105 protein-coding genes and 1 riboswitch (1 of these 106 running past the window's edge) are annotated in these 95,187 nt (G+C 45.8%); of the genes, 42 read left to right on the plus strand and 63 right to left on the minus strand.

What is annotated here, in order from left to right; translation table 11 throughout:
* The 5 genes from L3V27_RS13440 to L3V27_RS13460 all read right to left on the minus strand — a co-directional run.
* Window positions 1-720, minus strand: the 5' portion of a protein-coding gene (locus L3V27_RS13440) for a long-chain fatty acid--CoA ligase (protein ID WP_046874025.1). Its footprint begins 1,089 nt before the window's first position; the window shows 720 of its 1,809 coding nt (coding positions 1-720); it begins with the start codon at window positions 718-720; its stop codon lies beyond the left edge, outside the window.
* 294 nt (window positions 721-1,014) lie between these two features.
* Window positions 1,015-1,974 (minus strand): LysR family transcriptional regulator CalR, encoded by a 960-nt coding sequence (gene calR / locus L3V27_RS13445; protein ID WP_005379693.1) that lies wholly within the window; start codon window positions 1,972-1,974, stop codon window positions 1,015-1,017.
* Between the two features lie 556 nt (window positions 1,975-2,530).
* Window positions 2,531-3,577, minus strand: coding sequence for an MJ1255/VC2487 family glycosyltransferase (locus L3V27_RS13450; protein WP_104971230.1), 1,047 nt, complete (start codon window positions 3,575-3,577; stop codon window positions 2,531-2,533).
* A 3-nt stretch (window positions 3,578-3,580) separates the two neighbouring features.
* Complete coding sequence (locus L3V27_RS13455; protein WP_005379690.1) at window positions 3,581-4,129, minus strand: phosphatase PAP2 family protein; 549 nt, start codon at window positions 4,127-4,129, stop codon at window positions 3,581-3,583.
* Window positions 4,130-4,281: 152 nt separating this feature from the next.
* Entirely contained in the window at window positions 4,282-5,079 is a 798-nt protein-coding gene (locus L3V27_RS13460; protein ID WP_237312043.1) for an SH3 domain-containing protein, read from the minus strand.
* A gap of 518 nt (window positions 5,080-5,597) precedes the next feature.
* Here L3V27_RS13460 and leuA point away from each other — a divergent pair.
* From leuA to L3V27_RS13485, 5 genes are all read left to right on the plus strand, one after another.
* Window positions 5,598-7,145: a 2-isopropylmalate synthase gene (gene leuA / locus L3V27_RS13465; protein WP_006742733.1), complete on the plus strand. Its 1,548-nt coding sequence runs from the start codon at window positions 5,598-5,600 to the stop codon at window positions 7,143-7,145.
* An 82-nt stretch (window positions 7,146-7,227) separates the two neighbouring features.
* Complete coding sequence (leuB, locus tag L3V27_RS13470; protein ID WP_006742732.1) at window positions 7,228-8,319, plus strand: 3-isopropylmalate dehydrogenase; 1,092 nt, start codon at window positions 7,228-7,230, stop codon at window positions 8,317-8,319.
* A gap of 110 nt (window positions 8,320-8,429) precedes the next feature.
* A complete protein-coding gene (gene leuC, locus L3V27_RS13475) occupies window positions 8,430-9,830 on the plus strand; it encodes a 3-isopropylmalate dehydratase large subunit (protein WP_237312044.1) in 1,401 nt (466 codons plus the stop codon).
* A gap of 11 nt (window positions 9,831-9,841) precedes the next feature.
* The gene (leuD, locus tag L3V27_RS13480) at window positions 9,842-10,444 is read left to right on the plus strand and encodes a 3-isopropylmalate dehydratase small subunit (RefSeq protein WP_046874029.1); all 603 of its coding nucleotides are present in this window, start codon (window positions 9,842-9,844) and stop codon (window positions 10,442-10,444) included.
* 348 nt (window positions 10,445-10,792) lie between these two features.
* Window positions 10,793-11,575 carry a DUF547 domain-containing protein gene (locus L3V27_RS13485; RefSeq protein WP_145533390.1) on the plus strand — a complete coding sequence of 261 codons (783 nt, stop codon included), beginning with the start codon at window positions 10,793-10,795 and terminating at the stop codon, window positions 11,573-11,575.
* Window positions 11,576-11,674: 99 nt separating this feature from the next.
* On the opposite strand, the gene djlA is transcribed toward L3V27_RS13485, so the two are convergent.
* Entirely contained in the window at window positions 11,675-12,529 is an 855-nt protein-coding gene (gene djlA, locus L3V27_RS13490; protein ID WP_005383076.1) for a co-chaperone DjlA, read from the minus strand.
* Window positions 12,530-12,795: 266 nt separating this feature from the next.
* On the opposite strand from djlA, the gene lptD reads away from it, so the two are divergent.
* From lptD to L3V27_RS13520, 6 genes are all read left to right on the plus strand, one after another.
* Complete coding sequence (gene lptD / locus L3V27_RS13495; RefSeq protein ID WP_006742729.1) at window positions 12,796-15,141, plus strand: LPS assembly protein LptD; 2,346 nt, start codon at window positions 12,796-12,798, stop codon at window positions 15,139-15,141.
* Window positions 15,142-15,201: 60 nt separating this feature from the next.
* The gene (surA, locus tag L3V27_RS13500) at window positions 15,202-16,485 is read left to right on the plus strand and encodes a peptidylprolyl isomerase SurA (RefSeq protein ID WP_237312046.1); all 1,284 of its coding nucleotides are present in this window, start codon (window positions 15,202-15,204) and stop codon (window positions 16,483-16,485) included.
* Entirely contained in the window at window positions 16,475-17,473 is a 999-nt protein-coding gene (gene pdxA, locus L3V27_RS13505; RefSeq protein ID WP_182036206.1) for a 4-hydroxythreonine-4-phosphate dehydrogenase PdxA, read from the plus strand. Before surA ends, pdxA begins: the two co-directional genes overlap by 11 nt.
* Window positions 17,470-18,279, plus strand: coding sequence for a 16S rRNA (adenine(1518)-N(6)/adenine(1519)-N(6))-dimethyltransferase RsmA (gene rsmA / locus L3V27_RS13510; protein ID WP_005379669.1), 810 nt, complete (start codon window positions 17,470-17,472; stop codon window positions 18,277-18,279). The genes pdxA and rsmA overlap by 4 nt, the downstream gene beginning before the upstream one ends.
* A 75-nt stretch (window positions 18,280-18,354) precedes the next feature.
* Window positions 18,355-18,735 (plus strand): Co2+/Mg2+ efflux protein ApaG, encoded by a 381-nt coding sequence (gene apaG / locus L3V27_RS13515; RefSeq protein WP_005379668.1) that lies wholly within the window; start codon window positions 18,355-18,357, stop codon window positions 18,733-18,735.
* Window positions 18,736-18,750: 15 nt separating this feature from the next.
* Window positions 18,751-19,557, plus strand: coding sequence for a symmetrical bis(5'-nucleosyl)-tetraphosphatase (locus L3V27_RS13520; protein WP_237312048.1), 807 nt, complete (start codon window positions 18,751-18,753; stop codon window positions 19,555-19,557).
* 268 nt (window positions 19,558-19,825) lie between these two features.
* Here the strand turns inward: L3V27_RS13520 and folA are convergent, their stop codons facing one another.
* The 6 genes from folA to rplU all read right to left on the minus strand — a co-directional run bounded on the left by folA (window position 19,826) and on the right by rplU (window position 23,755).
* Complete coding sequence (gene folA, locus L3V27_RS13525; RefSeq protein ID WP_237312050.1) at window positions 19,826-20,305, minus strand: type 3 dihydrofolate reductase; 480 nt, start codon at window positions 20,303-20,305, stop codon at window positions 19,826-19,828.
* Window positions 20,306-20,314: 9 nt separating this feature from the next.
* Window positions 20,315-20,788: a threonine/serine exporter family protein gene (locus L3V27_RS13530; protein WP_005392295.1), complete on the minus strand. Its 474-nt coding sequence runs from the start codon at window positions 20,786-20,788 to the stop codon at window positions 20,315-20,317.
* On the minus strand, window positions 20,788-21,588 hold the full coding sequence (locus L3V27_RS13535; RefSeq protein WP_237312052.1) for a threonine/serine exporter family protein: 801 nt from the start codon (window positions 21,586-21,588) through the stop codon (window positions 20,788-20,790). Before L3V27_RS13535 ends, L3V27_RS13530 begins: the two co-directional genes overlap by 1 nt.
* 195 nt (window positions 21,589-21,783) lie before the next feature.
* Complete coding sequence (gene cgtA / locus L3V27_RS13540) at window positions 21,784-22,959, minus strand: Obg family GTPase CgtA (protein ID WP_005383091.1); 1,176 nt, start codon at window positions 22,957-22,959, stop codon at window positions 21,784-21,786.
* A gap of 206 nt (window positions 22,960-23,165) precedes the next feature.
* A complete protein-coding gene (gene rpmA, locus L3V27_RS13545) occupies window positions 23,166-23,423 on the minus strand; it encodes a 50S ribosomal protein L27 (RefSeq protein ID WP_005383095.1) in 258 nt (85 codons plus the stop codon).
* Between the two features lie 20 nt (window positions 23,424-23,443).
* On the minus strand, window positions 23,444-23,755 hold the full coding sequence (rplU, locus tag L3V27_RS13550; protein WP_005383096.1) for a 50S ribosomal protein L21: 312 nt from the start codon (window positions 23,753-23,755) through the stop codon (window positions 23,444-23,446).
* 256 nt (window positions 23,756-24,011) lie between these two features.
* Here rplU and ispB point away from each other — a divergent pair, with 256 nt between their 5' ends.
* Window positions 24,012-24,983 carry an octaprenyl diphosphate synthase gene (ispB, locus tag L3V27_RS13555; protein ID WP_237312054.1) on the plus strand — a complete coding sequence of 324 codons (972 nt, stop codon included), beginning with the start codon at window positions 24,012-24,014 and terminating at the stop codon, window positions 24,981-24,983.
* Window positions 24,984-25,072: 89 nt separating this feature from the next.
* Here the strand turns inward: ispB and L3V27_RS13560 are convergent, their stop codons facing one another.
* Entirely contained in the window at window positions 25,073-25,264 is a 192-nt protein-coding gene (locus L3V27_RS13560; RefSeq protein ID WP_005392299.1) for a hypothetical protein, read from the minus strand.
* Between the two features lie 113 nt (window positions 25,265-25,377).
* On the minus strand, window positions 25,378-26,313 hold the full coding sequence (gene mdh, locus L3V27_RS13565; RefSeq protein WP_005392300.1) for a malate dehydrogenase: 936 nt from the start codon (window positions 26,311-26,313) through the stop codon (window positions 25,378-25,380).
* 359 nt (window positions 26,314-26,672) lie between these two features.
* Between mdh and argR the strand changes: the two genes are divergently transcribed.
* The 4 genes from argR (at window position 26,673) to L3V27_RS13585 (ending at window position 31,874) form a co-directional block, all read left to right on the plus strand.
* The gene (argR, locus tag L3V27_RS13570) at window positions 26,673-27,143 is read left to right on the plus strand and encodes a transcriptional regulator ArgR (RefSeq protein WP_031780246.1); all 471 of its coding nucleotides are present in this window, start codon (window positions 26,673-26,675) and stop codon (window positions 27,141-27,143) included.
* Window positions 27,144-27,548: 405 nt separating this feature from the next.
* On the plus strand, window positions 27,549-28,517 hold the full coding sequence (locus L3V27_RS13575) for a TAXI family TRAP transporter solute-binding subunit (protein ID WP_005392302.1): 969 nt from the start codon (window positions 27,549-27,551) through the stop codon (window positions 28,515-28,517).
* Window positions 28,518-28,812: 295 nt separating this feature from the next.
* Window positions 28,813-31,392 (plus strand): TRAP transporter permease, encoded by a 2,580-nt coding sequence (locus L3V27_RS13580; RefSeq protein ID WP_065644958.1) that lies wholly within the window; start codon window positions 28,813-28,815, stop codon window positions 31,390-31,392.
* A 44-nt stretch (window positions 31,393-31,436) separates the two neighbouring features.
* On the plus strand, window positions 31,437-31,874 hold the full coding sequence (locus L3V27_RS13585; RefSeq protein WP_005392306.1) for a universal stress protein: 438 nt from the start codon (window positions 31,437-31,439) through the stop codon (window positions 31,872-31,874).
* 63 nt (window positions 31,875-31,937) lie between these two features.
* On the opposite strand, the gene L3V27_RS13590 is transcribed toward L3V27_RS13585, so the two are convergent.
* Window positions 31,938-33,014, minus strand: a complete 1,077-nt coding sequence (locus L3V27_RS13590; protein ID WP_237312056.1) for an alkene reductase — start codon at window positions 33,012-33,014, stop codon at window positions 31,938-31,940.
* Between the two features lie 92 nt (window positions 33,015-33,106).
* Here L3V27_RS13590 and L3V27_RS13595 point away from each other — a divergent pair, with 92 nt between their 5' ends.
* Entirely contained in the window at window positions 33,107-34,054 is a 948-nt protein-coding gene (locus tag L3V27_RS13595; RefSeq protein WP_237312058.1) for a LysR family transcriptional regulator, read from the plus strand.
* A gap of 18 nt (window positions 34,055-34,072) precedes the next feature.
* Here L3V27_RS13595 and thiQ read toward each other — a convergent pair whose 3' ends face one another.
* The 5 genes from thiQ to mpl all read right to left on the minus strand — a co-directional run bounded on the left by thiQ (window position 34,073) and on the right by mpl (window position 39,641).
* Window positions 34,073-34,777, minus strand: a complete 705-nt coding sequence (gene thiQ, locus L3V27_RS13600; RefSeq protein WP_237312059.1) for a thiamine ABC transporter ATP-binding protein — start codon at window positions 34,775-34,777, stop codon at window positions 34,073-34,075.
* Complete coding sequence (thiP, locus tag L3V27_RS13605; protein ID WP_237312060.1) at window positions 34,777-36,363, minus strand: thiamine/thiamine pyrophosphate ABC transporter permease ThiP; 1,587 nt, start codon at window positions 36,361-36,363, stop codon at window positions 34,777-34,779. The genes thiQ and thiP overlap by 1 nt, the downstream gene beginning before the upstream one ends.
* 41 nt (window positions 36,364-36,404) lie before the next feature.
* A complete protein-coding gene (gene thiB, locus L3V27_RS13610; RefSeq protein WP_237312061.1) occupies window positions 36,405-37,397 on the minus strand; it encodes a thiamine ABC transporter substrate binding subunit in 993 nt (330 codons plus the stop codon).
* Between the two features lie 71 nt (window positions 37,398-37,468).
* A riboswitch (TPP riboswitch) is annotated at window positions 37,469-37,605 on the minus strand.
* A gap of 37 nt (window positions 37,606-37,642) precedes the next feature.
* On the minus strand, window positions 37,643-38,278 hold the full coding sequence (locus tag L3V27_RS13615; RefSeq protein ID WP_237312062.1) for a flavin prenyltransferase UbiX: 636 nt from the start codon (window positions 38,276-38,278) through the stop codon (window positions 37,643-37,645).
* Window positions 38,279-38,282: 4 nt separating this feature from the next.
* Window positions 38,283-39,641: a UDP-N-acetylmuramate:L-alanyl-gamma-D-glutamyl-meso-diaminopimelate ligase gene (gene mpl / locus L3V27_RS13620; RefSeq protein ID WP_237312063.1), complete on the minus strand. Its 1,359-nt coding sequence runs from the start codon at window positions 39,639-39,641 to the stop codon at window positions 38,283-38,285.
* Between the two features lie 312 nt (window positions 39,642-39,953).
* Between mpl and fbp the strand changes: the two genes are divergently transcribed.
* Complete coding sequence (gene fbp / locus L3V27_RS13625; RefSeq protein WP_005392321.1) at window positions 39,954-40,970, plus strand: class 1 fructose-bisphosphatase; 1,017 nt, start codon at window positions 39,954-39,956, stop codon at window positions 40,968-40,970.
* A 127-nt stretch (window positions 40,971-41,097) separates the two neighbouring features.
* Window positions 41,098-41,628 (plus strand): inorganic diphosphatase, encoded by a 531-nt coding sequence (gene ppa, locus L3V27_RS13630; protein WP_012841160.1) that lies wholly within the window; start codon window positions 41,098-41,100, stop codon window positions 41,626-41,628.
* Between the two features lie 74 nt (window positions 41,629-41,702).
* On the opposite strand, the gene L3V27_RS13635 is transcribed toward ppa, so the two are convergent.
* From L3V27_RS13635 to L3V27_RS13650, 4 genes are read right to left on the minus strand one after another with little or no spacing between them, the layout of a single operon-like run.
* Window positions 41,703-42,065 (minus strand): DUF2799 domain-containing protein, encoded by a 363-nt coding sequence (locus tag L3V27_RS13635; RefSeq protein ID WP_074191999.1) that lies wholly within the window; start codon window positions 42,063-42,065, stop codon window positions 41,703-41,705.
* Window positions 42,066-42,114: 49 nt separating this feature from the next.
* Window positions 42,115-42,462, minus strand: a complete 348-nt coding sequence (locus L3V27_RS13640) for a gamma-glutamylcyclotransferase (protein ID WP_012841162.1) — start codon at window positions 42,460-42,462, stop codon at window positions 42,115-42,117.
* 45 nt (window positions 42,463-42,507) lie between these two features.
* On the minus strand, window positions 42,508-46,272 hold the full coding sequence (locus L3V27_RS13645) for a translocation/assembly module TamB domain-containing protein (protein WP_182033100.1): 3,765 nt from the start codon (window positions 46,270-46,272) through the stop codon (window positions 42,508-42,510).
* The gene (locus L3V27_RS13650; RefSeq protein WP_046874047.1) at window positions 46,269-47,981 is read right to left on the minus strand and encodes an autotransporter assembly complex family protein; all 1,713 of its coding nucleotides are present in this window, start codon (window positions 47,979-47,981) and stop codon (window positions 46,269-46,271) included. Before L3V27_RS13650 ends, L3V27_RS13645 begins: the two co-directional genes overlap by 4 nt.
* A 167-nt stretch (window positions 47,982-48,148) precedes the next feature.
* Here L3V27_RS13650 and msrA point away from each other — a divergent pair, with 167 nt between their 5' ends.
* Window positions 48,149-48,787 (plus strand): peptide-methionine (S)-S-oxide reductase MsrA, encoded by a 639-nt coding sequence (gene msrA, locus L3V27_RS13655; protein ID WP_005392333.1) that lies wholly within the window; start codon window positions 48,149-48,151, stop codon window positions 48,785-48,787.
* 86 nt (window positions 48,788-48,873) lie between these two features.
* Here the strand turns inward: msrA and L3V27_RS13660 are convergent, their stop codons facing one another.
* Window positions 48,874-49,074: a DUF1107 domain-containing protein gene (locus L3V27_RS13660; RefSeq protein ID WP_012841164.1), complete on the minus strand. Its 201-nt coding sequence runs from the start codon at window positions 49,072-49,074 to the stop codon at window positions 48,874-48,876.
* A gap of 214 nt (window positions 49,075-49,288) precedes the next feature.
* Here L3V27_RS13660 and L3V27_RS13665 point away from each other — a divergent pair, with 214 nt between their 5' ends.
* From L3V27_RS13665 to L3V27_RS13695, 7 genes are all read left to right on the plus strand, one after another.
* Window positions 49,289-49,840, plus strand: coding sequence for a YtfJ family protein (locus L3V27_RS13665; RefSeq protein WP_237312065.1), 552 nt, complete (start codon window positions 49,289-49,291; stop codon window positions 49,838-49,840).
* A 236-nt stretch (window positions 49,841-50,076) separates the two neighbouring features.
* Complete coding sequence (locus tag L3V27_RS13670) at window positions 50,077-50,376, plus strand: DUF2607 family protein (protein ID WP_005392338.1); 300 nt, start codon at window positions 50,077-50,079, stop codon at window positions 50,374-50,376.
* Window positions 50,377-50,510: 134 nt separating this feature from the next.
* Window positions 50,511-51,176 (plus strand): DUF2796 domain-containing protein, encoded by a 666-nt coding sequence (locus L3V27_RS13675; protein ID WP_237312067.1) that lies wholly within the window; start codon window positions 50,511-50,513, stop codon window positions 51,174-51,176.
* A gap of 52 nt (window positions 51,177-51,228) precedes the next feature.
* Window positions 51,229-51,957 carry an ABC transporter ATP-binding protein gene (locus tag L3V27_RS13680; protein WP_237312068.1) on the plus strand — a complete coding sequence of 243 codons (729 nt, stop codon included), beginning with the start codon at window positions 51,229-51,231 and terminating at the stop codon, window positions 51,955-51,957.
* Window positions 51,954-53,213 (plus strand): ABC transporter permease, encoded by a 1,260-nt coding sequence (locus tag L3V27_RS13685; RefSeq protein ID WP_046874051.1) that lies wholly within the window; start codon window positions 51,954-51,956, stop codon window positions 53,211-53,213. Before L3V27_RS13680 ends, L3V27_RS13685 begins: the two co-directional genes overlap by 4 nt.
* Window positions 53,214-53,217: 4 nt before the next feature.
* Entirely contained in the window at window positions 53,218-53,712 is a 495-nt protein-coding gene (locus tag L3V27_RS13690; RefSeq protein WP_047009028.1) for a DUF3299 domain-containing protein, read from the plus strand.
* Between the two features lie 322 nt (window positions 53,713-54,034).
* The gene (locus tag L3V27_RS13695) at window positions 54,035-54,940 is read left to right on the plus strand and encodes a TIGR03899 family protein (protein ID WP_006742971.1); all 906 of its coding nucleotides are present in this window, start codon (window positions 54,035-54,037) and stop codon (window positions 54,938-54,940) included.
* Window positions 54,941-55,029: 89 nt separating this feature from the next.
* Here the strand turns inward: L3V27_RS13695 and cysC are convergent, their stop codons facing one another.
* The 5 genes from cysC to cobA form a co-directional block, all read right to left on the minus strand.
* Complete coding sequence (cysC, locus tag L3V27_RS13700) at window positions 55,030-55,647, minus strand: adenylyl-sulfate kinase (RefSeq protein WP_139060150.1); 618 nt, start codon at window positions 55,645-55,647, stop codon at window positions 55,030-55,032.
* A 24-nt stretch (window positions 55,648-55,671) separates the two neighbouring features.
* A complete protein-coding gene (locus tag L3V27_RS13705) occupies window positions 55,672-57,396 on the minus strand; it encodes an SLC13 family permease (RefSeq protein WP_005392351.1) in 1,725 nt (574 codons plus the stop codon).
* Window positions 57,397-57,648: 252 nt separating this feature from the next.
* Complete coding sequence (cysN, locus tag L3V27_RS13710; RefSeq protein ID WP_046874053.1) at window positions 57,649-59,079, minus strand: sulfate adenylyltransferase subunit CysN; 1,431 nt, start codon at window positions 59,077-59,079, stop codon at window positions 57,649-57,651.
* An 18-nt stretch (window positions 59,080-59,097) separates the two neighbouring features.
* A complete protein-coding gene (gene cysD, locus L3V27_RS13715) occupies window positions 59,098-60,006 on the minus strand; it encodes a sulfate adenylyltransferase subunit CysD (protein WP_005379592.1) in 909 nt (302 codons plus the stop codon).
* A gap of 59 nt (window positions 60,007-60,065) precedes the next feature.
* Window positions 60,066-60,941, minus strand: coding sequence for a uroporphyrinogen-III C-methyltransferase (gene cobA, locus L3V27_RS13720; RefSeq protein ID WP_031780800.1), 876 nt, complete (start codon window positions 60,939-60,941; stop codon window positions 60,066-60,068).
* Between the two features lie 275 nt (window positions 60,942-61,216).
* On the opposite strand from cobA, the gene cpdB reads away from it, so the two are divergent.
* Both cpdB and L3V27_RS13730 read left to right on the plus strand, forming a co-directional pair.
* A complete protein-coding gene (gene cpdB / locus L3V27_RS13725; protein WP_237312070.1) occupies window positions 61,217-63,178 on the plus strand; it encodes a 2',3'-cyclic-nucleotide 2'-phosphodiesterase in 1,962 nt (653 codons plus the stop codon).
* Between the two features lie 97 nt (window positions 63,179-63,275).
* The gene (locus L3V27_RS13730) at window positions 63,276-63,854 is read left to right on the plus strand and encodes a cyclic nucleotide-binding domain-containing protein (protein ID WP_012841168.1); all 579 of its coding nucleotides are present in this window, start codon (window positions 63,276-63,278) and stop codon (window positions 63,852-63,854) included.
* Window positions 63,855-63,897: 43 nt separating this feature from the next.
* On the opposite strand, the gene dbpA is transcribed toward L3V27_RS13730, so the two are convergent.
* Complete coding sequence (gene dbpA / locus L3V27_RS13735; RefSeq protein WP_012841169.1) at window positions 63,898-65,277, minus strand: ATP-dependent RNA helicase DbpA; 1,380 nt, start codon at window positions 65,275-65,277, stop codon at window positions 63,898-63,900.
* A gap of 142 nt (window positions 65,278-65,419) precedes the next feature.
* On the opposite strand from dbpA, the gene L3V27_RS13740 reads away from it, so the two are divergent.
* The gene (locus L3V27_RS13740) at window positions 65,420-65,881 is read left to right on the plus strand and encodes a GNAT family N-acetyltransferase (protein WP_046874180.1); all 462 of its coding nucleotides are present in this window, start codon (window positions 65,420-65,422) and stop codon (window positions 65,879-65,881) included.
* A gap of 81 nt (window positions 65,882-65,962) precedes the next feature.
* Here the strand turns inward: L3V27_RS13740 and L3V27_RS13745 are convergent, their stop codons facing one another.
* The gene (locus tag L3V27_RS13745) at window positions 65,963-66,559 is read right to left on the minus strand and encodes a LysM-like peptidoglycan-binding domain-containing protein (protein ID WP_046874056.1); all 597 of its coding nucleotides are present in this window, start codon (window positions 66,557-66,559) and stop codon (window positions 65,963-65,965) included.
* A gap of 232 nt (window positions 66,560-66,791) precedes the next feature.
* On the opposite strand from L3V27_RS13745, the gene L3V27_RS13750 reads away from it, so the two are divergent.
* A complete protein-coding gene (locus tag L3V27_RS13750; RefSeq protein WP_005392370.1) occupies window positions 66,792-67,412 on the plus strand; it encodes an FKBP-type peptidyl-prolyl cis-trans isomerase in 621 nt (206 codons plus the stop codon).
* 153 nt (window positions 67,413-67,565) lie between these two features.
* Complete coding sequence (locus L3V27_RS13755; RefSeq protein ID WP_012841172.1) at window positions 67,566-68,045, plus strand: DUF2780 domain-containing protein; 480 nt, start codon at window positions 67,566-67,568, stop codon at window positions 68,043-68,045.
* Window positions 68,046-68,180: 135 nt separating this feature from the next.
* Here the strand turns inward: L3V27_RS13755 and rplQ are convergent, their stop codons facing one another.
* The 29 genes from rplQ to rpmE all read right to left on the minus strand — a co-directional run bounded on the left by rplQ (window position 68,181) and on the right by rpmE (window position 82,518).
* Window positions 68,181-68,561, minus strand: coding sequence for a 50S ribosomal protein L17 (rplQ, locus tag L3V27_RS13760; protein ID WP_005383141.1), 381 nt, complete (start codon window positions 68,559-68,561; stop codon window positions 68,181-68,183).
* 26 nt (window positions 68,562-68,587) lie between these two features.
* Window positions 68,588-69,580, minus strand: a complete 993-nt coding sequence (gene rpoA, locus L3V27_RS13765; protein ID WP_005383143.1) for a DNA-directed RNA polymerase subunit alpha — start codon at window positions 69,578-69,580, stop codon at window positions 68,588-68,590.
* A 24-nt stretch (window positions 69,581-69,604) separates the two neighbouring features.
* Entirely contained in the window at window positions 69,605-70,225 is a 621-nt protein-coding gene (rpsD, locus tag L3V27_RS13770; protein ID WP_005383146.1) for a 30S ribosomal protein S4, read from the minus strand.
* Between the two features lie 27 nt (window positions 70,226-70,252).
* Window positions 70,253-70,642, minus strand: a complete 390-nt coding sequence (rpsK, locus tag L3V27_RS13775) for a 30S ribosomal protein S11 (RefSeq protein ID WP_001118870.1) — start codon at window positions 70,640-70,642, stop codon at window positions 70,253-70,255.
* An 18-nt stretch (window positions 70,643-70,660) separates the two neighbouring features.
* A complete protein-coding gene (rpsM, locus tag L3V27_RS13780; protein ID WP_005383154.1) occupies window positions 70,661-71,017 on the minus strand; it encodes a 30S ribosomal protein S13 in 357 nt (118 codons plus the stop codon).
* Between the two features lie 149 nt (window positions 71,018-71,166).
* The gene (gene rpmJ, locus L3V27_RS13785; RefSeq protein ID WP_000868186.1) at window positions 71,167-71,280 is read right to left on the minus strand and encodes a 50S ribosomal protein L36; all 114 of its coding nucleotides are present in this window, start codon (window positions 71,278-71,280) and stop codon (window positions 71,167-71,169) included.
* Between the two features lie 38 nt (window positions 71,281-71,318).
* A complete protein-coding gene (gene secY / locus L3V27_RS13790) occupies window positions 71,319-72,653 on the minus strand; it encodes a preprotein translocase subunit SecY (protein WP_005379562.1) in 1,335 nt (444 codons plus the stop codon).
* Between the two features lie 20 nt (window positions 72,654-72,673).
* On the minus strand, window positions 72,674-73,108 hold the full coding sequence (rplO, locus tag L3V27_RS13795) for a 50S ribosomal protein L15 (RefSeq protein WP_005383155.1): 435 nt from the start codon (window positions 73,106-73,108) through the stop codon (window positions 72,674-72,676).
* 5 nt (window positions 73,109-73,113) lie between these two features.
* A complete protein-coding gene (gene rpmD / locus L3V27_RS13800; RefSeq protein ID WP_005379565.1) occupies window positions 73,114-73,290 on the minus strand; it encodes a 50S ribosomal protein L30 in 177 nt (58 codons plus the stop codon).
* A gap of 7 nt (window positions 73,291-73,297) precedes the next feature.
* Window positions 73,298-73,801, minus strand: coding sequence for a 30S ribosomal protein S5 (gene rpsE / locus L3V27_RS13805; protein WP_004745894.1), 504 nt, complete (start codon window positions 73,799-73,801; stop codon window positions 73,298-73,300).
* A 14-nt stretch (window positions 73,802-73,815) separates the two neighbouring features.
* A complete protein-coding gene (gene rplR, locus L3V27_RS13810) occupies window positions 73,816-74,169 on the minus strand; it encodes a 50S ribosomal protein L18 (protein WP_005379568.1) in 354 nt (117 codons plus the stop codon).
* A 9-nt stretch (window positions 74,170-74,178) separates the two neighbouring features.
* A complete protein-coding gene (gene rplF / locus L3V27_RS13815) occupies window positions 74,179-74,712 on the minus strand; it encodes a 50S ribosomal protein L6 (RefSeq protein WP_005392377.1) in 534 nt (177 codons plus the stop codon).
* Window positions 74,713-74,725: 13 nt separating this feature from the next.
* Window positions 74,726-75,118 carry a 30S ribosomal protein S8 gene (gene rpsH, locus L3V27_RS13820; RefSeq protein ID WP_005379572.1) on the minus strand — a complete coding sequence of 131 codons (393 nt, stop codon included), beginning with the start codon at window positions 75,116-75,118 and terminating at the stop codon, window positions 74,726-74,728.
* A 29-nt stretch (window positions 75,119-75,147) separates the two neighbouring features.
* On the minus strand, window positions 75,148-75,453 hold the full coding sequence (rpsN, locus tag L3V27_RS13825; protein WP_012841173.1) for a 30S ribosomal protein S14: 306 nt from the start codon (window positions 75,451-75,453) through the stop codon (window positions 75,148-75,150).
* Between the two features lie 17 nt (window positions 75,454-75,470).
* Window positions 75,471-76,010: a 50S ribosomal protein L5 gene (gene rplE / locus L3V27_RS13830; RefSeq protein ID WP_005379573.1), complete on the minus strand. Its 540-nt coding sequence runs from the start codon at window positions 76,008-76,010 to the stop codon at window positions 75,471-75,473.
* Between the two features lie 23 nt (window positions 76,011-76,033).
* Window positions 76,034-76,351 carry a 50S ribosomal protein L24 gene (gene rplX, locus L3V27_RS13835; RefSeq protein ID WP_005379574.1) on the minus strand — a complete coding sequence of 106 codons (318 nt, stop codon included), beginning with the start codon at window positions 76,349-76,351 and terminating at the stop codon, window positions 76,034-76,036.
* A gap of 13 nt (window positions 76,352-76,364) precedes the next feature.
* On the minus strand, window positions 76,365-76,736 hold the full coding sequence (gene rplN / locus L3V27_RS13840) for a 50S ribosomal protein L14 (protein WP_004410450.1): 372 nt from the start codon (window positions 76,734-76,736) through the stop codon (window positions 76,365-76,367).
* Window positions 76,737-76,898: 162 nt separating this feature from the next.
* The gene (gene rpsQ, locus L3V27_RS13845; protein ID WP_005379575.1) at window positions 76,899-77,153 is read right to left on the minus strand and encodes a 30S ribosomal protein S17; all 255 of its coding nucleotides are present in this window, start codon (window positions 77,151-77,153) and stop codon (window positions 76,899-76,901) included.
* Window positions 77,153-77,344 (minus strand): 50S ribosomal protein L29, encoded by a 192-nt coding sequence (gene rpmC, locus L3V27_RS13850; protein ID WP_005379576.1) that lies wholly within the window; start codon window positions 77,342-77,344, stop codon window positions 77,153-77,155. Before rpmC ends, rpsQ begins: the two co-directional genes overlap by 1 nt.
* Window positions 77,344-77,754 carry a 50S ribosomal protein L16 gene (gene rplP, locus L3V27_RS13855; protein ID WP_005379577.1) on the minus strand — a complete coding sequence of 137 codons (411 nt, stop codon included), beginning with the start codon at window positions 77,752-77,754 and terminating at the stop codon, window positions 77,344-77,346. Before rplP ends, rpmC begins: the two co-directional genes overlap by 1 nt.
* A gap of 11 nt (window positions 77,755-77,765) precedes the next feature.
* Entirely contained in the window at window positions 77,766-78,464 is a 699-nt protein-coding gene (rpsC, locus tag L3V27_RS13860) for a 30S ribosomal protein S3 (protein ID WP_005383161.1), read from the minus strand.
* Window positions 78,465-78,482: 18 nt separating this feature from the next.
* The gene (gene rplV / locus L3V27_RS13865; RefSeq protein ID WP_005383164.1) at window positions 78,483-78,815 is read right to left on the minus strand and encodes a 50S ribosomal protein L22; all 333 of its coding nucleotides are present in this window, start codon (window positions 78,813-78,815) and stop codon (window positions 78,483-78,485) included.
* A 10-nt stretch (window positions 78,816-78,825) separates the two neighbouring features.
* On the minus strand, window positions 78,826-79,104 hold the full coding sequence (rpsS, locus tag L3V27_RS13870; RefSeq protein ID WP_004394525.1) for a 30S ribosomal protein S19: 279 nt from the start codon (window positions 79,102-79,104) through the stop codon (window positions 78,826-78,828).
* Between the two features lie 21 nt (window positions 79,105-79,125).
* Window positions 79,126-79,950, minus strand: a complete 825-nt coding sequence (gene rplB / locus L3V27_RS13875) for a 50S ribosomal protein L2 (RefSeq protein WP_005383168.1) — start codon at window positions 79,948-79,950, stop codon at window positions 79,126-79,128.
* A gap of 15 nt (window positions 79,951-79,965) precedes the next feature.
* The gene (gene rplW, locus L3V27_RS13880) at window positions 79,966-80,268 is read right to left on the minus strand and encodes a 50S ribosomal protein L23 (protein WP_004398471.1); all 303 of its coding nucleotides are present in this window, start codon (window positions 80,266-80,268) and stop codon (window positions 79,966-79,968) included.
* A complete protein-coding gene (gene rplD / locus L3V27_RS13885) occupies window positions 80,265-80,867 on the minus strand; it encodes a 50S ribosomal protein L4 (protein WP_005379556.1) in 603 nt (200 codons plus the stop codon). The genes rplW and rplD overlap by 4 nt, the downstream gene beginning before the upstream one ends.
* A 17-nt stretch (window positions 80,868-80,884) precedes the next feature.
* On the minus strand, window positions 80,885-81,514 hold the full coding sequence (gene rplC, locus L3V27_RS13890) for a 50S ribosomal protein L3 (RefSeq protein WP_005379555.1): 630 nt from the start codon (window positions 81,512-81,514) through the stop codon (window positions 80,885-80,887).
* A gap of 14 nt (window positions 81,515-81,528) precedes the next feature.
* On the minus strand, window positions 81,529-81,840 hold the full coding sequence (gene rpsJ, locus L3V27_RS13895) for a 30S ribosomal protein S10 (protein WP_004410492.1): 312 nt from the start codon (window positions 81,838-81,840) through the stop codon (window positions 81,529-81,531).
* Between the two features lie 456 nt (window positions 81,841-82,296).
* Window positions 82,297-82,518 carry a 50S ribosomal protein L31 gene (gene rpmE, locus L3V27_RS13900; protein WP_005379546.1) on the minus strand — a complete coding sequence of 74 codons (222 nt, stop codon included), beginning with the start codon at window positions 82,516-82,518 and terminating at the stop codon, window positions 82,297-82,299.
* A 295-nt stretch (window positions 82,519-82,813) separates the two neighbouring features.
* Here rpmE and priA point away from each other — a divergent pair, with 295 nt between their 5' ends.
* The 7 genes from priA (at window position 82,814) to rraA (ending at window position 91,285) form a co-directional block, all read left to right on the plus strand.
* Window positions 82,814-85,015 (plus strand): primosomal protein N', encoded by a 2,202-nt coding sequence (gene priA / locus L3V27_RS13905; protein ID WP_237312072.1) that lies wholly within the window; start codon window positions 82,814-82,816, stop codon window positions 85,013-85,015.
* 304 nt (window positions 85,016-85,319) lie between these two features.
* Entirely contained in the window at window positions 85,320-86,348 is a 1,029-nt protein-coding gene (gene cytR, locus L3V27_RS13910) for a DNA-binding transcriptional regulator CytR (RefSeq protein ID WP_254901949.1), read from the plus strand.
* A gap of 224 nt (window positions 86,349-86,572) precedes the next feature.
* Complete coding sequence (ftsN, locus tag L3V27_RS13915) at window positions 86,573-87,121, plus strand: cell division protein FtsN (RefSeq protein ID WP_017820300.1); 549 nt, start codon at window positions 86,573-86,575, stop codon at window positions 87,119-87,121.
* Window positions 87,122-87,236: 115 nt separating this feature from the next.
* Entirely contained in the window at window positions 87,237-87,788 is a 552-nt protein-coding gene (gene hslV, locus L3V27_RS13920; RefSeq protein ID WP_005383176.1) for an ATP-dependent protease subunit HslV, read from the plus strand.
* Between the two features lie 23 nt (window positions 87,789-87,811).
* The gene (gene hslU / locus L3V27_RS13925; RefSeq protein WP_006742475.1) at window positions 87,812-89,143 is read left to right on the plus strand and encodes an HslU--HslV peptidase ATPase subunit; all 1,332 of its coding nucleotides are present in this window, start codon (window positions 87,812-87,814) and stop codon (window positions 89,141-89,143) included.
* A gap of 641 nt (window positions 89,144-89,784) precedes the next feature.
* Window positions 89,785-90,702 (plus strand): 1,4-dihydroxy-2-naphthoate polyprenyltransferase, encoded by a 918-nt coding sequence (locus L3V27_RS13930; protein ID WP_237312073.1) that lies wholly within the window; start codon window positions 89,785-89,787, stop codon window positions 90,700-90,702.
* A 76-nt stretch (window positions 90,703-90,778) separates the two neighbouring features.
* On the plus strand, window positions 90,779-91,285 hold the full coding sequence (gene rraA / locus L3V27_RS13935; RefSeq protein ID WP_114323088.1) for a ribonuclease E activity regulator RraA: 507 nt from the start codon (window positions 90,779-90,781) through the stop codon (window positions 91,283-91,285).
* A gap of 135 nt (window positions 91,286-91,420) precedes the next feature.
* Here rraA and zapB read toward each other — a convergent pair whose 3' ends face one another.
* Window positions 91,421-91,663: a cell division protein ZapB gene (gene zapB / locus L3V27_RS13940; RefSeq protein WP_005379536.1), complete on the minus strand. Its 243-nt coding sequence runs from the start codon at window positions 91,661-91,663 to the stop codon at window positions 91,421-91,423.
* A 348-nt stretch (window positions 91,664-92,011) separates the two neighbouring features.
* Here zapB and glpX point away from each other — a divergent pair, with 348 nt between their 5' ends.
* The 3 genes from glpX (at window position 92,012) to L3V27_RS13955 (ending at window position 94,365) form a co-directional block, all read left to right on the plus strand.
* On the plus strand, window positions 92,012-93,019 hold the full coding sequence (gene glpX / locus L3V27_RS13945; protein ID WP_237312075.1) for a class II fructose-bisphosphatase: 1,008 nt from the start codon (window positions 92,012-92,014) through the stop codon (window positions 93,017-93,019).
* Between the two features lie 218 nt (window positions 93,020-93,237).
* Window positions 93,238-93,858 (plus strand): metalloregulator ArsR/SmtB family transcription factor, encoded by a 621-nt coding sequence (locus tag L3V27_RS13950; protein ID WP_065646853.1) that lies wholly within the window; start codon window positions 93,238-93,240, stop codon window positions 93,856-93,858.
* 156 nt (window positions 93,859-94,014) lie between these two features.
* Entirely contained in the window at window positions 94,015-94,365 is a 351-nt protein-coding gene (locus L3V27_RS13955) for a DUF3135 domain-containing protein (RefSeq protein WP_085342723.1), read from the plus strand.
* Here the strand turns inward: L3V27_RS13955 and L3V27_RS13960 are convergent.
* Window positions 94,359-94,649, minus strand: coding sequence for a GIY-YIG nuclease family protein (locus tag L3V27_RS13960; protein WP_086046481.1), 291 nt, complete (start codon window positions 94,647-94,649; stop codon window positions 94,359-94,361). The two genes, L3V27_RS13955 and L3V27_RS13960, sit on opposite strands and share 7 nt — an antisense overlap.
* Window positions 94,650-95,187 lie beyond the last annotated feature (538 nt).

Genomic DNA, 95,187 nt, shown 5'->3' on the forward strand with positions numbered 1-95,187 from the left:
CACATAAAAGGTCCAAGCGCGTTCAAATACGTGTGACAGCGGAAGGAAACACAATGACACATCACTTTGAGAAAGGCTCAAACGTTGATCGTGCCCTTCCAATTGCGCCGCAATGTTTGCGTAGTCCAACATGACACCCTTTGGTTGGCCTGTTGTGCCCGAGGTGTAGATCAGCGTAAGTAGATCATCTTCCTTTGCTTGCTCTAAACGTGCGTCTAATTCAACTTGGTATGTGGTATCGCCTTTGGCGACAAATGCTTGCCAAGAGATAACGAAATCATGCTCGCCAAGTTCGATATCATCAGACATGGCAACAATGAGCTCTAACTGCTCGCACTGGTCGAAAATGCTCACTGCTGCGTCAAATTGTGGCTGCTCACCAACAAACAGCACTTTGACGTCTGCGTTGTCAATGATGTACGCCGACTGAGCGGCGGTATTGGTTGGGTAAATAGGTACTGTTACGCCGCGTAGTTGTAGCGCTGCAATATCAGCAATCGTCCATTGCGGCATGTTGTTCGAGAAAATGCCGATTTTATCTTGGACTCCTAATCCCTGAGCCAAAAGTGCAAGTGATAAAGCATCAACTTGCTGACCAAATTGCGTCCACGTAATACCTTGCCATTCCTCACCCACTTTATGCTTGAGTGCAACGCGTGTACCACCGTTCGCAATTTGTTCACGAATACGTTTAACGATATGAAAATCTAACTTGGCCATTCTTTTACTTACCTTTTGGCTTACAGGCGTAAGCTAATTGAGCGAACAAGTGTACTCACGGCTTGCTAAAACGCAACTGACCAGTATCAAACTTATCACTAATAAGAGACAACTATCACTTATACGTCGCGAACATACCCAAAACTGCTGAATGATTACTCTATTTAACTTACTGTTTCGATTGTTGATTGCTAAAACAAAAAGCCCCGAGAGACAAAAATCTCTCGGGGACCAATGAATTGTAAAAATTGATGATTACCAATATGGTCTTAACCTATAAGACCAAACGTCATCTTATTTTGCGGCAACCACTTCACCACAAGTGATCATCAGTTGATCGCGCAGCCAAATGTGGCCTTTATCTTTTTCACTTGATTCATGCCAGCTTAAGAAGCCGCTGATTTCCTTGTTTGCAAATGGGAAGTCTAGAATTTGCAGCTGATCGCTGTTTACCGCATTTTCTGCCATCCAACGTGGCGCGATAGTCACAAGCTCAGATTGACCCACCACATATAGTAGGTTGCTTAGACTAGAGCCTTCGTACGCGGCTTGGCAATCCAGTTCACGATATGCTTGTTCTGAGAAGCTGCGTTGACCGTGCACTTTCGATAACTTCGCATGTTTTTCGTTAAGCAGTTGCTCGGCCGTTACACCACCTTGAATGCGTGGGTGTGTTTTTGACGCGATAACCACTAATTCATCTTTGAAAATTTCAGTACTAGAGAAGCCTTGCTCATCAAAACGAGCGTAATCGATCACGAAATCAATTTCTTGATAGCGCATACGCTCAGACAACAGACGGTCAAATTCTGCATCTAGGTGAAGCTGAACGTTTGGTGCTTGTTGATTCACTTTTGCCATGATCTTCGGAGCAAAACGCATGTCACAAGGGCTGCAAATCGCCAACTTAAATAAGCGAGTCGAAGATTCTGGTTGGAATACGGAGCTAGGAAGTTCATTACGAATCAGCTGTAATGCTTGGCGAATTGGGCCAAACAACTGACGAGCACGTTGCGTTGGCTGAATACCACGGCCCTGACGCATAAACAGCTCGTCGTTAAACATCACTTTTAGACGTGCCACGGCATTACTTACTGCCGGCTGAGACATGCCTAAGTTATGTGCTGCACGAGTAATATTTTGCTCTTGCATCACAGCATCAAATACAGTCAGTAGGTTTAAATCTACACCACGCAAAGTGCTTTCCATACGGTAGCTAGCAATTGCGCTCATCGCATCTTTCTTCTCTAACATTGAGTGCGCCTCTTTTGTAATCGTCAACTTTGTTCATTAAATTCATAACGAATAGAATCCCATCTCGCACAAAAGACGGCGGCTGGATTCGAATCATTTTACGAATAGATAACCTAACTTTTTATTATATTTGCTGTCCGGATACTTCCGGCTCGAACTGTACTATCAACTAATCGATTGCGGTTTCGCAACTAGATTGATATTTAATCAGTAAATTTTAGCCGATTAGGTATTTACCCTTTAAATAACAACAACTTGATAAAAACATAAAAAACTATAAAACACGTAAAAGCGCATTCTTTGAGGAAGTATTTAGTAAATTGATGAGACGGATGGTCACCACACGCATGCATTTACCTCAGTTATTGGTCGAGAGAAAACCAACAGATGACGACTATATCTCTGAGTGAAATTTGCACTTATCAGTCAAATTATCAGCAAATACACATTGAATAGAAATGAAAGAGAAAGAATAAAAATGCAGCCTTCTAGATTGAAAGGCTGCAACAAAATCGTGTCAAAAATAGGAAGGAACAATGTACTTAGAACAACGTACTTAAATGTTCGACACGTAACTTGGGAAATCAACTTGCTCCCACAACTGTTTGGATAACTCCGCTTGTGAATCCCACGCGCCTTGCAATACCCAATGGACAATGGCCTGAGCAACATCTGGGTATTTCACACTTTCGGCTTGTTGCTCCTTTAGCCACTGGCGTACTGCGGAAATGTCTAAGTTCTCCATCGACATCGCAAGTCCTAAGTCTTCTAAGGTCGCGACATTGCTTTGTTGCTCAAACTGACCTGCGAGTGGCTTAAGCAATAATTTTTTTCCTAGAGACAGAGCTTCCGAAGGGAGCTCGAATCCACCATTGGCAATGACACCACTACAGCGATGTAAATGATGCTGAAAGTTGCTGTGGCATAAAGGGCGTAATTCTATGTTTTCCACTTGCTCACATTCGATCACATCGGGGTGATAACAGATAAACGCTTGTTGATTAAAGTGGAACAATAAATCAGAGATGTCTTCAATCGATTCGAACGGTAGATACACCAAAACAAAATCGTCATTTTCCGCTTGGCTATCGACGGTATGCACTATCGGTGGTAGCAAAGGTTGATCAAAATGATGCCAATGCAAACCAAGGTGGTGTTGAGAAGGCGCAAAGTATTCAATGACGGATTTGTCTAACCAACTCGCTCCCTTTAACGGCACTGGATAACGGAAAGCATTTTGATGACTGATACCAATCGACGGCTTATTTTGTTGTTTTGCCGCCCATGCCGTAACAGGCTCGAAATCATTGAGCACAAGATCATAGGACGACAAATCAAGCTGTTTAACTTCTTTGCAAAATTGCACTAAATTGTTACTCAATGCTGTTTTCGCATAGTTCACTGAACCTTTTTCAGTGATAAAGGTGAAGCCTCGGCGAGTCTGATAATCGCCAAACGCTTCCATTGAAAAGTACTTTTCAGGCGCTCGTCCAGAAAACAAAAAATCGACCTCAACATCGTGCTCTTTAAACGCATGACTCATCGCCCTCGCACGCGCAATATGTCCGTTTCCTGTACCTTGAACACCGTATAAGATTTTCATCAATTAGCCTCCCAGCATCGCAATCGCTAATCCACCACAAAGGCTACCTAGCAGTGCACCAATGATGACATCGGTAAAAAAGTGCACCCCCAATAAGATTCGCGCAGTTCCGATTAAACTTGCCCAAAAGAATGCAGCAACGCCTAGGCTCGGATAGAAATGATCAATCAGCGTCGCCATGACAAACGCAGCGGCGGTATGTCCTGAAGGAAGACTGTAGCGATCAGAGGGGGTAATAAAAGCAGGAAGGAGTGCACTGAGTTCTTCAGGGCGACGACGCTTAAAACTGTTTTTCAGCGTCCAATAAATTGGCAACTCGATGGCAAAAGCAAGTAAACCCGCCAGTAAAAACCAAACTCCCTGCTCTTTATCTAAATACCAAGCTAATAAACCTAGCACCAAGTACAGATGTCCGTCACCACTGTGGGAGACTCCTTTACTGATGTTGGCAACTTGCTGATTAAAACGGTGCTTAAGACAAACACTAGAGAGCGCTAAATCAAACTTAGCAATGGTTGCAATTGGCTGTGTAATTGTCTCTATGGTTCGCATGTGGCCTTTCCTTACTTTGACAACGCCGTTGTGTGAAAAGTAGGAGGTTTAGGTGACAACTGCATGACGGGAGTTTGGACAATTAATGACAAATGCCAAATTAGGGAGTGCCCAATGATCTATCTATTGAGCACAATCATAGGAGAGAACGCTTAAGAAGGGTTTGCTTGCTGCGGTTGAGGCGTATCGATGTACCAGACCTTTCTCTTCTTACGACAGGCGCGCAAAGAGCCCATCGTCATGTCGCCATCTTTTGTTAGCTCGTAGCTAAGGGAGCGGCAAGTGTAATTTCCTGACAGTTCATGCTCTATGCCCGTTTGCTCCGTTTTACTCGAGTTAGGCTCTAGTAAAGGGTTAGGCTGTGTAGATAAAATGTCACGATTTATCACATTGCTGCGCGCATAATCCTTATGGACATAACCTTTTATCACGCCTTTCTGTTCAACGAGAAACCAAGGTTGATCAACCACTTTTGCTAGCACATTAAAGACTTCCCCTTTCGATAATACGCCAAGCTTTTCCCCTTCAAGACTCGGTTTGGAGCGTAGGTTTAATGTGGTCTTAGAGCGGTAAGAAACATCCATAAACTCTACTGGGTTTGAGGTGTCGACACCTTCAGTGGTTGGTCGGAAAACTTCCGCTTGCTGTTTCTCACTAGGTTGAACACGGATCTTCCACCAAGAATACGTTTCCGGATCTTTACCTTTAAACTTATTTCGGCTGTCAGACTCAAGGGCAACAAGCATCTGATTCAAGAACGATTCGCGTCCCTCATAACTCAAAAATCGATCCATTTGATCATTGATAACCATGACGCTCTGCGAGTGATCATTCATAACAACGGGGGAAGCCACTTCCACATAGGTCTGCGATTGAAACAGCTGACAACCCGACAAGCTGACCAGAGTAAATACTATGGCTGAACGTCCAAATTGTTTTGTTAACCTCATTCTTTCCCTAACCCTTATTTCTTTTACCTAGTGCAACTGCACTACTATAAATGGTCATTCAAAACTTTTGCCAAACAATTCGGACCTTTGTGTGACAAGTCGCAATCCCGATGCTTGTTTTGGTAATGAAACGTCGCAAACTTGATGAGAACTTACTTCTTCTAGCACGTTTCTATCGCATTATGTCGTTTCACTTAGTGCATCATTTTTTTCAAGCAAACGAAAAGACTCATCCGATATGAATAAAAAATCGACTTTAGGGTTGACGCGCTTCATGGAGTGCGGTACTAATTTGTTAACTTAATTATGTGGAAAGCTTAACAACTATGTCAGCTCATTTTTCTATTCTGCTTAGCCTCCTCCTGATCGTGACCAGTTCGCGCGGGTAGGCTGTGGAAGAAAAATAACCACACCAATTTCTAAGAACCCGCATGAGAATGCGGGTTTTTTTATATCTAAATACTGGAAGTAAACGATTAACTTGCACGTAAAGTGCAGAAATCAGGAAGGAAGCAAACATGAACGATCAGGTCATTATATTCGACACCACATTGCGTGATGGCGAGCAAGCGTTGTCAGCAAGCTTGACGGTTAAAGAAAAACTGCAAATTGCCTATGCGCTGGAAAGACTCGGCGTTGATGTTATCGAAGCTGGCTTCCCAATCTCTTCACCTGGTGATTTCGAGTCGGTACAAACCATTGCAAAAAACATCAAAAACAGTCGAGTTTGTGCCCTTTCGCGTGCCGTTGCGAAAGATATTGATGCCGCCGCTGAAGCATTAAAAGTGGCCGACCAATTCCGTATTCACACGTTTTTAGCTACTTCCACCATTCACGTAGAAGACAAACTACGCCGCAGCTACGACGATGTACTTGAAATGGCGGTCAACGCCGTTAAACATGCGCGTAACTACACCGATGATGTCGAGTTTTCTTGTGAAGATGCAGGTCGTACTCCTATCGACAACCTATGTCGCATGGTAGAAGCTGCCATCAATGCAGGTGCGAGCACAATCAACATTCCAGATACCGTTGGCTACACAGTACCAAGCGAGTTTGGTGGCATTATTCAAACCCTTTTCAACCGCGTTCCAAACATTGATAAAGCGATCATCTCCGTTCACTGTCACGACGACTTGGGGATGTCAGTTGCCAACTCTATTGCCGCCGTTCAAGCCGGCGCACGTCAGATAGAAGGCACCATCAATGGCATTGGTGAGAGAGCGGGTAACTGTTCTCTTGAAGAGATCGCAATGATCATCAAGACGCGTCAAGAGTTCTTGGGTGTTCACACTGGCATTAAACATGATGAAATTCACCGCACCAGTAAGTTAGTGAGCCAATTATGCAACATGCCAATTCAGAGCAACAAAGCGATTGTGGGCGCGAATGCCTTTAGCCACTCTTCAGGTATCCACCAGGATGGCATGTTAAAGAATAAGAATACCTACGAAATCATGACCCCTGAGTCGATTGGCCTTAAAAACCAAGCACTAAACCTAACCAGCCGTAGTGGTCGCGCAGCCGTGAAGAGCCACATGGACACCATGGGATACAACGAGGACGAGTACAACCTAGACGCTCTATACGCGGACTTCTTGAAACTTGCCGACCGCAAAGGCCAAGTGTTCGATTACGATCTAGAGGCCCTAATGCACTTCTCGAACCTGCGTGAAGAAGATGACTTCTACAAACTGAACTACCTAAGCGTGCAATCGGGCAGCGTAATGGCCACCACCAGCATCAAAATGCAATGTGGCGATGAAGAAATGTGTGAAGCGGCAGTCGGTAATGGCCCAGTTGATGCGCTATACCAATGTATCTACCGCGTGACAGGCTACGACATCGTACTGGATAAATTCGACCTAACCGCGAAAGGCGAAGGTGAAGATGGTTTGGGTCAAGCTGACATCATTGCCAACTACAAAGGTCGTAAATACCACGGTACGGGCGTTTCCACCGATATCGTTGAAGCTTCCGGCCAAGCACTATTGCACGTTATTAATAGCATCCACCGTGCAGACAAAATCGAAGAAATGAAGCAGAAAAAGATTGCGACTGTGTAATAACAACCGAGCTACATGGCTCAGGAAAGAACACGCTCGTTGAAATAATTAAGCTCAAAATTAGAAAACTTAAAGGATTAACATGACAGACAAATCATACAAAATTGCCGTCCTACCCGGTGACGGCATCGGCCCGGAAGTAATGGCGCAAGCACACAAGGTATTGGATGCTATCGAAAAGAAGCACGGTATTGCGTTTGAGCGTGACGAGCATGATGTAGGCGGTATCGCGATCGATAATCACGGCTCTCCACTTCCAGAAAGCACAGTAAAAGCGTGTGAAGAGTCTGATGCAGTCCTATTCGGTTCAGTTGGCGGTCCGAAGTGGGAGCACTTGCCACCAAATGACCAACCTGAACGCGGTGCCCTACTACCACTACGCAAACACTTCCAACTGTTTTGTAACCTACGCCCAGCGCAAATCCACGCAGGCCTGGAAGCTTTCTCACCACTTCGTGCTGACATCTCAGGCCGTGGTTTTGACATCGTGGTGGTCCGTGAACTGACTGGTGGTATCTATTTCGGTCAACCAAAAGGCCGTGAAGGCGAAGGCGCGACAGAAAAAGCGTTTGATACTGAGGTGTACCACCGCTTTGAGATCGAACGTATTGCAAAAATCGCCTTTGAGTCTGCTCGTCTACGTCGCAAGAAAGTTTGCTCTATCGACAAAGCGAACGTTCTACAAAGCTCTATCTTATGGCGTGAAGTAGTCGAAGAAATCGCAAAAGATTACCCAGATGTCGAGCTATCACACATGTACATCGACAACGCAACCATGCAGCTTATCAAAGACCCAGCTCAGTTCGACGTCATGCTATGTTCAAACATCTTCGGCGACATCATTTCTGATGAGTGCGCAATGATCACTGGCTCTATGGGTATGTTGCCTTCAGCGAGCCTTAACGAAAGTAAGTTCGGTCTGTACGAGCCAGCAGGCGGCAGTGCACCAGATATCGCAGGTAAGAACATCGCTAACCCAGTGGCGCAAATCCTATCTGCGGCACTGATGTTACGTTATAGCCTTGGCGAAGAAGCCGCAGCACAAGACATCGAAGCAGCGGTGTCGAAAGCACTTTCAGCTGGCGAGCTAACAGGCGACCTTGCAGGCAACAACCCGGCACTTACAACATCAGAGATGGGCGATAAGATCGCTGAGTACATCTTAAACTCGTAATACAGAACAGATTCATAATAAATACTAAATCCTCTATCCACCAATGACTTACCTCTAAGTCATTGGTGCTAAAACAAAGCAACAAGGATAACGAGGAAAGGAAGCAAACAATGGGCAAAACACTATACGAAAAAGTCTACGACGCACACGTTGCCGTCGCAGCAGAAGGGGAAAACCCTATCTTGTACATCGACCGTCACTTGGTACATGAAGTGACGTCTCCGCAAGCATTTGACGGCTTACGTGAAAAAGGTCGCAAAGTGCGTCAGGTCAGCAAAACTTTTGCCACCATGGACCACAACGTTTCGACAACCACTAAAGATATCAACGCATCCGGTGAGATGGCGCGTATCCAGATGGAAACGCTATCGAAAAACTGTGAAGAGTTTGGTGTAACGCTTTACGACATTAACCACAAATACCAAGGTATTGTGCACGTTATGGGTCCAGAACTTGGTATTACCCTACCGGGCATGACCATTGTTTGTGGTGACTCGCACACAGCTACACACGGTGCATTCGGCTCTCTCGCTTTTGGTATTGGTACATCAGAAGTTGAGCACGTATTAGCAACTCAAACGCTACAACAAGCGCGCGCTAAAACGATGAAGATCGAAGTGAAAGGCAAAGTAGCTCCGGGCATTACTGCGAAAGACATTGTGCTAGCAATCATCGGTGAAACGACAGCAGCAGGCGGTACCGGTTACGTAGTTGAATTCTGTGGTGAAGCGATCACTGACCTTTCAATGGAAGGTCGTATGACCGTATGTAATATGGCGATTGAGTTAGGTGCAAAAGCCGGTTTGATTGCGCCAGATGAAACTACATTCGAATACATCAAAGGCCGTAAGTTCTCACCTCAAGGTGCGGATTTTGATGCCGCTGTAGAATATTGGAAGACATTAAAAACTGACGATGATGCCCAGTTTGATGCTGTCGTGACACTAAACGCAGCGGATATCAAACCGCAAGTCACTTGGGGTACTAACCCAGGCCAAGTTATCGCGGTAGACCAACCAATCCCAGCCCCAGAAAGTTTTGCCGACCCAGTAGAAAAAGCCTCGGCAGAAAAAGCACTGGCTTACATGGGTCTGGAAGCGGGCAAGTCATTGTCGGATTACAACGTCGATAAAGTCTTCGTTGGTTCTTGTACTAACTCACGTATCGAAGACATGCGCGCCGCGGCGGAAGTGGCGAAAGGTCGCAAAGTCTCGTCTCACGTTCAAGCGCTAATCGTTCCTGGCTCTGAGCAAGTAAAGGCGCAGGCGGAAGCAGAAGGCCTAGATGTCATCTTTAAAGAGGCGGGCTTTGAGTGGCGCCTACCAGGTTGCTCGATGTGTCTAGCAATGAACAACGACCGTTTGGGTCCACATGAACGTTGTGCGTCTACTTCAAACCGTAACTTTGAAGGCCGCCAAGGTCGTGATGGCCGTACCCACCTAGTGAGCCCTGCGATGGCAGCGGCAGCAGCAATTGCTGGTCACTTTGTAGATATTCGTGAACTAGACTAAGGAGCAAACAAATGTCAGGCTTTAAACAACATACAGGCTTAGTTGTTCCTCTAGATGCAGCGAACGTTGATACTGATGCCATCATTCCAAAGCAGTTCCTACAAAAGGTCTCCCGCCTAGGCTTTGGTAAACACTTGTTCCATGACTGGCGCTTCCTAGACGATGCTGGCGAACAACCAAATCCAGAGTTCGTGATGAACGCACCTCGCTACCAAGGCGCGTCTATCTTGCTGGCTCGTGAAAACTTCGGCTGTGGCTCATCTCGCGAGCACGCACCGTGGGCACTGGCGGATTACGGCATAAAAGCGATGATCGCACCAAGCTTTGCCGATATCTTTTACGGCAACTCGATCAACAACCAAATGGTGCCAGTTCGTTTGACTGAACAAGAAGTGGATGAAATCTTCCAGTTTGTTGAGGCAAATGAAGGTGCAGAAGTCGAGGTCGATTTAGAAGCGAATGTGGTTCGTGCCAACGGCAAAGAATATGGTTTTGAAATTGATGAGTTCCGTCGTCACTGTTTGTTGAATGGTTTAGACAATATTGGGCTAACGCTTCAACACGAGGACAAAATTGCGGAATACGAAGCGAATATCCCAAGCTTCTTGCGTTAAAACGCATTAGTAAATACACAAATCAAGGGCTGGCAATTGTCGGCCCTTTTAATGTTTTAGGCGACTGATTTTATAGCGCTTTACTTACGGAATACCGAACGCCTCTGTTGAAATTCGTCACCCTGAACAGCGACGAAGGAGCGTGATGCAGGATAGACTGCCAGAGTGCACTGTGCAGATTCATACTTTCTTTACTGAAGCGTTGTGGGTATTAGATTCCTGATGTCGCTTATGCTCCTCGGAATAACGGAGAATAAAGGCAACTGATTACTGATTACTGATTACTGAAAGAAAACAAGCACTAAACAGGTCTACACTATCAACAATATCTCATTCAAAGGTATCTCTATGAAGCGTCTGTTATTGCTATTGTGTGCTCTGGTTTCTTTCTCAGCGTTCGCTGCTCCTAAATCTGACTTGTGGCCGTATTGGCAACAATCGAATCAGGCCAACCAAACACACATTTCCCATCAGGAATGGCAACAACTGTTAGACAATTACTTGGTTGAACAAGGTGAGAATACTTTGTTCCGCTATAGCAAAGTCACGGCTTCCGACAAAGCGAAGTTAAAGCAGTACATCCGACGACTGGTAAAACTCGACCCATTGCAGTACAACCAAGCAGAGCAATATGCCTATTGGGTAAACCTTTACAACGCCATCACGGTAGATCTTATTTTGGATAACTATCCAGTCGAATCCATCACCAAGCTAGGTGGTTTATTTAGCTTTGGTCCTTGGGGAGACGATGTGGTCGTGGTCAACGGGAAGGATCTAACTTTAAACGATATTGAACATCGAATTTTGCGTCCAATTTGGAATGACCCAAGAACGCACTACGCCGTAAATTGTGCAAGTTTGGGATGCCCTAACCTACAAGCTCAAGCATTCACTGCCGAAAACACTGAAGCCTTACTTGAAAGTGCTGCCAGAACGTTTATTAACAGCAACAAAGGCGTATCCATTCAAGGAAACACGGCACAGCTGTCTTCCATTTATGATTGGTTTGCAGCGGACTTTGGTGGAGAAAAACAAGTCTTCAACCACATCGCGAAGTACGCGCCACAGTACAAAGACTTCTCTGGAAAAGTGAAGTACGAATACGATTGGAGTTTAAATCAAGCTGACTAATTTATCGTCACCGCTCAGCTTGCAACGCTTTTGGTCACCCGTAACCCAAAAGCTAAAAGGGCACCAAGTGCCCTTTTTATTTTCTAGATTTTGACAAAATCACTTAAAGCCTTTGACCTTTTTAATCAGATCGTAAGCGTTTTGAATCTCTTGAGATTTTTCTTTCGCAACGTTCATCATCTCTGGTGGTAGACCTTTAGCCATCAATTTGTCTGGGTGGTGCTCGTTCATCAGTTTACGATAAGCACGCTTGACGGTTTTACTGTCAGCATCTGAAGACACATCCAGAATTTTGTACGCGTCAGCCAGTTGATCCGCTTGTGAAGCTTGTTGCCAGCTACCACCAGAAGATTGGCCTTGATGCTGGCCATGAAAGCCACCTTGGCTTTGGAAACGGAATGCGGCTTCTTGCATTTGCAAGCGACGCTCTAGCTGCTCAGAAGAGAAACCCAAACCGCGTGCTATTTTGTGTAACACATTTCGTTCACTAGGATGAATCGAGCCGTCAGCAAAGGCCGCCGAGATTTGTAGTTCAAGGAAAAATTGCAACAAGTCAAAGCGGCCTGCTGTCGAAATTTTCACACGAACAAGAACGTCTTCTAACGGAAAGTCACTGTCTTTACCTTCACGAAACGCATCTTGCGCAGCGCGGCGCTGTTCGCCATGCAAATTCATGCGGTCCATCATTGCAGAAGCAAGTTGGATTTCCTCTTTGGTGACTTGGCCTTTCGCTTTTGCCACATGTCCCATTACCGCAAACGCCGCTTTAAAAAATTCTTCTTGGCGCTGAGCTTGGCTCGGCCCTTTTCCAAAGCCGCCAGTAGAGAACCCGGCTTGACTCAAGCGACGTGCTTTATCGAATTGATGGCCAATAAATAAGCCAAAGAGTAAACCTAGCGGCCCGCCAAGTAACAAGCCAAAAAAGGCACCCAGAATTTTGCCAAAAATATGCATTATGTGTTCTCTATCAATGAATTTTTATCGACGACGGCGGTCTTATAGTGCCGGATGCAACGATTTCCTTTATGATAATGGAATTAGTTTTATTTCGGCTAGGCCATTTCGCCTGCTTATCTTTGCAGCTATTTTGTCGTCATTATGCCACAGTGAATCAATACGCTGGGATAAATGCGACTATAGTTGATTCATTTGGCTATTACGCTAGGGTACAACAAGCCCTATAGCCATCGAGTAGTAGTGACACAGGAAAGTTCAATTCAATGCAACATTTCTCCCGCACATGTTTAGCGGCCTCTATCAGCACCGCCTTGTTTGTACCCACCACTCAAGCTGAAGCGAATATCCATGATAGTGTGCAGGAAATGCCCGCCACAGATCAATGTTTGGTCGATACCAGTGGCGAGGAGGACGCTCTTAATACCCCAGTAGTGGTAGAAGCTGACACCCTGCAAGCCATCAATGGTGACAAAGCTCAGTACTCAGGTAATGTACAAGTCACCCAAGGCCAGAAGAAAATCACCGCAGATAGCGTAACGCTGCACCAACAAGACAACGTCGTGGTTGCCGAAGGCAACGTGACTTTCAATGACGGCCAAGTCAAAGCTCGATCTGATCGTGTTACTAATGACATCAACCAAGACACGTTTTCACTGGAGAACACCGATTATCAGTTCCTTTGCCAACAAGGTCGAGGCACAGCAGCATACATCGCGCGTACAGGTCAGTCGGTTTATGAACTCGAAGATGGTTCTATTACATCATGTCCTCAAGGCGACAATTCATGGCGTTTAGTGGCGTCGGGTATTGACGTTGACCAAGATGAAGAGACGGCGACGCTGCACCATCCTCGATTTGAAGTGTTAGATGTGCCTGTTTTCTATGTGCCGTATCTAACCATGCCAATTGGAGATACGCGTAAAACGGGCTTCCTCTTCCCTTCTTTATCGTATGGTTCTAGCGATGGTATGGAAGTCGAGGTGCCATTCTATTGGAACATCGCGCCTCAATATGACATGACGCTCACCACGCTCTATATGCAGCAGCGTGGAACAAAACTCGATACTGATTTCCGCTACCTAACGGATGGCTGGGGGAATGGTGAAATCAAAGGCGAATACCTCAATAGCGATCGCAAATATCAAGACGAGTCTCGTTGGGGCTACCAAGTTAAACACGACGGTATTATCAATAAACAGTGGATAGTCAAAGTCGATTACTCAAAAGTGAGTGATATTGATTACTTCCTCGATCTCGACTCCGATATTGGTAATCGTGAAGATGGTCAACTGGTTCAAGAAGGACAAGTACAATATCGTTCTGACTTCTGGGATGCCTCGTTAACCGTTCGTGACTTCCAAATCTTATTGAAAGAAGAGAACCGCCCTTATCGCCTGCTTCCTCAGTTAGACTTGAACTACTACACGCCATTGTGGGGAGATTACCTAAACTTTGACGTGAAGAGCCAAGTGAGCCGCTTCGATACGAGCGATGCTGCGCGACCAAATGCAACCCGTGTTCATATTGAACCAGGGCTTACATTGCCGCTTTCAAATTCATGGGCAACGTGGACAACGGAAGCCCGCGTGCTTTCCACGTACTACTCTCAAGACTTAACGGGTCTGACAGATGTCAACTTACAAAACCAGTTAGATGACGAAGTTTCTCGTGTTATCCCCGAGTTCCGTACGCATGCGCAACTTTACTTAGAGCGAGACACGAGTTGGATCAAGGGCTACACACAAACACTGGAACCTCAGCTACAGTACTTGTACGTACCTGAAGAAGATCAAACCAATATCTACAACTACGATACCACCTTGCTACAAACCGACTACTACGGGCTATTCCGCAGTCGTAAGTACAGTGGCATTGATAAAATCGCCTCTGCGAACCAGTTAAGCTACGGTGCGAGTACTCGCTTCTTTGATGATGACTATAAAGAGCGTCTTAACGTTTCATTTGGTCAGATTTACTACTTCGATAAAAAGACCAAACTGAGCAACAGCCCAAATCTTCCGGATGAGACCACCAACTACTCATCATGGGCGATTGAAGCTGATTTCAACTACAACGATTACTTGTTCTATCACGGTGGAATTCAATACGATATCGATTTGAGCTCCATGCAGTTGGCGAACAGTACCTTAGAGTACCAATTTAACGGTGGCTTTATTCAGGGTAACTATCGTTACGTCACGCGTGAATACATCGAAGATACGATCATTCTCGAAAACCTAGACACAATTACTCGTAAAGGCATTTCACAAGCAGGTATTGTAGCGGCCTACGAGTTCAACCCGAACTGGTCTGCAAGTGGTCAATACTACTACGACCTAAATGAAAATGCGGACCTAGAATGGCTAGCGAGCCTGCGTTACCAGTCTGACTGTTGGTACATTGGTGTGACTTACGCCAACCAATTGCTTGGTTGGGAAAACCAAACTATCGGCAGCACTGGCGCATCACCTGAATACGAAAATAACTTTAGCGTTAACTTCGGTATTCAAGGCTTTGCGACCAATCAGCGTGAAGACACTGCAGTCAAAGAACTGGATGGTTCTGACAACGCGATTAAGTACGGCCGCCCATTCTATCTGAACAATTAATCGAAATAGGCGTCTTAAATGAATAAGACGCCTATTCAAAAAATACTGACGGAATTTTAAATGAAAATTTGGAAATCAATCTTATTCACGACCCTACTCTCTTGCGGAGCGGTTGCAGCACCAGTAGAGATCGATAAGGTTGCGGTCATCGTGAACGACGGTGTAATTCTACAAAGCGACATCGAAACAGCGATGAAAACGCTGCAAGCCAACGCACGTCAAAGCGGAAAGAGCTTACCTTCTGCTAGCGTGTTAAAAGAACAAGTTGTTGAAAAGCTGATTATTGACACGTTGCAAGGCCAAGAAGCAGACCGTATCGGTGTGCGTATTGACGATAACCGCTTAAACCAAGCGATTGCGGAGATCGCACGTAATAATGAACAATCTGTAGAACAACTCGCCGCTTCTGTAGAAAGTGAAGGCTTGAGTTACCCAGAATTCCGCGAACAAATCCGTAAGGAAATCGCCGCTTCAGAAGCCCGTAATGCACTGGTTCGTCGCCGTATTAATATCCTTCCAGCAGAAGTCGACAGCCTTGCTGAGCAACTATCACAAGAAACCAATGCGACCGTTCAATACAAAATTGGACACATTCAACTGCGCTTCTCTGATGACAAAGAAAAGTCTGCTGTAGAAGCAGAAGCAAAAGCGCTGGCGAAAAAGCTAAACGAAGGTGCAGACTTTACGGAGATGGCCTACACCTACTCAAAAGGTCCTAAAGCTTTACAAGGTGGCGACTGGGGCTGGATGCGTAAAGAAGAAATGCCAACCATCTTTGCCGATCAGATCAAAATGCAAAACAAAGGCAGCATCATTGGTCCATTTCGCAGTGGCGTCGGTTTCCACATCCTAAAAATTGAGGATGTAAAAGGCCTAGAAACGGTTGCGGTAACGGAAGTAAATGCGCGTCATATTTTGATTAAACCAACCGTGATTCTGAGTGATGAAGGGGCGAAGAAGCAACTGAATGAGTTTGTACGCCGCATCAAAGCTGGCGAAGCCACTTTCGCTCAATTGGCAACGCAGTACAGCCAAGACCCTGGTTCGGCAGCGCAAGACGGCGAGCTAGGTTATCAAACGCCAGATCTGTACGTGCCAGAATTTAAACACCAAGTAGAAACTCTGCCTGTTGGCTCAATCAGCGAACCGTTCAAAACCGTTCACGGCTGGCATATCGTTGAAGTGTTGGATCGTCGCCAAGTTGACCGCACTGACTCAGCGATGAAGAATAAGGCTTACCGTATTCTATTTAACCGTAAATTTAATGAAGAAGCGGGCGCATGGATGCAAGAGCTACGCGCAAGTGCGTTTGTTGAAATCGTGGATGGCAACAATGACAACTAATACAATTCGTAGAATTGTCGTAACCGCAGGGGAACCTGCGGGTATCGGCCCAGACTTAGTGCTTGCCTTATCGAAGGAAGATTGGGCGCACCAAATTGTCGTCTGCGCCGATAAAAATATGCTGATGGACAGAGCCAAGCAGCTTGGCATTGAAGTCCAACTGTCTGATTACAATCCAGAAGAAGCGCCTAAAGCACAAAAAGCAGGCACGCTTATCGTTGATCATATCCAAATATCGGAACCTGCGGTCGCAGGCGAGCTCAACGAAGCGAATGGTCACTATGTACTAAAAACGCTAGAAAGAGCCGCTTTAGGCTGTATGAATGATGAATTTGATGCTATTGTCACCGGCCCTGTTCATAAGGGGGTGATTAATCGCGCAGGTGTTGCATTCAGTGGTCATACTGAGTTTTTCGCCGAGAAGTCAAAAACGCCGCTAGTCGTCATGATGCTAGCAACGGAAGGACTACGCGTGGCGCTAGTCACAACACATATTCCTTTAGCGTATGTGTCCAAAGCGGTCACCGAAGAGCGATTAGAAAAAATCATCGATATTCTTCATAAAGACCTTGTAGAAAAGTTTGCTATCGCACAACCAAACATCTACGTTTGCGGGCTTAACCCTCATGCTGGCGAAGATGGCTGCTTAGGTCATGAAGAGATCGAAACCATCACTCCGACACTGGAAAAGATTCGACAAGAAAAAGGTATCAACCTGATCGGCCCCTTGCCGGCAGATACCATTTTCAATGAAAAATATTTAAATGATGCTGATGCTGTTTTAGGCATGTACCACGACCAAGTGTTGCCAGTATTAAAATACAAAGGCTTTGGTCGTTCAGTAAACATTACTCTTGGTCTACCTTTTATTAGAACATCGGTGGATCACGGTACTGCATTAGATCTGGCAGGGACAGGTCAAGCGGATACAGGGAGTTTCCGAACAGCGCTCACGCATGCGATAGATTTGGTAGAGAAGAAACAATGAGAAATGATGTCCATTTAGGACACAAAGCGCGTAAACGTTTTGGTCAAAACTTCCTGAACGATCCATACATTATTGATGGAATCGTATCAGCGATTAACCCAAAACCAGGTCAAAACCTGGTTGAAATCGGTCCTGGTCTTGGTGCAATCACTGAGCCGGTAGGTCGTGAAGTGGATAAATTCACGGTCATCGAACTGGACCGCGATCTGGCGGAACGCCTACGTACTCACCCTGAACTGGCGGATAAGTTGACCATCCATGAGGGTGACGCTATGCGTTTTGACTTCACTCAATTGGTGAAGCCAAACAACAAGCTACGCATTTTCGGCAACTTGCCGTACAACATCTCTACACCATTGATGTTCCACCTTTTTGAATTCCATAAAGACATTCAAGACATGCACTTTATGCTGCAAAAAGAAGTGGTAAACCGCTTAGCCGCCGGCCCTGGCAGCAAAGCTTACGGCCGTTTAACGGTAATGGCTCAGTACTACTGTAAAGTGGTACCAGTACTGGAAGTACCGCCAACGGCATTCGTTCCACCACCGAAAGTGGACTCTGCCGTTGTTCGTTTAGTGCCATATGAAGAGCTACCATGCCCGGCGAAAGATCTGCGTTTGCTGGATCGCGTTTGTCGTGAAGGCTTTAACCAACGTCGTAAAACAGTTCGTAACTGCTACAAATCGTTGTTAAGCACAGAAGTACTAGAAGAGCTAGGTGTTAATCCAAGCATGCGTCCAGAGAACCTGACGCTAGAACAATTCGTCGCGATGGCGAACTGGCTTGCGGATAACCCGCAGCACTAAGAACTCAAACGATAAGCCAAACCCTTGCCGGTTTGGCTTATTATTATTGGGATATTACGTTTCTGAGGAGTGCACATGGACGTCATTCAACCTTGCATCAAAATTCAAGTTCACACCAAATACATCGAAGAACAGTCCAATCCTGAGCTACAACGCTACGTTTTCGCCTATATCATCACCATCAAAAACCTTAGCCAACAAACCGTGCAGTTAGTGAGCCGTCGCTGGTTAATCACAGACTCGAATGGCAAGCAAATGACGGTTGAAGGTGATGGTGTGGTGGGTCAACAACCTTTTATTCCAAGCAATGATGAATACACGTACAGTAGCGGAACCGCGTTAGAAACCCCTGTCGGCGTTATGCAAGGGCACTACAAAATGCTGGATGAAAAAGGACAGGAGTTCATCACCGAAATTGAACCATTTCGTCTTGCTGTTCCAAATGTTTTAAATTAGTAAATTGGAGATTCAGTGGCTACCTATATTGTTGGTGATATTCAAGGCTGTTTTGATGAATTGCAGCGACTACTAGAACAAGTCTCTTTCTCTGCGAAAAAAGACCAACTTTGGCTCGCTGGTGATTTGGTCGCCAGAGGGCCTAAATCACTAGAAACTTTACGCTTTGTGAAGTCGCTTGGCACAAGCGCAACCGTGGTGCTTGGTAATCACGACCTTCACCTGCTCGCCGTTGCTCACGGGATAAAAAAGGTCAAAGACAAAGATAAAACCGCGCCTATTTTCACTGCACCCGATAAAGAAGATCTATTGGCATGGATAGCTCAGCAACCTCTTATGGCCGAGCATGACGAGTTCGTGATGTGTCACGCTGGGATATCACCGCAGTGGAATCTAAAAACCGCAAGAAAATGTGCCCGCGAAGTTGAACGCATCATCCAAAGTGAAGAGCTGCCTTGGCTCTTAAAAAACATGTACAGTAATCAACCTGATTCCTGGCATGACTCTCTACAAGGTTTGGACCGATACCGTTATATTATCAATGCTTTTACGCGGATGCGCTTTTGTTTCCCCGATGGTCGTTTGGATATGGATTGCAAGCTACCACCACAACAAGTTTCCGGTAACGAACTTATTCCATGGTTTGATGTACCTCAGCGCGTTCACCTCAATAAAACGGTGTTATTTGGTCACTGGGCTGCACTACAAGGCCATGTAGACGAAGAGATCATCGGTCTGGATACTGGCTGTGTTTGGGGCGGAAGCCTAACCATGATCCGTTGGGACGATAAGAAAATCTTTACTCAGGATGCGTTAAGTTAAACACTGAATAATAGTCGATAGTCCATCGTAGGGAGAATGCCTGTCACCTAACATCTCCTGTAGAGTCATTCCAGCGAGTCTTAGCGAGACTAGGAATCTAATATCCGTACGCTGCGGGTAGATAGAGATACCTTTGACAACAAAGTACTCGTATAGAAGATCCTGAATCACGCTCCTCCGTCGCTTTCAGGATGATGGCAGGCCGGGATGGCCGCTCGCTGTTATACGAACGGCATTACCGTATTAACTACGCTGTTTTAATCTCGAATTACTTTTCTAACACAGTAAAGCGCATGTTGTAGGCGTTCTTCTCATCCGCTTGATACGTTTCTGAGTAGGTTTCCTTAAATTGATCTCCCCAGTCTGGGAACTGAGTATCACCATCAATCGCGGCTTCAATGTGTGTTACATACAGTTTATTGGCCATCGGCAGACAAGCTGCGTAAATCGCACCACCACCAATGATCATCACTTCTTCCACGTCACCAGTCACGTCCAAAGCTTGCTCAATCGATGTTACGGTAGTGACGCCTTCGATCTTTAGTGTCTCATCACGGCTGATAACAATATTCAAGCGACCAGGTAAAGGGCGACCAATAGACTCATAGGTTTTGCGTCCCATCACAACAGGCTTGCCCATAGTGCAGCGCTTAAACCAAGCGAAATCGGCGGGAAGATGCCAAGGCATTTGATTGTCTTTGCCAATGATGCGATTGTCGGCCATCGCGGCAATCATACTAATGATCATGTTAGGTCCTTATACAATAGGTCTGCGGCGATAGAATAACAGCCCTGGAACAGCAAGACCAACAGCTAAACCTGCAATAATAAACATGGCCTTAAGAAAGTTCTCCATACAAGTTGCAACGAGCTCAGGTGAATAACCAATATGGTTGATCTCAACCATGGCTATCATTGCTTTGTATGCAAACACGCCAGGTACCATCGGGATCAAAGCTGCCACAGTGAACACTTTTGGGTGCGCGAGAAAGCGGCGAGACCAGTATACCCCGATCATCCCAACTAGCGTCGCGGCAAAAAAGGTCGCCCATTCAATGGGAATACCAAACTGCATCATCAAATAACGGCTGCCGTGTCCAATCGCGCCGCCAACAGCGCAATACACTAAAGCTCTTTGTGGCACGTTAAAAACCAGTGCAAATCCAACTGCGGGAATCGCAGCGAAAAACATGTCATTCAGCAGTCCAAGCATCAAATCAAACAAACTCATTAGATTGCCCACCCCCAAATTCCAGTAACGCTCATCGCAGCAACGATGCCCAAACACGTCGCCAACGTCAGTAAGCTGGCCATCACAAACCGGGCAATACCCATGTTAATGTGCCCTTTCAGCATGTCTGCCACCGAGTTAATCAACGGGAAACCCGGTACGAGCATTAATACCGACGATGCCATTGCAACAGTGGGCAGATTGCCGATTTGGTAGATTTCAGCTTGCGCAGAAATTAAGGTCGTGACAAAGGCGGTCGCTGCAAAGTTCAGTAAAGGATTAAAGTGACGATGACCAATTTCTTGGCGTACGATCATGCCACCAGCTGATGCTAAAAAGGTCATGATGAATACCCCCAAATCACCACCTGCCAGATGACTGAATGCCGCACATGACAAGCCAATCATAAACACCACCAACCAGCGGTTATAACGCTCTGGACTGATGGCGTTCAGCTTTTTCTGCGCCATGGTTGCATCGAGCAGCCCACGCTCCATCATGATGCAGATACGTTGAATTTGCGTAATAACGCGCATATTAATGCCACGATCGGCACAACTTCGGGTGGTGGTGATGCAGTGTCCATCCATTACCGTCGTTACAACCAGTGCATTGGCTGATAGCGCAACCGCAACTTCATTAACCCCACAAGCAAGGCCAATACGGCGTATAATATCGCTCACCAGAGTACTTTCAGCACCATGAGCGAGTAGCATTTGCCCGGCTTGGGCAACAAGGCGAGAAATAGATCGTTGAGTGGATACCGCAAACTCTCCAGACGGTATGGTTTCTAGAGTCATAAATCAGTCTAATTCCTTTTAGGGTGTTGCTCATTCATACGCGAGAGGTCCAAACTAGCCCTCAAAAATCACGACGTATCGGCTATTGTGCCGTAAATCACACCATCTAAATATGATTTAGATACAAAAAAAGCCGCAATAAATAATTGCGGCTTAATGAATTATAGACAAACAGGCATTGTTTGACGGTTCTGATTAGTCACGAACGTAGACAACGTGACCGTCATCTTCTTCATCGTCCCAGTCATCCCAATCGTCGTCGTCATCTTCAGTGATAACGTCTTTACCCGCCATCGCATCTTTATGGTAATCATCCCACATGAAGTTAACTTTATCTTCTTCAGCCACTTCTTCCTCTTCGCGAGGTAGGTTATCCATAAAGTCAGCCAATTTGTAACAAAGCTCTTTAGTACCGTTGCGGTTGATCGCCGAGATCTTAAAGTACTCGTCTTCCCAGCCTAGTGCGTCTAAGATTTCTTGGATCTTCTCATTCGCTTCTTCTTCAGGCATTAAATCAACTTTGTTGAATACTAACCAGCGTGGCTTGCTTGCCAGTTTTTCACTGTATTGCTCTAGCTCATCAATGATCGTCAGTGCATTTTGCACCGGATCAGACTGATCAATTGGCATAATATCGATCATGTGCAGCAACACTCGGCAACGCTCTAAGTGCTTCAAGAATCGAATACCAAGACCAGCGCCATCTGCTGCACCTTCGATAAGACCTGGAATGTCTGCAACAACAAAGCTTTTCTCTGGTACGACACTCACTACGCCCAAGCTTGGGATCAACGTCGTGAATGGGTAATCAGCGACTTTTGGTTTTGCTGCTGATACTGCGCGGATAAAGGTTGATTTACCTGCATTAGGTAGACCAAGCATACCAACGTCAGCAAGAAGCAATAGCTCAAGGCGAATTTCACGTACTTCACCTTTTGTGCCTAATGTTCTTTGACGAGGCGCGCGGTTTACTGAAGATTTGAAACGCGTGTTACCTAGACCGTGCCAACCGCCTTTTGCGATCATCACTTTCTTACCGTGTTCAGCAACTTCTGCCACGATTTCATTTGTGTGGATATCCACTGCGCGCGTACCTACAGGCACACGAAGAACGATGTCTTTGCCACGTTTACCAGTACAGTTACCACCGCGGCCATTCTCACCACGCTCCGCTTCGTAGAAGCGCTGGAAACGATAATCAATCAGAGTGTTAAGGTTTTCATCGGCTTGGATATAAACATCACCACCGTCGCCACCATCACCGCCATCAGGGCCACCTTTAGTGATGAACTTTTCACGCCAGAAACTCACAACGCCGCTACCGCCGTCGCCAGCCTGAACTTTTACTACCGCTTCATCTACGAACTTCATCTTTTACTCCGACTACTTCGTGCGTGGATTAAATCTACTTTGTCATCTGACAATTTTAGCAGATGACAGATCTAAGCTCCCAGCCCACAAATAACGTGGAAACGAGAAACTTCGATATGTCGACTGCCATAAATAAAAAACCCCGCCGATTCGGCAGGGCTTTTGAATTCAGCTTAAAGCTATTAAGTAACTTGGTAAAAACCTAATTACTCAGCTTCGATGCTTACAAACTTACGGTTCTTAGGACCTTTCACTTCGAACTTCACTTTACCTTCAGTAAGAGCGAATAGAGTGTGGTCTTTACCGATACCTACGTTGTTACCAGCGTGGAACTTAGTACCACGTTGACGAACGATGATGTTACCTGCAAGTACAGATTCACCACCGAAACGCTTAACACCTAGACGTTTGCTTTCTGAATCGCGGCCGTTACGAGTAGAACCACCAGCTTTTTTGTGTGCCATTGTTAAACTCTCCTAATAGATTAAGCGTTGATACCAGTGATCTTCACTTCAGTGAACCACTGACGGTGACCCTGTTGCTTACGAGAGTGCTTACGACGACGGAACTTAACGATTTTAACTTTATCGCCACGACCGTGTTGTACAACTTCAGCAACAATTTTGCCGCCCTCTACAAGAGGAGCACCAACTTTGATGTCTTCGCCGTTAGCAACAAGAAGAACTTTATCAAATTCTACAGTTGCACCAGTTTCAACGTCTAATTTCTCTAAACGAAGAGTTTGACCTTCGCTTACACGGTGTTGTTTACCACCAGATTGGAAAACAGCGTACATATTTTACTCCGCTTTTTCCGCACAGCCTTTCTTGAGGGTGTGCGCTAAACTAATCATCAATAGGGCGCAGATTCTACAGAATAGATGCTCCTATGACAAGCCATATTTTGAAAAAATTGGCGAAAAGCTAATCGCCAAAGAAAAGTGCGGCAATCATGCCCTTTAGTAATGTATTAATCAACGTTTTTTAGTGTATTATTCGACAATTATATAAATCGAATAAGCCTTGCAGGGTCTAACTTCAGCCGGATATACGATGGATTTTAAAACTATCCAAGCGCTTACTGCCGATGACATGGCAAAAGTGAATGAAACAATTCAAGCCCAACTTAATTCTGATGTCTCTTTAATCAACCAGCTCGGTTTTTATATCGTGAGTGGTGGAGGCAAACGTCTGAGACCGCTTTTAGCGATACTGTCAGCCCGCGCACTTGGTTACCAAGGCAACGGTCATACCATGGCAGCTGCGTTTATTGAGTTCATCCATACAGCGACTTTGCTGCATGATGACGTGGTCGACGAATCAGACATGCGCCGCGGTAAAGCAACTGCGAATGCTGCATTTGGCAATGCTGCTAGCGTGTTAGTTGGGGACTTTATCTATACTCGCTCATTCCAAATGATGACGGAGCTAGGATCCATGAAGATCCTTAAGCTAATGAGCAACGCCGTAAACGTGATCGCCGAAGGTGAAGTTCAGCAGTTGATGAACTGTAACGATCCTGACACGACAGAAGAAAGCTACATGCAAGTCATCTACTCTAAGACGGCACGCTTATTTGAGTCTGCAACTCAAATTGGCGCAATCTTAAACGATGCTCCTGAGCATGTTGAAATCGCAATGCAAAATTACGGTAAGTATTTGGGTACTGCGTTTCAGCTTATTGATGACGTCATGGATTACACCTCTGATGGCAAAGACATGGGTAAAAATGTGGGGGATGATTTGGCTGAAGGCAAGCCAACTTTACCTCTACTTCACGCTATGCGTAATACCACGCCAGACAATGCCCTCATGATTCGCGAAGCAATTGAGAAGGCCAATGGCATGGATCGCTTAGAAGAAATTCTCGCGGTGATGAAAGAGGCCGGATCTCTGGAATACACGACGCAAAAAGCACTAGAAGAAGCAGACAAAGCAATCGAAGAACTATCAGTATTGCCGGAATCTGAATACAAGCAAGCGCTTATTACTCTGGCTCATGTCGCGGTACAACGCACGAAGTAATCATAGCAACCCATAACGCAAGACTTAAAACAAAAAGGAAGAGCAAGCTCTTCCTTTTTTGTATCTGATACCTAATGCCGTGATAGGCGCTAGTAATATCTGTCACTACCGCCATGCAGTTGTGGGTCATCTTCTATTTCATCAAAGCTAACCGCAATCTGCTGATCAGAGCCTTGTTTCGACAACAGTACCGTCTCTGCTTCACGGTCGACCACCAATATCGTACCTACGCCCTGCTGGCACTCAACAACCATGCCTTTACGGATTCGACTTGCTTCCATCATCTTCTCCTTCACCACGTTGTTTTGATCAAGTAATTTTACGAAGCAGAGAAGCCAAAGATCAAAAAAGCCGATCATTTTGATCGGCTTTCTTCTTATTCGAGCTTTCTAGATTACTTTGCGAATTCAACACCAATGTTGATGTCGCCATTTAGTGTTTCTAGCATACCGTCTAGTGCAGACTTTTCGTAGTCGCTGAGTTTGCCGTAGCTTAGTACTTCTTCTACGCCTTCTTTACCCAGTTTCACAGGCTGTGCGAAGTAAGTCGCATGTTCACCGTCGCCTTCAACGTATGCACATTCAACTACGCCTTCTTCACCTTGAAGAGCACGAACTAGAGACAGACCAAAGCGACATGCAGCTTGGCCCATTGATAGTGTTGCACTACCACCACCCGCTTTCGCTTCTACAACTTCAGTACCTGCGTTTTGAATACGTTTCGTTAATGCTTCTACTTCTTCAGCTGTAAACTCAACGCCTTCCACTTGAGACAGTAGAGGTAAGATCGTTACGCCAGAGTGACCACCGATAACAGGTACGCGAATGTCACCTGGATCTTTGTCTTTTAGCTCTGCAACGAATGTTTCTGAACGGATAACGTCAAGTGTTGTTACACCGAACAAGCGACGCTTATCGTAAACACCCGCTTTCTTAAGTACTTCAGCGGCAATTGGCACTGTTGTATTTACCGGGTTTGTGATGATACCAACACAAGCTTTCGGACAAACAACCGCAATCTTCTCCGCTAGCGACTTAACGATACCAGCATTTACATTGAATAGATCCGCGCGATCCATACCAGGCTTACGAGCAACACCTGCAGAAATCAGCACAACATCCGCACCTTCTAGTGCTGGAGTAGGATCTTCACCCGCGTAACCTTTGATAGAAACTGGCGTCGGGATGTGGCTAAGATCAGCAGCCACACCAGGAGTTACTGGAGCAATATCGTATAGGGCTAAATCAGAACCAGCAGGAAGACGGTTCTTAAGTAGAAGGGCCAGGGCTTGACCGATGCCACCAGCGGCACCAATAACGGCTACTTTCATGTAGTTCTCCTTGAGAGTATTTCTCTTATAAACGTATTCGTAGGGTAGTTTGTAACCAACTTAAATAAAGCTATCGGAATCACAACTTGATTACAATCAATTAACGCTAGCTTTGCGACCTCGCGCAACTCGCTGTTACCGTGCTACAAATGGGGCTTGGATTATTCTTTTATTCTGTTGAAATGACAAGGAATTCAAGAAAACAAAAACAGCCCTACTTCATATAGTTAAAGAATTCCATGTGGTATATAGTTTACAGTGACGTAACTAACATAATACTGGGACTCTTTGGCACCGCATGAATATATATGCGAGAATATGCAAAATTGCTGACCCGTAATAAGAGATTCGTAATGACTATGCGCAATTCAGAAAAACAAGACAACTTAGTCCGCGCCTTTAAAGCCCTATTAAAAGAAGAGAGCTTTGGCTCACAGGGTGAGATTGTTGATGCACTCAAACAACAAGGATTTGAAAGCATTAACCAATCGAAAGTATCACGCATGCTGACTAAATTTGGCGCCGTCCGCACACGCAATGCAAAAATGGAAATGGTTTACTGCCTTCCTGCTGAGCTAGGCGTACCGACTGTAAGCAGCTCTTTGCGTGAACTGGTGCTAGACATTGACCATAACGCGGCATTAGTTGTTATCCATACTGGCCCTGGTGCTGCGCAGTTGATTGCTCGCTTGCTTGACTCACTGGGTAAATCCGAAGGTATTCTTGGTGTTGTTGCAGGTGATGACACTATCTTTATCACTCCAACGATGGCGATTACGACTGAACAGTTGTTCAAATCAGTGTGTGAACTGTTCGAATACACTGGCTAAGTTCTTTCACATTTAGATCAGCTAACTCTTTGTGGGCTATAAAAGAAATCTCATTTTGTAGCCCATGATTTATGTAAATTTTTTGCTTATCCAGACCATTATTTAACCACCTGTTTTGTGATTAACATCACGCAATTGATCTTTTTCACTTCGTTCACTTAATACTTATTAAGTGTTTGTTATAAAAAGAATTAAATCACAAATCTAACACTATCCTCCTGCACAAGATTCAGACTTATCAACTATAACATTTAACAATTGGATAATTTTCTGCCAATTTTTTGTTATGATTCGCTCGCTTTTTCAAACGATTGGATTGGAAAAGATGCCGTTTCCAAATAGGAAACTCCAGAAGTGATTTATGGTTATTTCCGGGTAAATAATGAATATAAGGAAGGGAAATTCATGGCATTTAACAAACTTCTCAAAGTAGGCGCTATCGCTGCAGCAGTAATGGGTGCAGGCGCAGTTAACGCTCAAGAGTTTATTACTATCGGTACTGGCTCTGTTACAGGTGTTTACTACCCTACTGGTGGTGCTATCTGTAAATTGGTCAATAAAGGTCGTAAAGAACACAACATTCGTTGTTCAGTAGAATCGACTGGCGGCTCTATTTACAACGTTAACACTATCCGTGCTGGCGAGTTAGATTTTGGTATCGTGCAATCGGATTGGCAGTACCACGGCTACAATGGTACGAGTAAGTTTGCGGAACAAGGCCCGTACAAAAAGCTACGTGCAATGTTCTCTCTTCATACAGAACCTTTCAACATCATTGCTCGTGCAGATTCAGGTATCGAAAACGTTGAAGACCTCAAAGGTAAGCGCGTAAACATCGGTAACCCTGGCTCTGGTGACCGTGCAACCATGGGCGTTGTTATGGAAGCGATGGGCTGGACAAACGACAGCTTCAAATTGGCTTCTGAGCTAAAGGGCTCTGAGCGTTCTCAAGCACTTTGTGACAACAAAATTGACGCATTCATTTACATGGTGGGTCACCCGAACGGTTCAATCAAAGAAGCAACAACATCATGTGATGCTAAGCTAGTTTCTGCAACAGGCCCGAAAATCGATAAGATTGTTGCTGATAACCCATACTACGCCTTTAGCTCAGTGCCAGCTGGCATGTATCGTGGCACAGACAAAGACGTAAACAGCTTTGGTGTTGCAGCAACGATGGTTACAACAGCAGACGTTTCAGACGATGTCGCTTACAACGTTGCAAAAGCCGTGTTTGAAAACTTCGATACGTTCAAACGTCTACACCCTGCGTTTGCAAACCTGAAAAAAGAAGACATGGTGAAAGCGGGTCTATCTATCCCTCTTCACCCAGGTGCAGAAAAATACTACAAAGAAGTGGGTCTACTTAAGTAACTTCCTCAGACTCCAAACTCACAGGCAGGAAAAGATGGTTTTCTGCCTGTTTGAGCATGCAGGTTGTAGCACGTGCTAACTGCATGCTTCATTCGCCAGTTTTCTTCCGAAAATTGCGAGTTCATACCCAAGAAAAACTTAAACGCCGCCTAGCAGAGTCTCCAAAATTCAACACTTTGAGTTCAGGCAGCAAAATACTCGAAAGCAAACTTCGCTCCATTCGCTACACTGATAAAGGCGAAGTGTGGTTCTCGATAAAAATCCGACAGGACCATCAATAATAAGGAAAAAGTACATGGCGACGAATCAAGCTCCGTCACAAGATGTGCAAGAAATGGTGGCTCAGGCAGACACAGGTGCACGTAGCCCCTCGGGAATGCAAGGACGAATCCTTTGGTTTGTTCCTCTGTGTTGGTCACTATTTCAATTATGGTACGCATCTCCGCTACCATTTATTTTTAATTTCGGCGTACTGAACGACACGGAAGCGCGATCAATCCACCTCACTTTCGCGATCTTCTTGGCTTTCACTGCTTATCCAGCGATGAAAAATTCCCCTCGCGATCATATCCCTCTTGTCGATTGGATATTGGCGCTAGCAGGTAGTTTTTCTGCGGCATATATTTACCTTTTTTATACCGAGCTAGCCGGACGTTCCGGTGCACCAACAACGGTAGATATCGTCGTTGCTGTCATCGGTATGGTTCTCCTTTTAGAAGCAACACGCCGAGCGCTCGGTCCACCACTGATGGTGGTTGCTGCTGTCTTCCTTACTTACACCTTTGCTGGCCCTTACATGCCCGATGTCATCGCGCATAAAGGAGCGAGCTTAAACAAGGCCATGTCTCACTTATGGCTAACAACGGAAGGTGTATTTGGTGTCGCATTAGGCGTTTCAACCTCTTTTGTCTTCTTGTTTGTATTGTTTGGCGCCATGCTGGAACGCGCTGGCGCAGGTGCTTACTTCATTAAAGTCGCCTTTTCTTTACTGGGTCATATGAAAGGTGGTCCTGCAAAAGCGGCCGTTGTTGCATCTGGTTTATCCGGGCTTGTTTCTGGCTCTTCAATCGCAAACGTGGTAACCACTGGTACCTTTACCATTCCATTGATGAAACGTGTCGGTTTTCCGGGCACCAAAGCGGGAGCCGTTGAAGTTGCTGCCTCAACCAATGGTCAGTTAACGCCACCAATTATGGGCGCGGCGGCATTCTTGATGGTGGAATATGTCGGTATCTCATACGTTGAGGTGATTAAGGCTGCCCTACTTCCGGCACTTATCTCTTACATCGCTTTGATTTACATCGTTCACCTTGAGGCGTGTAAAGCGGGTATGACAGGTCTTCCTCGTCGCCACAACCCAACGTTAGTACAAAGTTTGCTTTCCTTTACTGGCACAATCTTAGGACTGTGTGTGATCAGCGCATTGGTTTACTACGGAGTGGGTTGGACGAAAGATGTCTTTGGTGATGCCGCGACGCCAATTGTTACGGTTGCCCTGTTAATTGCGTACGTTGGCTTGGTGAAGATCTCAGCGAATCATGTGCAAGATGGCGCAATTGAGATTGATGCAGAGTTAACAGAAGTACCAGATCCTGGCCCAACGGTTAAATCTGGTTTGCACTATCTACTGCCTATCGTTGTATTGGTTTGGTGTCTGACTGTAGAGCGCTTCTCGCCAGGTCTTTCAGCATTCTGGGCAACGGTGTTCATGATTTTCATTTTGCTGACTCAGCGTCCATTGATTGCTCTGTTATCAAAGCAAGGTGACATGATGCAGCAAACCAAAGATGGCTTCGTTGATCTGGCTGAGAGCTTGGTTGCTGGCGCTCGTAACATGATTGGTATCGGCGTTGCAACGGCAGCGGCAGGTACCGTGGTTGGGGTCGTCACCCTAACGGGTATCGGCCTGGTCATGACGGACTTCGTTGAGTTTATCTCTGGCGGTAGCATCATTCTTATGCTGCTGTTTACCGCAATAATCAGCTTGGTTCTTGGGATGGGTCTACCGACAACGGCGAACTACATCGTAGTATCTACGTTGATGGCACCGGTTATTGTCACGCTAGGTGCAGCACATGGCTTGATCATCCCACTCATTGCGGTGCACTTGTTCGTTTTCTACTTTGGTATTTTGGCCGACGACACCCCACCCGTAGGTCTTGCGGCATTTGCGGCGGCTGCGATTGCTAAATCAGACCCAATTCGTACAGGTATCCAAGGCTTTACTTACGATATTCGAACCGCCATTTTGCCATTCATGTTTGTGTTCAATACCCAGCTACTGTTGATGGGGATAGACTCTTGGTGGCATTTAGCACTCACTGTCATCTCATCGATCATTGCGATGCTGATCTTCTCCGCCGCAACACAAGGATGGTGGTTCACGCGTAACAAGTGGTGGGAAACCGTTCTATTATTAGTACTGACATTTTCGTTTTTCCGTCCTGGTTTTTGGTGGGACATGCTGTATCCAGCGAAAGTTCTTTCTCCTGGCGTTGAGGTAGCTCAAATCACGGAAACGCTAAATGTAGGAGAATCATTGGAGCTACGTGTTGCCGGCGAAAACCTTGAGGGCGACTACATCGAGAAAACGGTTCGTCTTCCATTCGAAGACAGTGCGACAACAGCGGAAGCACGCATTTCGTCTATGGGTCTGATGCTGACCGAAAGCGACAACAAAATGATTGTCGATATGGTCGAGTTTGGTAGCCCGGCAGAGTCTGCAGGTATCGACTTTGATTGGGAGATCAAGTGGGTTATCCAAGATGCAGAACGTCCGATGAAAGAATGGGTATTTGTGCCATGCTTAATGATTTTGCTGGTGCTTGCCATGAACCAAAAACGTCGTGCTCGTAAGGAACAATTGAGCGCATAACCGATTTGGCCCCGAGGACAAGGGGCCTTAGTGAGAGACATTGAATGTACAAACAAATTCTTGTTCCGGTTGATCTAAATGACCAAGGCTTTTCAGACCGAGCGGTTGAACTAGCGGTTTGGCAGGCAAAGCAAGCGAATGCGCAAATCCACCTTCTAACAGTACTACCTGGTATTCACATGTCGATGGTTGCTACATACTTCCCAAAAGATGCAGCAGCCAAAATGAAGCAAGACGTGAAGCAGCAATTAAAAGCTTTTGCCAATAAGCATATTGCTGAAGATGTGGTGTACCAAGTGCATGTTGCTGAGGGCAAAGCCTACGCGACGATTCTTGATTATGCAGAGCGCTTGGGCGCTGATCTCATCATTATGCCAAGTCACAAGCGTTCTAAAATCAATAAAGTAATGCTTGGCTCTGTCGCAAGTAAGGTCGTGGAATATTCTCCAATCAATGTGATGGTCGTGAAACCGCAAGGTTAAACAACTAAAGAAACGAAAAAGGACGCTAACATTAGCGTCCTTTTTATATTGAACAAGTAAGGGTTATGCCATTACTGGGTAATCGGTATAACCTTCTGCTCCACCTAAATAAAAGTGCTCAGGTTTTGCCTCATTAAGAGGTGCATTTTTCTTAAATCGCTCAACTAAATCAGGGTTGGCGATAAATGGAACGCCAAATGCGACCACATCAACTTGATTTTCTGCAATTGCCGTTGTCGCTTCTTGTGCACTGTAGCCCACGTTGGCCATTAGGTAACCTTGATAGTTTTCGCGTGCTGGCTTGAGAACATTTGCTTTTTGTACGCCCTTTAGATCCGCACGCATCACGTGCCAATAAGCAAGATCGAAAGCATTAAGTTGCTTAGCTAAGTAACGAACCAAGCCAACCGGATCGCTGTCTTTCATGTCATTAAATCCATTTAATGGTGATGTGCGCAGCCCTACTCTTCCAGGTCCCCATACCTCGACCACTTCTTTAACTATCTCAAGTAAAAAACGGGCACGATTTTCGACTGAGCCACCGTATTCATCAGTACGTAAATTCGATCCATCACGAAGAAAGTTATCGATAAGATAACCATTGGCGCCATGTATCTCCACACCATCAAAGCCTGCTCTCTTAGCGTTTTTCGCACCTTGCTTAAACGCTGCCACAATGGAAGCTATCTCATCCACTTCGAGTGCTCGTGGTACCGTATATGCTTGCTTACCTGAAGGGGTATGAACTAACTCATCACGAATGGCTAGTGCGCTCGCTGCAACAGGCGTTTTCCCGTCATTCAGTTCAGGATGACAAGCGCGTCCCGCATGCCAAATTTGCAATACGATCTTACCGCCTCTTTCATGAACCGCATCCGTTACCTTTTTCCAAGCTGCAATTTGTTCTTCGTTATAAATGCCCGGTTCTGCCATAAAAGCAGACGTTCCTTCCATCACCATGGTGCATTCAGCAATGATAAGTCCAGCACTCGCGCGTTGAGCATAGTACTCAACCATAAGGTCATTCGGGATATGATCTGCGCTGGCACGAGCGCGCGTTAAAGGGGCCATAATGGCACGGTTATTTAATGCTAATTGACCGAGTTCGATAGGAGAAAATAAGTCTACAGAGTTGGACATGTTGTTTACCTCAAATGACAATAACTTGATGGCTAAGGATGAAGAGCCAGACTATAATCAGATCAATATTGAAACAATATGGATAATTGAAAGTGATTGTTCGAAATTTAGAAACAATTGATTTTAGGACGCTCTCTATCTTTGTCACAAGCTGTCGACTACTGAGCTTAACCAAGTGCGCGCTGGAGTTAAACCTACCAAAATCTACTGTTAGTAAAGCCATAACCAAACTCGAACAACACTTTGAAGCCAAGCTCCTAGAGCGCACGACCCGAAAGTTGGTGATTACCGAAGCTGGTCAAATGGTTTTAGAGCGTGCTGCAAGCTTAGTTGAGGAATTTCACTCGATTGGTCAAGACGTTCAGGAAATGGAACAGCAGATCCAAGGTCGGCTTCGCATTGCTGCGCCACCAGCCTTGGACGCGTATATGGCTGAGCACATCTTTTTACCATTTTTAAAACAATGCCCAAAAGTACAAATTGCGTTAGAAGCATCGAACGATTTTGTTGATCTGTTTTCACACGGTTTTGATATGGCAATTCGAGTCGGCCAGATCGTCGATGATCGACTGATTGCTAAAAAATTGGGCTACACCACCCGAGTATTGGCCGCCAGTCCTGAGTATTTAGCTGAGTGTGGCGTACCTAAAACGCCAGAAGATCTGACAACACACAACTGTTTGAGATATCAGTATGTTTCAGAGATAGGCCCTTGGACGTTGATTTCTCAGGACAACACGGTCAACGTCTCGGTAACCAGTAACTTCTCTAGCACCACCGTAGAAGCGGTATTAAAAGGCGCGCTCAAAGGATTGGGAATCGCTAACTTACCTATGCAAAACATGACGCAAGAGCTGGAAAATGGCTCCTTAGTCAGAGTCTTACCTCAATGGCACACGGTACCAATGCCCATTTATTTAGTCTATCGTCCTGGCGCAAACCGAACGCGACGAGTACAAGCGATGATTGACCATATCATGAGCCTAAGATCTCAGTTTGAATTTGGTCCTCGACATGGTTTGTGTTGCGGTGAAGCATAATCCCGCCACCATTGAGCATTAGCGTGCGGCTCGGATAAATGCCGCAAGCTTCTCACTAGCATGCTGTTCACTCAATGCAGACATACTATCCGCCGCTTCCACTTTGCCATCAGCCACAAACACAAAGTGGCTGGCAATGGCTTTGGCATCGCTTAAATGGTGCGTGACCATCAATACGGTTATTCCCCGCTCTGCCGCCAGTTTTTTTACCAAGCTCAGCATCTCTTCACGTAAAACCGGATCAAGCGCCGAGAAAGGCTCATCCAACAGCCACATGGGATGAGGCTGAACAAAACAACGTGCTAAGGCAACACGTTGACGCTGCCCACCAGAAAGGTGCTCAGGCAAACGGTCGAGGTACTCAGTAACACCAACCTGTTGTGCGGCTTGTTCAACCTGACGCTTTTGGTCTACCGTGAGCTTCAGCCCTGGGTGTAAACCTAAGCCAATGTTGTCACGCACCGACAAGTGAGAAAACAAGTTATGCTCTTGGAACAGCATGGAGAAAGGACGCTGATAAGGCTCTTTGTGCACAATCGACTCACCATCAACCCGAATGTCACCTTGGTCAGGATGGATAAACCCAGCCACCAACGCTAGCAACGTCGATTTTCCAGCCCCACTTGGTCCCATCAGCGACACTATCTGACCTTGCTCAATCGTTAAGTCAAAACGAAACAGCTCACGTTGGTAGGTGTACTGCACATCATCCAACACTAACATTACGCTCTCTCCTTCGTTTTCAATACTTTCTCAATCAAGGCAAAACAGCCCACACTCAACAACAACAAGGTCACCGATACCGCCGCAGCCGCGTCCATCTGATAGCTGCCAAGCAGCTGGAATAAATACAGAGGTAAAGTGCGGAACTCTTGTCCGCCAAACAACGCGATAGCACTTAAATCGCCAATCGCAAACATAAAGCTGATCGCAAACGCATGTGCGAATGGCTTGCGCAGCGCCTGCCACTCCACCACTTTAAAGCGTTGCCAGCCACGCATGCCTAAGCTGGCACACACATACTGGTATTGCTGCTCGATGTGCAGCATTGGCTGTGCCAGCGTTTTGATCACGTAAGGCAAAGCCATCAAACCATTTACCAAAATCACAACAAAAAACGCCAAGCTAAAAACATCGGTAAATGATCGCAACAGCAAGAATAATCCGGTGCTAATCACCAAACCTGGCGTCACCAAAATAATGGTGCCGATTAGCTCAATCTGATCAGCTCGCGTGTTTTTGTACTGCAAACGCCAACGACGGCTGGTCAACAATATGGACACGCCCGCAGCGACCGCAAGCGCACTGGCTAACCCTGCCACTTTGAGTGAGTTAGATAACGCAGACCAAAAACGTTCATCGGTTAACACCGTCCAAACTTGTTGGTTGATGCCACTCAGTAACACCATCAATAACGGTGGTATCACCAGTAAAAAAGCACCTATGATCCAAAAGCTATCCCAAGCTTTTGACCACCCATGATCCTTCGTTAAATATTGCTGTACCGATGTGCTGCCAGCACTGATAGAAACAGGCTTTGTTAACTTCTGCACTCCAATGGCAAGCAGTCCACATAACAGCATCTGCCACAGCGCCAATAACGCCCCAGCTTGTAAATCAAAATCAAACTTAATCGCTTGGTAAATTGCCAATTCAATGGTGGTGGATTTTGGCCCGCCCCCCAACGCCATTACAGTGGCAAAACTGGTGAAGCACAACATAAATACCAAGCCACAAACGTGGGGAAGTTGCTGCCTTAAACGCGGCCATTCCACCCAACGAAACTTATTCCAATGGTTCATACCTAAATGCGCACACAGCTTATGTTGCTCGGCAGGAATAGATTCTAATGCTTGCAACAGCAAGCGCGCAGCATAAGGTAAATTAAAGAACACATGGGCGAGTAAAATGCCGTTCAAACCGTAAATAGAAAATGGCAGTTTGCTATCGAAACTCTGTAGCCACTGCGCTAACAAACCGCTGTTGCCATAAATCGCTAATAGCCCGAAAACACCAACCAAAACAGGCAAAACTAGCGTCGATGCAAACAGCTTAAGCAGTAATGACTTACCCCAAAATTGGCGACGTGAAAGCGCGTGCGCAACTGGAATGGCAAAGCCAACACTGAGCAATGTGGAAAGAAAAGCTTGGTAGAAGCTGAACTTGGTGACATGTTGATAATACGGGTCGTCCCATACCACAGACACATCAAGTGAAGGGGCTTGAACAATCAAAGCACCTAGGGCAGAAACAACAAAGGTCGCGATGATCATCGCGACCCCTAAACCTATTTTTGGAACAGAATTCAAAGGTAAAACCTATCTCATTCAGATGAGGGGGGGAACGTCAGCTAAAACGTCAGTGCGCTTTGCCATTCGCGAATCCAAGACTTACGCATTTTTGCCACTTCATCAGCACTAAAGCTCAACGACTTGTTTGGAACGCTCAAAGTTTCAAAACCTTTAGGTAACTCAACGTCAGTAACAGGGTACATCCAGTTACCCGTTGGCATCGCTGACTGGAACTCATCACTTAAAATGAAACTCATAAATTGATCAGCAAGTTCTGAATTTTTTGCCCCTTTCACTTTGGCGGCTACTTCAACTTGCATGTAGTGGCCTTCAGCAAAATTCGCCGTCGCAAACTTTGAATCGTTTTCCGCAATTAAGTGGTACGCAGGTGACGTAGTGTAAGAAAGCACTAAGTCCGACTCGCCGTTAAGGAACATGGAATACGCTTCCGACCAACCTTTCGTGACCGTTACGGTTTTGCTCGCTAGCTTCTGCCACGCTTGCGTCACATCGTCGCCATAGATGGATTTCATCCATAGCATCAAGCCTTGGCCCGGCGTTGACGTACGCGGATCTTGATAAATCACTTTCAAATCATCGCGCGTTTCCACCAGCTCTTTCATGCTTTTCGGCGGATTAGCCAGTTTCTCTGTGTTGTACACAAACGCGAAGTAGCCGTAATCGTACGGTACAAACGTCGTGTCGCTCCAACCGTTTGGTAACACTGTATTGGCCGTATCCACATTGTGCTCGGTAAGCAGACCGGTTTTCTTCGCTTCGGCCATCAGGTTGTTATCCAAACCTAACACGATGTCGGCTTTGCTATTACCGCCTTCAAGACGAAGACGATTCAGGATCGACACACCATCGTCCAACGCCACGAAGTTAACGTCACAGCTACATATTGCTTCAAAAGCTTGCTCGATTTTAGGACCCGGCCCCCAATCTGCGGCAAAAGAGTCGTAGGTATAGATGGTTAATGTGTTTTCAGCGGCAAACGCTGAAGTAGAGGTGATTGCAGCTAGGGCAATCAGATTTAGAGTGGGTTTCACTGCTCGCTCTCCATGAGTATTTCAGAGAAATAAGTTGAGCGGCACAGGGTTGAGGCGGCTATTAAGGACTTCCAATATCCAGACTCAATTCCTACGCCAGCATTATCTGGTTCAGGTAATACGGGTCCCTAGTTAAGAACTTAGGTCTCAGCGCCCAAATGCATTGATTGACTCAATGCTAAATGGGTTTGCTCCCCGATGAGTTGGATGGATTGTAAAGGTATTTGAGTGGTTACACAATCAGCTCACGAACGCTGGTCATAACCCCAACGAGGCACTAAACCTTGCTCAATACCTAAGTGGTCGAGAATTCTCGCCACCATAAAATCCACTAAGTCTTCAATGCTCTTTGGCTGATGATAGAAGCCCGGAGCCGCTGGCATGATGGTCACGCCCATTTGCGATAGCTTGTGCATGTTCTCCAGATGCAGCGTTGAAAATGGCGTTTCGCGAACGACGAGCAACAACTGCCCACGCTCTTTCATCACCACGTCAGCGGCGCGCTCAATCAAGTTATCCGACATACCATGCGCAATCGCCGCAACACTTCCCGCAGAACATGGGCAAACCACCATTTGCTTTGGTGCCGCAGAGCCAGATGCTACCGGTGAGAACCAGTCATCTTTACCACAAACGGTGATGTTATCGGGATTGCAGTTCAGGTGCTCTACCAACGCTTGCTTTGCGGCTTCTGGCCCACTTGGCAGCTTAAGGTTGTGTTCGGTTGCCATCACGACACGAGCCGCCGAAGAGATCAGAACGTAGACATGATAATCCGCCGCGACCAAACATTCTAAAAGACGAAGGCCATAAGGCGCACCAGATGCTCCAGTTAACGCTAAAGTGAAGGCTTTTTCTGCTTGCTGCTGTTTGTTTTGCATAAAATCAGGCTTTTTGTTTAAGTTGCTCGAGGATCTTGCCGTGAATACCGCCAAAGCCACCATTACTCATCACGAGAATTTGGTCACCTGGCTGCGCACGTTCAACGATTTTCGCTACAAAGTTATCGATGTTAGCGTCAAAAAAAGCAGGTTGCTGACATTGTTCCGCGATATCTTGCACCGACCATTCGATGTTGTCTGGTTGGAATAAGAACACTTCATCCGCGCTGTGTAGTGAATCCGCGAGTGTGTTTTTGTGCACGCCGCGCTTCATAGTGGCAGAACGAGGTTCCAACACAGCAAGAATGCGTTTTTCGCCTACCTTGTTACGCAAACCACCGACGGTGAGTTCAATTGCCGTTGGGTGATGCGCAAAATCATCGTAAACCGTCACACCTTGCTCCTCACCTTTTAACTCAAGACGGCGCTTGGTGTTAATGAAACGGCCCAGAGCCTGACACGCAAGCTCCGGCGTTACGCCAACGTGTCGCGCCGCGGCAATCGCCATTAACGCATTATCAACGTTATGATCACCCACCAAATCCCATTCGACGGTACCGACCTTCTCGCCTTGTAGAGCAACTTCAAATTTTGAGCCATCGACCACTAATTTGTGCGCTTGCCAGTCGCCATCAACACCTGAAAACTGCTTTTCTGTCCAGCAACCACGCCCTAATACATCCGCCAAAGCTTGGTCTTGCTTCGGAGCTAAGATTAAGCCATTGCCGGGAACCGTTCGCACTAAATGATGGAATTGGCGCTTGATCGCCTCTAGATCATCGAAGATGTCAGCATGATCAAACTCAAGGTTGTTCATGATTAAGGTTCGAGGATGGTAGTGCACAAACTTAGAACGCTTATCGAAAAAAGCACTGTCATATTCGTCCGCTTCAACGACAAAAAACATGCTTTCACCCAAACGAGCAGAGACTCCAAAGTTACCAAGTACTCCACCGACTAGGAAGCCAGGTTGATAACCGCAGTCTTCGAGTATCCAAGCCAGCATGCTCGACGTAGTCGTTTTACCGTGTGTACCCGATACCGCCAATACCCAGCGATCGTGCAGCAAAAACTCGTTGAGCCACTGCGGACCAGAGGTGTAGCGCATGTTGGTATTGAGCACATGTTCAACACATGGGTTACCACGGCTCATGGCATTACCAATCACCACAAGGTCTGGTTGAGGGTCGAGTTGAGACGGGTCGAAGCCTTCAATAATTTCAATACCTTGAGACTCAAGCAACGTGCTCATCGGTGGGTAAACGTTGGCATCAGAACCAGTGACTTTATGCCCTAATTGGCGCGCTAAAATCGCAGCGCCGCCCATAAATGTGCCACAGATACCCAAGATATGAATGTGCATAAACTAAACCTTGTAATGCGTTCTTTAATGCTTTCATTATCGCGATCACAACCAGAAAAGCGAGAGACTTTAGCCTTCTTCTTGCAGTCCCTTTCACAAATATGACAAGGTTGAACACAGACTGTACAACCTCTTGCTTACTGATGAATCCCTCAAACAAGTCTACAAATAAATTGAGATCTCAAACAGTTACTTCATTACCATTAAAAAGATCTGCGACTTAAACTTACATCCAGCGCAATCGTTTAACATCCATAAAGAGATGCTCACTTGCGCACTACCCCCAATGAAATGAAAATGTAAGGATTAACCATGTCAGGACTGCGCACCCTAGGCGAGTTCATTGTCGAAAAACAAGCGGATTTCCCCCACGCTAGCGGTGATCTATCATCCCTTTTAGCCTCCATTCGTTTAGCTGCAAAAATCGTTAACCGCGAAATCAACGCAGCGGGTCTCGGTGATATCACTGGTGCTGTAGGCACGGAAAATGTCCAAGGTGAAGACCAGCAAAAGCTCGATGTTTACGCGAACGATAAGTTCAAAGCCGCGCTTGAAGCTCGTGACCAAGTGTGTGGCGTTGCCAGTGAGGAAGAAGACGAAGCGGTTGCTTTCAACAAAGAGCTCAACCAAAACGCCAAATATGTGGTACTGATGGACCCACTTGATGGTTCTTCTAACATCGATGTGAACGTCTCTGTCGGTACTATCTTCTCTATTTATCGCCGTGTTTCACCTATTGGCACACCAGCGACAGAAGAAGATTTCCTTCAGCCTGGTCATAAGCAAGTTGCCGCTGGTTACGTGATTTACGGTTCATCAACCATGTTGGTTTACACCACGGGTAACGGCGTAAACGGCTTTACTTACGACCCATCTATCGGCAGCTTCTGCCTTTCTCATGAAAACATGATGATTCCAGAAGAAGGCAAGATTTATTCGATCAACGAAGGTAACTACATTCGCTTCCCTCAAGGGGTGAAGAAGTACATCAAGTACTGCCAAGAGAATGTGCCAGAAGACGGTCGTCCATACACTTCTCGCTACATTGGCTCATTGGTTGCTGATTTCCACCGCAACTTACTGAAAGGTGGTATCTACCTTTACCCTAGTACGCAAAGCCATCCTCAGGGCAAACTGCGTCTACTTTATGAATGTAACCCAATGGCATTCTTAATTGAGCAAGCGGGCGGTATTGCATCAGACGGCGTCAATCGCATCATGGATATCAAACCAACCGAATTGCACCAACGTGTGCCTTTCTTTGTTGGTTCTAAGAACATGGTTCGCAAAGTTGAAGAGTTCCTTGAACTGCACCGCGACGAAGAATAATTTCAGACCTTTGTCCAACGCGGCAGGTGTTTACCTGCCGCGTTTTTGTCGCTAAAGTGAAACGCGAATTTATCATCAGATGAAGCCGCTTCTGTGTGACTCATCGTTAATGAAAAGGAATATTCTAATGAGCTTAAACCATGTGCCAGCAGGCAAGTCGCTGCCTGAAGACATCTATGTCGTGATCGAAATTCCTGCAAATGCAGATCCAATCAAGTACGAAGTAGATAAAGACTCTGGTGCGGTATTTGTCGACCGTTTCATGTCTGCACCAATGTTCTACCCATGTAACTATGGCTACGTGAACAATACGCTGTCTCTTGATGGCGACCCAGTCGACGTACTGGTACCAACACCATACCCACTCATGCCAGGTTCAGTGATTCGCTGCCGTCCTGTTGGCGTTTTGAAGATGACGGATGAGTCAGGTGAAGACGCAAAAGTGTTTGCGGTTCCACACACCAAAATCTCGAAAGAGTACGATCATATCCAAGATGTGGACGATATCCCAGAACTACTGAAAGCGCAGATCACGCAATTCTTTGAGCGTTACAAAGAGCTTGAAGCAGGTAAATGGGTGAAAGTGGATGGTTGGGCAGATGTTGCTGCCGCTAAAGCTGAGATCCTAGAATCTTACGAGCGCGCTCAGAAAAAATAAGCATCACGGCTGATACAAAATTAAAAAGAGCTGCTTTAGGGCAGCTCTTTTGCTTTTCATCTTGTGTAAGTCAACTAGATAGGCGCGCCTGCAGAAGACATTCGGCCAGCGTCATAGTCATGCTGAAAGAAAGGGTCTAGGTCATCACAAATACCAAAATACGGACGCCCGATAACACCAAGCATATACGCGCTTTGTTCACAATACTCTTGCTTCCCTTGCTGATAACCCGTTTGATAGGCCATGATCAGTTCAGGCGTAGCATGATGAGTACCATCCAGTGCAGCGATACGATCTTCAGATAAAACTCTTAATCCATCTAAGGCAGACTGCTTACCAAACGCTTGCCAGTCGGTAACATTACTCGAGGTCGGCAGGGTTGTTTGCGCGCATGCGGCAAGAATCAACGCCATTGATCCAATTACGAATACCTTCATCATGACTCCTTAGTGACCAGCTCGTCGCTATTGATAATGTCAGTATAGCTCACACCTTTTGACACCAATCTCCGGAAGCGATTTCTTCGGTCAGTTGTTCAGTATCTTGATACAAGTAGATCCAAGCTTGGCCAAATGGCGTGACGATGCTCTCTCGACGATACTCTACTGGCACATCTTCCAACTTATCTAGCTCGGATAAGGTTTCATCATCAATCAGATACACTTCACCTTGTATCGAACGCTGCCCAACAGACAACGCGGGATAAGGACCTAAGTCATACAGTGCGAACTGAGCATCCGTTTCATGCTGACCAAGAAACTGGGCCGAGCTCAGAAAGTGATGATTACACTCTCCTTTACGCAAGGTCCCATATACAAAAACTAAATGCTGCATAACCACTCCTTAGTCATGAACTTTATGTACGCAGGCGAACAAGCTCTAATCGAACTCAAATTGATAGAGTAGGTCAACCGCACTATCTACACCAGAAACCGCCTCTAAATACAGATCTTGCATCAATCGATAACGCACAGTGAACTCGCCTAGTGAGTTAAAGATGCCGACGCCGTATTTCACCTGTAATCCAGGCAAAATGTAACCGCTGACGGTCACTTGAGAATCATCGCCCGAACCCGCCGTATCCAATTGTAAATCTTGAACCCCAAAGGCTTCGCCGATTTCACCAACCACGCGTCCACTCTTTGCCAAACTTAGGCCGATCAACGTGGTCGTCATAGCATTGCCTCCCGCTTCGCCATCAATGTCTTGACCACGAAGTAGGTAAGAGAGCGCATTCGCTTGAGGCATCGCTGGCTCAGAGAATATCTCCACATTTGGATCCGATGCTGGTCCTGTTACACGCACACCAGCAATCACGTCATCTTGGGTATTATCTGGATTTCGAATCGCCTTAATAGAAACGTACGGCTGATCTGCCGGACCATTCATTAAGATCTTACCTTCTTCAATCACCAAATCCTGACCAAAAGAGCGGTAAGAACCGTCGACGATATTAACCTCACCAACGATGAACGGACCTTTATCTTTCTGTGTCACATTGAGGTTACCTTTCAGGCCACCTTTCAAGCCAAAGGCGGCCAGTTGGAAGTCATCACCGATTTTAATGTTGATATCCGTTTCAACATCAAATGGCATTGGCTCGATATCACTCACAGGCTGTAAGTTCTGGTCCAAAATCACGGTGTCGCTTGAAACACCAACCGCACTTGGTGGCAGCTCTTCAACCACTACTCGTCCCCAAGGCAGATTAATATTACCTTCGACCTTAGCAAGCTGTGGTGTGACATCAATAGTCATGTCCGGCTCAACTTTGATTTTTACCATTGGTGGAAGATCCACCTGAAGCTCTTTCGCAAATACGCGCGCTTTGGTATGCCAATTTTGTAGATCCTGCCAATCGGCCTCACCAGTCACTTCCAACTCACCATCTGGCGTCATGATACCCGCATCAAGATCCGCTTGGTGACCTTTAAAGTTGATCGCGACCTGACCGGAGTTAATGTCTATCGGCGTGACTTCACCTTGTAGCTTCATTTGATCAATCAAGAACTGACCGTTGACCTTAGGGTGCATAACATCACCAGATATCGCCAAATCAGTATTCATGTTCGCTTTGAATAGGCTGTACTCACCTATCAACGGCGCTAAGAAATCCAGATGGAATGTCGATAGCGAGACCTTACCGTCAATCTCAGGCCGCTCAGACGTTACATCGACCAAAGAAACCTGACCAGATAAGTCACCGTTGTCTCTCACATCAAATAACCACTCAGCATCTAACTTGTCTTTTGCCAGCGCCGCTTTAAAGCTAAAGCTTTCCCAACCAAGTGTTATCGGCTGCTCTAGTGCTTGCTCTACTTGACCTTTAGGCATATCAACGTTCACCGTGACTTCCGGCTTCATCTCTGGTGCCCATTTTGCTGCTGCTTGCGCGTTGACCGACCCTTGTAATTTCGTCTCTGGCGGCAGGAACTGCTTGATTTGTTCAAAGTCAAAGTCGTTCACGGCTAACTTGGCTTCGCCACTTTGACCAACACTAATATCTTCGGTCAAACAAACACTCGAATTGGCTTGCAGCCAACAATGTGCTTGAACATCAGCGATTTGTTTATCAATGTTGACTTTAACCGCCGTCGATTTCTGCAATGCCCAAGGTCCCTGCGGCGTGCTCAAAGTAAGACGACGCAATGCACCATCCCAGATCATTTGCGGCTTCTGTATGAATGAGCCTTCAATTTCTAAGCTGGTTGATACAATGTCAGACACCACATCTAGCGTCAGTTGGTGCAGTTTTTCATCCCCAGAGACTTCAAGGTCTGCACTATCAACTTTAATGTCGTCGTAGGTAATGTTGTTCGCAATGAGGCTTAAGTTCGCTTTCGGTGCTGGCAGAGGCGTCACATCCCCCTTCAAGGTTATGTTTTCAACGTTCGCTTGCTGCTGCCAGTTCACTTGGTTTAGCGCTAGGTCTAATTTGATGTCAGGCTCTTTCAAGCTGCCACGCAGCGCAACATTGCCCTGCATCTTACCCGCAAGATCCGGAACACTTTTCGCAAAATCGGGGAAGTTAACCTCAACATCCATTAATATCTGCTTATCAATCTTACCCTTGGCACTCAATTGGTTAGGGCCATGAGAAAGCGCTAAACCTTGCGTGGTAAGCTGAATATCTTCACCTTTGCCATTCTTATCAGACGCTTCCAGTTGGCCTTCCACATTCAGCGGATAACCGCGCAAAATGCCATCGATATCTAACTTAGGTAAACTGACTTGCCAACCGCCTTGTTCAGTTAAAGAACCTGAAGTCGAGAGGCTGCCACTGATATCGCCTTCCGCTTCTTCCCATTGAAGCCCTGGTTGAATATGTTGCAAATTAAGGTCAGCTTGCCAGTTGATTGGCGCAGCCCAATTCGCCATCACCTGACCGGATAGCTCACCGCCCAATGTTTTGACTACCAGGCTTTCAAGATCGATTTGCTCTAATGTGCCTTTGCCGTTTAGTGCAACATCTACAGCAGGAATATCTTTACCCGAAGCTTGTGTTTCTAGTGCCACGGTGTATCCGTCCAGGGAACCTTTTGCAGATAAACTTGGTACCGATACTTGATAATCACTTTGACCGATTAACGGCCATTGCGCTTGCACATTTTTGATTGCAACATCAAAGGGTAACTGCACTTTCAGAGGCTGAAGTTCACCTTTGATCTCCGCTTCGACTAGTTCAGATAAGGTCGCAGTGAGAGAAAGGTCTCCCACCGAACCAGCAGCTGACAGCGACAGCTTTTGCCCTTTCGCATCCGCTTGCTTCACCAGCGCATCGAGCTGAGCTTTGAGAGGATAGTCAGCAGAAAGCGTTACTTGCGAGCTTAACTTACCTTCCACTTCAGGCATATCGAGCTCTAATGTTTTCACATCCACACGGTCGCCCCCCGCTTTCGCTACAACACCAAGGTGGTGAACGATCACCGGCTTCTCACCTGTAAGCTTGAAGTTATGAATATCGAGGCGTCTTGCTTCCACAGTGAGTGGAATCCACACCTCAGGTAACACAATATCTTGCGGCGGAGCGTCAGCGTCTTTCGGCTCGTCTGTGGCCGCTTCAGGTTCAGCTTCACTTGGAGCCAATGCAACATTGATGTCTTTTAATGCCGTCGGCGCAATCACTAAACGGTCGCCTTGCATAGAAAGCCCGGTAGAGAAATCTTGCCAGTCAATTTGGTTGCCTAAAATGTTTAAGTTAATGTCATCAAAACTGACCTTATTAACAAAAATAGGGACTGGTGTACTGACTGTACGTAATGGCGGAGTCTCCTCTGGCTCTTCGCCTGCCGGAGGGAGCTCTGGCATCTGAAAGTTAACACCTTGCAGGGTTAGCTCATCGACACAGACTTTAGGATCAAAGAAACAACGGAAGTTAACCGCTAACGCTAAACGATCGACTTTTGCGTCGATGTTCAAAGATTCGTCGACAAAACTGACGTTCTGTAGCTCAAAACGAGGAAATAATGAACCCTGAACTTTCTCTATCTGTAGTTGCGGTAAAGCCTTTTCTGCTCCCCACAACGCGAGCTTAAGACCAGGGTGAGTAAATAGCACTGTCGCAACAAAAATGATGAGCAACAGCAATAGACCAATCAAACTTAACGACAGCCATTTGGTCCACTTAAACATCATTTTGATCATAACTCAGGCCCCAATGAGAAGTGGATGCGGAACTCTCTTTCTGGTTTTTCATCCAGTCCCCACGCAAAATCAAAGCTAACCGGTCCAACCGGAGACGCCCAACGGATACCCACACCAGCACCCGATTTCCATTCAGGTGTTTCGTTAAATGCATCACCAATATCGTAGAAGGTGGCTGCCCACCAGTTTCCATACACGCGATATTGATACTCTAATGTGCTGCTGACAATGTATTTACCACCCGTCAAGGCGCCACTTTCATCCACAGGTGAAATAGACTCGTATCCATAACCACGAATGTTGTTATCACCACCAGCGAAGAAACGCAGAGAAGGCGAAAGCTTTTCAAATTCGTCAGTGATGTTCGCACCACCTTCTAAACGGAACAAACCACGATGATTATCACCGATCCCGCGGATCCAAGATGATCGCCCTAATAGGCGCAATACTCGCGTTTCTGACAGCAAAGCAGGATCACCATATTCGATCGTTACACTTTGCTTATCCCCCCACATTGGCATGTTGCCACCACGGACACGAGTTCGTGAAAAAGTGGCTCCGGGTAACACAAATTGCACCCCATCATCTTGCAGACCTTGAGAGAAGTTTTCATACAAGTGACGAACATAAATAGTTTTATGCCAGCCGCCATCGGTTAGCCAATGTCGTTCAACTGCCAGGTTGGATTCCAAACTCTCCGTATCTCGGTTATCAAGGTGCTTTAAACCAAATTGCAGTTGGTAGTATTCACGCAATACATCATCAAGCGGGATTTTGTAGCCTGCCGTGATCGTCTGTTCTGGCTTTGATAGTGATAACGCCGTATTAAAGCTGTGGCCACGTGAACTAACCCATGGTTTTTTCCATTTTAACGTGCCACGCACACCAGTATCGGTCGAGTAACCAAGACCGGTTTCTATTTGGTTTTTTGACGCTGGCGCGAGCGAGACCTTAATTGGCAATTCGCGTCCCTCATCCAATTTACTTAAATCAGGCTCCACAAAAACCGATGAAAACCAATCGGTATTAGACAGATTTTGGTTGTACTCCCCCACTTGCGAAACCAAGTAAGGTTCACCAATTTCAAAAGGTCGCATTGATTCAACACGGTTTTCCCAAATCTGACTGCCAGTAATGTTAATCGGACCAAAGTGATAACGAATACCACTGTCATAATGCAAACGCACATTCGCTTCATTGAAGTCAGGAATCACTTCAAGTTTGCTGAGCTTGTAATCACCATTGAAATAACCACGCTGCAACGCCAAGTTACGAATACCCGATTTCAGGCTATCGTATTCACCTTGATTCAATACTTTGCCGACTTTAAGCGGTGAACGTTCAATAAGTTTGGCGAACTCTTCATCGTCTTTTGCTTCACCTGTGATCACTACATCCATGACTTTCACTTTCACAGGTAAACCCGGCTTGATGCTGACGATCAACTCATCATTCCCTTCCGGAATAGAGTATGAAATTTTTGCATGATAATACCCAAGCGCATTGAGAGCTTCAGTGATACTTTGATCTAATCTCGCTTGAAAGCGCAGAGAAGTGGAGTAGTCCTTCGCTGGAATGGACGACAGGTACGCACTGACATTCTCTTCTAAAGCGCCATCGATGCCTTTTAAAGTCAAAGAAACATCGGCATAGGCACCATGAGAAAAGGCAAACAGGCCAACAATGGTGAGGAGAGCTTTTTTTATCATGCTTTTTTGGCTGAATGAGGTTAAGTAAACGTAAATAATGATAACGCCAATTAAAGTCTAAGTCTGTAATATTAATAGGTTTAACGCGGTCTATGTCATCACAGCATCAGATACAGACGAAATGAAAAAGTTCGCAAATTTAAGACACGTATTGAAGGACAAATACCATGCTCAACAAACAAACATTGATCAGTATAGAAGATGCCTTGCCAGGTAGAGATCAACCGATGCAGGTTGAAGATCATCATTTTGTAAATAAATCTAACTTAAAGGCACCATTGGAGCCGCATCAACAACAAATTCTGCTGGGAATGGGCTGCTTTTGGGGTGCTGAGCGCGTATTTTGGCAACTGGATGGGGTTATCTCCACTTCGGTTGGCTACGCCGGTGGATATACACCCAATCCTACTTATGAAGAGGTGTGTACGGGTAAAACAGGCCATACAGAGGTAGTACGAGTCGTCTTCGATGAACGCGTGATTTCCTTAGAAAAACTACTGGCCGTTTTTTGGGAGAAACATGACCCAACCCAGGGGATGCGTCAAGGTAACGATTTGGGCACACAATACCGTTCGGCTATTTACACTTATTCCGCGAAGCAGCAAGAGAGCGCAGAAAAATCGAAGCTCTTGTATCAACAAGCACTGCAAGAGGAACTACGCGCGAATATCACCACTGAGATACAGCCAGCGGGCCCGTATTATTTTGCCGAAACTTACCACCAGCAATACCTGGCTAAAAACCCTGACGGTTACTGCGGTATCGGTGGCACAGGTGTTTGCTTTCCACCCAGCTTACAAAGTTAGTTCCTACGACTAACTGAAACCAAAAAGAGCGACCGAATAGGTCGCTCTTTTTTGAAATCGAAAACTAAATTCAAGCCAACGGGCTCTTAAACAGACAACGAAGCAATCACTTGGTTGACTTCTTTAAAGATGGTGAGTCTTTTCTGATCGTTGACGTCAGGGAGCAAAACTTTGCCATTGTCGAACTGAAAACATCCAACCCCAGCAATAAAGAATTGACCTTTGAACAACGTTTTAACGAAACGTGCCACTTGTAATGGTCGGTATACAGCAAACTCACGTAGCATAACTCACCTCAATTCCTTTGAGAAAACACGGATTGCTTATTTATCCTCTGCAATCTTGATGCGCAATCTGCGACGAGGTTCATTTTAGCAAATTCTAAATATAACGCAATATTACACCACCCCATACGTTAAATAAATGTTATCAACAGTTCTACAAATTTCCTAGATCTGGATATATACTGGAAAACTTCCAACTCGTACGGAATATAACAATATGAAAACTAAGACTCTCCTACCTCTACTATTGGCTATAACGCCAAGCTTTGCGTTTGCACACAACCTATCTGTCGGTGAGACCGTTCCTTCTGCCAAGGTCGCGGCTTATGGCGAGATTGTTTTGCAAGGTGAGGACGTGGCATACCAACCATGGGCAACCCAGCATATGCAGGGTAAGGTTCGTGTTATTCAAGCAATCGCAGGTCGTAGCAGTTCAAAAGAAATGAACGCCCCTTTGATGTCAGCAATAACCGCCGCGCAATTCCCGCAAGAAAGCTACCAAACAACTACGATCATTAACCAAGATGATGCAATCTGGGGGACAGGTTCGTTCGTGAAATCTTCAGCCCAAGACAGCAAAAAAGAGTTTCCTTGGTCATCTATGGTTCTGGATGAAAATGGCGTAGTCGCCAACACTTGGGATCTTAAAGAAGAAAGCTCTGCCATTATTGTTCAAGACAAAACAGGTAAAGTGCTGTTTGTAAAAGAAGGCGCACTTGAGCAAGATGAAATTGCAAAGGTGATCGAGCTAATTAAACAGAACATCTAGTCTCGTTGCTTGGCTCCTTAATATCCGTAGTACGCAGTATAAGGAGCCATGCGACCAAACTTAAAGCTTGAGATTTCTGTTGCCCCTAGTTTAACGCTCAGTGATTCCACCAAGGAGACTGTCTCAGATTCGGCGACATCGCATGTGTTGACGTAAATTTTCCCACTAGCCAACAAAAGAGTGAACTTTTACTCATTATGGGTGTTATATTATAACAGTCGGTAAGAGGAGCTCAGATGTACCACCACCAGCAAAAGATACGGAAGCATTGGCATCGCACTGTTTTATTTTTCAGTGTCGCGTTGCTGATCGCTTGGAACTTTGCGGTAATCCTTCATCAAGTTGATCTGACTCCCGAACACCACACACACCATCATTGCCAGCTATTTTCTGGGGTTCAGCACGGCATAGCCAAAGCTCAACCGACCCTATCGACGCCAACATTTACGCGCATCCAATACCATGATGTCTTTCAGCGCCTTGTTAATAGTGAAGACATTCGTGGTGCAGCTCGTGCCCCGCCTTATTTTGCTTAATTTCCAAACTATTCCACACTCAACATAATTTGTGCGTATTCCTGCACCTCACGTGTCAGCGAATCGCACCTTAGTAAATACAAATCTGATCCGGTATTGCTCGGGTTAGTGCCAGCAAAATTAGGAAACACAAAATGTCATCGAAACATGTTTTAGCGCTTGTCATTGGTCTCTCTTTATCGACAGCAGCAAATGCGGACGAATACCGCCAGCACGGTGCTCATGTGCATGGTCACGTCGAATTTAATATCGCCCAAGATGGAAAGGATCTGTTAGTGGAGATTACTGCTCCCGGTGCCGATGTGGTCGGTTTCGAGCATGCTCCAGAAAATGAACAACAAGAGCAAGCACTTAAACAAGCCATTGCCACCCTAGAAGACAGCAACACACTGTTTGCTATTAACGCGCAAGCCAATTGTGATATTGAAGAAGCTTACGTAAACCATAACCTCAGCACCCCTCATGAAGACCATGATCATAGCGAGCACGGCCATGATGACCATGCAAATCACGATCATGAAGGGCACGAACACCATGATCACCACAATGAACATCATGATGAACATGAGCACCATGACGGTCACGATGCTCACCATGAGGAGCATGAAAATGGCGGACATGGTGAGTTTTCGGTGCAATATCGCTTCAGCTGTGACCAAGTTAACCAACTCAGTAACATTCAAACCGACTGGTTTAATCAATTTCCAACGACTGAGTCAATCAACGTCAATATATTCACTGACACCATGCAATCAGCCATCAAACTGAGCAAAGATAACTCCCAAATCGTAATCAAATAACACGAGTGGCGTGTAAGTACACACTTACACGCCAATGCTTTGGTGATTTAGTATGACTGAAATCATGTCAAACATTGTTGAGCTAAATAATGCCCAGTTTGTCTGGCCCGGTTCAACACACGCAACCATTCATATTCCACAGTTACATATTGCCCAAGGTGAGCACGTATTTATCAAAGGTCCCAGTGGCTGCGGTAAATCTACGCTGCTTGCCCTACTAACTGGCATCAACACGTTAACATCTGGCTCTCTATCCGTACTGAACACTGACCTTGTTAGTTTAAGTGCAAGTCAAAGAGACAAATTTCGCGCCGATCACATTGGCTATATCTTTCAGCAGTTCAATTTATTGCCTTATTTAAACGTGCTTGAAAACGTACTACTGCCTTGCCAATTCAGTCAAATACGACGTGGCCGCGCTCATTCAAGAGCGCCATCTCAAACGTTAGAAGAGCAAGCTCAAGCTCTGCTTGAAAGACTCCACCTACCCAGCGAGCTTCATGCGCGTCCGGTATCGGAACTGAGCATTGGCCAACAACAACGTGTTGCGGCTGCACGATCACTCATTGGGTATCCGGGGTTAGTGATTGCTGACGAGCCAACCTCCGCTTTAGACCATGATAACCGTAAAGCGTTTATTGAACTCCTGATGGAGCAAACGAATCAAGCCAACGCTACGCTGATCTTCGTCAGTCACGATCCAACGCTTGAGCCCTTATTTGACCGCACACTTAACCTACCAGATATTAACCAAGCATCTGACCTAGGAGCCGCATCATGAGCGCTGTTGCAAAGCTCGCGTGGAAGAGCTTAATCAATCGTAAGGCGACGGCAATATTAACCATCATGACAGTCGCGATTTCGGTCATACTCCTTTTAGGAGTAGAACGCATTCGTACTCAGGCAAAAGATAGCTTCGCCAATACAATTTCAGGCACCGACCTCATCATTGGTGGCCGTTCTGGACAAGTGAACTTGCTGCTCTACTCTGTGTTTCGCATTGGCAATGCCACCAACAACATTGACTGGAAGAGCTACCAAGAGTTTGCCAATCATCGAGCAGTAGATTGGGCGATTCCAATCTCACTTGGCGACTCGCACAAAGGATTCCGAGTAATGGGAACCAACCACAGCTATTTTGAACACTATAAATTCGGAAGTAAGCAACCACTAACATTTTCAGAAGGCCGAGAATTCAATGGTTTATTTGAAACCGTGCTCGGTTCTGATGTCGCAAAACAGCTGGGGTATCACGTCGGTAGTGAAATCATCATTGCACACGGCATTAGTGATGTAGGCTTTAGCCGACATGACAACCTGCCATTCAAAGTTGTCGGGATTCTTGCGCCCACAGGCACGCCAGTCGACAAAACCGTTCATGTCTCGCTAGAAGCCATCGAAGCGATTCACGTCGGGTGGGAAAGCGGTGCACGTTTAGGCCCAACACCCAAAGCACAAGACCTCAAAAACAGAGACTTTCAGCCCAAGCAAATTACCGCGATGCTGGTCGGTTTGAAATCTCGTATTCAGACTTTCGCCCTACAAAGGCAAATCAACACTTATCCCAAAGAACCGCTTAGCGCGATTATGCCAGGGGTTGCGTTGCATGAACTGTGGGGAATGATGTCTGTTGCCGAGCAAGCCTTAATGGCAGTGTCTGGCTTTGTGGTGATTGCAGGATTACTCGGCATGCTAAGCAGCTTATTAACCAGCTTGCAGGAGCGCCGCCGTGAAATGGCGATTTTGCGCGCTATGGGGGCAAGACCTCGTCATGTTTTCTCACTGTTGATCAGCGAAGCCAGTCTACTTACTGCTGCCGGAATTGTGACCGGAGTGGCAGGGCTGTATGCCATTCTCGCCATAGTGCAACCCATCATTCAACAGCATTATGGAATACATCTGACTTTAAGCCTCTTATCGCCCTATGAATGGATGCTATTAGGTTTCGTACAATGCGCTGGAATTGTAATTGGTTTCATCCCGGCTTTTCGCGCCTACCGACAGTCACTAAGTGACGGAATGACAATAAGGATTTAATAAAATGTGGAGAAAAATACTCGCAAGTTGCTTGCTGATCGTCTCATTTATAGCGCCAGTACTCGCAAGCGAGGAGCCATTAACGCTCGACTGGATTGATCTAGTACCAGAGAAAGAACGCAAGCTGTTCGACAGTATGGGCATGCCAGCTTCTGATCACAGTGGCGGCGCAGCGCAACAGTCTAAAATTGGTAACGTTCGACCAGAGCTAAATGGAAGCCAAGTTAAAATCCCGGGCTTTGTCATCCCGCTTGAAGGTGACGCGAATACCGTCACCGAGTTTTTGTTGGTGCCATACTTTGGAGCTTGTATCCACGTTCCACCACCGCCACCAAACCAAATCATTTACGTGAAGTTTCCCAAAGGCGCACCCGTTCAAGAGCTGTGGGATGTCATATATGTGGTTGGGGAGTTGAAAACCGAAACGATAAGCCACGAGCTGGCTGAAACGGCTTACGTTATTGAGGGATCGAAAATAGAAGCCTACGACGATATGTAGTTTAAGTCGTTGACATGCATCGGTACACCTAAGGCGTCACATCGGCGCCTTTTTTAGTTCTGTGTTACACGATATAACGAGACAAATACGCTAATACGCCAACATAAATAACCAAAAGAAACGCTATCGACAGGTGCTTTTTTAATTTACCTGCTTCTGAGAACTTCATTGTCCCTCCAAAATAACGATAACAATTTTAACAACTCATTATCATTTTGGATAGCCCTATTCGTTCAAAAACTGAGAACTCCTATCTGGTCGCCTGGTTAGATAAGGTGTAAATTTAAACAAGCGAACAGCGCAGTTCTTGGTAGGAAAATTAATGGCAGAACCGACAAAGCAACCTGTTGTCATCGAACATCAGTCAAACGCACAAAAAAATACGCAACAAGAAAAGAAGCAGGGCTACATCAAAGACAGTGCCAGCAAGGTAAAAACCATTGCCCAAATACACGGTCTTGATGCCTTACTACAAACCGATCCTCCAGCCAAATCCGCGCTTGAAAGAGCCCAACTGCGTGAACAGAGACGCCAAGAACAGCGACAAAAAAACCTAGAGCAGATTTTAAAGCTAGCACACAGTTCATGCCGAGATGAAACTGCCGGAGAGCCCGACCAAGACTGGTTGTATCGTTTTTTTGAAATGGCTCAAGACATCCATAACAGCGCGATGCAAAAGTTATGGGCTCAAGTGATGAAGCGTGAAGTGACAAACCCAGGCTCGACGTCGATGAAAGCGCTCAAAGTCCTCAAAGATATGTCACCAAAAGAAGCGCAAACTCTGCAAAGAGCCGCCTCTCTAGCGTGCAGTTTTGGAGGGGATCACAGTCGCAAGCTGTTAATTGGTTATAAAGCGCAAGGAGGAATATTTAGCTTCGGCAAACGAGACATCGCCAACAGCTTAAACATGGGAAGTTTTCAGCTGCCCTATTCAAGTTTGTTGCTGTTGATTGAACTAGGGTTACTGCATAGTACCGAGCTTGAATCTGGCGAAATTGGTATCGAGACGCCATTGATCCTCACCTACCAAGGTAAAAACTTGTCGCTGAACGTGAACAGCAAAGGCGTCCGCCTTTTATATTACCGCTTCACGCCAACAGGCAATGAGCTCTGTACCTTGCTCGGTAACAAACCACATGCCGACTACTACGACCAAATGCTTGCGCTTTTAAATCATAGATTTAGTGTCCATAGTGACGCTAAAAGTACGGTTCATCATACCGTGTAGGCAGCTCGAGAAGCATTTGACCACCCATGATCTAAATGCTTCTTAAGCCGCTCAAAGAGCTTGAGGTCACCAATGATCCAAATGCTTATTTATCGGATCACTGCACGCGACTTAAGCGCTTCCAAGCACAAGTCCACCAGCTCATCGACGCTTTTTTCGCCCGCTGGTAAATCGACTTCCGGATTCTTCGGTGCTTGATATTCAGAATCAATACCAGTGAAGTTAGGAATTTCTCCCGCACGTGCTTTGCGGTACAAACCTTTAGGATCGCGACCTTCGCAGACTTCTAGAGATGCATTGACGAACACTTCGATAAACTCACCTTCTGGCAATAAGTCGCGCACTAGTTGTCGCTCTGCACGATGCGGTGAAATGAACGCCGACAACACAATTAAGCCTGCATCCGCCATCAGTTTAGCCAGTTCACCAATACGACGAATGTTCTCGCGACGATCCTGTTCAGAAAAGCCCAAATCGCTACACAGGCCATGTCGCACATTGTCACCATCCAATAAATAGGTGTGGTAACCCAATGTTGCAAGGCGATTTTCCAACGCCCCTGCTATGGTTGATTTACCCGCTCCAGATAAGCCAGTAAACCACAATACGGCAGGTTTTTGCTTCTTTAATTCAGCACGAAACTGTTTATCGACCGAATGCTGGTGCCAAACAATATTTTCATCTTTTACCGTCGTTTCGGCAGTCATAACGTATCCTTGTAAATATCGGAATTAAAACGGGAAGAAGACCGGAATCAAAGTAAGTACTAATACAGAGTACACAATCGAAATCGGCACACCAATTCTCACATAGTCGGTCAATTTATAATTTCCTACGCTGTACACCAGTAAGTTGGTTTGATAACCGTAGGGAGAAATAAAGCTCGCACTGGCGCCAAACAAGACCGCCATAATGAATGGCATCGGATCAACGCCATAACCGACCGCCATGCTATAGCCAATAGGAAAAGAAAGCGCAGCCGCGGCATTGTTCGTCACCAGTTCAGTAAGAACTAATGTCATAATGTAAGTTGCGACCAAGGCTCCAAACACGCCCCAGCCATTGAACGCTTCAATAAACATCGCTCCCATTCTCTCTGACAAGCCGGAAGAGATCATCAATTGAGCGATGGACAAAGCAGAGCCGACAATCACAACGATATCAATTGGGAAACGGCGGCGCAGTTCTGAAATCTGTACAATGCCAAACGCGATAAGTGCGATAAGATACGCGGCAAGGCCTTTAATAATTGGTACTAGCTCTAATAACGCACACCCAATTACGGCAGCAAAGCCCAGTAGTACGATGGAGGATTTATTCGTATCAAGCCGAGCGCTAGAGTCCAAATCATGCACTAAAACAAACTCTTTACGATGAGCTCGGCGCTCCGATTCAAAACGCTTCCCCGGAACCAGAACTAACGTGTCACCTGGCGCTAAGGTAATGCTACCCAAACCGCCCTCTAAGCGCTCATGGCCACGACGAATAGCGACAACAACGGCATCAAAGCGATCGCGGAATCGGCTCTCTTTGAGTGTTTTATAGCAAAACGTCGCGGATGAGCTCACCACAACTTCGATAAAGTTTTGCCCATTCAAGTGCTGCTGACCAAAAAGCTTGAGGCCCGGAATTTCTTGCAGGGTCGCGACGCTCTCAACATCACCACAAAACAACAAACGGTCTTTCGCATTGAGTACGAAGTCCGGTCCTACAGAGGAAACCGTCACGCCATCTCGTACAACCTCCGCAAGAAACAGTTTGCGCAGCGCACGTAAATTATTCTCGCTGACCGTGCGCCCAACTAACGGTGAACCAGGCTCTACGCGAGACTCAAGAAAGTACGGTAAATCTTCTTGGCTTTGATCATCGTAGTTCGGCAGTAAGTAACTGAGCGGGATAAGAATCAGCATTCCTCCCACCAACACCGCCAAGCCAATCATCGTGGGTGTAAAAAAGCTCAGGCTCGGCAAACCGGCATCTTCAACAAAGCTGTTGATGATTAAGTTAGTCGACGTACCTATCAAAGTTAATGTGCCACCAAAAATGGCGGCGTAAGACAGCGGGATGAGTAATTTCGAAGGCGCATGCTGCTGATTACGCTTAATCGCCCCAATCAATGAGACAACCACGGCGGTATTATTCGTGAATGAAGAGAGCAAGGCCGTTGATACACCGAGCTTAGCGATCACACTGCCTAGCTGGCCTTCAGAAATACTACGGCTCACCCAACTGATCAGTAACGTTTTTTCTAGAGCACACGATGCAAGAATCAACAGAACCAGAGTCAATAACGAAGAGTTGGTAAAGTTGGATGCGATCGTGGCTGAATCCATCATACCCGCCATAAATGCAATAAAAGCGGCACCCGCAAAGACATAACTAGGCTTAATTTTTGTGACAAGCAAACAAGTGATAATGCCAAGCAAAATCGCTAATACAAACCCTTGTTCCCACATAGCCTTTCCTTACCAAATCGCCCAAAGGGCACAACAACGGCTCATTTATCCGTGAGACACCAGACAAACGAGTAAACAGACCAAAATCAGCGCAAGCGAAAAGAACATCAGAATGCTCGGTTTTCTTGGGCTTCACCGAAGCATTCTGGTATTAGGAGAATAACCTAACTGCATTTCGCAACTCAGTTAGGCAACGACGCCCCAAGCACAACAACAGACAGAATCAGAGCTTATCGTGCTCGGGCGCGCCAATTACTTTTTCAGCAATTGGCTAACGTCTTTTGCTTCCCAGTGTGGGAAGTGTTTACGCACAAGTGCATTCAGCTCAACTTCAAACGCAGAGATGTCCGTCAAGTCGCGCTCAACCACCGCGAGGCTTTCTTTGACCATGCCTGCACCAACCGTCACGTTCGTCAGACGATCGATAATGATGAAGCCGCCGGTATCAGCACAATCTTGGTAATTGTCCAGCGCAACTGACTCATTGAGAGACCATTCACACAAGCCAATACCATTCAATGGCAGCTCTGCCGCACTATGAGTTGATAGGTTGTTGATATCATATTGGTGACGAATCGCTTCAACATGGCCCACAGTTTTCTTACCCGCGATTTTGATGTCGTAGTCACGGCCCGGTTGCAGAGGTTGCTCTGTCATCCATACCACATCGGCAAGCAAGTGGTTTGTGGTTTCCACTTGAGCATTGTCTAGAACAATCAAATCGCCACGGCTAATATCGATCTCATCGCTTAGCGTCAGAGTGACCGCCAACCCAGCACGAGCTTCCTCAATATCACCATCAAACGTAACAATGCGTGCCACGGTTGACGTTTTCCCCGATGGCAATGCTTTGATGGCATCACCGACTTTGATCGAACCTGAAGAAATCGTCCCCGCAAAACCACGGAAATCGAGGTTAGGACGGTTAACGTATTGCACAGGGAAGCGGAACTCACCCGCACCTTTTTCTTGATCCACATCGACCGTTTCAAGAAGTTCAAGCAATGACGGGCCTTTAAACCAGCTTAGGTTTTGCCCTTTATCCACCACATTGTCACCTTCAAGCGCCGAAATCGGGATGATTTGAATATCAATATCCCCGGTCAGATTCTCAGAAAACTTAAGATACTCATCGCGGATTTCTTCAAAGCGCTCTTGAGAGTAATCCACTAAATCCATCTTGTTGATCGCCACAACAAAGTGTTTCAAACCCAGTAGGTTGGAAATAAAAGAGTGACGACGAGTTTGATCAAGAATGCCTTTGCGTGCGTCGACTAAGATCACCGCTAAGTCACACGTCGATGCGCCTGTTGCCATATTACGCGTGTACTGCTCGTGCCCAGGAGTATCGGCGATGATGAACTTACGTTTCTGCGTCGAGAAATAGCGGTAAGCCACATCAATCGTGATCCCCTGCTCGCGCTCAGCTTGTAAGCCATCTACCAACAACGCAAGGTCAGGCTTTTCACCCGTGGTGCCCACACGTTGGCTGTCTGAGTGCACTGCCGCTAGCTGATCTTCATAAATTTGTTTTGAGTCATGGAGTAAGCGACCGATTAGTGTACTTTTACCGTCATCCACCGAGCCACAAGTCAAGAATCTAAGTAACGACTTGTACTGGTGTTGTGTTAAATAGCCTTCGATACCAAGCTCGGCTAATTGAGCTTCAACTGCACTGTTCATTATCTTTCCTTAGATCCTTTAGAAGTAACCTTGACGTTTCTTAAGCTCCATCGATCCTGACTGATCGTGGTCGATCGCTCGGCCTTGGCGCTCACTCGACGTTGCCACCAGCATCTCTTCGATAATGCCAGTTAAAGTGTTTGCTTCAGACTCGATAGCCCCAGTCAATGGATAACAACCAAGAGTACGGAAGCGCACACTCTTCTCTTCAATCACTTCACCCGGTTGAAGCTCCATACGATCATCATCAACCATGATCAGCATGCCATCGCGTTCAACAACTGGGCGTTTGTCCGCGAGGTAAAGCGGTACGATCTCGATGTTTTCTAAATAGATGTATTGCCAGATATCAAGCTCAGTCCAGTTAGACAGTGGGAATACACGAATGCTCTCACCCTTATTAACCTGGCCGTTGTACGTCTTCCATAGCTCTGGACGTTGATTTTTAGGGTCCCAGGTATGGTTCTTGTCACGGAACGAATACACTCGTTCTTTTGCGCGTGATTTTTCTTCATCACGACGAGCGCCACCAAAAGCAGCATCGAAGCCATATTTGTTTAGCGCCTGCTTAAGACCTTGCGTTTTCATGATGTCCGTATGCTTTGACGAGCCATGAACAAACGGACTGCAGCCCATTGCTAGACCTTCTGGGTTCTTATGTACCAAAAGCTCAAAGCCGTATTTGGCAGCGGTGCGATCGCGAAACTCAATCATCTCGCGGAATTTCCAGTCGGTATCGACATGCAAAAGTGGAAATGGAATTTTGCCCGGGTAAAACGCTTTACGCGCTAGATGCAGCATCACTGATGAGTCTTTACCAATCGAATACATCATGACTGGGTTATCAAACTCAGCCGCAACTTCGCGGATAATATGGATACTCTCCGCTTCGAGTTGTTTAAGGTGAGTTAAACGTTGTTGGTCCATGTTTTGTATTTCCTTTTTAAGCTTGAAGGCGCATTACGTCTCTAATCTTTGGTCTGAAATTATATGGAGTTAGCAATAGCACTTTTGTTGAATTCAGTACTAGACAAAAACCAGTCTAACTTTTGAGACAGTCGCACTACCTCTCCGACAACAATCAAAGATGGCGATTGTGCTTCCTTCGATAAATCAGAGAGTTGGGAGAGCTCTCCCGTAAATACTTTTTGTTGAATCTGCGTACCACGCTCAATAATGGCAATCGGAGTCGACGCAGAACGACCATGCTTAATGAGTTGATTCTGAATATAGTGTGATTTCATCAGCCCCATGTAGATCACTAAAGTCTGATTCCCACGAGCCAACGTTGACCAATCCATCTCATCGCTTTCTTCTTTCAAGTGGCCAGTCACAAAGATGGCCGATTGCGCGTAATCGCGATGAGTCAGTGGAATCCCAGCATAGGCCGTTGCGCCAGCTGCCGCGGTAATGCCAGGGACGACCTGAAAACGGACGCCTGCATCAGCAAGCACTTCCAACTCTTCACCGCCACGACCGAATACAAATGGATCACCACCTTTAATGCGCACGACTTTGTAGCCCTGTTTGGCAAAGTCCACCAATAGCTGGTTCGTCTTCTCCTGCGGCACACTGTGATGCCCAGCTCGCTTCCCAACGCACACCAAAATCGTATCGCTTGGAATCAATGCCATGATTTCTTCTGACACCAAGTAGTCGTACAAAACCACATCAGCTTGCTGCAAGCAGTTCAATGCTTTCACCGTAAGAAGTTCAGGATCACCAGGTCCTGCACCTACTAAGGCGACTTCACCAGGCTGTAGCGATTGCTTTGCAAAACGAGTAACACCAGCTACTGGGTTGTCAGAAACTAACCGGGGCTTTGGTTTAGGAAAAGAAGTGACTGAATCGTTCGTTGCCATGTGCTTGCTCATCGTCCATTGATATCGTTATGCAAGCATTATGGCGGGGCGTTTATATTACCTGAAATTCTAAAATTTCATTTTTTATTCAAAAATCTGCTAAGAAGTTTTTGTTTGGCCTCATTCAAAAGAGTGAAAAAGTCGGCGGTTAATATGAATAAGGTTCAGTAAACTGATTTCTGTTCACAGTTTTCTGTATCTTTATCATTAAGTTGCACCAGCGTTTGATACATTACGCGGTACGATTCCCCCTTCCCATTGAATTGGAGCACCAAATGAAAGTGGCAGTTCACCCTATTTCCCTCGCAGTGTTAAGTGGCATGCTAACGCTTGCTGGCCCTGCGATGGCCGATACCATCAAGCTTCGTATCATCGAAACCACCGACATTCACACCAACGTGATGGATTACGATTACTATAAAGACCAACCATCACAGCAAATCGGTCTTAGTCGCGCCGCGACCATAGTGAAGCAGGCAAAGTCCGAGGCAGAAAACACTGTATTAGTTGATAACGGCGATTTAATTCAGGGCAGCCCAATGGGCGATTACATGGCGGCGAAAGGGATTAACGCTGGCGATGTCCACCCAGTCTACAAGGCGATGAACCAACTAGACTACGATGTGGGCAACATTGGCAATCATGAGTTCAACTATGGCTTAGATTTTCTACAAAAGACGTTGGCGGGCGCTAACTTCCCTTACGTCAACGCAAACGTATTTGATAAAAAAACCGGTAAGCATTACTTCAAGCCTTACCTGATCAAAACCCACACCTTTAAAGACACAAACGGCGAAGCGCATCAAATAAAAGTGGGTTATATCGGCTTTGTACCACCACAAATTATGGTGTGGGACAAGAAGAACTTAGAAGGCAAAGTCTTTGCTAAAGACATTAAGGAAACAGCAGAGAAACTGATTCCTCAAATGAAGAAAAAAGGTGCAGACGTTATCATCGCCATTCCTCATTCAGGCATCTCCACTGACCCATACAAGCTTGGCGCAGAAAACTCTGTCTATTACTTAACGCAAGTTGATGGGATTGATGCCATTGCTTTTGGCCACTCTCACGCAGTCTTCCCAGGGAAAGACTTCGCAAACCTACCTGGTGTTGATACCGAGAAAGGGACCATCAATGGTGTGACGTCAGTGATGCCTGGTCGCTGGGGAAGTCATGTAGGTGTGATGGATTTGATGCTGAAAGAGGAAGACGGCAGATGGCAAGTTATTGAAGGCCAAGCAGAAGCACGCCCTATCTTCGATAAAGTAAATAAGAAGTCATTAGCTAAAGCCGATGAAGATATTGTGAAAGCGTTAGAAGAGGATCACAAAGGTACTCGTGAATTTGTAAACCAACCAATCGGCAAAGCAAATGATGTCATGTACAGCTTCTTGGCATTAGTGCAGGACGACCCAACCATTCAGATCGTTAACCTTGCTCAGAAAGATTACGTGGAACGCTTTATTCAAGGCGACCCAGATCTCGCTGACATTCCAGTATTGAGTGCCGCAGCACCATTTAAAGTCGGGGGGCGTAAGAACGATCCGAATAACTTTACAGAAGTCGAATCCGGTCAGCTCACCTTCCGTAATGCTGCCGATCTTTACTTATATCCAAACACCTTAGTCGTAATGAAAGTGAAAGGTAAAGAGGTTCGCGAATGGCTAGAGTGCAGCTCGGGTCAATTCAACCACATCAACATCAACAATCCTGAACCGCAATCTTTGATTGATTGGGATAATTTCCGTACGTACAACTTCGATGTCATTGATGGTGTGAACTACCAAATCGATGTTACCCAACCGCCGAAGTACGATGCGGATTGTAAAGTGATTAATCCAGATTCTCAGCGCATTGTGAATCTGACGTTTAATGGTAAGCCTGTCAATCCGAAGCAAGATTTCATCATCGCAACCAATAACTACCGTGCTTATAGCAATACCTTCCCTGGTACGGGCCCAGACTTTATTGCGTTTGACGCACCAGATGAAAACCGCTCTGTCGTCGCCGCTTATATTTCTCGCGTGAGTGAAGAAAAAGGTGAAGTGACACCAAGCGCTGACAACAACTGGTCTTTCGCACCGATTAAGTCCGATAAAAAGCTAGATATTCGCTTCGAAACATCTCCTAGCGATAAAGCGGCGCAGTTCATCAAAGAGAAAGGTCAATACCCAATGAAACGTGTCGCGACTGACGATATTGGTTTCGCGATTTACCAAATCGATCTGAATAAGTAAGGCTGATTTGACAACAACGCTAAGCGGCTCTCATGAGCCGCTTTTTTGTTATCAATAAAACCCGTTAGAATAAAGAAAACCGTTTCTGAGTTATCACATGCACAGCGATCTTTTTTCAGACTTAGTCAATCATGGCTTCTTAGACACAGAAGCAAACCAACTTATCGAAAATGGTGAGTTACTCGAATTGCCTACGCGCCACATTCTTAACCACCAAGGAGAGTTTAGCTCGCACCTTTACTTCATTATTGAAGGGTTATGCCATGCAAGCTATCTCACAGAGCAGGGCAAAGAGTTCAGTAAAGAATTTTATTGGGAGAAAGACTGGGTTATCGGCTTTGAGAGCATAATTAAGAACCAACCTTCGCCTTACTTATTGGAAACGCTGAGCGCTTGTCAGCTATTTTGCTTACCAATTGAAACGCTGCATCAATGGCGAGCAGAAAAACACGCCATTTACTTAAAGCTACTCGAAAACCAACTGGTTAATAAAGAGAACAAAGAACGCTTTATGCTGCTCTACTCGCCAGAGGAACGATATCAACTATTTTGCGCTCATTACCCAGACTTAAAGCTACGTATTACCGATAGCCAAATAGCTGCTTATCTTGGGATCACGCCTATCAGTTTGAGCCGAATTAAAGCGCGCTTAACTAAAGATCACACATCCAAGTAAACTCGAAAAAGAAAAGGCCCTTCAAACGAAGAGCCTTTCTATGCTATTTAAGAAGCCGCGCCCGAAACTGACGCCCTTTCATCTTGCCATTACTAATGGTTTGTAGGGCCTTTTTGGCAGCTGACTTCTCGACCGCAACGTAGGCGCGCATCGGGAATAGGTGGATCTTTCCAACTTGAGAGCCTGGAATACCATTTTTTCCCGTCAGACACCCTAAGATATCACCCGGTCGTACTTTCTGTTTCTTACCGCCATCAATGTTAATCGTCACCATCTTCGCTTGGTATGGCTGCTGATTTGATTTGGCAGGCAATGTTGCTGGTACCACGTCCATCTCTAGGTATTCTTCAATACGAGCTACACGTAAACCGTCTTTCTCACCAAAAAAGCTGAACGCTAAACCTTTACTACCTGCACGGCCTGTACGACCAATACGGTGTACATGAACCTCAGGATCGCGCGATAGCTCAAAGTTAAAGACTGCATCAAGGTTATCTACGTCCAAACCACGCGCCGCGACGTCTGTTGCGACAAGGATAGAAACACTCTTGTTAGCAAACTGCACCAATGCTTGATCGCGTTCACGCTGTTCTAAGTCCCCATGGATATCGATAACGCTGAACCCTTTGCGATGCAACTCATCTGCGACACTTTGCACTTCTTTTTTGGTATTGCAAAAAACCACAGCGGACTCTGGTTGGTGAGTCAGTAGCAAGTTCGCCAACGCTTCATCACGCGCTTCCGAACCTTCAACTTTGTAGAAATGCTGAGCAATGCTTGAGGTATCATGAGTCGATTCCACCTTAATGACTTCAGGCGTCTGCATAATACGCTGCGCAATTTGCTCAATTTTCTCTGGGAAAGTAGCACTGAAAAGTAGAGTTTGACGCTGCTTTGGCGCTGCATCAATAATCGCATCTAATGCGTCTTGGAAACCCATGTCCAACATGCGATCGGCTTCATCTAGCACCAAGGTATTCAGCTCGCTAAGGTTAATTCGGCCTTTCTCAAGGTGATCCAAAATACGGCCAGGTGTGCCGACTAGGATATGCGCACCATGCTCCAGAGAACCAATTTGTGGCCCCATTGGCATCCCACCGCAGAGAGTAAGCACTTTAATATTATGAATGCCACGACCTAAAGTACGAATTTCCTTCGCGACTTGATCCGCAAGCTCACGAGTTGGACACAATACTAATGACTGGACACGAAAGCGTTTGACGTTAAGGTTCGATAAAACACCCAAACCAAATGCAGCGGTTTTACCTGAGCCCGTTTTACCCTGCCCGATGACATCACGATGTTTTAGGATTGCAGGCAAACTCAAAGCTTGAATTGGCGTCATGTGGGTGTAGTTCAGGGAATCGAGTGTGGCGAGTAACGCTGGGTTTAGCCCGACTTGATCAAAAGTTTGTTTGCTCACGGGAATATCCTCAGGTGAGATGAAAAGAGGGCACATTATCACCAGATTTGGTGGGAAAACCAGTGATAATTAACCTTTGTTAATGAGTATGAGTACAAAACAAAGTAAAGTCAGTCACTCTACTCTCATGACGGATGACAACATGCTCACTTGGATTACTTTGCCCTTTGCTCAACTGACAACCACACAATTGTATACAATGATGAAATTACGTGTGGATGTATTCGTCGTTGAACAAACCTGCCCTTATCCTGAACTGGATGGCAAAGACACACTGGAAGGTGTTTATCATCTAATAGGTTACCACGGTGATGAACTTGTTGCTTGCGCACGATTGCTACCCGCTGGCACGACGTATGACAATGTGAGCATTGGTCGAGTCGTCACCAAACAAACTGCGCGTGGTGATGGTCTGGGACATAAGTTGCTGAAAGAGGCATTAACACAGTGTGAAATATTGTGGCCAGGACAGACGATTGATATAGGAGCTCAAGAGCATCTCATCCAGTTTTATGCGAGTCATGGATTCAAAGTTATTTCTGATCGCTACCTAGAGGATGGTATTCCTCATGTGGATATGCGAAAAGAAGCCGTAGCGATATAACGCGTTCATTGCTAGGTTAACTAATTTATAGATAAACTAAAAAGACGCGATACCTTCGCGTCTTTAGTTCATTTGAAGCATCTACTTGTTGCGCCCAAAGGTCCCATCCGATAAGCGGAAAAACATGACGGACCGGCCGCTTTTTTCTAGTTGCAGCATATCCAACTCGCCTTCATCGCTAAGCTTAAAGCGAATCAATTGTCCTTGTTTAATTTGGCTCAGCGGCTTATCACTGCCTTCGATTTTTACTAGAGCGCTAAGATCCGCCATCGAGAGCTGATTACTTCTGAAAACCTGCGCTAACGTGTCGCCATTTTTAACCGTGTACTCTTTCCAGTCTTCGGATTTCGGCCCAGAATTCTGAGAGGTTCTTTGCTGGCTTAAACTCTGTGCGTTCAGCTGAATCGCTACGCGCTGATGATCGACCTCAGCTTGCTCAACTGATTGTTCTGTTTTATTCGGCAAAGGAATAACAAGGAGTACCAGAATCAATGGTACTAAAACCATCAAAGCTCGTTGATGGAATTTCGGTAGGCGCAGCCAAAACTGCTTAACAGGCTGTATACGCTCCAACCACTGCTCTTTGTTGAACGGCTGCTTCCAGTCGATAGCAGCGAATTTTTGTTTAACCAATTCGACATAGTCGACTTGCTGCTTTTTCTTTCTGCGACGATTCATTTTAATGAGTCCCTTAATACTTCTACTGCCAGTATAAAAATACCGACGCGGAGAGTATATGTTTTTCACTAAACTAAAATGGAATTTGGATTAAATTAGCAGAAATTTCACTTGGAGTAAGAGATAAGTCACACCCTGGCCGCCTCAATTAAGCATTCAGTCGCAATCATTTAAACCTAAGCTCGAAACTGATATCCTGTTGCCTTTATCACTCCTAACAAGAGCGACATTCATGTCTGAAATTAAATTTGAAACTGCAGAACAAAAAGCAAGCTACGGCATTGGTCTGCAAATGGGTCAGCAACTTGCAGGTTCTGGTCTTGAAGGTCTTAGCGTTGATGCTATCGCCGCGGGTATTGCAACAGCACTAACTGGTGACATGCCATCAATCGAAATTGATGAAATCAACAAAGCACTACAAGAACTTCACACTCGTGCAGAAACCGCTCGCCAAGAAGCAGCGAAAATTGCAGCAGCAGAAGGCGAAGCGTTCCTAAAAGACAACGCACTACGCCCTGAAGTTAACGTTCTAGACTCTGGCCTTCAGTACGAAATCATTTCTGAAGGTACTGGTGCAGTTCCAACAGCAGAAAGCTCAGTTCGCGTTCACTACCACGGTGAGCTAACTGACGGTACTGTATTCGATAGCTCTGTATCTCGCGGTCAACCAGCTGAGTTCCCTGTTACAGGCGTAATCAAAGGCTGGGTAGAAGCACTACAACTAATGCCTGTTGGTTCTAAGTGGAAACTATACGTACCACAAGACCTTGCGTACGGTGAGCGTGGCGCTGGTGCAGCTATCCCTCCATTCGCAGCACTAGTTTTCGAAGTAGAACTACTAGATATTCTTTAATTGAAACCATTTTCAATTATGATTTAATAAAACGGCGCATTAGCGCCGTTTTTTTGTCTAAACTGAATAGACTTTCTCACCTCTAAACCTTTCATTCTGATAGCCTTTAAAACAATAAAATCACGTTAAAAACGCTCAACCTTCGGAGGTACTATGCGTAAAACACTCCTGACTCTGGCACTCTTATCAATGAACATTGGTAGTGCACACGCATTCTTAGATTCCGTCACGCAAAAAAGTAAAGAAAGTGGCCTAATGGATATGGTAGGTAGTAGCCTGAACACTGAATCATCTCCATTGACAGACATGCTAACTAGCCAATTACCTGTATCTACAGAACAAGCGGCTGGAGGTAGTGGCGCACTACTCGCTTTGGCTCAAAGCCAGCTTTCACAAGAAAATAGCAGTGAATTACAGTCTTTGATTCCTGGGCTTTCAAACTTGCAAGGAGCACAAAGCTTACTGGGGAATATTGAGAATATTAGTGCAGTAAAAAGCGCTTTTGATACGCTGGGTTTAGATCCCTCTATGATCAGTCAGTTTGCTCCAGTAATCTTGGATTACTTGAACAAGCAAGGCGCTAGCGAGGGACTTCTAAGTTCGTTGGGCGGGTTGTGGAATACTAGTAAATAAGCGCAAGTGATAATCACTTTTTAAATTGCCAGTCTGCATGGAGTAAAATAAATGCAGGCTGGATATAAAGATTTACTGAATCGCAGATACAAAAAAGCCGAGCTAACGCTCGGCTTTCTCGTTCTTACGAACTGATTACTCAGCAGCTTCTTCAGCAGCTGGGCGATCTACAAGCTCAATGTAAGCCATTGGAGCTTTATCACCAGCACGGAAGCCAGCTTTTAGGATACGAGTGTAACCGCCCTGACGAGCAGCAAAACGTGGACCTAGTTCGTTAAATAGTTTTGCAACTACTTCGTTGTCACGAGTACGTGCAAATGCTAGACGACGGTTAGCAACACTGTCAGTCTTAGCTAGTGTAATCAAAGGCTCAACTACGCGACGTAGCTCTTTTGCTTTTGGCAAAGTAGTCTTGATAACTTCATGACGTACTAGAGAGCTAGCCATGTTGCTGAACATCGCTTTGCGATGTGAGCTGTTGCGGTTGAGTTGACGACCACTCTTACGATGGCGCATGACCTAATCCTTCTAACTAGTATCGATTAATCTTCAGCGATTGATGCAGGTGGCCAGTTTTCTAGGCGCATGCCCAGAGACAGACCACGTGACGCAAGTACGTCTTTAATCTCAGTAAGAGATTTTTTACCAAGGTTAGGCGTTTTAAGTAGCTCAACCTCAGTACGTTGTACTAGATCACCGATGTAGTGAATCGCTTCTGCTTTCAGACAGTTAGCAGAGCGAACTGTTAGTTCAAGATCGTCTACAGGACGCAGTAGGATCGGATCGAATTCTGGCTTCTCTTCTTTCTCCTCAGGAACTCGTACATCACGAAGATCTACGAATGCATCCAATTGTTCAGCTAGGATTGTAGCTGCACGACGGATTGCTTCCTCAGGTTCTAGAGTACCGTTTGTTTCCATATCGATAACAAGCTTGTCTAGATCAGTGCGCTGTTCTACACGAGCTGCTTCTACAGCGTAGGCAATTTTGTCTACTGGGCTGTAAGTAGCATCTACTAGTAGGCGACCGATTGGACGCTCGTCTTCTTCGTTATGGATACGCGCAGAAGCTGGAACATAACCACGACCACGTTCTACTTTAATACGCATTGCGATTTCAGCGTTGTCATCCGTTAGGTGACAAATAACGTGTTCAGGGTTAGCGATCTCTACATCACCATCATGGGTGATGTCACCTGCAACCACAGGGCCCGAGCCTGATTTGTTCAAAGTAATGAACACTTCATCTTTGCCTTCAGCAACACGCACTGCCAAACCTTTAAGGTTTAGAAGGATTTCAAGAATATCTTCTTGTACGCCTTCTTTAGTGCTGTACTCGTGAAGTACGCCTTCGATTTCTACTTCTGTCACTGCACAACCAGGCATAGAAGATAGAAGAATGCGGCGAAGTGCATTACCCAGAGTATGACCAAAGCCACGCTCTAATGGCTCAAGAGTTACTTTTGCGTGAGTCGAGCTGATTTGTTCGATGTCAACTAGACGTGGCTTAAGAAATTCTGTTACAGAACCCTGCATTGTGTCCTCTCTTTAGTTTAAACCTTACTTAGAGTAAAGCTCGACGATCAATTGTTCGTTGATGTCAGCTGATAGATCAGAACGCTCAGGCATACGCTTGAATGTACCTTCCATCTTGCCACCATCTACTTCAATCCAAGTTGGTTTTTCACGTTGTTCAGCAACTTCTAGAGCAGCTTTAATACGAGCTTGCTGTTTAGCTTTCTCGCGAATAGAAACAACGTCATTAGCCGCTACTTTGAAAGAAGGAACGTTTACAACTTTACCGTTTACTAGGATAGCTTTGTGGCTAACTAGCTGACGTGCTTCTGCGCGAGTTGCACCAAAGCCCATGCGGTAAACTACGTTATCAAGACGACCTTCAAGAAGCTGAAGTAGGTTTTCACCAGTGTTGCCTTTTAGGCGAGCAGCTTCTTTGTAGTAGTTACGGAATTGTTTTTCTAGAACGCCGTACATACGACGTACTTTTTGCTTCTCACGAAGCTGAACGCCATACTCAGATAGACGACCGCGACGAGCGCCGTGTACACCTGGTGCGTTATCAATTTTACACTTGGTATCGATCGCGCGAACACCAGACTTAAGGAATAAGTCAGTGCCTTCACGACGGCTAAGCTTCAGCTTAGGACCCAAATATCTTGCCATGATTCTTCTCCAATTGTCCTAGAAACGTTATACGCGACGTTTCTTAGGTGGACGACAACCGTTATGAGGGATTGGTGTAGCATCAACGATGTTTGTGATGCGGAAACCAGCGGCGTTTAGTGCACGAACAGTAGATTCGCGACCTGGACCAGGACCCTTAACCATAACTTCCAAGTTCTTTAGGCCGTATTCTTTAGCCATTTCAGCACAACGCTCAGCAGCAACCTGTGCAGCGAACGGAGTAGACTTACGAGAACCACGGAAACCAGAACCACCTGCAGTAGCCCATGCAAGAGCGTTACCTTGACGGTCAGTAATGGTTACGATTGTGTTATTGAAAGAAGCATGGATGTGCGCAACGCCATCTGCAACTTGCTTGCGTACGCGCTTACGAGCGCGAGTTGGTTGTTTAGCCATTGTACTCTACCTTCCCGATTATTTCTTGATCGGCTTACGCGGACCCTTACGGGTGCGAGCGTTGGTTTTAGTACGCTGTCCACGTAGTGGTAGACTGCGACGATGACGAAGACCACGGTAACAGCCAAGGTCCATAAGACGCTTGATGTTCATAGATACTTCACGACGTAGATCACCTTCTACAGTGTACTTAGCTACACCATCACGCAGTTGATCGATCTGCTCTTCAGTTAGTTCACTGATCTTAACATTTTCAGCAATACCCACTTCAGCTAGGATAGCTTGAGAGCGAGTTTTACCGATGCCGTAGATCGCTGTTAGAGCGATTACTGCATGTTTCTGATCAGGAATGTTAATGCCTGCTATACGGGCCATTATTCACTCCTAAGTGTTTCTATAAAAGAATTAGCCGCAGCAAAGCCCGTTATGGATACGCTGCGGAATACTACTTCTTTTGCACGCAAAAGGTAGGCCGAGGAATATACTCGACCCAACCTTCATTTTCAAGTAAAAATTTCTGCTAATTAGCCTTGGCGCTGTTTGTGCTTTGGCTCACTGCAAATCACGCGAACGACACCGTTACGCTTGATTACTTTACAGTTACGGCAGATTTTTTTAACGGAAGCACGAACTTTCATTGCTAAACTCCGTAAATGAAACTGAGTCTACCGCCGGATTAACGGCCGTAGCCTTTCAGATTCGCTTTCTTCAACACAGAATCATACTGTTGAGACATCAGATGAGTCTGTACCTGTGCCATAAAGTCCATAATTACAACAACTACGATTAGTAGCGATGTACCGCCGAAATAGAAACGTACGTTCCACGCGACCATCATGAACTCGGGAATCAGACAGATAAAGGTAATGTACAGTGCACCAGCAAGGGTTAAACGTGTCATTACTTTATCAATGTACTTCGCTGTCTGCTCACCTGGGCGGATACCGGGTACGAATGCACCAGACTTCTTCAAGTTATCTGCTGTTTCACGCGGGTTGAAAACCAACGCCGTGTAGAAAAAACAGAAGAAGATAATTGCTGCTGCATAAAGCATTACATACAACGGTTGACCTGGGCTAAGAGCCAAAGACACGTCAGTTAACCAACCGAACGCGCTGCTCTCGCCGTTTTGACCAAACCACTGAGCCAATGTTCCTGGGAACAAGATAATGCTTGATGCAAAAATCGCTGGAATAACACCTGCCATGTTAATTTTAAGAGGCAGATGCGAGCTTTGTGCAGCAAATACTTTACGACCTTGTTGACGCTTCGCGTAGTTAACGACGATTCGGCGTTGACCACGTTCCATGAAAACAACGAAGTAAATGACTGCAAAAGCTAATACCGCGATTAGCAACAGAAGAAGTACATGCAATTCACCTTGACGCGCTTGCTCGATTGTTTGACCGATTGCAGAAGGCAATCCAGCAACAATACCTGCAAAAATCAGTATCGAAATACCGTTACCAATTCCTCGCTCTGTAATTTGTTCACCTAACCACATTAAGAACATGGTACCGGTTACTAAACTTACGGTAGCAATTAGCGTAAACATGGTTTGGTTGATAACAACCAGATTGTCGACCATGTTTGGTAGGCCAGTTGCAATACCTATAGCTTGGAAGGTTGCAAGTACAAGCGTGCCGTAGCGTGTGTATTGGCTGATCTTACGACGGCCTGCTTCACCCTCTTTTTTGAGTTCAGCTAACGCTGGATGAACTACAGTTAGCAATTGGACAACAATAGATGCCGAAATATACGGCATGATGCCCAATGCTAATATAGATGCACGCTCAAGAGCACCACCGGAGAACATGTTAAACATTTCAACGATGGTACCTTTTTGCTGTTCGAACAAATCGGCAAGTACAGCAGCGTCAATACCAGGAATCGGCACAAAGGAGCCGGCTCGGAATACTAAAAGTGCACCAATTACGAATAACAAGCGCGACTTTAGTTCACTTAAGCCGCTCTGAGCACTACGAAAATCTTGTCCTGGTTTCTTAGCCATCTGTACCTCGTTCCTCGAGATTATTCCTCGATTTTACCGCCTGCAGCTTCGATTGCAGCTTTAGCGCCTTTAGTCACACGTAGACCTTTCACAGTCACTGCTTTGTTGATTTCACCAGAAAGAACAACTTTTACAAATTCGATGTTCTTAGTGATGATGTTAGCAGCTTTAAGACTGTTTAGATCAACTACGTCACCAGAAACTTTCGCTAGCTCAGCTAGACGAACTTCAGCAGACACTAGGCTCTTACGAGAAGTGAAACCGAATTTTGGTAGACGTTGTTTCAGAGGCATCTGACCGCCTTCGAAACCTGGACGAACACTGCCGCCAGAACGTGATTTTTGACCTTTGTGACCACGGCCACCAGTTTTACCTAGGCCTGAACCGATACCACGACCTACTCGCTTCGCAGAAGTTTTCGCGCCAGCAGCCGGTGCTAGAGTATTCAAACGCATTCTGATTACTCCTCAACTTTAACCATGTAGTAAACCTTGTTGATCATACCGCGAATACACGGAGTATCTTCAAGTTCTACTGTGTGGTTGATTTTACGAAGACCTAGACCGCGCAAAGTAGCTTTGTGCTTTGGCAGACGACCAATTGAGCTTTTAGTTTGAGTTACTTTAATAGTTGCCATGGTGTTCTTACTCCGAAATAGATTCAACAGTTAGACCACGTTTAGCAGCAACCATTTCTGGTGACTTCATGCTACCTAGTGCATCGATCGTTGCACGAACGATGTTGATAGGGTTCGTAGAACCGTACGCTTTAGATAGTACGTTGTGTACACCAGCAACTTCTAGTACTGCACGCATCGCACCACCTGCGATAACACCAGTACCTTCTGCAGCAGGCTGCATGTAAACTTTAGAGCCCGAATGGCGACCTTTCACTGGGTGGTGAAGAGTGCCTTCGTTTAGAGCGATCGTAGTCATGTTACGACGCGCTTTTTCCATTGCTTTTTGAATCGCTGCAGGTACTTCACGAGCTTTGCCGTAACCGAAACCTACACGACCATTACCGTCACCAACTACTGTTAGTGCAGTGAAGCTCATGATTCGACCGCCTTTAACCGTCTTAGATACGCGGTTAACTGCGATTAGCTTTTCTTGCAAATCATTCGCTTGAACTTGTTGTTCTTTAGCCATCTTCCAACCCTACCTTAGAATTTCAGACCAGCTTCGCGAGCAGATTCTGCTAGCGCCGCTACTCGACCGTGGTATTGGAAACCAGAACGATCAAATGCAACTGCAGTTACGCCCTTCTCAAGAGCGCGCTCAGCAATAGCTTTACCCACTGCTTTAGCTGCATCAACGTTACCAGTGTATTTCACTTGCTCACGGATCGCTTTTTCTACAGTAGAAGCTGCTGCGATAACCTCAGAGCCGTTAGCCGCGATAACCTGTGCGTACACGTGACGAGGAGTACGGTGTACAACTAGGCGAGTCGCACCCAGTTCTGCAATCTTACGACGTGCACGTGTAGCACGACGGATGCGAGATGCTTTCTTATCCATAGTGTTACCTTACTTCTTCTTAGCTTCTTTAGTACGCACATTTTCATCTGCGTAACGAACACCTTTGCCTTTGTATGGCTCAGGCTCACGGTAAGAACGAATGTCAGCCGCAACTTGACCAACTAGTTGCTTGTCAGCACCAGTGATCACGATTTCAGTTTGGCTTGGACATTCAGCTTTAATACCCGCTGGCAACTCGTGCTCAACTGGGTGTGAGAAGCCTAGTGTTAGACCTACAGCGTTGCCTTTGATAGCAGCACGGTAACCTACACCTTTAAGAGTTAGCTTCTTAGTAAAGCCTTCAGTAACACCAACAACCATGTTGTTAACTAGAGCGCGAGCAGTACCTGCTTGAGCCCATGCGTTAGCAACACCTTCTTTAGGACCGAAAGTCAGGTTATTTTCTTCCTGAGCGATTACAACTGCATCGTTAAGAACGCGAGTTAGTTCGCCTTTCGCACCTTTTACAGTGATTTCTTGGCCGTTTAGTTTCACCTCTACGCCAGCTGGAATAGCGACAGGTGCTTTTGCAACACGAGACATAGTCTACTCCTTATTAAGCTACGTAAGCGATGATTTCACCACCAAGACCTGCTTTACGTGCAGCGCGGTCTGACATAAGACCCTTGGAAGTTGAAACGATAGCAATACCAAGACCACCCATTACAGAAGGAAGTTCATCTTTCTTCTTGTAAACACGTAGACCTGGACGAGAAACACGTTTAAGTTGCTCGATTACTGGTTTAGCTTGGAAGTACTTAAGTGTAACTTCTAGCTCAGGTTTTGCTTCGCCTTCAACAGCGAAGTCAACGATGTAACCTTCAGCTTTTAGTAGTGCAGCAATTGCAACTTTAAGCTTTGAAGAAGGCATTTTTACAGCAACTTTGTTTGCTGCCTGACCGTTACGAACGCGGGTCAGCATATCCGAAATCGGATCTTGCATGCTCATATGATTTACTCCAAATGATTAAGTGGCAATTACCAGCTAGCCTTACGAAGACCCGGAATCTCGCCTTTCATGCAAGCTTCACGAACCTTAATACGGCTTAGACCGAACTTACGTAGGTAACCGTGTGGACGACCAGTTTGGTTGCAACGGTTGCGCTGACGTGATGCACTTGAATCACGTGGAAGAGATTGCAGTGTAAGAACCGCGTTCCAACGATCTTCTTCAGATGCGTTTACATCGCTGATGATAGCTTTTAGCGCTGCACGCTTTTCAGCGAACTTAGCTACTAGCTGTGCACGTTTAGCTTCACGTGCTTTCATTGATTGTTTAGCCATAACAGTAACCCTTCACCTTACTTACGGAATGGGAAGTTAAAGGCAGCCAGCAGAGCACGGCCTTCCTCATCAGTACCAGCAGACGTCGTAATAGTGATGTCTAAACCGCGTACACGATCAACTTTATCAAAGTCGATTTCCGGGAAGATGATTTGCTCGCGAACGCCCATGCTGTAGTTACCGCGACCGTCAAAAGACTTAGCGCTAACACCACGGAAGTCACGTACACGTGGAAGAGCGATGTTAATTAAACGCTCAAGAAAATCCCACATACGTTCGCCACGCAAGGTTACTTTACAACCGATAGGGTAGCCTTCACGGATTTTGAAACCTGCAACAGATTTGCGCGCTTTTGTGATAAGTGGCTTTTGACCAGAGATCGTTGCCATATCAGACGCTGCATTTTCTAGCAGTTTCTTATCGTTGATTGCTTCACCAACACCCATGTTTAGGGTGATTTTCTCGATTCTAGGGACTTGCATGACGCTTGTGTAACCGAACTGTTTGGTCAGTTCAGCGACTACAGACGACTTGTAGTAATCATGCAGTTTCGCCATAGTAGAACTCCAAATTACTTCTATTAGTTAGAAACGGTTTCGCCGTTAGACTTGAAGAAACGAACTTTTTTGCCGTCTTCAAAACGGAAACCGATACGGTCAGCTTTACCAGTAGCTGCGTTGAAAATCGCCACGTTAGAAACGTCGATTGCTGCTTCTTGCTCTACGATACCGCCTTGGATACCCATAGCTGGAACAGGTTTCTGATGCTTCTTAACTAGGTTGATACCTTCAACGATAACTTTACCAGTTGCTAGAACCTTAGTTACTTTACCTTTCTTGCCTTTGTCTTTACCAGCAAGAACGATTACTTCGTCATTACGACGGATTTTAGCTGCCATTTCTACGTGCTCCTTACAGAACTTCTGGAGCCAGTGAAACGATCTTCATGAACTTATCGCCACGAAGTTCGCGTGTCACAGGACCAAAGATACGTGTACCGATTGGTTGCTCAGTATTGTCGTTTAGCAATACGCAAGCATTTCGGTCGAAGCGAATGACAGAACCGTCAGGACGACGTACGCCTTTACGGGTGCGCACTACCACCGCCTTCAGAACATCACCTTTTTTAACTTTACCGCGAGGGATTGCTTCCTTCACAGTAACTTTGATGACGTCACCGATATGTGCATAACGGCGGTGAGAGCCACCCAGAACCTTAATACACATTACGCTGCGTGCGCCTGAGTTATCAGCTGCGTCCAGCATACTTTGCATTTGGATCATGTTAGTGCTCCGCTAAATATTAATAACTAGACCCATCACGGGTCGGGCTGCCTCTTTAAAAGGGACGCGAATTGTACCACCCTTTTTTGTGATTGGGTAGTCAAAAAATAAACGGCTCCAAAAATATTTTGGAGCCGCTTTAGTTTCATAGAATTAACGAGATTAAATCTTCGCCTTTTCTAGAACTTTTACCAAAGTCCAAGACTTAGTCTTAGACAGTGGACGACACTCTGCGATTTCAACTGTGTCGCCTAGGCCACACTCGTTGTTCTCGTCATGTGCGTGTACTTTAGTCGTACGTTTTACGTATTTACCGTAGATTGGGTGTTTTACGAAACGCTCGATAGCAACAGTGATAGACTTGTCCATCTTATCGCTAACAACACGACCTTGTTGAGTACGTTTTACTTCGCTCATTATGCGCCTGCCTTCTCAGTCAAAACAGTTTTCACACGTGCGATATCACGGCGTACAGCTTTCAGAGTATGAGTTTGCTGTAGTTGACCAGTCGCAGCTTGCATGCGCAAGTTGAACTGTTCACGTAGCAAATTCATTAGCTCAGCGTTAAGCTCTTCAACGCTTTTCTCGCGTAGATCTTGTGCTTTCATCACATCACCTGCTTAGTTACAAATGTAGTTTTGAAAGGCAGTTTACGTGCCGCAAGACGGAACGCTTCACGTGCCAATTCTTCAGGTACACCACCCATTTCGTACATAACCTTACCAGGTTGGATTTGGGCTACCCAGTACTCAACGTTACCTTTACCCTTACCTTGACGAACTTCAAGTGGTTTTTCTGTGATTGGTTTGTCTGGGAACACACGGATCCAGATTTTACCTTGACGCTTAACGTGACGTGTCATTGCACGACGTGCCGCTTCGATTTGACGAGCAGTTAGACGACCACGGCCAACAGCTTTAAGACCGAATTCGCCGAAGCTTACATCAGTACCTTTAGCTAGACCACGGTTACGACCAGTCTGAACCTTACGGAACTTAGTACGTTTAGGTTGTAGCATCTGTCGACTCCTTACTTACGGCCTTTACGCTGCTTCTTAGGCTTGTCGCCTTTAGGCTCTACAGCGTTAGCTGCTGGCATACCACCTAGGATTTCACCTTTGAAGATCCAAGTTTTAATGCCGATCACACCGTATTGAGTGTGAGCCGAAGAAGTTGCGTAATCAATGTCAGCACGTAGAGTGTGTAGAGGCACACGGCCTTCACGGTACCACTCTGAACGTGCGATTTCAGCGCCGCCTAGACGACCGCTTACTTCCACTTTGATACCTTTAGCGCCTAGGCGCATTGCGTTTTGTACTGCGCGCTTCATAGCACGACGGAACATAACACGACGCTCTAGCTGAGACGCGATGCTGTCACCAACAAGTTGCGCATCTAGTTCAGGCTTACGTACTTCAGCGATATTAATTTGCGCTGGTACACCTGCAATTTTAGCTACAGCTGCGCGTAGCTTCTCAACGTCTTCACCTTTCTTACCGATAACAACGCCTGGACGAGCAGTGTGAATAGTCACACGGATGCTCTTAGCAGGACGCTCGATAACGATACGTGATAGAGACGCTTTTTTCAGTTCACTTGTAAGGAACTGACGTACCTTGAAGTCGCCGTCTAGGTTGTCAGCGAAATCTTTGGTGTTAGCAAACCATGTAGCATTCCAAGGCTTAACGATGCCTAGACGAATACCATTTGGATGTACTTTTTGACCCATTGCTTACTCTCCTAGTCTCTAGCGATCTGCTACAACAACAGTGATGTGGCTTGAACGCTTCAAGATACGATCCGCACGACCTTTAGCACGAGGCATAATACGCTTCATGGTTGGGCCTTCATCTACAAAGATTTTTGCGACATTCAGATCGTCAATATCTGCACCTTCGTTGTGCTCCGCGTTAGCGATAGCAGACTCTAGAACTTTCTTAACTAGTGCAGCAGCTTTTTTGTTGCTGAACGTTAGGATTTCTAGAGCTTGGTCAACAGATTTACCACGGATTAGATCCGCAACTAAGCGAGCTTTCTGAGGCGAAATGCGAGCAAAGTTATGTTTAGCAATTGCTTCCATTATTTACTCCTTAGCGCTTCTTAGCTTTCTTATCCGCAGCGTGACCGCGGTAAGTACGTGTTGGTGCGAATTCACCCAGTTTGTGACCGATCATTTCATCAGTTACAAATACTGGTACGTGCTGACGACCATTATGGACAGCGATGGTCAAACCGATCATCGTAGGGATGATCATTGAACGACGGGACCAAGTCTTAATAGGCTTTTTGTCTCCGCTTTCCACCGCTTTCTCTACCTTCTTCAGCAAGTGTAGGTCAATAAAAGGACCTTTCTTGAGAGAACGTGGCATGGCGATTCCTCTTTATATAGATTACTTGTTACGACGACGTACGATGTACTTGTCAGTGCGTTTGTTCTTACGAGTCTTGAAGCCTTTAGTAGGCATACCCCAAGGAGATACTGGGTGACGACCACCAGAAGTACGGCCTTCACCACCACCGTGTGGGTGGTCAATCGGGTTCATTACAACACCACGAACCGTTGGACGGATACCGCGATGACGTGATGCACCTGCTTTACCAAGTTCACGTAGCATGTGCTCAGAGTTACCAACTTCACCGATTGTTGCACGGCCTTCAGAAAGAACTTTGCGCATCTCGCCAGAACGTAGACGGATAGTTACGTACGCACCGTCGCGAGCAACGATTTGAGCGTAAGCACCAGCCGAACGAGCTAGCTGACCACCTTTACCAGGCTTAAGTTCAACGTTATGTACTGTTGAACCTACTGGGATATTACGCATTGGTAGAGTGTTACCAGCTTTGATTGGTGCATCAACACCAGACTGAATAACATCACCAGCTACAACACCTTTAGGTGCTAGGATGTAGCGACGCTCACCGTCTTTGTAAAGAACTAGAGCAATGTTTGCGCTACGGTTTGGATCGTATTCAAGACGCTCAACTGTCGCTGGAATACCATCTTTAGTACGTTTGAAGTCAACTACACGGTAGTGGTGCTTGTGACCACCGCCGATGTGACGTACTGTGATACGACCCTTGTTGTTACGACCACCGTTCTTAGAGTTTTTCTCTAGAAGAGGTGCGTATGGCTTGCCCTTGTGTAGGTCAGCGTTAACAACTTTAACAACGTGACGACGACCAGGGGAAGTCGGCTTACATTTAACAATAGCCATTTTTAACTACTCCTGTTATTCCGCGCCGCCAACGAAGTCAAGATCTTGACCTTCTTTCAAAGTAACGTACGCTTTCTTAACGTCGCTGCGGCGACCTTGGCGTAGACCTTGACGTTTGGTCTTACCCTTAGTGATAAGAGTATTTACAGACTTAACTTCAACTTCAAATAGCTTTTCTACAGCTGCTTTGATCTCTTTTTTAGTCGCATCTTTAGCTACTTTGAAAACGATAGTGTTCGCTTTCTCAGCTGCCATAGTTGCTTTTTCAGAGATGTGCGGTGCACGTAGAACTTTTAGGATACGCTCTTCAGTGATCATGCTAGCATTTCCTCTACTTGCTTAACTGCTTCTGCAGTCATTACAACTTTGTCAAACGCGATTAGAGATACTGGATCGATACCAGCAACATCACGTGCGTCAACTTTGTATAGGTTACGAGCAGCTAGGAATAGATTCTCATCTACTTCGCTAGTCACGATTAGAGCGTCAGTTAGCTCAAGCTCTTTAAGCTTAGCAACTAGCTCTTTAGTCTTTGGTGCTTCAACTGAGAAGTTATCAACAACGATTAGACGCTCTTGACGAACAAGCTCAGAAAGAATGCTCTTCATAGCACCACGGTACATTTTTTTGTTTACTTTTTGGCTGTGATCTTGTGGTTTCGCAGCAAAAGTAACACCACCTGTACGCCAGATTGGGCTACGGATTGTACCAGCACGCGCACGGCCAGTACCTTTTTGACGCCATGGCTTAGCGCCACCGCCAGAAACTTCTGAACGTGTTTTTTGAGCACGAGTACCTTGACGAGCACCTGCTGCGTACGCAACAACTACTTGGTGTACAAGAGCTTCGTTAAACTCACGTCCGAAAGTAGTTTCGGAAACAGTTAGTGCATCGGCACCTTTAACCATTAGTTCCATTACTTACTCCTGAGACGTTATGCTTTAACAGCTGGTTTAACGATCACGTTGCCGCCAGTTGCGCCTGGGACTGCACCTTTAATAAGAAGCAGGTTGCGCTCAGCGTCAACACGTACGATCTCTAGGTTTTGAGTCGTTACACGCTCAGCACCCATGTGACCTGCCATTTTCTTGCCTTTAAATACGCGACCTGGAGTCTGACATTGACCGATAGAACCAGGAGCACGGTGAGACAATGAGTTACCGTGAGTCATATCTTGAGTACGGAAGTTCCAACGCTTAACAGCGCCTTGGAAACCTTTACCCTTAGATGTACCAGTAACGTCTACTTTCTTAGTTTCGTTGAATAGTTCAACAGTTAGTTCTGAACCAACTTCGAACTCTTCGCCGTTTTCTAAACGGAATTCCCAAAGACCGCGACCAGCTTCAACGCCAGCTTTAGCAAAGTGACCTGCTTCAGCTTTGTTTACGCGGTTAGCTTTCTTAGAACCAGCTGTAACCTGGATTGCTGCGTAGCCGTCAGTTTCAAGAGTTTTCACTTGAGAAACACGGTTAGCTTCAACCTCAACAACAGTTACTGGGATAGAAACGCCTTCTTCAGTAAATACGCGGGTCATGCCCACTTTACGACCGATTAGACCAATCATACTTCTAATCTCCCTTAACCTAGGCTAATTTGAACGTCAACGCCCGCAGCAAGGTCTAGACGCATTAGAGCATCAACAGTCTTGTCTGTTGGCTCAACGATGTCGATTAGACGCTTGTGAGTACGGATTTCGTACTGGTCACGTGCTTTCTTGTTAACGTGTGGAGAGATAAGAACTGTGAAACGCTCTTTACGAGTTGGCAGTGGGATTGGACCACGAACCTGTGCGCCAGTGCGCTTAGCTGTTTCAACGATTTCCGCTGTAGAAGCATCGATTAGTTTGTAATCGAAAGCTTTTAGGCGGATACGGATACGTTGGTTCTGCATGAGACAGAGCTCCAAATTTAATAAATTACACAAACAATATCGCCACTCAAACTCGTCAAGACGAGAGAATGCCGATTGATTTATGTGAAACCGTAGCATCCAAGATTAGGACGCATTGTCAGTTAATTTTCGATTAACTATCCCTATATGCCAAAGTCACCTTTGAGGATAGTTTTTCCGAAGAAAAGATAGCTAATTGTATTAACCGCGAACATAAGCTGAGTATACATTACCTCGCAAATCTTTAGATTTGCTCGCTCCTCACTGCTCATTGGTTCACAACTGGCTTAACCAGTGCGCTGCATTATACAGATCACACTTTAGGTTGCAAGCGCTGAATGAAAAATAATCGGGAATATTCCAAACCCCATACATTCCTCTTCGCTTGGTAGCCATTAAAACAAAAAGGACGCCGAAGCGTCCTTTTCTAAACTGTAATCGTAATAGCGGCTGCTATTATTTCTTACCGCTTGATAGTGCACCGAAACGCTTGTTGAAGCGATCAACACGGCCGCCTGTATCAACGATACGTTGCTTACCAGTGTAGAATGGGTGACACTTGTCACATACGTCTAGGTGGATAGACTCTTTACCTAGAGTAGAGTTGAACTCAAAAGAGTTGCCGCAAGAACAAGTCGCTTTTACTGCTTTGTATTCTGGGTGGATACCAGCTTTCATGGGATAACCTCAATAGTAGGCCGTGTCGCTATACGAATCTAAGCCGCACACCACACGCAATTAATAATAAAATGGGATACCGCATCAACTAATTGCCGAAGCCATATCTCAAGGCGCGATATAGTAAAGAATCACATTGCTCGGATCAACACATTTGGCAACTTTTTCGCCACTTTTTTAGCCAGACTAATCATAGAGGCACGATTCACGCTGAATCACATGGCTTTACTCGAATTTCCATACCGATTTTAATAGACTCTCATTTCCTTTCCCTCTTTTTAATAGCTAAGAATTTATGCGTCCAACCATTGCTAGAGTGGCATTACCCGTTCCGCTCGACAAACAATTCGATTACGCCATTCCGGGGCACCTGTTTCCGATCATTGGTGGACGCGTTTCCGTACCTTTTGGACGCCAAACCTTAGTCGGCATCGTCACCGCCATGGTGAACCACTCCGACTTTCCTAAAGATCAGCTTAAGCCAATCAAAGCGGTATTAGACTCCCAACCGATATGGTCAGAGACGCTTTATTCTCTGCTAAATTGGTGCAGCCAGTTCTATCAGTACCCTCTAGGTGACACTCTACACAATGCAATGCCTGCCGCGCTGAGGAAAGGCAAACCGGCTGACTTTGCAACACTACAAGAATGGCAACTGACAGAAGCAGGAAGAAATAAGCTAATGCAAGGGCTTGGACGTGCAATAAAACAACAGCGTGCACTCCAAATGATGGTCAACGGACCGATCCCGCATCAAGAGCTCTTGGATCAAGAAGTAAACTCAACCATCTTAAAAAACCTCGAAGAAAAAGGTTGGGTCGAGCGCATCGAGAAAAAGCCGGTTATTACGAAATGGAGTCAAAATGTAGAGTGTGCGGTAGAGAAACCAAAGCTTAACCACGAACAAGCACTCGCGATTGCCAGCGTAAATAGCCAAACGGGCTTTGCTTGCTATTTATTAGAAGGGGTCACGGGATCCGGTAAAACCGAAGTTTACTTAAACCTTATCAAGCCCGTTCTAGAGCAAGGGAAGCAAGCATTAGTTTTAGTACCTGAGATCGGTCTAACGCCCCAAACCATCAACCGCTTTAAGCATCGATTTAATGTCCCGGTAGATGTGATTCATTCCGGTTTGAATGAAACAGAGCGTTTAAACGCCTGGTTATCGGCTCGCGATAAAGCCGCGGGAATCATCATTGGTACGCGCTCAGCCCTACTGACACCTTTTGCTGACTTGGGGATTATTATCGTTGATGAAGAGCATGACTCCTCTTATAAGCAACAAGACAGCTTGCGTTACCACGCTCGTGATGTTGCTGTCATGCGCGCCCATAAAGAGCAAGTGCCGATTGTCCTTGGCTCAGCGACGCCAGCGTTAGAAACCCTACATAATGCGCTGTCTGGTAAATATCACCATTTAACACTCACCCAACGAGCTGGCTCTGCCGTGCCAACCACCAATAAAGTGTTAGATGTAAAAGGTCAGTATTTAGAAAGTGGCTTATCCGCCCAACTGATTGCCGAAATGCGCAAACACTTAAAAATGGGCAATCAGGTTATGTTGTTTCTTAACCGCCGAGGTTTCTCGCCCGCTTTGATGTGCCATGAATGTGGTTGGATTGCAGAATGTAAACGCTGTGATGCGTACTATACGTTCCACCATTACAGCAACGAAATACGCTGCCATCACTGCGGCTCACAACAACCTGTCATTCATCAGTGTCAGGGATGTGGTTCAACTCAACTGGTTACCGTCGGCGTAGGAACGGAACAGCTCGAACAACAATTGGCTCAGTTGTTTCCAGAATACAAAGCCATTCGTATCGACAGAGACAGTACACGTCGTAAAGGTAGTTTGGAAGATGCCCTTGAATCGATTCGTAAAGGTGAATACCAAATACTGATAGGCACTCAAATGCTGGCTAAGGGGCACCACTTTCCAAATGTAACGCTCGTTGCTCTTTTGGATGTTGATGGCTCTTTGTATAGTAGTGATTTTCGCGCTTCGGAGCGATTAGCTCAGCTGTTTATTCAGGTCGCAGGTCGTGCTGGCCGAGCAAGTAAACCTGGCGAAGTGATCCTGCAAACTCACCATCCTGAGCACAGCTTGCTGCAAGCCCTACTTCAAAAAGACTATCGTCACTTTGCTATGACAGCTCTGGAAGAACGCAAACTGGCTCAGCTTCCGCCTTATAGTTTCTTGACTCTGTTTAAAGCAGAAGCAAACCAAAGTGAAGTGGTTGAAGACTTCTTACGTCAGGTTCGCTTTACCTTAGAATCGCACCCTTTATTTGACGACACTTGCATGGTGCTGGGTCCAACACCATCACCTCTCGCCAAACGCGCAGGCAAATACCGCTGGCAGCTGTTACTTCAAACCCAGCATCGTTCATTGATGCAAAAGTTATTAACCAGTGCCAAACCTGCTATTGAGTTGTTGCCAAATGCCAAGAAAGTTCGCTGGAATTTAGACATAGAGCCACAAGATCTCAGCTAGCAAACGTTTAACTATGTAATGAATTACCATTTAATGTGACGAGCATCACGACGGGATTGCAATTTTTGTTAAACAGACCGTAACTTTCACTTTAGAAATGAATAGACTATCCAAATTAGAAAAGTCTAAAGTGACTTGTTCGCACAGACTTAGATTAAAACAATGACTATTCCCACAAATTGATGTCGCAGTGAAGAATCCATTTTTCCACTTGTTAACACGAACTGAGCGAAGAGCAAACGCTGCTCTAACTCAGCGTGATTACTATGATTTCAAACCGGAATAACGTCATCTTGGCAAAAAAATAAACGAGAGGTTAAAAACTATGGCGACAATGAAGGATGTTGCCCAGCTTGCGGGAGTGTCTACGGCTACGGTATCTCGAGCATTAATGAACCCAGAGAAGGTCTCTTCTTCAACGAGAAAAAGAGTAGAAGATGCCGTACTTGAAGCGGGTTATTCTCCAAACTCATTAGCGCGTAACTTACGTAGAAACGAATCAAAAACCATTGTCACTATCGTTCCCGACATCTGTGATCCTTATTTTTCTGAAATTATTCGCGGCATTGAAGATGCTGCCATGGAACATGGCTATCTAGTCCTGCTGGGCGATAGCGGACAACAGAAGAAACGCGAAAGTTCTTTCGTTAACCTCGTATTTACTAAGCAGGCGGATGGAATGCTACTGCTTGGCACAGATCTACCGTTCGATGTCAGTAAGCCAGAACAAAAGAACTTACCTCCGATGGTAATGGCGTGTGAATTTGCGCCAGAGTTAGAACTTCCGACAGTACATATTGACAACCTGACCTCAGCATTTGAAGCGGTGAATTACCTAACCCAACTAGGTCATAAACGCATCGCTCAAATCTCTGGACCAGATACAGCAATATTGTGTCAGTTCCGCCAGCAAGGCTACCAACAAGCCCTGCGCCGTGCCGGCATCAATAAAGATCCACAATATAGTGTCATTACTGAGTTCTCTTTTGATGGCGGAGCAAAAGCCGTTCGTAAACTGCTCGAATTGCCAGAGCCACCAACGGCTATTTTCTGCCACTGTGACACAATGGCCATCGGCGCAATTCAAGAAGCGAAAAAGCTTGGCTTACGAGTACCGCAAGATCTCTCTGTTGTGGGCTTTGATGACATTAACTTCGCTCAGTACTGCGATCCACCGTTGACCACTATCTCTCAGCCTCGCTATGAGATTGGTCGACAAGCGATGCTAATGATGCTTGAGATGTTAAAAGGACACGACGTGCATTCAGGCTCGCGTCTACTTGAAACTAACCTCGTCATTCGCGGAAGTGCAGCGCCACCACAGCGCCCTTAACCTAAAGATTAGGTATTCATACCCAAAGCGGTGCTAAGGCGCCGCTTTTTATTTGCCCCTCCTGCTTTTTGTGTATCCCCGAATAAATATAAGCAAGAACGGAAACACACTCCTACACTCGGGCGTTGTCGCGCTTTAGCTATCAAGATTCTATCAATAGGGTGTTTTCTCAACTCGTTCTGGATTAACATATTTGCAAGAATCCTTGATGACCAGAAATAACCGTGGCAAATAGAGATTATGTAAGACGGGGGCGAGGCGCCCCAAAAAAGTCGACAAAAAAACAGCCGCCGAGAAGAAAAAAACCTTGGCGTAGTGGCCTGCTCGCTATCTTGCTCGTGGGTGGTTTTGGCTATGGTCTTTACCTTTTGAGTAGCGACCCAGAACCCAAACAACCTGTCGTGAAGCAGCCAACAACCACTGTAAGCAAACCAAAGCCGAAAAAAGACTTGCCGCCACCACCAGAAGAAAAGTGGGAATATGTTGAGTCACTACCGAAACGTGAAGTTGAAGTTGTGGCCAAAGAAATTGAAGTTTCTAAAATTCCTTACATCATGCAGTGTGGCGCGTACAAAACCCAGGCACAAGCGGAAGAGCGCAAGCTTGCAATCGCGTTCCAAGGGATGTCGAGCAAGATTCGTAAGAAAGAAGGCAGTTCATGGTATCGCGTGGTGCTAGGTCCGTATAAGTTCAAACGTGATGCAGAACGTGACCGTCATAAACTGCAACGCGCGAAAATCGAGCCATGTGCGATTTGGAAAGAAAATCTTTAAACTCAGGCCCTAGGAGCTAAGATCCTAGGGCCTTTCTTTTTGCCCCCTTGAATCCCCATTTCCCTTCCCCCATATACTGAATTAAATCCAAAGAGAAATAATCAAGAGGTCGACTGTGACTACCATTGTATCTGTACGTCGAAATAATAAAGTCGTCATCGCGGGTGATGGCCAAGTATCTCTAGGCAATACCGTAATGAAAGGTAATGCGCGCAAAGTTCGCCGCCTATATAACAACCAAGTACTAGCGGGCTTTGCTGGCGGCACTGCAGATGCCTTCACCCTTTTTGAGCGCTTCGAAAGCAAGCTGCAAATGCACCAAGGCCACCTAACTAAGGCTGCGGTTGAGCTAGCCAAAGACTGGCGTAGCGATCGTGCTCTGCGCAAGCTCGAAGCCTTGCTTGCCGTTGCCGACGAAACCGCATCGTTAATCATTACCGGTAATGGTGATGTCGTACAGCCAGAACACGACCTGATTGCGATTGGCTCTGGTGGTGCTTACGCACAAGCTGCCGCAACCGCCCTACTAGAAAACACAGATCTAGATGCTCGTGAGATCGCGGAAAAAGCTCTCAATATCGCGGGTGATATTTGTGTCTTCACCAACCACCACCACACAGTAGAAGAGCTAGACTCAACGGTAGAGCCTGAAAAACCAACCGCGTAATCGTAACGAAGTAAGGAAAGAATATGTCTGAAATGACGCCTCGCGAAATCGTTCATGAATTGAACCGCCACATTATCGGTCAAGAAAAAGCCAAGCGTTCGGTTGCGATTGCACTTCGTAACCGCTGGCGCCGTATGCAGCTTGAAGAAAGTTTGCGTGCCGAAGTGACGCCAAAAAACATTTTGATGATTGGTCCTACTGGTGTTGGTAAGACTGAAATAGCACGCCGCCTAGCAAAACTGGCAAATGCACCATTCATCAAAGTTGAAGCGACGAAATTCACCGAAGTGGGTTACGTTGGTAAAGAAGTTGAAACTATCATCCGTGACCTGACTGATGTCGCTGTGAAAATGACGCATCAACAAGCGATGGAAAAAGTAAAATTCCGCGCTGAAGAGCAAGCGGAAGAACGCATTCTTGATGCGCTACTGCCGCCAGCACGTGATAGCTGGGGTCAAGCAGAGCAAACGGAAGAGTCTTCTCACACTCGCCAGATCTTCCGTAAGAAACTGCGTGAGGGCCAACTAGACGATAAAGAAATTGAAATCGACGTAGCCGCACCACAAATGGGCGTAGAGATCATGGCGCCCCCAGGTATGGAAGAGATGACTAACCAGTTGCAAGGCATGTTCCAAAACCTGGCTGGCGATACTAAGAAAAAGCGTAAGCTGAAAATCAAAGACGCAATGAAAGCGTTAGCGGAAGAAGAAGCGGCGAAACTGGTTAACCAAGAAGAACTAAAAGAAGCAGCGATTTTCAACGTTGAAAACAACGGCATCGTATTTATCGATGAGATCGACAAGATCTGTAAACGCGGTGAGAGCTCTGGCCCAGACGTTTCACGCGAAGGTGTTCAGCGCGACCTGCTTCCATTGATTGAAGGCAGCACGGTATCAACCAAGCACGGCATGGTAAAAACAGACCACATTCTGTTTGTTGCATCTGGTGCATTCCAAGTGGCAAAACCATCTGACTTGATCCCAGAATTGCAAGGTCGTCTACCAATTCGCGTTGAGCTAGAAGCACTAAGCAGCAACGACTTCAAACGTATTCTGACAGAGCCAAAAGCCTCTCTAACAGAGCAGTACGTTGCGTTGATGAAAACGGAAGATGTGGACATCGAATTCACAGAAGACGGCATCACGCAAATCGCGGAAGCGGCATGGACGGTCAACGAAAGCACAGAAAACATCGGTGCTCGTCGCTTGCATACCGTTATGGAGCGCTTAATGGATGAAATCTCTTACGATGCAGCAGAACAATCTGGCGCGAAGTTTGTTATCGATGCCGCTTATGTGAAAGAGCGCCTAGGCGACACGATTGAAGATGAAGATCTAAGCCGCTTTATTCTTTAATCGCAATCTATTTTACCAAAGCCCAGAACCTTGTTTCTGGGCTTTTTGTTTAGAATGACGATTACTGTGACAACACCTAAATCAAAAGATCTGGTCATTCTAGCGAGCTCAAGCGAGACTAAGAATCTAGTAACAGCACACCCTATTCTTTCCAGCTCACCTTAACCACCGCACAATCGGACGATAGATTCTGAATCACACTCGTTCCTCGTTGTTCAGAATGGCGGTGACTTTGACAACTCATAAATCAAAAGATCTCGTCATTCTAGCGAGCTCAAGCGAGACTAAGAATCTGCTAACAGCAGACGCCTATTCTTTCCAACTCACCTTCACCACTGCACAACCGGACGATAGATTCTGACTCACACTCGTTCCTCGCTGTTCAGAATGACGGTGACTTTAATAAACTCTAAATCGAAAGAACTCGTCATTCTAGCGAGCTCCAGCGAGACTAAGAATCTAATAGCAGCGTTCTCAGTACCATTCACTTTCCAAAAAGATGGCTATTTTATCGCCTCAAATATCGAAACTGCTTTCCTTCTACTTCACCCTTTGACTTCTAGTTGAGTTGTTTTAGGTCAATAGCGTATCTGCCTCTTTGTGCTTATACTGGGCACATTGGTTACTAGCACGAAATTTCCATGAAACAATCTCTACAGATCTGGCTTGAAGCCGCTCGCCCAAAAACACTACCTCTGGCGTTAGTCTCTATCTTAACGGGTAGCGTACTCGCCTACTCGGCGGGGCATTTTTCACCGACAATTGCCATCATGGCTTTCGTAACCGCGACGTTGCTGCAAGTTCTATCCAACCTTGCGAACGACTATGGCGATGCCGTTCAAGGTACAGATAACGACAAACGCCTTGGCCCATTACGAGCGATGCAGTCTGGCGTGGTAAGTGCGAAACAAATGAAACAGGCGATTATCTTTAACATCGTTCTGACCGCCATTTCTGGCTTAGTGTTAGTTTTCTATTCACTAAGCTCACTAGAAAGCATTGTCACTTTTATCGGGCTGGGAATTTTGGCCATTCTCGCAGCCATTGCTTATACCATGGGTAGCAAACCATACGGTTACGTGGGGCTTGGCGATATTTCAGTTTTCTTGTTTTTTGGTCTACTCGGCGTATCCGGTACCTATTTCTTGCATACTGGTCACGTAGATACCACGCTATTCTTACCTGCTCTAGGCTGCGGTTTACTCGCCGTTGCAGTACTCAACATCAACAATATGCGTGATATCGAGAACGACCGAGAGTGTGGTAAACGCACAGTCGCAGTGCGTTTGGGTCAACGCAAAGCCAAGCAGTATCACTTTGTTTTACTTGGCGGTGCTATTCTTGCCTTTGCGGCTTACTTGTTAATTCAAGACAAACCCGTTTGGATTAGCTTGCCATTTTTACTTAGTATTTATTTCGTGGCCGATCATGGTAAAGCGGTTTGGCATACACAAAAGCCCGCTCAGATAGCACCAATGATGCCAGTCATCGTGAAATGCTCTTTAGTCACCAACGTTTTGTTTGCAACAATTGTGGTAGCTCAAACTCTAGTAAGTTAAAAAAGGATTGTCATTGCATTGACTTAATGCCTAGATATACTCAAAGACAACCAATTTCTGTTTAGAAAGGTACGCTATGGAATACAATACCTCAGCACTCTGTGATATCTACCTCGATCAGGTAGATGTGGTTGAACCAATGTTCAGTAATTTTGGCGGTCGCGCTTCATTTGCCGGGCAAATCACCACCATCAAGTGTTTTGAAGATAATTCGTTGATCCGCGAGACATTAGAGCAAGATGGACTTGGTCGCGTTTTGTTAATTGACGGTGGCGGTTCCCTACGTAAAGCCCTTATCGATGCAGAAATTGCAACTATTGCGGAAGAAAATGAGTGGGAAGGCATTGTCGTTTACGGCTGTGTTCGTGAAGTTGATGAGCTCGAAGATATGAACTTAGGCATTCAAGCCCTCGCTTCGATTCCTGTTGGTGCGACCAACCAGGGTATTGGCGAATTAGATGTACCAGTCAATTTTGGCGGCGTCAGCTTCTTACCTGAAGATTATATTTATGCCGATAGCACCGGAATTATCCTGTCGCCTGAACCATTGAATATTGATTTAGAGTTGGATGAAGAAGAATAACGAGTCTTAGGTACCTAAGTTATAGGACCTTATCTTGGCTATCAGGCATAGAGCTTGTCCAAAGATTTCCTACTTCCCCAAATTAAAAACACCCGCTTAACGCGGGTGTTTTTAATTTGGAATGAAGAAGCCGGATTATTCCACTTCGTCCATTTTGCCAAGTAGTGCACGAATGCGCTCTTGCCATTGCGCATGCTCTTGCTGTGCTTGTTGTGCTTTTTGCTCTAGCTCTTCTCGTTGAGAGCGAAGCTCGTTCGCTTCTTCCGCAAGTTTTGCTTTATCTTCTTTCAGCTCTTCGACTTCCATCTGAAGAAGAGTGATTGTGTCAACTGCAGTTTGAATTTTAGATTCTAGTTGTTCTAGTACTTCAAAAGACATCTTGGCCTACCTATGTTATTCCGTTGGGACGATGTGCGAGATTGATGCACACCTAACCTATATAAGGTTCATTCTACTCAGCGTCGCGATGAGAAACACTCACTATATTCGATATTTCGCATCATTCGGTCAAAAAATCGGCGCAATCTCACTAAACGCTGACTTTTCTTATCGCCGAAGCATTTTTGAGCAAGGGTTTTGCCTCCCGCCACGCTGAAAATCGCCCTAAGTATTGATCAAATTCAAGTTAGATAAAGTAAAAGCTCCGCAAAAAGGCAAACGTTTACCCTACGTTGTGATAGAATCGCCGCGCAAATTCTTCTTCCCTCTTGCTTACTTGGAGACATCATGAAACGCGATTTAGCAATGGCATTTTCCCGTGTGACTGAAGGTGCAGCTTTGGCTGGTTACAAATGGCTTGGCCGTGGCGATAAAAATGCAGCCGATGGCGCAGCTGTTGAAGTTATGCGCACCCTACTGAACAAAACAGATATCAGTGGTGAAATTGTCATTGGTGAGGGTGAAATCGATGATGCGCCAATGCTATACATTGGTGAGCAAGTGGGTATTGGTGGTGATGAAGTAGATATTGCAGTCGACCCGATTGAAGGGACGCGTATGACGGCAATGGGACAATCTAACGCACTAGCCGTACTTGCCGCAGGTGAGAAAGGCAGCTTTCTTAAAGCGCCAGATATGTACATGGAAAAACTGGTTGTTGGCCCTGGTGCAAAAGGCGTGATTGACTTAGAAAAGCCGTTAAAAGAGAACCTAGAGAACGTAGCAAAAGCCCTGAACAAACCACTTGATACCTTAGTCGTTATTACCCTTGCGAAACCTCGCCACGATGACGTTATTGCAGAAATGCAAGCAATGGGCGTACGTGTCTTTGCGGTGCCTGATGGTGACGTGGCTGCCTCTATTCTGACTTGTATGCCAGACAGTGAAGTGGACATGATGTACTGTATTGGCGGCGCGCCAGAAGGGGTCGTATCAGCCGCGGTGATTCGAGCGCTAGACGGTGACATGCACGGTCGTCTACTTCCGCGTCACGAAGTAAAAGGCGATACTGAAGAAAACCGCATTTACGGCGCAGACGAACTAAAACGCTGTGATGAAATGGGCGTAAAAGCGAATGTTGTCCTCAAAATGGGAGACATGGCCCGTAGCGACAATGTGGTATTTTCAGCTACAGGCATCACTAAAGGTGACTTGCTAGAAGGCATCTCTCGCCAAGGCAATATCGCAACCACAGAAACGCTGCTCGTGCGTGGTCGATGCCGTACTATTCGTCGCATTAAGTCGACTCACTACCTAGATCGTAAAGATCCAGAAGTGCGTGATATTATTCTTTAAGCATTTCTCGAGGCTCTAGCCAATCTGAGTTGGAGCCTTTCTTTCCGCATAACCGAACGATAGATTCTGAAGCACACTCGTTTCTCGCTGTTCAGAGTGGCGATATATATTGGCTCATATGAACATAGCCCTTACAAATCCACACTCAAATTAAGTCAACACTTTTCTTTACTAACCCTATCGCGCATAATATGTACTGACGTATAAATGGTGGGTATATGAAGACCGTAGATAGGATATTGCAAATCGTTAAGCGTGATGGTTCCGTCACTGCAAAACAACTCTCTTCTGAGCTAGGTATGACAACCATGGGGGCGCGTCAGCACCTGCAAAGTTTAGAAGATGATGGCATCCTGTCTATTCATGACGTAAAAGTAAAAGTTGGTCGCCCTGCTCGCCATTGGTCTCTCACTCAAAAAGGTCATGAGCAATTTGCTGACCGTCACGGTGAGTTGACCATTCAATTTATAGAAGCTGTCGAACATATCTTTGGCAAAGATGGACTGGACAAAGTCACATCAGAAAGGGAAAAACTCACATTACAAAGTTATCGGCAGCATCTTGAGCAATGCGACTCTCTGCAAAGCAAACTAGAGACACTCGTCACATTAAGAGAGCAAGAAGGCTATATGGCAGAGCTCGAGCAAGATGAGAACGGATTTATCTTGATCGAAAATCACTGTCCGATTTGTAAAGCCGCAACTCGCTGCCCAAGTTTGTGCCAATCAGAATTAAGTGTCTTTCAGTCTTTGCTTGGACGTGACACCAAAATAGAGCGCACCGAGCATATCATCAGCGGTCAAAGACGCTGCGTGTACCGCATCCAACAACTGCAGTAACCACCACAAACATCGACATGCCGCACTTATTCAATCTCAAGCTTGAAAGCTTCTCTTATAAATGAGACGGCTGAAGAAATCATCCTCTCACCTCTTTCTAGTGGTATAGGCTTTTAGTAACTAAAGGCAATTTCCATAAGGATTTGGAGAGCATCAATGTCTACTCTACGTCACTACTCTTCTCAAACGCTTCCGCCATTCGATGAAATGGTTCGAATGGCAGAGCGAGATCCAGAAGCTTTTGAGCAATTTCGTCATGAAATGGCAAAAGAGATGATCGAAAGTGCATCAGAAAACATGCAAGAAAGACTGTGGGCTCAGCAAAGCCACATCGATAGGGTCATCAGCACGTGTAAAAACCCTCACCACACCAATGTGGTATTGATGAACGAATTACAAAAACAGGTCGTGAAGTTCAGAGCGGCGCTACAAGGGGAAACGGCACCGACTCAAAAAGCGGATGTGGTTAGTTTAGAGGCATTTAAAGGTAGGGACGATTTTTACTGATACTCAGTAGATAGATCGAGAAAGTTAGGGTTCGTTTCTCTTACCAAGGCTAACTTCCACTCACGCTTCCACTGCTTGAGCTGCTTTTCTCGGTTTATGGCAGTTGCCATATCTTCGAATAACTCAAAGTAAACGAGCTTATGAACGTTGTATTTCTTGGTAAATCCCTCAACTACTCCGTTTTTATGCTGCCATATTCTTTGAGGCAGCTGACTGGTAACACCTATGTAGAGAACGGCGTTGTTATTTGACGTTAGGATATAAACGCAAGGTGTCCTATCGATGATTCATTCTCCTTCATGATTCGCTGTTACTTTTCCATTGTAATTCAATCGCTCAGTTCAAACTCGGAGCGCTCTGGGCGTAGATTCTGAATCACACTCGTGCCTCGTTGTTCAGAATGACGGTGACTTTAATAAGCTCTAGGTCAAAAGCGTTCGTCATTCTAGCGAGCTCAAACGAGACTAAAAATCTGGTAACAGCAAGCTCCTGTTCTTTCGCACTCACCTTAGCCACTGCTCAACCGGATGATAGATTCTGAATCACCTCGTTCCTCGTTGTTCAGAATGACAGTGGCTTTAACAGTCTCTAAATCAAAAGAGTTCGTCATTCTAGCGAGCCTTAGCGAGACTAAGAATCTGATAACAGCAAGCTCCTATTCTCTCCCGCTCACCTTAGCCACAGCTCAAGCGGACGATAGATTCTGAATCACCTCGTTCCTCGTTGTTCAGAATGACAGTGGCTTTAACAGTCTCTAAATCAAAAGAGTTCGTCATTCTAGCGAGCCTTAGCGAGACTAAGAATCTGATAACAGCAAGCTCC

Origin of the sequence: Vibrio sp. J2-3(2022), from assembly GCF_021725735.1 — a bacterium.
GTDB lineage: Bacteria > Pseudomonadota > Gammaproteobacteria > Enterobacterales > Vibrionaceae > Vibrio > Vibrio diabolicus.

Coding starts and splice junctions, on each gene's coding strand:
- rsmA (WP_005379669.1), top strand. CDS start 17,470: ATGAGAAATGATGTCCATTTAGGACACAAAGCGCGTAAACGTTTTGGT.
- rpmJ (WP_000868186.1), bottom strand. CDS start 71,280: ATGAAAGTTCGTGCTTCCGTTAAAAAAATCTGCCGTAACTGTAAAGTA.
- L3V27_RS13560 (WP_005392299.1), bottom strand. CDS start 25,264: ATGGAAGCAAGTCGAATCCGTAAAGGCATGGTTGTTGAGTGCCAGCAG.
- leuA (WP_006742733.1), top strand. CDS start 5,598: ATGAACGATCAGGTCATTATATTCGACACCACATTGCGTGATGGCGAG.
- lptD (WP_006742729.1), top strand. CDS start 12,796: ATGCAACATTTCTCCCGCACATGTTTAGCGGCCTCTATCAGCACCGCC.
- L3V27_RS13460 (WP_237312043.1), bottom strand. CDS start 5,079: ATGAGGTTAACAAAACAATTTGGACGTTCAGCCATAGTATTTACTCTG.
- argR (WP_031780246.1), top strand. CDS start 26,673: ATGCGCAATTCAGAAAAACAAGACAACTTAGTCCGCGCCTTTAAAGCC.
- cpdB (WP_237312070.1), top strand. CDS start 61,217: ATGAAAGTGGCAGTTCACCCTATTTCCCTCGCAGTGTTAAGTGGCATG.
- rplF (WP_005392377.1), bottom strand. CDS start 74,712: ATGTCTCGTGTTGCAAAAGCACCTGTCGCTATTCCAGCTGGCGTAGAG.
- rplO (WP_005383155.1), bottom strand. CDS start 73,108: ATGCGTTTGAATACTCTAGCACCGGCTGCTGGCGCGAAAACTTCTGCG.
- L3V27_RS13635 (WP_074191999.1), bottom strand. CDS start 42,065: ATGAAGGTATTCGTAATTGGATCAATGGCGTTGATTCTTGCCGCATGC.
- L3V27_RS13740 (WP_046874180.1), top strand. CDS start 65,420: ATGCTCACTTGGATTACTTTGCCCTTTGCTCAACTGACAACCACACAA.
- L3V27_RS13455 (WP_005379690.1), bottom strand. CDS start 4,129: ATGCGAACCATAGAGACAATTACACAGCCAATTGCAACCATTGCTAAG.
- folA (WP_237312050.1), bottom strand. CDS start 20,305: ATGATCATTAGTATGATTGCCGCGATGGCCGACAATCGCATCATTGGC.
- mdh (WP_005392300.1), bottom strand. CDS start 26,313: ATGAAAGTAGCCGTTATTGGTGCCGCTGGTGGCATCGGTCAAGCCCTG.
- rpsE (WP_004745894.1), bottom strand. CDS start 73,801: ATGGCTAAAGAACAACAAGTTCAAGCGAATGATTTGCAAGAAAAGCTA.
- L3V27_RS13670 (WP_005392338.1), top strand. CDS start 50,077: ATGTACCACCACCAGCAAAAGATACGGAAGCATTGGCATCGCACTGTT.
- rpmC (WP_005379576.1), bottom strand. CDS start 77,344: ATGAAAGCACAAGATCTACGCGAGAAAAGCGTTGAAGAGCTTAACGCT.
- rpmE (WP_005379546.1), bottom strand. CDS start 82,518: ATGAAAGCTGGTATCCACCCAGAATACAAAGCAGTAAAAGCGACTTGT.
- L3V27_RS13530 (WP_005392295.1), bottom strand. CDS start 20,788: ATGAGTTTGTTTGATTTGATGCTTGGACTGCTGAATGACATGTTTTTC.
- rpmD (WP_005379565.1), bottom strand. CDS start 73,290: ATGGCAACTATTAAAGTAACTCAAACTAAAAGCTCAATTGGTCGTCTG.
- rpsK (WP_001118870.1), bottom strand. CDS start 70,642: ATGGCTAAACAACCAACTCGCGCTCGTAAGCGCGTACGCAAGCAAGTT.
- L3V27_RS13745 (WP_046874056.1), bottom strand. CDS start 66,559: ATGAATCGTCGCAGAAAGAAAAAGCAGCAAGTCGACTATGTCGAATTG.
- surA (WP_237312046.1), top strand. CDS start 15,202: ATGAAAATTTGGAAATCAATCTTATTCACGACCCTACTCTCTTGCGGA.
- rplV (WP_005383164.1), bottom strand. CDS start 78,815: ATGGAAGCAATTGCTAAACATAACTTTGCTCGCATTTCGCCTCAGAAA.
- cobA (WP_031780800.1), bottom strand. CDS start 60,941: ATGGCAACGAACGATTCAGTCACTTCTTTTCCTAAACCAAAGCCCCGG.
- rraA (WP_114323088.1), top strand. CDS start 90,779: ATGGAATACAATACCTCAGCACTCTGTGATATCTACCTCGATCAGGTA.
- rpmA (WP_005383095.1), bottom strand. CDS start 23,423: ATGGCACACAAAAAAGCTGGTGGTTCTACTCGTAACGGCCGCGATTCA.
- apaG (WP_005379668.1), top strand. CDS start 18,355: ATGGACGTCATTCAACCTTGCATCAAAATTCAAGTTCACACCAAATAC.
- rplW (WP_004398471.1), bottom strand. CDS start 80,268: ATGATCACTGAAGAGCGTATCCTAAAAGTTCTACGTGCACCGCACATC.
- rplX (WP_005379574.1), bottom strand. CDS start 76,351: ATGGCAGCTAAAATCCGTCGTAATGACGAAGTAATCGTTCTTGCTGGT.
- L3V27_RS13695 (WP_006742971.1), top strand. CDS start 54,035: ATGGCAGAACCGACAAAGCAACCTGTTGTCATCGAACATCAGTCAAAC.
- fbp (WP_005392321.1), top strand. CDS start 39,954: ATGTCAGGACTGCGCACCCTAGGCGAGTTCATTGTCGAAAAACAAGCG.
- rpsC (WP_005383161.1), bottom strand. CDS start 78,464: ATGGGTCAAAAAGTACATCCAAATGGTATTCGTCTAGGCATCGTTAAG.
- L3V27_RS13755 (WP_012841172.1), top strand. CDS start 67,566: ATGCGTAAAACACTCCTGACTCTGGCACTCTTATCAATGAACATTGGT.
- rpsM (WP_005383154.1), bottom strand. CDS start 71,017: ATGGCCCGTATAGCAGGCATTAACATTCCTGATCAGAAACATGCAGTA.
- glpX (WP_237312075.1), top strand. CDS start 92,012: ATGAAACGCGATTTAGCAATGGCATTTTCCCGTGTGACTGAAGGTGCA.
- leuB (WP_006742732.1), top strand. CDS start 7,228: ATGACAGACAAATCATACAAAATTGCCGTCCTACCCGGTGACGGCATC.
- L3V27_RS13575 (WP_005392302.1), top strand. CDS start 27,549: ATGGCATTTAACAAACTTCTCAAAGTAGGCGCTATCGCTGCAGCAGTA.
- L3V27_RS13930 (WP_237312073.1), top strand. CDS start 89,785: ATGAAACAATCTCTACAGATCTGGCTTGAAGCCGCTCGCCCAAAAACA.
- secY (WP_005379562.1), bottom strand. CDS start 72,653: ATGGCTAAGAAACCAGGACAAGATTTTCGTAGTGCTCAGAGCGGCTTA.
- rpsQ (WP_005379575.1), bottom strand. CDS start 77,153: ATGAGCGAAGTAAAACGTACTCAACAAGGTCGTGTTGTTAGCGATAAG.
- rplP (WP_005379577.1), bottom strand. CDS start 77,754: ATGCTACAACCTAAACGTACTAAGTTCCGTAAGGTTCAGACTGGTCGT.
- rplN (WP_004410450.1), bottom strand. CDS start 76,736: ATGATCCAAATGCAAAGTATGCTGGACGCAGCTGATAACTCAGGCGCA.
- pdxA (WP_182036206.1), top strand. CDS start 16,475: ATGACAACTAATACAATTCGTAGAATTGTCGTAACCGCAGGGGAACCT.
- L3V27_RS13685 (WP_046874051.1), top strand. CDS start 51,954: ATGAGCGCTGTTGCAAAGCTCGCGTGGAAGAGCTTAATCAATCGTAAG.
- msrA (WP_005392333.1), top strand. CDS start 48,149: ATGCTCAACAAACAAACATTGATCAGTATAGAAGATGCCTTGCCAGGT.
- mpl (WP_237312063.1), bottom strand. CDS start 39,641: ATGCACATTCATATCTTGGGTATCTGTGGCACATTTATGGGCGGCGCT.
- L3V27_RS13615 (WP_237312062.1), bottom strand. CDS start 38,278: ATGCAAAACAAACAGCAGCAAGCAGAAAAAGCCTTCACTTTAGCGTTA.
- L3V27_RS13705 (WP_005392351.1), bottom strand. CDS start 57,396: ATGTGGGAACAAGGGTTTGTATTAGCGATTTTGCTTGGCATTATCACT.
- cgtA (WP_005383091.1), bottom strand. CDS start 22,959: ATGAAGTTCGTAGATGAAGCGGTAGTAAAAGTTCAGGCTGGCGACGGC.
- cysN (WP_046874053.1), bottom strand. CDS start 59,079: ATGAACAGTGCAGTTGAAGCTCAATTAGCCGAGCTTGGTATCGAAGGC.
- L3V27_RS13730 (WP_012841168.1), top strand. CDS start 63,276: ATGCACAGCGATCTTTTTTCAGACTTAGTCAATCATGGCTTCTTAGAC.
- L3V27_RS13640 (WP_012841162.1), bottom strand. CDS start 42,462: ATGCAGCATTTAGTTTTTGTATATGGGACCTTGCGTAAAGGAGAGTGT.
- L3V27_RS13955 (WP_085342723.1), top strand. CDS start 94,015: ATGTCTACTCTACGTCACTACTCTTCTCAAACGCTTCCGCCATTCGAT.
- leuD (WP_046874029.1), top strand. CDS start 9,842: ATGTCAGGCTTTAAACAACATACAGGCTTAGTTGTTCCTCTAGATGCA.
- priA (WP_237312072.1), top strand. CDS start 82,814: ATGCGTCCAACCATTGCTAGAGTGGCATTACCCGTTCCGCTCGACAAA.
- rpsD (WP_005383146.1), bottom strand. CDS start 70,225: ATGGCAAGATATTTGGGTCCTAAGCTGAAGCTTAGCCGTCGTGAAGGC.
- L3V27_RS13580 (WP_065644958.1), top strand. CDS start 28,813: ATGGCGACGAATCAAGCTCCGTCACAAGATGTGCAAGAAATGGTGGCT.
- djlA (WP_005383076.1), bottom strand. CDS start 12,529: ATGCATATTTTTGGCAAAATTCTGGGTGCCTTTTTTGGCTTGTTACTT.
- L3V27_RS13660 (WP_012841164.1), bottom strand. CDS start 49,074: ATGCTACGTGAGTTTGCTGTATACCGACCATTACAAGTGGCACGTTTC.
- L3V27_RS13690 (WP_047009028.1), top strand. CDS start 53,218: ATGTGGAGAAAAATACTCGCAAGTTGCTTGCTGATCGTCTCATTTATA.
- cysC (WP_139060150.1), bottom strand. CDS start 55,647: ATGACTGCCGAAACGACGGTAAAAGATGAAAATATTGTTTGGCACCAG.
- thiQ (WP_237312059.1), bottom strand. CDS start 34,777: ATGTTAGTGTTGGATGATGTGCAGTACACCTACCAACGTGAGCTGTTT.
- ppa (WP_012841160.1), top strand. CDS start 41,098: ATGAGCTTAAACCATGTGCCAGCAGGCAAGTCGCTGCCTGAAGACATC.
- rplU (WP_005383096.1), bottom strand. CDS start 23,755: ATGTACGCTGTTTTCCAATCTGGTGGTAAACAACACCGTGTAAGCGAA.
- rplQ (WP_005383141.1), bottom strand. CDS start 68,561: ATGCGCCATCGTAAGAGTGGTCGTCAACTCAACCGCAACAGCTCACAT.
- leuC (WP_237312044.1), top strand. CDS start 8,430: ATGGGCAAAACACTATACGAAAAAGTCTACGACGCACACGTTGCCGTC.
- L3V27_RS13590 (WP_237312056.1), bottom strand. CDS start 33,014: ATGTCCAACTCTGTAGACTTATTTTCTCCTATCGAACTCGGTCAATTA.
- L3V27_RS13950 (WP_065646853.1), top strand. CDS start 93,238: ATGAAGACCGTAGATAGGATATTGCAAATCGTTAAGCGTGATGGTTCC.
- rpsH (WP_005379572.1), bottom strand. CDS start 75,118: ATGAGCATGCAAGATCCGATTTCGGATATGCTGACCCGCGTTCGTAAC.
- rpsS (WP_004394525.1), bottom strand. CDS start 79,104: ATGCCACGTTCTCTCAAGAAAGGTCCTTTTATTGACCTACACTTGCTG.
- hslU (WP_006742475.1), top strand. CDS start 87,812: ATGTCTGAAATGACGCCTCGCGAAATCGTTCATGAATTGAACCGCCAC.
- rplD (WP_005379556.1), bottom strand. CDS start 80,867: ATGGAACTAATGGTTAAAGGTGCCGATGCACTAACTGTTTCCGAAACT.
- L3V27_RS13665 (WP_237312065.1), top strand. CDS start 49,289: ATGAAAACTAAGACTCTCCTACCTCTACTATTGGCTATAACGCCAAGC.
- L3V27_RS13680 (WP_237312068.1), top strand. CDS start 51,229: ATGACTGAAATCATGTCAAACATTGTTGAGCTAAATAATGCCCAGTTT.
- rpsN (WP_012841173.1), bottom strand. CDS start 75,453: ATGGCTAAACAATCAATGAAAGCACGTGAAGCTAAACGTGCACAGCTA.
- L3V27_RS13650 (WP_046874047.1), bottom strand. CDS start 47,981: ATGATAAAAAAAGCTCTCCTCACCATTGTTGGCCTGTTTGCCTTTTCT.
- L3V27_RS13645 (WP_182033100.1), bottom strand. CDS start 46,272: ATGATCAAAATGATGTTTAAGTGGACCAAATGGCTGTCGTTAAGTTTG.
- L3V27_RS13675 (WP_237312067.1), top strand. CDS start 50,511: ATGTCATCGAAACATGTTTTAGCGCTTGTCATTGGTCTCTCTTTATCG.
- ispB (WP_237312054.1), top strand. CDS start 24,012: ATGGATTTTAAAACTATCCAAGCGCTTACTGCCGATGACATGGCAAAA.
- L3V27_RS13750 (WP_005392370.1), top strand. CDS start 66,792: ATGTCTGAAATTAAATTTGAAACTGCAGAACAAAAAGCAAGCTACGGC.
- rpoA (WP_005383143.1), bottom strand. CDS start 69,580: ATGCAGGGTTCTGTAACAGAATTTCTTAAGCCACGTCTAGTTGACATC.
- L3V27_RS13585 (WP_005392306.1), top strand. CDS start 31,437: ATGTACAAACAAATTCTTGTTCCGGTTGATCTAAATGACCAAGGCTTT.
- L3V27_RS13535 (WP_237312052.1), bottom strand. CDS start 21,588: ATGACTCTAGAAACCATACCGTCTGGAGAGTTTGCGGTATCCACTCAA.
- zapB (WP_005379536.1), bottom strand. CDS start 91,663: ATGTCTTTTGAAGTACTAGAACAACTAGAATCTAAAATTCAAACTGCA.
- rplC (WP_005379555.1), bottom strand. CDS start 81,514: ATGATTGGTCTAATCGGTCGTAAAGTGGGCATGACCCGCGTATTTACT.
- rplB (WP_005383168.1), bottom strand. CDS start 79,950: ATGGCTATTGTTAAATGTAAGCCGACTTCCCCTGGTCGTCGTCACGTT.
- L3V27_RS13485 (WP_145533390.1), top strand. CDS start 10,793: ATGAAGCGTCTGTTATTGCTATTGTGTGCTCTGGTTTCTTTCTCAGCG.
- rplR (WP_005379568.1), bottom strand. CDS start 74,169: ATGGATAAGAAAGCATCTCGCATCCGTCGTGCTACACGTGCACGTCGT.
- cysD (WP_005379592.1), bottom strand. CDS start 60,006: ATGGACCAACAACGTTTAACTCACCTTAAACAACTCGAAGCGGAGAGT.
- calR (WP_005379693.1), bottom strand. CDS start 1,974: ATGTTAGAGAAGAAAGATGCGATGAGCGCAATTGCTAGCTACCGTATG.
- L3V27_RS13450 (WP_104971230.1), bottom strand. CDS start 3,577: ATGAAAATCTTATACGGTGTTCAAGGTACAGGAAACGGACATATTGCG.
- rpsJ (WP_004410492.1), bottom strand. CDS start 81,840: ATGCAGAACCAACGTATCCGTATCCGCCTAAAAGCTTTCGATTACAAA.
- rplE (WP_005379573.1), bottom strand. CDS start 76,010: ATGGCGAAACTGCATGATTACTACAAGTCGTCTGTAGTCGCTGAACTG.